The 115,343-nt window shown below is 46.5% G+C and carries 103 protein-coding genes, 2 tRNA genes, 1 other RNA gene, 1 pseudogene and 1 other annotated feature (2 of these 108 running past the window's edge); of the genes and pseudogenes, 14 read left to right on the top strand and 93 right to left on the bottom strand.

Going from position 1 to position 115,343, the window contains the following annotated elements; all coding sequences use genetic code 11:
• Positions 1-3,278: the 5' portion of a phosphoribosylformylglycinamidine synthase gene (locus H8R94_RS11090; RefSeq protein WP_186854667.1), read on the bottom strand. It extends 523 nt beyond the left edge of the window; 3,278 of the gene's 3,801 nt are visible here — the first part of the coding sequence; it begins with the start codon at positions 3,276-3,278; its stop codon lies off the left edge, out of view.
• Positions 3,279-3,483: 205 nt separating this feature from the next.
• Here H8R94_RS11090 and H8R94_RS11085 point away from each other — a divergent pair, with 205 nt between their 5' ends.
• On the top strand, positions 3,484-4,374 hold the full coding sequence (locus H8R94_RS11085; protein WP_186854666.1) for a LysR family transcriptional regulator: 891 nt from the start codon (positions 3,484-3,486) through the stop codon (positions 4,372-4,374).
• Here the strand turns inward: H8R94_RS11085 and H8R94_RS11080 are convergent.
• The 13 genes and pseudogenes from H8R94_RS11080 to H8R94_RS11025 form a co-directional block, all read right to left on the bottom strand.
• Positions 4,345-6,798, bottom strand: coding sequence for an ATP-dependent DNA helicase (locus tag H8R94_RS11080; RefSeq protein WP_186854665.1), 2,454 nt, complete (start codon positions 6,796-6,798; stop codon positions 4,345-4,347). The two genes, H8R94_RS11085 and H8R94_RS11080, sit on opposite strands and share 30 nt — an antisense overlap.
• Positions 6,799-6,861: 63 nt before the next feature.
• Positions 6,862-7,086, bottom strand: a complete 225-nt coding sequence (locus tag H8R94_RS11075) for an HPr family phosphocarrier protein (protein WP_118281927.1) — start codon at positions 7,084-7,086, stop codon at positions 6,862-6,864.
• Positions 7,087-7,418: 332 nt separating this feature from the next.
• Positions 7,419-8,171 carry an NAD-dependent protein deacylase gene (locus tag H8R94_RS11070; protein WP_118281928.1) on the bottom strand — a complete coding sequence of 251 codons (753 nt, stop codon included), beginning with the start codon at positions 8,169-8,171 and terminating at the stop codon, positions 7,419-7,421.
• 15 nt (positions 8,172-8,186) lie between these two features.
• Positions 8,187-9,110, bottom strand: a complete 924-nt coding sequence (locus H8R94_RS11065) for a SufB/SufD family protein (RefSeq protein WP_118281929.1) — start codon at positions 9,108-9,110, stop codon at positions 8,187-8,189.
• A 4-nt stretch (positions 9,111-9,114) separates the two neighbouring features.
• Positions 9,115-9,840: an ABC transporter ATP-binding protein gene (locus H8R94_RS11060; RefSeq protein ID WP_330593056.1), complete on the bottom strand. Its 726-nt coding sequence runs from the start codon at positions 9,838-9,840 to the stop codon at positions 9,115-9,117.
• Between the two features lie 262 nt (positions 9,841-10,102).
• On the bottom strand, positions 10,103-12,157 hold the full coding sequence (locus tag H8R94_RS11055; RefSeq protein WP_186854664.1) for a glycoside hydrolase family 31 protein: 2,055 nt from the start codon (positions 12,155-12,157) through the stop codon (positions 10,103-10,105).
• Positions 12,158-12,286: 129 nt separating this feature from the next.
• Positions 12,287-12,535 (bottom strand): annotated as a pseudogene (locus H8R94_RS11050) (MFS transporter); the annotation flags it as partial.
• A gap of 187 nt (positions 12,536-12,722) precedes the next feature.
• Positions 12,723-13,343, bottom strand: coding sequence for a zinc dependent phospholipase C family protein (locus tag H8R94_RS11045; RefSeq protein WP_118281932.1), 621 nt, complete (start codon positions 13,341-13,343; stop codon positions 12,723-12,725).
• Between the two features lie 142 nt (positions 13,344-13,485).
• Positions 13,486-15,171: a methyl-accepting chemotaxis protein gene (locus H8R94_RS11040; protein ID WP_118281933.1), complete on the bottom strand. Its 1,686-nt coding sequence runs from the start codon at positions 15,169-15,171 to the stop codon at positions 13,486-13,488.
• Between the two features lie 37 nt (positions 15,172-15,208).
• Positions 15,209-16,051 carry an aldo/keto reductase gene (locus H8R94_RS11035; RefSeq protein WP_118281934.1) on the bottom strand — a complete coding sequence of 281 codons (843 nt, stop codon included), beginning with the start codon at positions 16,049-16,051 and terminating at the stop codon, positions 15,209-15,211.
• Between the two features lie 24 nt (positions 16,052-16,075).
• Entirely contained in the window at positions 16,076-17,446 is a 1,371-nt protein-coding gene (locus H8R94_RS11030; RefSeq protein WP_186854663.1) for a GGDEF domain-containing protein, read from the bottom strand.
• 166 nt (positions 17,447-17,612) lie between these two features.
• Positions 17,613-17,738 carry a hypothetical protein gene (locus H8R94_RS12305; protein WP_279286827.1) on the bottom strand — a complete coding sequence of 42 codons (126 nt, stop codon included), beginning with the start codon at positions 17,736-17,738 and terminating at the stop codon, positions 17,613-17,615.
• The gene (locus H8R94_RS11025) at positions 17,735-18,646 is read right to left on the bottom strand and encodes a LysR family transcriptional regulator (RefSeq protein ID WP_186854662.1); all 912 of its coding nucleotides are present in this window, start codon (positions 18,644-18,646) and stop codon (positions 17,735-17,737) included. Before H8R94_RS11025 ends, H8R94_RS12305 begins: the two co-directional genes overlap by 4 nt.
• 123 nt (positions 18,647-18,769) lie before the next feature.
• Between H8R94_RS11025 and H8R94_RS11020 the strand changes: the two genes are divergently transcribed.
• The 3 genes from H8R94_RS11020 to sigG all read left to right on the top strand — a co-directional run bounded on the left by H8R94_RS11020 (position 18,770) and on the right by sigG (position 21,852).
• Positions 18,770-19,567, top strand: a complete 798-nt coding sequence (locus H8R94_RS11020) for a DUF4866 domain-containing protein (RefSeq protein ID WP_186854661.1) — start codon at positions 18,770-18,772, stop codon at positions 19,565-19,567.
• 13 nt (positions 19,568-19,580) lie between these two features.
• Entirely contained in the window at positions 19,581-20,924 is a 1,344-nt protein-coding gene (locus H8R94_RS11015; protein ID WP_243238501.1) for a threonine/serine exporter family protein, read from the top strand.
• Positions 20,925-21,048: 124 nt separating this feature from the next.
• Positions 21,049-21,852, top strand: coding sequence for an RNA polymerase sporulation sigma factor SigG (sigG, locus tag H8R94_RS11010; RefSeq protein WP_118281939.1), 804 nt, complete (start codon positions 21,049-21,051; stop codon positions 21,850-21,852).
• On the opposite strand, the gene H8R94_RS11005 is transcribed toward sigG, so the two are convergent.
• From H8R94_RS11005 to ssrS, 21 genes are all read right to left on the bottom strand, one after another.
• On the bottom strand, positions 21,821-23,422 hold the full coding sequence (locus H8R94_RS11005; RefSeq protein WP_118535529.1) for an MBL fold metallo-hydrolase RNA specificity domain-containing protein: 1,602 nt from the start codon (positions 23,420-23,422) through the stop codon (positions 21,821-21,823). The genes sigG and H8R94_RS11005 overlap by 32 nt on opposite strands.
• Positions 23,423-23,491: 69 nt before the next feature.
• Positions 23,492-24,205 (bottom strand): RNA polymerase sporulation sigma factor SigE, encoded by a 714-nt coding sequence (sigE, locus tag H8R94_RS11000; RefSeq protein WP_118281941.1) that lies wholly within the window; start codon positions 24,203-24,205, stop codon positions 23,492-23,494.
• A 4-nt stretch (positions 24,206-24,209) separates the two neighbouring features.
• Complete coding sequence (locus H8R94_RS10995) at positions 24,210-24,941, bottom strand: sigma-E processing peptidase SpoIIGA (RefSeq protein WP_243238509.1); 732 nt, start codon at positions 24,939-24,941, stop codon at positions 24,210-24,212.
• A gap of 118 nt (positions 24,942-25,059) precedes the next feature.
• Positions 25,060-26,298: a cell division protein FtsZ gene (ftsZ, locus tag H8R94_RS10990; protein WP_118281943.1), complete on the bottom strand. Its 1,239-nt coding sequence runs from the start codon at positions 26,296-26,298 to the stop codon at positions 25,060-25,062.
• Positions 26,299-26,437: 139 nt separating this feature from the next.
• Positions 26,438-27,217 carry a cell division protein FtsQ/DivIB gene (locus H8R94_RS10985; RefSeq protein ID WP_178009275.1) on the bottom strand — a complete coding sequence of 260 codons (780 nt, stop codon included), beginning with the start codon at positions 27,215-27,217 and terminating at the stop codon, positions 26,438-26,440.
• 28 nt (positions 27,218-27,245) lie between these two features.
• Entirely contained in the window at positions 27,246-28,370 is a 1,125-nt protein-coding gene (locus H8R94_RS10980) for an FtsW/RodA/SpoVE family cell cycle protein (protein ID WP_118281945.1), read from the bottom strand.
• Positions 28,371-28,373: 3 nt separating this feature from the next.
• Complete coding sequence (gene murD, locus H8R94_RS10975) at positions 28,374-29,735, bottom strand: UDP-N-acetylmuramoyl-L-alanine--D-glutamate ligase (RefSeq protein WP_186854659.1); 1,362 nt, start codon at positions 29,733-29,735, stop codon at positions 28,374-28,376.
• A 24-nt stretch (positions 29,736-29,759) separates the two neighbouring features.
• Positions 29,760-30,713 (bottom strand): phospho-N-acetylmuramoyl-pentapeptide-transferase, encoded by a 954-nt coding sequence (gene mraY, locus H8R94_RS10970; RefSeq protein WP_118281947.1) that lies wholly within the window; start codon positions 30,711-30,713, stop codon positions 29,760-29,762.
• Positions 30,714-30,787: 74 nt separating this feature from the next.
• Positions 30,788-32,536: a peptidoglycan D,D-transpeptidase FtsI family protein gene (locus tag H8R94_RS10965; RefSeq protein ID WP_118281948.1), complete on the bottom strand. Its 1,749-nt coding sequence runs from the start codon at positions 32,534-32,536 to the stop codon at positions 30,788-30,790.
• 31 nt (positions 32,537-32,567) lie between these two features.
• Entirely contained in the window at positions 32,568-34,376 is a 1,809-nt protein-coding gene (locus tag H8R94_RS10960) for a peptidoglycan D,D-transpeptidase FtsI family protein (RefSeq protein ID WP_178011081.1), read from the bottom strand.
• 73 nt (positions 34,377-34,449) lie between these two features.
• A complete protein-coding gene (locus H8R94_RS10955) occupies positions 34,450-34,917 on the bottom strand; it encodes a hypothetical protein (RefSeq protein ID WP_118281950.1) in 468 nt (155 codons plus the stop codon).
• Positions 34,918-34,943: 26 nt separating this feature from the next.
• Entirely contained in the window at positions 34,944-35,891 is a 948-nt protein-coding gene (gene rsmH, locus H8R94_RS10950) for a 16S rRNA (cytosine(1402)-N(4))-methyltransferase RsmH (RefSeq protein ID WP_118281951.1), read from the bottom strand.
• 13 nt (positions 35,892-35,904) lie between these two features.
• Positions 35,905-36,336 carry a division/cell wall cluster transcriptional repressor MraZ gene (gene mraZ, locus H8R94_RS10945; protein WP_118281952.1) on the bottom strand — a complete coding sequence of 144 codons (432 nt, stop codon included), beginning with the start codon at positions 36,334-36,336 and terminating at the stop codon, positions 35,905-35,907.
• A 294-nt stretch (positions 36,337-36,630) separates the two neighbouring features.
• Positions 36,631-37,506: a prolipoprotein diacylglyceryl transferase gene (lgt, locus tag H8R94_RS10940; protein ID WP_186854658.1), complete on the bottom strand. Its 876-nt coding sequence runs from the start codon at positions 37,504-37,506 to the stop codon at positions 36,631-36,633.
• A 103-nt stretch (positions 37,507-37,609) separates the two neighbouring features.
• The gene (locus H8R94_RS10935) at positions 37,610-37,918 is read right to left on the bottom strand and encodes a DUF1540 domain-containing protein (RefSeq protein WP_186854657.1); all 309 of its coding nucleotides are present in this window, start codon (positions 37,916-37,918) and stop codon (positions 37,610-37,612) included.
• 129 nt (positions 37,919-38,047) lie between these two features.
• Positions 38,048-39,073, bottom strand: a complete 1,026-nt coding sequence (queA, locus tag H8R94_RS10930; protein WP_118281955.1) for a tRNA preQ1(34) S-adenosylmethionine ribosyltransferase-isomerase QueA — start codon at positions 39,071-39,073, stop codon at positions 38,048-38,050.
• Between the two features lie 15 nt (positions 39,074-39,088).
• A complete protein-coding gene (gene pheT / locus H8R94_RS10925) occupies positions 39,089-41,506 on the bottom strand; it encodes a phenylalanine--tRNA ligase subunit beta (RefSeq protein ID WP_186854656.1) in 2,418 nt (805 codons plus the stop codon).
• A gap of 20 nt (positions 41,507-41,526) precedes the next feature.
• Entirely contained in the window at positions 41,527-42,546 is a 1,020-nt protein-coding gene (gene pheS, locus H8R94_RS10920; RefSeq protein ID WP_118281957.1) for a phenylalanine--tRNA ligase subunit alpha, read from the bottom strand.
• Between the two features lie 113 nt (positions 42,547-42,659).
• Positions 42,660-42,875 (bottom strand) — a binding site (T-box leader).
• A 33-nt stretch (positions 42,876-42,908) separates the two neighbouring features.
• A complete protein-coding gene (locus H8R94_RS10915) occupies positions 42,909-43,799 on the bottom strand; it encodes a YihY/virulence factor BrkB family protein (protein WP_186854655.1) in 891 nt (296 codons plus the stop codon).
• Between the two features lie 16 nt (positions 43,800-43,815).
• A complete protein-coding gene (locus tag H8R94_RS10910; RefSeq protein ID WP_186854654.1) occupies positions 43,816-45,279 on the bottom strand; it encodes a SpoIID/LytB domain-containing protein in 1,464 nt (487 codons plus the stop codon).
• A gap of 88 nt (positions 45,280-45,367) precedes the next feature.
• Positions 45,368-45,548: non-coding RNA, 6S RNA (gene ssrS, locus H8R94_RS10905), on the bottom strand.
• A gap of 130 nt (positions 45,549-45,678) precedes the next feature.
• Here ssrS and H8R94_RS10900 point away from each other — a divergent pair.
• Positions 45,679-47,046 (top strand): citrate/2-methylcitrate synthase, encoded by a 1,368-nt coding sequence (locus tag H8R94_RS10900; RefSeq protein ID WP_186854653.1) that lies wholly within the window; start codon positions 45,679-45,681, stop codon positions 47,044-47,046.
• Positions 47,047-47,085: 39 nt separating this feature from the next.
• Here H8R94_RS10900 and H8R94_RS10895 read toward each other — a convergent pair whose 3' ends face one another.
• The 3 genes from H8R94_RS10895 to H8R94_RS10885 are packed head-to-tail and all read right to left on the bottom strand — an operon-like array spanning position 47,086 to position 48,528.
• The gene (locus H8R94_RS10895) at positions 47,086-47,790 is read right to left on the bottom strand and encodes a sensor histidine kinase (protein WP_186854652.1); all 705 of its coding nucleotides are present in this window, start codon (positions 47,788-47,790) and stop codon (positions 47,086-47,088) included.
• 19 nt (positions 47,791-47,809) lie between these two features.
• Complete coding sequence (locus H8R94_RS10890; protein ID WP_330593055.1) at positions 47,810-48,184, bottom strand: response regulator transcription factor; 375 nt, start codon at positions 48,182-48,184, stop codon at positions 47,810-47,812.
• Positions 48,181-48,528, bottom strand: coding sequence for a hypothetical protein (locus H8R94_RS10885; RefSeq protein WP_186854651.1), 348 nt, complete (start codon positions 48,526-48,528; stop codon positions 48,181-48,183). Before H8R94_RS10885 ends, H8R94_RS10890 begins: the two co-directional genes overlap by 4 nt.
• Positions 48,529-48,695: 167 nt before the next feature.
• Between H8R94_RS10885 and H8R94_RS10880 the strand changes: the two genes are divergently transcribed.
• Positions 48,696-49,076, top strand: a complete 381-nt coding sequence (locus H8R94_RS10880) for a response regulator (protein WP_118281963.1) — start codon at positions 48,696-48,698, stop codon at positions 49,074-49,076.
• 3 nt (positions 49,077-49,079) lie between these two features.
• Positions 49,080-49,967, top strand: a complete 888-nt coding sequence (locus H8R94_RS10875) for a chemotaxis protein CheX (protein WP_118281964.1) — start codon at positions 49,080-49,082, stop codon at positions 49,965-49,967.
• Between the two features lie 70 nt (positions 49,968-50,037).
• On the opposite strand, the gene thrC is transcribed toward H8R94_RS10875, so the two are convergent.
• Entirely contained in the window at positions 50,038-51,522 is a 1,485-nt protein-coding gene (gene thrC, locus H8R94_RS10870) for a threonine synthase (protein ID WP_186854650.1), read from the bottom strand.
• Positions 51,523-51,690: 168 nt separating this feature from the next.
• Here thrC and H8R94_RS10865 point away from each other — a divergent pair, with 168 nt between their 5' ends.
• The gene (locus H8R94_RS10865) at positions 51,691-52,491 is read left to right on the top strand and encodes a hypothetical protein (RefSeq protein ID WP_186854649.1); all 801 of its coding nucleotides are present in this window, start codon (positions 51,691-51,693) and stop codon (positions 52,489-52,491) included.
• A 43-nt stretch (positions 52,492-52,534) separates the two neighbouring features.
• On the opposite strand, the gene leuD is transcribed toward H8R94_RS10865, so the two are convergent.
• Together leuD and leuC are read right to left on the bottom strand one after the other, a co-directional pair.
• Positions 52,535-53,023 (bottom strand): 3-isopropylmalate dehydratase small subunit, encoded by a 489-nt coding sequence (gene leuD / locus H8R94_RS10860; RefSeq protein ID WP_118281967.1) that lies wholly within the window; start codon positions 53,021-53,023, stop codon positions 52,535-52,537.
• Between the two features lie 11 nt (positions 53,024-53,034).
• Complete coding sequence (gene leuC, locus H8R94_RS10855; protein WP_186854648.1) at positions 53,035-54,294, bottom strand: 3-isopropylmalate dehydratase large subunit; 1,260 nt, start codon at positions 54,292-54,294, stop codon at positions 53,035-53,037.
• A gap of 216 nt (positions 54,295-54,510) precedes the next feature.
• On the opposite strand from leuC, the gene H8R94_RS10850 reads away from it, so the two are divergent.
• Together H8R94_RS10850 and H8R94_RS12300 are read left to right on the top strand one after the other, a co-directional pair.
• On the top strand, positions 54,511-55,398 hold the full coding sequence (locus tag H8R94_RS10850; protein ID WP_186854647.1) for a LysR family transcriptional regulator: 888 nt from the start codon (positions 54,511-54,513) through the stop codon (positions 55,396-55,398).
• A 3-nt stretch (positions 55,399-55,401) separates the two neighbouring features.
• Positions 55,402-55,524 (top strand): hypothetical protein, encoded by a 123-nt coding sequence (locus tag H8R94_RS12300; protein ID WP_279286825.1) that lies wholly within the window; start codon positions 55,402-55,404, stop codon positions 55,522-55,524.
• 255 nt (positions 55,525-55,779) lie between these two features.
• Here the strand turns inward: H8R94_RS12300 and ilvC are convergent, their stop codons facing one another.
• The 8 genes from ilvC to H8R94_RS10810 form a co-directional block, all read right to left on the bottom strand.
• Positions 55,780-56,808: a ketol-acid reductoisomerase gene (gene ilvC, locus H8R94_RS10845; protein ID WP_178010019.1), complete on the bottom strand. Its 1,029-nt coding sequence runs from the start codon at positions 56,806-56,808 to the stop codon at positions 55,780-55,782.
• Between the two features lie 19 nt (positions 56,809-56,827).
• Positions 56,828-57,328, bottom strand: coding sequence for an acetolactate synthase small subunit (ilvN, locus tag H8R94_RS10840; RefSeq protein ID WP_118281970.1), 501 nt, complete (start codon positions 57,326-57,328; stop codon positions 56,828-56,830).
• Positions 57,329-57,447: 119 nt separating this feature from the next.
• A complete protein-coding gene (locus H8R94_RS10835; RefSeq protein ID WP_118535544.1) occupies positions 57,448-58,443 on the bottom strand; it encodes an asparaginase in 996 nt (331 codons plus the stop codon).
• Positions 58,440-59,117, bottom strand: a complete 678-nt coding sequence (locus H8R94_RS10830; protein ID WP_118535545.1) for a 4'-phosphopantetheinyl transferase family protein — start codon at positions 59,115-59,117, stop codon at positions 58,440-58,442. Before H8R94_RS10830 ends, H8R94_RS10835 begins: the two co-directional genes overlap by 4 nt.
• Positions 59,095-59,493 carry a DUF1284 domain-containing protein gene (locus H8R94_RS10825; protein ID WP_178010026.1) on the bottom strand — a complete coding sequence of 133 codons (399 nt, stop codon included), beginning with the start codon at positions 59,491-59,493 and terminating at the stop codon, positions 59,095-59,097. The genes H8R94_RS10830 and H8R94_RS10825 overlap by 23 nt, the downstream gene beginning before the upstream one ends.
• Positions 59,490-60,866: a glycoside hydrolase family 32 protein gene (locus H8R94_RS10820; RefSeq protein ID WP_186854646.1), complete on the bottom strand. Its 1,377-nt coding sequence runs from the start codon at positions 60,864-60,866 to the stop codon at positions 59,490-59,492. Before H8R94_RS10820 ends, H8R94_RS10825 begins: the two co-directional genes overlap by 4 nt.
• Before the next feature lie 3 nt (positions 60,867-60,869).
• Positions 60,870-61,739, bottom strand: a complete 870-nt coding sequence (locus tag H8R94_RS10815; protein WP_118281975.1) for a YitT family protein — start codon at positions 61,737-61,739, stop codon at positions 60,870-60,872.
• Positions 61,740-61,835: 96 nt separating this feature from the next.
• The gene (locus H8R94_RS10810; protein ID WP_330428897.1) at positions 61,836-62,579 is read right to left on the bottom strand and encodes a DNA/RNA non-specific endonuclease; all 744 of its coding nucleotides are present in this window, start codon (positions 62,577-62,579) and stop codon (positions 61,836-61,838) included.
• 142 nt (positions 62,580-62,721) lie between these two features.
• Here H8R94_RS10810 and H8R94_RS12215 point away from each other — a divergent pair, with 142 nt between their 5' ends.
• Together H8R94_RS12215 and H8R94_RS10805 are read left to right on the top strand one after the other, a co-directional pair.
• Positions 62,722-62,886, top strand: coding sequence for a hypothetical protein (locus H8R94_RS12215; RefSeq protein ID WP_243238500.1), 165 nt, complete (start codon positions 62,722-62,724; stop codon positions 62,884-62,886).
• Positions 62,870-63,214 carry a hypothetical protein gene (locus H8R94_RS10805; RefSeq protein WP_243238499.1) on the top strand — a complete coding sequence of 115 codons (345 nt, stop codon included), beginning with the start codon at positions 62,870-62,872 and terminating at the stop codon, positions 63,212-63,214. The genes H8R94_RS12215 and H8R94_RS10805 overlap by 17 nt, the downstream gene beginning before the upstream one ends.
• Here the strand turns inward: H8R94_RS10805 and H8R94_RS10800 are convergent, their stop codons facing one another.
• The 33 genes from H8R94_RS10800 to H8R94_RS10640 form a co-directional block, all read right to left on the bottom strand.
• A complete protein-coding gene (locus tag H8R94_RS10800) occupies positions 63,215-63,625 on the bottom strand; it encodes a YhcH/YjgK/YiaL family protein (RefSeq protein ID WP_118281976.1) in 411 nt (136 codons plus the stop codon).
• 67 nt (positions 63,626-63,692) lie between these two features.
• Positions 63,693-64,655 carry a DUF2812 domain-containing protein gene (locus H8R94_RS10795; RefSeq protein ID WP_186854645.1) on the bottom strand — a complete coding sequence of 321 codons (963 nt, stop codon included), beginning with the start codon at positions 64,653-64,655 and terminating at the stop codon, positions 63,693-63,695.
• Between the two features lie 2 nt (positions 64,656-64,657).
• A complete protein-coding gene (locus tag H8R94_RS10790; protein WP_118281978.1) occupies positions 64,658-64,969 on the bottom strand; it encodes a PadR family transcriptional regulator in 312 nt (103 codons plus the stop codon).
• Positions 64,970-65,111: 142 nt separating this feature from the next.
• Positions 65,112-65,837, bottom strand: a complete 726-nt coding sequence (locus tag H8R94_RS10785; protein WP_186854644.1) for a nitroreductase family protein — start codon at positions 65,835-65,837, stop codon at positions 65,112-65,114.
• A 12-nt stretch (positions 65,838-65,849) separates the two neighbouring features.
• Positions 65,850-66,980 (bottom strand): DUF362 domain-containing protein, encoded by a 1,131-nt coding sequence (locus tag H8R94_RS10780; protein WP_186854643.1) that lies wholly within the window; start codon positions 66,978-66,980, stop codon positions 65,850-65,852.
• Between the two features lie 105 nt (positions 66,981-67,085).
• The gene (locus tag H8R94_RS10775; RefSeq protein WP_118281982.1) at positions 67,086-68,096 is read right to left on the bottom strand and encodes a GGGtGRT protein; all 1,011 of its coding nucleotides are present in this window, start codon (positions 68,094-68,096) and stop codon (positions 67,086-67,088) included.
• Positions 68,097-68,116: 20 nt separating this feature from the next.
• Entirely contained in the window at positions 68,117-68,818 is a 702-nt protein-coding gene (locus H8R94_RS10770) for an iron-sulfur cluster assembly scaffold protein (RefSeq protein ID WP_118281983.1), read from the bottom strand.
• Between the two features lie 141 nt (positions 68,819-68,959).
• Positions 68,960-69,637: an LbetaH domain-containing protein gene (locus H8R94_RS10765; RefSeq protein ID WP_118281984.1), complete on the bottom strand. Its 678-nt coding sequence runs from the start codon at positions 69,635-69,637 to the stop codon at positions 68,960-68,962.
• An 18-nt stretch (positions 69,638-69,655) separates the two neighbouring features.
• Positions 69,656-71,740 (bottom strand): DNA topoisomerase, encoded by a 2,085-nt coding sequence (locus tag H8R94_RS10760; protein WP_186854642.1) that lies wholly within the window; start codon positions 71,738-71,740, stop codon positions 69,656-69,658.
• A gap of 4 nt (positions 71,741-71,744) precedes the next feature.
• Positions 71,745-73,106: an ATP-binding protein gene (locus H8R94_RS10755; RefSeq protein WP_118535553.1), complete on the bottom strand. Its 1,362-nt coding sequence runs from the start codon at positions 73,104-73,106 to the stop codon at positions 71,745-71,747.
• A 139-nt stretch (positions 73,107-73,245) separates the two neighbouring features.
• Positions 73,246-74,337 carry an aspartate-semialdehyde dehydrogenase gene (asd, locus tag H8R94_RS10750; RefSeq protein WP_118281987.1) on the bottom strand — a complete coding sequence of 364 codons (1,092 nt, stop codon included), beginning with the start codon at positions 74,335-74,337 and terminating at the stop codon, positions 73,246-73,248.
• Between the two features lie 145 nt (positions 74,338-74,482).
• Entirely contained in the window at positions 74,483-75,859 is a 1,377-nt protein-coding gene (argH, locus tag H8R94_RS10745) for an argininosuccinate lyase (protein ID WP_186854641.1), read from the bottom strand.
• Between the two features lie 5 nt (positions 75,860-75,864).
• Positions 75,865-76,500: an epoxyqueuosine reductase QueH gene (locus tag H8R94_RS10740; RefSeq protein ID WP_186854640.1), complete on the bottom strand. Its 636-nt coding sequence runs from the start codon at positions 76,498-76,500 to the stop codon at positions 75,865-75,867.
• 3 nt (positions 76,501-76,503) lie between these two features.
• Positions 76,504-76,821, bottom strand: coding sequence for a hypothetical protein (locus H8R94_RS10735; RefSeq protein ID WP_118281990.1), 318 nt, complete (start codon positions 76,819-76,821; stop codon positions 76,504-76,506).
• An 80-nt stretch (positions 76,822-76,901) separates the two neighbouring features.
• A complete protein-coding gene (locus H8R94_RS10730; RefSeq protein ID WP_186854639.1) occupies positions 76,902-77,831 on the bottom strand; it encodes a DUF5688 family protein in 930 nt (309 codons plus the stop codon).
• Between the two features lie 34 nt (positions 77,832-77,865).
• Positions 77,866-77,938, bottom strand: a tRNA-Thr gene (locus H8R94_RS10725).
• 190 nt (positions 77,939-78,128) lie between these two features.
• Positions 78,129-78,914 (bottom strand): sporulation transcription factor Spo0A, encoded by a 786-nt coding sequence (spo0A, locus tag H8R94_RS10720; RefSeq protein WP_118281992.1) that lies wholly within the window; start codon positions 78,912-78,914, stop codon positions 78,129-78,131.
• Positions 78,915-79,014: 100 nt separating this feature from the next.
• Positions 79,015-80,223 carry a SpoIVB peptidase gene (gene spoIVB, locus H8R94_RS10715; protein ID WP_158573073.1) on the bottom strand — a complete coding sequence of 403 codons (1,209 nt, stop codon included), beginning with the start codon at positions 80,221-80,223 and terminating at the stop codon, positions 79,015-79,017.
• Between the two features lie 71 nt (positions 80,224-80,294).
• Positions 80,295-81,971 (bottom strand): DNA repair protein RecN, encoded by a 1,677-nt coding sequence (recN, locus tag H8R94_RS10710; RefSeq protein ID WP_186854638.1) that lies wholly within the window; start codon positions 81,969-81,971, stop codon positions 80,295-80,297.
• Positions 81,972-81,991: 20 nt separating this feature from the next.
• Positions 81,992-82,453: an arginine repressor gene (gene argR / locus H8R94_RS10705; RefSeq protein ID WP_186854637.1), complete on the bottom strand. Its 462-nt coding sequence runs from the start codon at positions 82,451-82,453 to the stop codon at positions 81,992-81,994.
• 45 nt (positions 82,454-82,498) lie between these two features.
• On the bottom strand, positions 82,499-83,353 hold the full coding sequence (locus H8R94_RS10700) for an NAD(+)/NADH kinase (RefSeq protein WP_186854636.1): 855 nt from the start codon (positions 83,351-83,353) through the stop codon (positions 82,499-82,501).
• 2 nt (positions 83,354-83,355) lie between these two features.
• Positions 83,356-84,159, bottom strand: a complete 804-nt coding sequence (locus H8R94_RS10695) for a TlyA family RNA methyltransferase (RefSeq protein WP_186854635.1) — start codon at positions 84,157-84,159, stop codon at positions 83,356-83,358.
• 11 nt (positions 84,160-84,170) lie between these two features.
• The gene (dxs, locus tag H8R94_RS10690) at positions 84,171-86,024 is read right to left on the bottom strand and encodes a 1-deoxy-D-xylulose-5-phosphate synthase (RefSeq protein ID WP_118281998.1); all 1,854 of its coding nucleotides are present in this window, start codon (positions 86,022-86,024) and stop codon (positions 84,171-84,173) included.
• A 12-nt stretch (positions 86,025-86,036) separates the two neighbouring features.
• Positions 86,037-86,933: a polyprenyl synthetase family protein gene (locus H8R94_RS10685; protein WP_186854634.1), complete on the bottom strand. Its 897-nt coding sequence runs from the start codon at positions 86,931-86,933 to the stop codon at positions 86,037-86,039.
• A gap of 2 nt (positions 86,934-86,935) precedes the next feature.
• The gene (xseB, locus tag H8R94_RS10680; protein WP_118282000.1) at positions 86,936-87,154 is read right to left on the bottom strand and encodes an exodeoxyribonuclease VII small subunit; all 219 of its coding nucleotides are present in this window, start codon (positions 87,152-87,154) and stop codon (positions 86,936-86,938) included.
• Positions 87,136-88,362: an exodeoxyribonuclease VII large subunit gene (xseA, locus tag H8R94_RS10675; RefSeq protein WP_186854633.1), complete on the bottom strand. Its 1,227-nt coding sequence runs from the start codon at positions 88,360-88,362 to the stop codon at positions 87,136-87,138. The genes xseB and xseA overlap by 19 nt, the downstream gene beginning before the upstream one ends.
• The gene (nusB, locus tag H8R94_RS10670) at positions 88,355-88,789 is read right to left on the bottom strand and encodes a transcription antitermination factor NusB (RefSeq protein WP_186854632.1); all 435 of its coding nucleotides are present in this window, start codon (positions 88,787-88,789) and stop codon (positions 88,355-88,357) included. The genes xseA and nusB overlap by 8 nt, the downstream gene beginning before the upstream one ends.
• Before the next feature lie 105 nt (positions 88,790-88,894).
• Positions 88,895-89,272, bottom strand: coding sequence for an Asp23/Gls24 family envelope stress response protein (locus H8R94_RS10665; protein ID WP_118282002.1), 378 nt, complete (start codon positions 89,270-89,272; stop codon positions 88,895-88,897).
• A gap of 66 nt (positions 89,273-89,338) precedes the next feature.
• On the bottom strand, positions 89,339-90,268 hold the full coding sequence (metA, locus tag H8R94_RS10660; RefSeq protein WP_186854631.1) for a homoserine O-acetyltransferase MetA: 930 nt from the start codon (positions 90,266-90,268) through the stop codon (positions 89,339-89,341).
• Between the two features lie 28 nt (positions 90,269-90,296).
• Positions 90,297-92,300: an NAD-dependent DNA ligase LigA gene (gene ligA, locus H8R94_RS10655; RefSeq protein WP_186854630.1), complete on the bottom strand. Its 2,004-nt coding sequence runs from the start codon at positions 92,298-92,300 to the stop codon at positions 90,297-90,299.
• A gap of 1 nt (position 92,301) precedes the next feature.
• Positions 92,302-93,015 carry a pseudouridine synthase gene (locus H8R94_RS10650; RefSeq protein WP_186854629.1) on the bottom strand — a complete coding sequence of 238 codons (714 nt, stop codon included), beginning with the start codon at positions 93,013-93,015 and terminating at the stop codon, positions 92,302-92,304.
• An 86-nt stretch (positions 93,016-93,101) separates the two neighbouring features.
• Positions 93,102-94,364, bottom strand: coding sequence for an SH3 domain-containing protein (locus tag H8R94_RS10645; RefSeq protein ID WP_330593059.1), 1,263 nt, complete (start codon positions 94,362-94,364; stop codon positions 93,102-93,104).
• A gap of 51 nt (positions 94,365-94,415) precedes the next feature.
• Positions 94,416-94,489, bottom strand: a tRNA-Arg gene (locus H8R94_RS10640).
• A 144-nt stretch (positions 94,490-94,633) separates the two neighbouring features.
• Here H8R94_RS10640 and H8R94_RS10635 point away from each other — a divergent pair.
• Together H8R94_RS10635 and H8R94_RS10630 are read left to right on the top strand one after the other, a co-directional pair.
• On the top strand, positions 94,634-95,668 hold the full coding sequence (locus tag H8R94_RS10635) for a 3-deoxy-7-phosphoheptulonate synthase (protein ID WP_118282007.1): 1,035 nt from the start codon (positions 94,634-94,636) through the stop codon (positions 95,666-95,668).
• A gap of 20 nt (positions 95,669-95,688) precedes the next feature.
• Positions 95,689-97,023 carry a sodium-dependent transporter gene (locus tag H8R94_RS10630; protein ID WP_186854627.1) on the top strand — a complete coding sequence of 445 codons (1,335 nt, stop codon included), beginning with the start codon at positions 95,689-95,691 and terminating at the stop codon, positions 97,021-97,023.
• A gap of 54 nt (positions 97,024-97,077) precedes the next feature.
• Here the strand turns inward: H8R94_RS10630 and H8R94_RS10625 are convergent, their stop codons facing one another.
• The 11 genes from H8R94_RS10625 to H8R94_RS10575 form a co-directional block, all read right to left on the bottom strand.
• Complete coding sequence (locus tag H8R94_RS10625) at positions 97,078-100,110, bottom strand: efflux RND transporter permease subunit (protein WP_186854626.1); 3,033 nt, start codon at positions 100,108-100,110, stop codon at positions 97,078-97,080.
• An 11-nt stretch (positions 100,111-100,121) separates the two neighbouring features.
• The gene (locus tag H8R94_RS10620; protein WP_118282010.1) at positions 100,122-101,504 is read right to left on the bottom strand and encodes an efflux RND transporter periplasmic adaptor subunit; all 1,383 of its coding nucleotides are present in this window, start codon (positions 101,502-101,504) and stop codon (positions 100,122-100,124) included.
• Between the two features lie 215 nt (positions 101,505-101,719).
• Entirely contained in the window at positions 101,720-103,204 is a 1,485-nt protein-coding gene (locus H8R94_RS10615) for a glutamate synthase subunit beta (RefSeq protein ID WP_118282011.1), read from the bottom strand.
• 16 nt (positions 103,205-103,220) lie between these two features.
• Positions 103,221-107,762, bottom strand: a complete 4,542-nt coding sequence (gene gltB / locus H8R94_RS10610) for a glutamate synthase large subunit (protein WP_186854625.1) — start codon at positions 107,760-107,762, stop codon at positions 103,221-103,223.
• 249 nt (positions 107,763-108,011) lie between these two features.
• A complete protein-coding gene (locus H8R94_RS10605; protein ID WP_118282013.1) occupies positions 108,012-108,629 on the bottom strand; it encodes a hypothetical protein in 618 nt (205 codons plus the stop codon).
• Between the two features lie 65 nt (positions 108,630-108,694).
• Positions 108,695-109,240, bottom strand: coding sequence for an NUDIX domain-containing protein (locus H8R94_RS10600; protein WP_118282014.1), 546 nt, complete (start codon positions 109,238-109,240; stop codon positions 108,695-108,697).
• 96 nt (positions 109,241-109,336) lie between these two features.
• The gene (gene rny, locus H8R94_RS10595) at positions 109,337-110,833 is read right to left on the bottom strand and encodes a ribonuclease Y (protein WP_442969794.1); all 1,497 of its coding nucleotides are present in this window, start codon (positions 110,831-110,833) and stop codon (positions 109,337-109,339) included.
• A 169-nt stretch (positions 110,834-111,002) separates the two neighbouring features.
• The gene (locus H8R94_RS10590) at positions 111,003-111,617 is read right to left on the bottom strand and encodes a regulatory protein RecX (RefSeq protein ID WP_118282016.1); all 615 of its coding nucleotides are present in this window, start codon (positions 111,615-111,617) and stop codon (positions 111,003-111,005) included.
• A gap of 10 nt (positions 111,618-111,627) precedes the next feature.
• Entirely contained in the window at positions 111,628-112,653 is a 1,026-nt protein-coding gene (gene recA, locus H8R94_RS10585; protein ID WP_118282017.1) for a recombinase RecA, read from the bottom strand.
• Between the two features lie 225 nt (positions 112,654-112,878).
• The gene (locus tag H8R94_RS10580) at positions 112,879-114,468 is read right to left on the bottom strand and encodes a peptide chain release factor 3 (RefSeq protein WP_118282018.1); all 1,590 of its coding nucleotides are present in this window, start codon (positions 114,466-114,468) and stop codon (positions 112,879-112,881) included.
• Positions 114,469-115,105: 637 nt separating this feature from the next.
• Positions 115,106-115,343: the final stretch of a SpoIIIAH-like family protein gene (locus tag H8R94_RS10575; RefSeq protein ID WP_186854624.1), read on the bottom strand. The gene runs 383 nt beyond the window's last position; 238 of the gene's 621 nt are visible here — the last part of the coding sequence; its start codon lies beyond the right edge, outside the window; its stop codon occupies positions 115,106-115,108.

The following is a 115,343-nucleotide window of genomic DNA, read 5'->3' as shown; positions in this document are numbered from 1 at the left end:
ATAACGGCTTCTTTCATCTTTTCGTTACGGAAAGCAGTTGCAAAGAACTTAGCACTTCCCTCCGGCTCATCACCTGCGGAAAATCCGCCCGGGAACATGATCATCTGTGCCTGATCGATCGCCTTTGCAAATACCTCGACCGAATCACGGATGTCCTCGGCTGACTGGTTCTTGAATACCTTGACGATCGGTTCTGCACCGGCACGCTCAAATGCCTTTGCACTGTCATATTCACAGTTGGTACCCGGGAATACCGGAATAAATACCTTAGGCTTTGCCACTTTATTCTTACATACATAGATCTCTTTTGCCTGATACAATCCGGTATCAACAGGATCTTTGTCCTCTGTGGCTCTGGTCGGGAATACCTTTTCCAGTGGTGTCACCCAGTCTTTTAAAGCCTCTTCTATAGAAAGGCTCATGTCTTTATATATAAAGTTCCGGCTATCATTTACAGATCCGATCACGCTTACGTCATGACCAAGTCCTGCCGCCTCCATGGCATCAAGGATGACCGTGGTATCCGCGCCGTTTACTTCGGCTACGATAGAGCCCATGCAGTTTGCAAAAAGTTCTTCTGCTGCTACGCTATCTGCGATCGTCACACCCAGTTTATTACCAAATGCCATCTTAGAAAGTGCTGCTGCCAGACCACTTGCATCCGGTGCATAAGCAGATACGATGGCTCCCTTTTGGATCAAGCTGTGGATGACATCATATAACTTCATGACCTGATCATAATCCGGCAGATCATAAGCATCACGTTTTGCACGGAAGAATACCAAAGCATGGCCTGTCTTCTTTAATTCCGGTGTGATGATGTCGCCCTCTTTTGCAATATCAACCGCAAAAGAAACCAGTGTAGGCGGTACATCGATCTCATTGAAGGATCCTGACATGGAATCCTTTCCACCGATGGACGGCAGTCCGAATTTCATCTGTGCCTGATAAGCACCAAGCAAGGCTGCGAATGGCTGGCTCCATCTCTTTGGATCTTCAGACATTCTACGGAAGTACTCCTGGAAAGTAAAGCGGATCTTGCTGTAATCACCACCTGCAGCTACGATACGGGCAACAGATTCGAGTACGGCAAAGGATGATCCGTGATATGGGCTCCAGGAAGACAGATATGGATCAAAGCCGTATGCCATCATGGTAACGGTATCGCACTTGCCTTCGGCTACCGGAAGTTTGGCAACCATAGACTGGGTCTCGGTCAACTGGTAGCGTCCGCCATATGGCATATAGACACTGCCTGCCCCGATGGAACCATCGAACATTTCCACTAAGCCCTTTTGTGAGCATACATTCAGGTCAGATAAAGTAGTCTCCCAGGCTTTTTTCACATCGCCTACAGCCAGAGCATCTGCAACGCCCTCAACTGCATAGGTATGGAAATAATTGTCCTCTTTTACCGGCATTTCCACTGCGACATCTGTCTCCTGATGTGCGCCGTTGGTATCTAAGAAAGATCTCTTTAAGTTGACGATTTCCTTGCCTCTCCACTCCAAGATCAGACGCGGTTCTTCGGTAACGATGGCAACTTCGACTGCCTCTAAGTTTTCTTCCTTGGCATATGCTAAGAACTGGTCAACATTTTCCGGTGCAACAACCACTGCCATACGTTCCTGAGACTCAGAAATGGCAAGTTCTGTTCCATCCAGACCAGCGTATTTCTTTGGCACCTTGTCCAACTGTACGCGCAATCCGTCTGCCAACTCACCGATGGCTACGGACACACCGCCTGCACCAAAGTCATTACATTTTTTGATGATATAACTTACTTCTTCACGACGGAAAAGTCTCTGGATCTTACGCTCTGTCGGTGCATTTCCCTTTTGTACTTCGGCACCACAGACTGCGGTAGACTGGGTGTTGTGTGCCTTGGAAGATCCTGTCGCACCACCGATTCCGTCACGTCCGGTTCTTCCGCCAAGCAAGATGATGCGGTCGCCCGGATCAGAATTTAATCTCTGCACGGCACGTCTTGGAGCAGCCCCCATAACGGCACCGATCTCCATACGTTTTGCCACATAATTCGGATGATATACTTCTTTGACATATCCGGTTGCCAGACCGATCTGGTTACCGTAAGAAGAATAGCCATGGGCTGCCTCACGCACCAGTTTCTTCTGTGGGAGTTTGCCTTCCATGGTATCCTTGACGGATACGGTCGGATCTGCAGCACCGGTCACACGCATAGCCTGATATACATAAGTACGTCCGGAAAGCGGATCACGGATAGCACCACCCAGACAGGTAGCCGCACCACCAAATGGCTCAATCTCGGTCGGATGGTTGTGGGTCTCATTTTTGAAATTGACAAGCCATTCTTCTGTCTTGCCGTCAACCTCTACCGGCACAACGATAGAGCATGCATTGATCTCGTCAGATTCTTCCTGATCGTCCAACTTGCCGTCCTTTTTTAACTTTTTCATGGCAAGCAGAGCCAGATCCATGAGGCAGACAAACTTATCATCACGGTCCTTGTAAAGGATCTTGAAATTATCCAAATAATCATTGTAAGAATCTTCGATTGGGGCACGATAATAACCGTCCTCAAAGGTAACATTCTTTAACTCGGTAGAGAATGTCGTATGACGGCAATGGTCTGACCAGTAGGTATCCAACACGCGGATCTCTGTCATGGAAGGATCGCGCTTTTCATCCTGAGCGAAATACTTCTGGATATGTAAGAAATCCTTGAAGGTCATGGCAAGTCCAAGAGAATCATAGAGATCTTTTAATTCCTTTTCCGGCATGCTGCTAAAGCCATCAAAGATGGCAACATCTGCCGGATCTTCAAAATGATCGGTCAGAGTCTCAGGCTTATCCATACCGGTCTCTCTGGAGTCTACCGGATTGATGCAGTGCTTCTTGATGGCTTCAAACTGCTCGTCTGTGATCTGGCCTTCAATGACATAGGTGGTTGCGGAACGGATGATGACATCTTCATCTTCCTTTAACAACTTGACGCACTGCTCTGCGGAATCCGCTCTCTGATCGAACTGTCCCGGCAAAAATTCCACGCTGAACGTCCTGCCTTCATAAGCAAATTCTTCTTCGTAATAATCATCGACCGGAAGTTCACAAAAAACGGTCTTTAATGCCTTCTTGTAAGTGTCCTCCGAAATATTTTCAATATCGTAACGGATCAGGACGCGGACGCCTGTTACCGTAGTAATGCCAAGATAACTCTTGATCTCACTGTAAAGTGACTTTGCTGCCACTGCATACTGGGGTTTCTTCTCTGCATAAACTCTTCTTACGTTTCCCATGCTATACCTCCATCTTTCACTCACTTGGACATAGGATATGCCCTATCACATTTACCCATAGTATAGCACATCGCGCTGACCTGCACATAATTATTATCCCTAATCAGATATATTAGTAAATCTTATCTATATCCTTGACTGCTATTATTTGTGCTTATATAATATGAATGATAACATTGCGTTACAAAAAAAGAAAGGAAACCTTATGGATATCAATTACGAACTATACAAAGTATTTTACCATGTTGCATCTTCCCTCAGTTTCTCCGAGGCGAGCAAGCAGCTTTTCATTTCCCAGTCCGCCGTATCGCAGTCGATCAAGACTTTGGAGAAAAAGATCGGTCAGCCCCTCTTTATCCGCAGCACCAAAAAAGTCCAACTGACCCCTGCCGGTGAACTGCTCTTACAGCACATCGAACCAGCCATGAACCTTATACGCCGCGGCGAAGAACAGATCCAGAATGTCAACGACACCAGATTGGGACAACTCCACATCAGCGCCAGCGATACCATCTGCCGCTATTTTCTGGTGCCTTATATCCAAAAGTTCCACGAACTCTACCCGGATGTACCCATCCGCATCACCAATGCGACAAGCAAGTCCTGCGTCGACCTCTTGGAGCAGGGAAAGGTTGACATCATCATCACCAACCATCCCAACTCCCGCATGAATACTTCTTATATCACCCAGACCCTGACAACCTTTCAGGATGTGTTCATCGCCAATCCCACACATTTTCCGCAGGTCACCAAGGAAATGACTTTCAAGGAGATCTCCGGTCTGCCTATCCTGATGCTGGATAAAAATTCTACGACCAGTGAATATCTCCACCAGATCTTTTTGGAACATCGTCTGGATCTGGTACCGGCTTTTCAGTTGTATTCCAATGATCTTTTGATCGACCTGGCGCGCATCGGTCTTGGCATTGCCTTTATCCCGGACTACTGCATCAAACATTCCTCAAGGGATCTGACCGTTGTTTCTACAAAAGAAAAACTTCCACCAAGAAGCCTGGTCGCAGCGACACATCCGTCCCTGCCTCTCGGCGCCTCAGCAGAAGCCTTTTTATCTCTTTTGCCAAAAATCATCCACTAGATCTCCAACCGTATGACGATCGCAGATCTTTCCGTCATTCCATTCCCGCGGAAAGGTCTGCCTGTATTCACTTTTTGTAAAACGCTCATCTAAGAGGGCGATCACGCCCTCGTCACTTTTTGTCCGAATGACGCGGCCTGCCGCCTGAATCACCTTATTCATGCCCGGATAAAGGTAGGCAAAGGAAAATCCGTCTCTCCCGGTCGCCTCAAAATACTGTTTCATGACTTCCCGCTCATTCCCGATCTGGGGCAGCCCCACACCGACAATGATAGCACCGATCAATTTTTCCTCCGTCAGGTCGATCCCCTCCGAAAAGACACCTCCCATCACGCAAAAAGCAACGAAAGAACGCTCTCTTACTTCTTCAAATTCTTTCAGAAAATCTTCCCGCTCCTGCTCACTCATGCCCGAGCGCTGGCAGATCACGTCACAGGAGCCCAGACTTTTTGCCATAAACTTCTGGCTGATCTCCTCCAACATCTTATAGGAAGGACAAAAAACCATGTAATTGCCCTTTTTCTTTTCCACAATGGCTTCGATATAGTCCGCAAAAGCCAGATATTCCGCAAAAGTTCTCCTGGTATAGCGGCTGCTGACATCCCTGCCGATCAAAAGTGCCCGCTTTTCCTGTTCAAAAACAGAGTCCGCATAAATGGCATAGACATCATCATCACAGCACAACAGTTCCTTATAATAGCGGATGGGAAGCAGGGTCGCCGAGAAAAAGACACAGGCGCGCGACCGATCCAGCCGCTTTTGCAGCATATAGGAAGGATCCACACAAAAAAGATGCAGGCAGAACTGTCCTTTCTCATCATAATCACAGTAAATACGATAGTGCTCGTCAAAATCATCGGACAGGTTGACAAAATTGCGCACCTTAAAATAAAAGTCTAAGACCTCGTCACGGTCTACGATATTTCCTTCTTTTTGCAGCAACTCATCCATCGCCGCTGCCGCCAGGAAAAGGGCAAACAAAAAGGAATCCATCTCCTCTAAGACAAGCAGTTTCTCACACTGCCGCTTTAAGACAAGCATTTCCTTGTTGCAGCGCTCCAAGGTATTTTCCAGTTTTTTACCATAGATCTTTAACTTCTTTTTCATGGCAAGAAAGTCTTCTTTGACCAGAGTCTCCGAATACATGTCTCTGGCACGCTCGACCAGATTGTGTGCCTCATCCACCAGAAAAAGATAGTCGCCCCGGATGCCCTCCGCAAAAAAGCGTTTGAGACAGACATTTGGATCAAAGACATAGTTGTAGTCACAGATGATATGATCGACCCAGGATGCGATATCCAGACTGTACTCAAAAGGACAGACCCGTCTATCTTTTGCCCAGCGCAAAATGCAATCCCGATCCATCATATTTTCTTCCTGCAAAATGTCATAGACGGCATCGTTGACACGGTCAAAATGCCCTTTTGCGTAAGGACAGTCGTCCGGGTTGCAGGATCTCTCCTCCAAAAGACACATCTTATCCTTGGCTGTGATCACGACCGTCTTTCCCTCATAGCCCTGTTCTTCCATCAGAAGAAAGGTATCGTGTGCCACGACACCGGTCGCATTTTTGGCAGTCAGATAAAAGATCTTGTCTCCCATATTCTGCCCCATCGCCTGTATGGCAGGAAAGATGGTAGCCAGAGTCTTGCCCGTCCCTGTCGGTGCCTGTAAAAACAAGGTCTTTTCGCGCATGATACTGCGGTAGACATCCGTTACCAGTTTCTTTTGCCCCTGCCGGTAGGCATAGGGGAATTCCAAACCCCGGATGGACTGCTGACGAATCATCTTGTGGTGAAATAAAAAATCCGACCATTTTTTATAAGAAGCAACGAGTTCCAAAAACCAAGCCTCGATCTCATCATAGGAATAATGCATCTGAAATCTGCGAATCTCCTCCGTATCCAAATTGCAATAGGTCATCTGCACGCCGATGGCAGGCAGGGCATGCTGGGTTGCAAAAATAAAGGCATAGCACTTTGCCTGTGCCAGATGCACGGCGTTCGGCTCTGCCATCTGCTCCACATCCAGATAGACACCCTTGATCTCGTCGATCATAACGGACGGCTTTGCCTCTTCCTGCCCTTCTTCAAGATCCATCCGGGGATCTTCTAGAAAACGGCTGGTCTCTTCTAACAAGCCTTCCTCATAAATAATGCCGTCGGCTCTGCCCTCAATGGCAAGATCATACTCCTCATAAGAGACTATGAACTTGAGCGGGATCTCTGCGTGATAATCGGCTCCCGCCCGCCTCTGGATCTTGCGGTGAATTCGGCTGCCTTCCTGCATAGCCTCCATGCGCATCTGCCCGCCATGCCGGTCGTCAATATCACCTGCATTCATCAGAAATTCGACGAGATTGCGGACAGAGATCACGATCTGCGGTTTTAATTCTTCCTCTTGTAAAAGCCTACTGATCTTCATATTTTTAGTATAACATAAAATGCCCCCGGCAGGTAAACCTGCCGAGGGCATCTTCCATACAATTTAGGCTACTGCAAATTTACGAACCGCCTGCACAAAGGTCGGATCATATTTACTGCAAAGTACCCGCATCTCTCGCTTCATCCCCATGCTCATAACACCAAGCAGGGATTTTGCGTCTAAATATATGGCGCCACTCTTTAAATCAATGGCTTCTGGACAAACGGATGCTGCCTGCACGAATTCCTGTACTTCTTTTTCGTCCTTAAGCATTACCTTCAGTTCCATTTTTTTCACTCCTTTTCACTTTAAAACCGCGAAACTACATTCAATGAAAGCGTTTCCAACGTTTCATTTGACCTATTTAAACACAGGTGTTTTCCTTTGTCAAATCAAAAATTCGTGAAAAATATTAAAATTTCGGGTAATATTTACAGTTTTCCTTTGCAGGGTATTTGTCCTTTTGAAGGACAAATGTCGCATTTTGTCGAACATTTAACACTTTGCACACATTTTACTTAATATTACACAAAGCGTCGATATTCTTCTCTATATTTCTGTTCATCTTGCACAAAATTATATTTTTTTCAAGATCATATCAAGAATTTTATACCTTTTTATCAAAAAAGTGCATCTTCCAAAGCAACAAAGACCTGCCCCATGGCTGCCTCGATAAAGAGATCCTTCTCCTGGTTCAACTGCACATGCAGTGGCTCTTTGTTTAAGACAATAAGATGGTTGCCCCGGAACTCATAGACATAGGATGCCGCCGGATAGACATTTAGGGACGTGCCTGCCACGATCAGGGTGTCGGCTTTTCGGATCGCATCAACTGCCCCTCTGACTGCATCTTCCGGCAGACCTTCTTCATACAGGGTGACCTGCGGACGGATCATGCCGCCGCATTTCGGACATCTGGGAATACCGGTCGTCTCAAAAATATAATTCTCGCCGACTCTCTCTCCGCAGGATGCACAATAATTTTTGTGGGTCGTCCCATGGATCTCATAGACACATTTTGATCCAGCCAACTGATGCAGCCCATCGATATTCTGTGTAACGATAGCATCCAGTTTTCCGATCTCTTCCAACTTCGCCAGCACCCTGTGAGTGACATTGGGTTCAAAGCCCCGGCTATCCATTTTTTGCCGGTAAAACTCAAAGAAAACCTCCGGTTCTCTCATCAGACAGGTATGGCTCAAGAGGTATTCCGGCTGATACTTGTCAAACTGCACATCATGCTGATTGTATAAGCCGTCCTTGCTGCGAAAATCCGGGATGCCGCTCTCAGTCGATACCCCCGCTCCGCCAAAAAAGACAATATGTTCTGACTCTTTGATCCATTCGATAAATTTCGCTATCAATGCTTCCATGGCACTTCTCCCGCTTTATTTTAAGAAACCGGAAATGATCTGTTCCTCTGCTTCTTCTTCTGTCAAGCCTAAAGTCATAAGTTTTATCAACTGCTCCCCGGCGATCTTGCCGATGGCTGCCTCGTGGATAAGACTTGCCTCTGTCGTTGCCGCAGACAACTGCGGGGTGGCGAGCACATATGCCTGATCCATCAAGATGGAATCACACTCGGTATGCCCTGCACAGCGGTTGTTGCCATTCAAGGTAGAGGTATAATGCTGCTTGCTATGGTCTCTGGCAACGGTACGGCTGACGATATTGCAAGCGCAGTCCTCTCCGTTAAGATCTGCCGTAAACTGTGCATCTGCATTCTGATCACCTGTCGTCATGATGCTGTCATGGATCTCCAGTTTTGCGCGATCACATAAGTCTGCCTCTGTGATACGCAGTGTATCATCAATACCGGAGATCTGGGATGTCTCCATGATCATCTCGGCATCTTCCTTTAAATGAACGATGGTCGTTGGATTCATCAGACGTTTGCCTGTCGTGCCCGGATCTCCCTCGCCGTAATGCTTTTCGATGTAGCGCACCTTAGCACCTTTTTCTACATAAAAGGTATGGATGCCATCGTGACCGCTATCCGCACTGCCGCAGTTGTGGATGCCGCAACCGGCTACGATGGTCACGTCTGCGCCCTCACCGACAAAGAAATCATTATATACCATATCCTTTAATCCCGCCTGTGAAACCACGACCGGGATATGCACGCTCTCATTCTTGGTGCCCGGTTTGATGATGATGTCAATGCCCGGCTTGTCCTCTTTGGTGACAATATCAATATTGGCTGTTGTATTTCTGGCAGAAGATGTGCCATTGGTACGGATATTGTAAGCGCCCACCGGAAGTGCGTCCAGACCGGCAACTTCTTTTAAAATATTCTGTTCAATCGTTCCCACGTCCTTAGTCCTCCTTCATCTTTTCTGTCAGTACACTACAGGTCGAACTCGGCATGCCCATGATCTTTGGCAGAACCTTGTCCTTTGTATCGTACATTTCAACTTTGCCGTCCTTTAAATAAAGAACCTTGTCCGCAATATCCAAGATCCTCTCCTGATGGCTGATAATAAGGATGTTTCCGTCGCTAACTGCCACCATCTTTTCAAAGACATGGATAAGTTTCTGGAAACTCCACAGATCGATTCCTGCCTCCGGCTCGTCAAACAAGGTCAGATCGGAATTTCTGGCAAATGCCATAGCAATCTCGATACGCTTTAACTCGCCGCCGGAAAGACTGCCATCCAGATCTCGGTTGATATAATCCTTGGCACAAAGCCCTACCTCAGACAAGAGATCACAAAGTTCGCTGACTGTCGCATCCTTTCCTGCCGCCAGTGACATGAGATCTTTGATCGTCAGCCCCTTAAAACGGACCGGCTGCTGGAAAGCATAAGAAATCCCACGATTGGCACGATCGGTAATAGACCAGTCGGTAATATCTTCTCCATTTAAAAGGATCCGCCCCTGGCTCGGCTTATTGATCCCGGCAATAACCTTGGCAAGTGTTGATTTTCCACTACCGTTTGGTCCTGTAATCACAACAAAATGATCCTCGATGGTCGCATTGATATGGTCTAAAATCAACTTGCCATCTTCGGTCTCATAACAAATATCCTGTAACTCTAACACCTTTATATCTCCTCTTCTCGCAGGGACGTTCCTTTTGCCACAAGGAGTGTCCCTATTGGCTATTTGCGCCAAATGGGACACTCCTTGTGGCAAAAGGAACGTCCCTGCGGCACACGAAGATATATTACCACATAAAGATAGGAAATACACCCTTTTTATGCCTTTTTTTACGCTCATGTCCTGTATTTTGTACATTTCCCGTATTCCTATATGCATTTAGGATGTACTCCCTATCGCCTACTAAAATAGTATGAAATTAAACTTATATCTGTATGCTGTATTCCATATTTCCATGCACATGATAAACCGTATCGCTTGCCCCAATGACCCGGATCGCCAATTTTTCGGTAGGACAGGTCTCCTCTTTTGTGACAAAGATCTCGATGCCATCCTCTGTCTTTTGCATGGAGAAGTCGATACCGCCTGCTTCATCTTCCAGGCGATACTTTCCATTACCTGCATATAAACACACTTCCAGAGATCTAAATTCCTGATCATTATTCCTGTAATCGGCAAGAAGCGGCACGATACCGCCCTCCTTTACAAAGACCGGTATGCGGTCCAGCGGCACAAAGAGTTCATAGGTATGATTGCCCTCAAAGACCTGACCGGTAAAGAAGTCTGTCCACTTGCCCCCCGGCAGCCAGACACTGACCGGTGCCAATCCCTCTTTATTTTGCCTGGTCACAACCGGAGCCACGATCATTTCCGTGCCAAAGTAATACTGGGTCTTTGCCTCATAGGCTTCCTTGCAGTCATGCAGATAATACATAGGCATGACAATAGGAAGTCCTTCCCGCGCCGTCCTGACATTTGCCGTATAAAGATATGGCAGGAGGCGGTGACGCAACTGCAGGAACTTGGTCACGATCTTTTCTGCCTCTGTCCCATAAAGCCATGGTTCCTTGCTCCATTTATCCCGGGTAGAGTGTAAACGGTTGATCGGAGAAAAGACGCCCAGTTGTACCCAGCGGGTATAGAGTTCCGGATTGCCCTTGCTTCCCATATGCCCGCCAATATCATGTGACCACCAACTGTAACCCGTATTTGATGCTGCAATGGTAAAGTACGGCTGGTAGGCAAGACTCTTCCAACGCACGATGGTATCGCCCGAAAAGCCCAGCGGATAACGGTGGGAGCCGCATCCGGCATAGCGTGAAAGGATAAGTGGCGTTCTGCCATCCCGCCCGGCATCTAAGGTATGATAATGGTTGAGCAGCCACAGAGGATCCAGCCCCTGACGATTGGACTTGCGCCCCTGCTGCCAGTCGATCCACCAGAAATCTACACCATCTTCTTCGTAAGGATGTAAGACCAGATCAAAATAGGAATCTACAAATGTCCGGTCGGTAAAGTCAAATTCTACCGGCTCCTTGCTTGCCGGATCAATGCCATTCGCCTTTGCCATGGCAGGATATTGCTTTTCAAAATAGCGGATGCCGTCATGGGGATGCAGGTTCATGGTAATAGCAAGCCCCCGCTCTTTTAAGTCGCGAAAGAACTGCTTGTAGTCCGGGAATAAGTCTGTATCAAAGGTATAGCCCGTCCAGCCCCTGCCCCAGAATTTGCTGTGGGTCGTCGCATCCTTTGGCACATTTTTTACCAGATGCCAGTCCATGTCGATGGTGGCAACGGTAAGCGGGATTCCCTTGTCTTTAAACTTATCCATCAGATCAATATATTCCTGCTGCCTATATGCATAGTAGCGTGACCACCAGTTTCCCAGTGCGTATTTGGGCAAAAGCGGTGTAAATCCTGTCAAACCGTAAAACTCGCGCAGACCGCCCAGATAATCCTTGCCAAATGCCAGAATATAGCGGTCGATATCGCCTGATCTTCTGGCAGATAAGGTGCCGTTTTCTTCCAGAAGATAGGATGCGGAATCATCGATCTCCGCTACCCCCTCCAGAGAAAAGATACTGTCCGATAATTTGACCGGTCCCTTATTTTCTCCAAATAAAATACGGTCGCCCAAGCCATTATCCAGGGTTCGGAATGTCCCACCCAGCGGATGTACCTGATGGCTGTCTACCCAGTAGTTCTCCAATTTCACGGACACAAGCAGGGTCTCCTTATCCACATGAAAGACCCGGTCTGCCGTCGTCACTTCGATATCCAGCATATTATCCTTTACCGAAAAAGACGGGCTGCCAAAATCACGATGCATGATCTTCTGCGTTGCCAGATCCGCAAAGGTATCTCCTTCCACACGCTCCAGACGCAAAATATGGTCTGTAATAATACTCAGACGGATCTGTCCGCTCACATAGGTCTTATTTTCTGCAATCGGTGCAGCCTCCACATAAAAACGATCCATAGAAAAAACCTCCCACACTCTAAGTTGTCATAATTATACCACAACTTGTGCGAGAGGTCGCAATTTTCAGATATTTTACATATTCTTTTTTGCCAAAGAAATTCTCCTCCGATCTCTGCGCCTTTTAGTCTGGGAATCCAGGAAAAAGGCAAAAACAGCGATCACTGTATAAGCCACAATACAGATCGGAATCAGATGCTTGGACTCATACTTCTGGGAAAGCCTTCCAAAGATCAATGCAGATGGAAATGCCACGATCTGGGTTACCAGAAGTGCTAAAAGAAGTCCGGTCGAATCCAGCCCCAGTGCTGTTCCATACGCTGTAGCCATATCGATAATGGTATATACGCCATCAATATAGCAGAAGAAATGCAGAATGACCCACATCATACAAAACCCAGGATTTTTCCAGTTTTGTCAGTTTCAGTTTACTCATTTTATACTCCTTTTACCTGCAAAATAATGTATCTGTCACAGGAGATAAAAGCTTCATGCCAGCGCACTCATCTCCCATAACAAATAACATTATAAAAGCACCCCTTAGGGTGCTTCTATCTGCGTTTTGTTAAAAGGTTGTAAACTGTCTGTAAAATCGCGGAAATTGCTGTACGCTCCATGTTGGGAAATCCCATAAGATCCTGCCAACGTATTGGGGTCTGTCAGCATAACAGAGGGTCGCTGCCAAGACCATGGATGAAATATATAAAAGATCGATCTCTAGGGATGGGTACAGGTCTGCGTAAGTATCATGATGCTCATGCAGGGCCTTGACATCAAAGGTAGGTAAGACCATCTTTTGAAATGGGATCTGTTCTAACAGGCATTTGTGCAAAGCACTTTCATACTGCACATGCTCGGCAAGACTGCCTGTAAAATAGCCATTGTGCACATGGGTAAAACTGTCTGCGATGTAATGGGTCAACTTGCCCAGACGGTAAAAATAGATCCCTCCACCCGGCGTCGACCGTTCCAGTTTTTTGATCAGATGATCCATGGTCTGACTGCTGTTCTCATAATTGTGTCCGAAAAACTTTTTATTACCTTTCCATCCATGCAGATAGGTGACCTTGTTGACATCCGGTGCAATTGCCCCATATATGTATGCATTTTTTTCCAGCATGGAAAAACCTCGCAGATACTGCCCTGCGATATGTTCTGCCAGATATTTGTGACTCAATGTTTTCATTTACGCTTTGCATCCCTTTCACACTGCGCCCAGTCCCGCGCTCATCTTTTCTCTTTTTACCTTACATATACCATTATCCACGTTCTCTGTAAAAAAGATACCACCTTTTGTGTAAAAGTCATGTTATTTCTGTGAACAGATGCTATTTAAAATAAGATAAAGCCTCATTTAAGAATCCTGCCTGCTCATTCATCTGTCCCGCCATTTCCGCCACACCATTCATCATGGCATTGAGTTCCTCAATATTGGCTGTCATTTCCTCGGTTGCGGCAGCATTGGAAGAACTTACATCCGTAAGTCCATTACTATTGTCCGTGATATTCTGATTCAAGCAAACCATCTGATCTACCAAGCCCTTGATTTCTTCCGCCTTGTCCGCTGTCCGACCAATCTGATCATCTAAACTAGCAAACTCCTGCAAGACGCTGCTGATCTCCTCTTTTTGCACAGCATTATCGGAAACAACTTCCTGAGATGCCCGCATACATGCCTGACACTCCTCTACTAATTCTGAAATAATCTCTTTGATATTATTTAATTCACCGCTTGTATTATCAGATAGCACACGAATCTCTTCTGCCACCACTGCAAATCCTCGACCGGCATCTCCTGCACGGGCAGCCTCAATGGATGCATTGAGTGACAAAAGATTGGTCTGTCCGGAAATATCTTCAATTACGCCGATGATATCACTGACTTTTTCCACAACCGCATTGACCTTTTCCACACGCTCTGCAATAACGCCAATGCCTTCTTCCATCTTTTCACTGCTACTTTGCATATGATGCATCTTTTGGTTCATGATAGCACTGCTCTCCAATACAGAATGTGTCTGGGTTTCGATATCCAGAACAGAAGCATCGATCGTCTGTGTCTCATCATGCATACTTCCCAGATCCACATTGATATCGGAAATAGAAGTCGCCATATTGGTAGAACCGATCGCAACATCCTCTACTGCCTTACTGATCTCTCCATTGGCAGCCAGAGTCTGTTCGCTGGTATCATTTAATTTGCTGCTGTGTTGTGCCATAGCATCGCTGGTAGCACGAATCTTTTCTACGATACCGCCCAGTGTACCCGTCATATCTTTTACACTGGTTGCCATCATGCCGATCTCATCATTGGTAATTTTAATACCGGAAAAATCGGCATTCATATTACCATTGGCAACCTCCTCAATAATACCGCTTAAGGTCACAAGTGGCTTTACCAGCCTTCTGCCAAAAATAAGTGCCGCAATGCTGGCCAGAATAATGAGTACGATCAAAATACCAATGGCTGTCCTTGTTGTGGTATTGATTCCGGTAAGTGCATCATCTTCATCCGCACTGACAACAACAATATTGTTATTACCAATAATGGAATATCCGGCATATTTTTCTACTCCATTAAAATCATAGGTCACAACCGCATCTTTTGGATGCTCTCCCTCTGCCAATTGCTGTACCAAACCTTTGACGACTGTATTCTCTACCGGATTGCCTACCTTATCCTCCGTCGGATGATATAACATGGTGCCATTTTCATCGACCACATAGACATAGGAACTCTCCATCCCTTTTACACCGACATCGTCTAAGATAGCGGCATAGCCATCATAATCCAAATCATCTTTGCCACTTTGTTCAATATCCGTTTCAATCAACTTCGCATAAGAATCTACCATATCCAGCATGCTATTTTGCACCGCCGATCTGATGTATTTTCTACTGCTGGACACCAGTACACTCAGACAGATAATGTTAGATAGAATAACCATGATCAGCACAAGTGCATCAATTTTTACCGCGATCGTTCCTCTCTTTTTTGCTTTACTTTCTTTCATCTTTCATTCCTCCATACATCCTTTATATCTTAATGCCCTATGCCTGATCCGGACTATGCCCCGATGCCCCCACGGGATCCATGCCATCCAGCGTTTCCATATCATCATAAGACAATTCAAAATCAAAAATCTGCATATTCTCCGTCATCCGACTCGGTGTGACCGTCTTTGGTAGTACAACAATATCGTGTTGGTGTTCCCAGCGAAGTGCAATCTGTGCTACTGTTTTGTCGTATTTATTTGCCAAGGACAGCAAGGTCGGGTCATCAAAAATGCGTCCTCTGCCCAAAGGACTCCACGCTTCAACAATAATCCCCTGTTTCTGGCAAAAATCCACAGTTTCTCTCTGTAAAAATCCAGGATTGATTTCTATTTGATCCACCATAGGAAGCACTTCCATCTCCAAAATCGTCTCTAAATGCCGCACCAAAAAATTTGACACGCCGATGGCTTTCACTTGTCCGCTCCGATAAATATCGATCATGGCTCGCCAAACCTGCCGATTTGTCTCCTTCCAATCTGGGTCAAAAGCGTCCGATGCCGGCCAATGTACCAAATAGAGATCCAGATAGTCTAATCCCAAATTCTCCATGGTCTTTTCAAAAGATGCCATCACCTTATCATAAGTATTTTCTGTTTTCCAAACTTTACTGGTCACAAACAGATCTTTTCTTGCCAGACCCCCTTCTGCTATCGTGTCCCGGATAGCCTGACCAACCGCAACTTCATTTTCATAAAAAGCCGCTGTATCCACGTGCCGGTATCCACGACAAATTGCCTCTGTTACAGATTCTTTTGCAAGTGTCGGATCCGTGATCTTATAAGTACCAAATCCTAAAACAGGTATCTTTGTTTGATTTAAAAGTGTCATAGTCTGCATAAAAAGAGTCTCCTTTATCTGTATCTAAGCCTCATAATACACATATTGTCCCTTACCTCCCGCCTTGGCAGCGTATAAGGATTTGTCCGCTTTCTTGTAGAGGTCATAATAGCCGCCATCACAGGCGCTGGAAAGACAGATGCCCATACTGACGCTGATGACAAGCCCCTCATACTGGCAGGAAACACTATCAAAGATGCGCTCAACGATATCCTTGATGTCATCCTCCTGCTTGTAAGTCATGAATACGACAAACTCATCCCCGCCGTATCGTGCGGCAATGTCCTGTTCCTCACGGATGCAGCCCTTGAGGCAATCGGATACCTTTTGCAAGACACAGTCTCCGAAATAATGTCCATGGGTATCATTGATCTTTTTGAAAGAATCTATGTCAAAAATGATAAATGCAGCGTCCACGTACTTTTCGTTATCGATCTTGCTCTTGATCAGAAGTTCGCCAGTCACATGATTGTAAAGTCCGGTCAATAGATCCAGTGATGCCTGCTTTTCCAAAGACTCCCGCAGGTAATCCTGCCGATAGCGGTCTGTAACATTGCGCAGGCTGACAATACCGATAATATCTCCCTGGATATTGTCCTTGGTCAGATAGATCGTCTTATTGATCCACATCTCTTCTCCCGTGGAATCCAGGGTGCGGTAATCCTGTCGCAAGAGTGTCTTCCCATCCTGATAAGCCTCCACCATATAAGACGCAGAGGAAAACTTGCGGTATTCCGCCAGCGTATCCTTTGACACTCTGCCCTGCCATCTGGCGCAATATTCATCATAAGCACATGGTGTATGGATGCCTACGGTATTCAATACCCTTACCATGCCATTGGTCTTTTTATCTCTTTGGAAGATCTCATTCTCGATCAGGTTTTTTGAAAAATTGACCTGATATAAGACAACCGATTCAGTCAAGAGAGCATCCCGATACTGTTCCGCAGTCTGTAACATCCGCCTTAATTCCATATTCTTTCGTCGTATGATCTCATCATACTCATAGCGATGGGTCACATCGCGAAAGGTCACCGTGATCTGCCCATGCGCAGGATCCGGCACCAGCATCAGGTTGATCCACCGGTAGCCCTGCTCGATCATAAAACGGAAATCCCTGCTGATCTTGTCTGTCTTTGCCTCTTTTTTCCCTAGCAGAAAAAGAGAATCCTCTGCCAAAACAGATTGTAGATTCTCTTTGTCTTCCGGATGGCAAAGTCCGACCAGACGATCTCTCCAGATGTCACGATCCAAAACGTCATCCGGTCCCCATGCATCCCGTCCGTCATAGATGCAGATGACCTTCTTGTCCGCCAGGTTCAACTGATATATGCCCTCATATTGTTCAGATATCATTGCCAGAACCCTTTTTTCCAGTTCATATCCTTTCCCCATATTGTATTGTCTCCAAATCCTTGCATTTTGCTTTGGAATTATCTATCGCAATATGTATATTATACCATCCTTTATTCGTTTCTCCAACTAATAAGTGTATTTTGTCGTCAAAAAATATACTGGATCTTGTGCTTTTTCCTGCAAAAGATGTATTGGCATCCTATCATCATGCATCCTGCCATACTTCTTCTGCCACTTCCTTGACCAGTTTTAATTTTGCCCACTGTTCCTCCTCTGTGATCGTCCCCACCTCCGCTACGGTGATGACATATTTTAATTGTTGCAGTATCATGCTTTCTTCTCCTCCATCACCTCTTTATCGATCAGTATCTTTTTGAGTTTCTGTGCTGCAGCGTTCATCGGGCGTTTGGCATCGTAGACCAGACAGATCCTGCGCGCCGGGATTTCTTCCTCCAGCCGGATCCCGATCACCTCCTGCGCCATAAGGGCAGGTTCCGCCATCTTTTGTGGCAGAAAAGCCAGTCCCAGATCACTTTTTACCAGAGGCAGTACCTGGTCGCTCGTCGCCACCTGGGTTTCCGGCAAAAATTCCTCTCCCTGCACCCGGAACCACTCATGGTAAAAGCGGTAGGTCGTTGTCTCCTGCCCCAGACAGATCAAAGGATAGCCCCGCAGATCCTTCAACTTCTTATTTTGTCCCAAAAGATCTGAAAACATGGGACCACCGATCAGAATATCCTGAAAATCCTCCAGAGGAACTTCTTTGAGCGGCGCTTCTACCTGTATGGGCGTCGTCACCACGGCAAAATCGCTTTCTCCACTGCGCACCGCACGGATCGCCTGCGGGGTCGAATGGTTGCTGATCTTTAGGCGTACCCCCGGATACTCCCTGTGAAAAACCCGCAGATGGTCCAGAAGAAAGATATTTAAGGCGATCTCACTGGCGCCTATGGAGATCGTTCCGTGTTCCAAGCCTACACAATCCGACAATTCTTCCTCTGCCAGTTGAAATTGCTGCATGGCGGCAGACACCCTGACATAGAGTTTTTCGCCCTCCGGAGTCAGATAAACCCCACGGTTGGTGCGGACAAAAAGGGTGCAATGCAACTCATGTTCCAGACAATTCATAGCCCGGGTCACATTGGGCTGGCTGTTATTTAAGGCATGTGCCGCCTTGGTAAAGTTCTTGTATTTTGCCACATAGTAAAAGATCTTATAATACTCAAAATTGACATTCATAGGCCTTCCTCTATCATATCAAATCATGATTATTATCATATCAATGATATCTTTTATTTATTGCTACCATAAAATTATAATCACATTAGAAAGAGAAAACAACTAAAATAGGAGATGATTTTTATGTCATTGGTATTACCAAGAGAAGAAGAAGTGGAAAATATGTTTTCCAGAATCCTGTCTTCTGACCAGTATTGTGAACGATTGATGGATGCTTTTTACGATCATCTGTGTGATGACAAGCGCACAACGGACCCGGATCCCCATCATTTTGCAGAAGTCCTGCTGGGCGCTTACAAAAACGGTGATGTCAGTGCCTTACTGCTGGAACTGTTTAACCGCAGCATGTTTGACCTTTTAAAGGAAACTTACCTTATCCCGAAGCGTTTTCATGGGAAGAATGGAGAAAATCCTGTCCTTTTGACCGATGTGGACGGAAACCTGCTCAATGACAAGGCAGACCTTGTCTCCAGACATGAATATAAGAAATTCCATGAGATCTATCAGGCGCATCATGCCGCCCCACGTTCCAAACTCTATCTCGCCGACGCCTATGATCTGGTTCGCTACTACACCTCCGGTATGGATATCTGCGAGAAAGCGGAAAACAGGGAGCGCGGCATCCTCATCCTCTATGCCCTGCCGGATACCAAAAAATTAGGTCTGACCGAAGCCCAGGCTTATGATGTAATCTGGTCGACTTTCCATGATATTCAGGAAGAAGCCTATTCCGCTATTGTATATTACGGACAGGAAACCGGCATCCGCTCCGGCAAATCGTTTGATGAACTCGGCGTCCTGCTTCCCATCCATCAGTTTGAAAATAAGATGCTGCAGCACCTAAGTGTGATCGACGGACTGGTACTTTCCTGCCGTGAAGAAATGATAAAGACTGCCGGCAGTGACAGTCTGGAGTTCTAGGAAAAGAGGCAGCATGATGAATACATTACAAGCCCAACCCGGCATCAAAAAAAACCATATGGATATTTTATGGCATGACTACAGCGACCCCAACGATACCATGCCGATCATCTCTGCCACACTGCCTGCCAAGGCATCTGTCATCGGGCGTGTCGGCATCATGATGTTAGCATGCGGAACCGGAGCCTGGCGTGTCCGCAGTTCCATGAATACCCTATCCGAACTCATGGACATCACCTGCACAGTGGACATTGGACTCATGTCGATCAACTATACCTGTATTGACGGAAACGACAGTTTCAGCCAGTCTCTCTGCCTGACCAATACCGGGGTCAACACTTCGCAGTTGAACCGTCTGGAAAAGTTTGTTTCCAATTTTTCCAAAAACGAACGACAGCAGACCTGTGAGCAGATTCATTCTGCTCTGGATGATATCGAAAAAATACATGGCTTATACTCACCACTCACACTAGCCGCCTCTGCCGCTCTAGCCTGCGGAGCCTTCACTTTTCTGCTGGGCGGCGGCATTGTGGAAATGCTCTGCGCCTTTGTCGGCGCGGGCATCGGCAATTACATCCGCTGTAAACTGTCCAAGCACCACTTTACCTTATTTTTGTGCATCATTGCCTCCGTTTCCGCCGCATGCTTGTCCTACACGCTTTTATTAAAACTCTTAGAGGTCATCTTTGCGGTACGGCTGGAGCACGAAGCCGGCTATATCTGCTCCATGTTATTTATCATTCCCGGCTTTCCTTTCATTACAAGCGGTATCGATCTCGCCAAACTGGATATGCGATCCGGCACCGAGCGTCTGGTCTACTCGCTGATCATCATTACGGTCGCTACCATGACCGCATGGATCCTGGCTATGTCTTTGGGCTTACAGCCTATGGACTTTTTGCCTTTGAACTTAGTCCTCTGGCAATGGATCCTGCTCCGCCTGCTCGCCAGTTGCTGCGGGGTCTTTGGCTTTTCCATTATGTTTAACAGTCCCGTGCGACTGGCACTTGCCGCCGGTCTGATCGGTGCCATTTCCAATACCGTAAGGCTGGAACTAATCGACCTGCTTGCCCTGCCACCTGCCGCTGCAGCCTTTATCGGGGCTTTTATCGCCGGCCTCTTAGCCTCCACCTTAAAGGGATTGGCAGGCTATCCGCGTATCTCCCTGACCGTGCCATCCATTGTCATCATGGTTCCGGGGCTTTACCTTTACAAGGGCTTTTATAATCTTGGCATTATGAACCTGACGGCTGCGGCTTCCTGGCTGGCATCCGCACTCCTTGTCATCTTAGCCCTGCCTCTTGGGCTGATCTTTGCCCGCATCCTCACCGACAAAACCTTCCGCTATTGCACCTAGATACCACAGGGACGTTTCTTTTGCCAAAGGGGACACTCCTTATGGCAAAAGGAACGTCCCTGTGGCGCATAAAAGACCTACAACTTGGCAACACTAAAAGTAGTTGAAGTTGGAGGTCTTTTTTATGAGCACATACAAGGTTGAGATCTGCGGTGTCAACACTGCCAAACTGCCCTTACTATCCGATGAAGAAAAGAATGAACTTTGGGATAAGATAAAAGCAGGGGACGCGCAGGCACGCGAGACCTATATCAAGGGAAATCTGCGCCTAGTGCTCAGTGTCTTAAAACGTTTTTCCGGTCATGGGGAAAATCTGGACGACCTCTTTCAGATTGGCTGCATCGGGCTCATCAAATCCATTGACAATTTTGACCCGACTATGAATGTCAAGTTTTCTACCTATGCTGTTCCCATGATCATAGGCGAACTCCGCCGTTATCTGCGTGACACTTCCAGCAGTATCCGCATTTCCCGTTCCCTGCGCGATACCGCTTACAAAGCAATCGTTGCCAAAGAAAATCTCCTGCGCACCAGCGTAACAGAACCTACCATGGACGAGATCGCCGCTGCCGCAGGCATCCCGGTGGAAGATATGATCTATGCCTTAGATGCCATGCAAAGCCCCCTGTCCCTCTATGATCCTATCTACAATGATGGCGGCGATACCTTATATGTCATGGATCAGATCAGTGACAAAAAAAATAAAGAAGAGAACTGGGTCGAAAGTCTCTCCTTAAATGATGCCCTTGGAACCTTAAGTCCAAGAGAATCCCATATCATAAAATTGCGTTTTTTTGAAGGGAAAACCCAAATGGAAGTTGCCTCTGAGATCCAGATCTCCCAAGCCCAGGTTTCCCGCCTCGAAAAAAACGCCTTAAAATCCATGGAGCACTATCTTACCGGCTCCACTTGTCGCTCAAAGCATTGATCTGATCGGCAAATTTTGCCAGATCCTTATTCGCCATGCCCTCGCAGTCCCGGATCACGCGCATAAGCCGCTCTCCTGCGGCAAGCAGTCTGGCGAATACATTGGAAGATGCCTTGGAGGATGGCGTCTTCTTTTGTTTTACCTGTCGGCTGCCCTGCTCCAAGCAGGCTCCGGTCAGAAGATCAAAGCGGTCGCCGGAATAAGGTGCATACGCCTCATAGCCGTATTTTTCATGGATGGCATCTGCAAAAGAATCACAGACAGCATCCTCCCCATGTACGACAAAGACCTTCTTTGGCGCCTTTTCAAAGCCGCCCATCCAATCCAGCAATTTATTCTTATCGGCATGACCACTGATCCCCGGCAGATTTTCAATCCGTGCCTCCACATGGACAGTCTCACCAAAGAGTTTGACCTCCTTAGCCCCATTTAAAAGGTTAAAGCCTAGAGTCCCCGGCACCTGATATCCCACAAAAAGAATGGTAGATTCCGGTCGCCAGAGGTTGTGCTTGAGATGGTGGCGGATACGGCCTGCCTCACACATACCGGATGCCGAAATAATGACCTTTGGCTTCATGTCAAAGTTGATCATCTTGGACTCATCACTGGTCACTGCCATCTTTAAACCCGGAAAACGGATCGGATTCTTGCCCTCGGCGATCAACCTCTTTGCTTCCTGACTAAAACATTCCGATACATTATCATGAAAGACCGCAGTTGCCTCCACCGCCAAGGGACTATCCATATAGACCTCAAAATCCTCTAAATCAGACAGCATGCCCTCCTCTTTGATCCTGCGGATAAAGTAGAGCATTTCCTGTGTCCTGCCGACGGAAAATGCCGGTATGACCAGATTGCCTCCCGCCTGAAACGTAGATCGCATGATCTGTGCCAAAGCCTTGGCAAAATCGATCGGCGCCTCATGCAAGCGGTCTCCATAGGTGGATTCAATTAACACATAGTCTGCCTCTTTTAAGTATTCCGGCTCCTTAATGAGCGGTCGGTTTCCCTGTCCGATATCCCCGGAAAAAACCATCTTTCGCTTTTCATTTCCTTCTGTCAGCCAGACTTCAATGGACGATGATCCCAAAAGATGTCCGGCATCTACAAAGCGGACCGTGATCTCATCGCAGACCTTGATCGTCTCATGGTAATGCACCGGCACAAATTGCTCCAAGACACCTGCGGCATCCTCAACCGTATATAAAGGTGTGACCTCCGGCCTTCCGGCACGTTTTGCCTTACGGTTCTTCCACTCTGCCTCAAAAGTCTGGATATGTGCGCTGTCCTTTAACATGATGTTGCAGAGTTCACACGTCGCCTCTGTCGCATAGATCTGCCCCCGGAAACCATGCGCATACAAAAGTGGCAAAAGCCCCGAATGGTCGATATGTGCATGGGTCACAAAGACATAATCAATACTGCTCGCCTGTACCGGGATCTCTTGGTTTTCATATATATCCGGCCCCTGCTCCATGCCGCAGTCCACCAAAAACTTCTTATCGCCCACTTCCACATAATGACAGGAACCTGTCACCTCATGGGCTGCCCCCAGAAATTCAATGATCATACCTTCTCCTCCGTTTCGTCAGAAAATCTTCTGTTCCATACCCATATTATATAACATTTTTCCAAAAAATCACACTACTTTCATACCATTTTCCTGCCGTGCCATCTCCCGATGCAGCCGCTTCATGATCTTTTTTTCCAGACGGGAAATATAGGATTGGGAAATTCCCAAAAGGTCTGCCACCTGCTTTTGCGTCAGTTCTTCCCCATCTTTGCTATGTAGCCCGAAACGCAGTTCAATGATCATCTTCTCCCTGCCGTTTAAGGTCTTTAAGGCCTGATGTAATAGTTTGAGATCTGCCTGCGTCTCCAAATCCCGGTAGATCACATCCTCGTCCGTGCCTAAAATATCCGACAAAAGAAGTTCATTTCCATCCCAGTCCACATTGAGAGGTTCATCAATCGAAACCTCCAGTTTCTGCTTGTTATTTTTACGCAGATACATAAGGATCTCATTTTCAATACAGCGCGACGCATAGGTCGCCAGTTTGATGCTCTTGGAAGCATCAAAGGTATTGATTGCCTTCATCAGACCGATCGTGCCGATGGAGATCAGGTCTTCGGTTCCCACCTTGGTATTATCAAATTTCTTGGCGATATAGACGACCAGACGCAGGTTATGGGCGATCAGTTTTTCCTTTGCCTCCTTATCCTGATGATCCTGCATAGCCTCGATACATGCCTGTTCCTCTCTTGCATTCAAAGGTTCCGGAAGCACCTCACATCCACCGATGTAAAGCAATTCCAGTTTCTCTCTCGTAAGCCATCGAAACAATAAACGCATATGCTCACTCCCAACAAAAATCTTTATGTAATATCATCTGGTAATTTTTCCCCTGAAACAAGGATGCCTTGCCAAATCCCAGCAGGATCTCTTTCTGGCTGACCATTTTTCCCGCCTCTTTCATCAGGAATTTATCTGCTGCTACGATCTCCATAAAATCCTGCCCTGCCACCGTCTCATAAGCGATCAGACGCATCCGCTCTGCCGGGATCTTCCATTTCTCCTTATAGTCTTCCGACACCACGCAAACCGGTCTGCCACTGATGGGGTCACGCAAGAGATTTCCGGTATCGGCGAGTGCCTGCATTTTTTCCACATGCCCACACACCAGGATCGCCACTTCCCGCTGCTCTCTTTTTCTTGCCTGTAAGATCGATGCAATGACCGTAAGCAAAAAAAACAAAGCACATGTCAGAGGCAATAAGAAGTCCCGGATCTCCGCCGGCAGATACAGATCCAACAGGGACACCAGCCCGCCCAATCCTGCATAAACGATCAGCAGGTGAAAATAAAGGACTGCCAATGCCTTAGGGGCTGTCCTTTCAAATGCCAGTAACAGCATGAGTGGATTGACAAGAAAAACGACAAAAATGACATAGCCCCAAAAGGAATGTAAAAACAGATATGCCAGACAGCCAAGCCCCGTAGCAAGCAGGCTCGCTAAGACCAGCCTTGGCACCGACATAGATTTTTCCTGCCAGATCGCAAGAGCTAGAAGACTTGCCAGATCCAGCATAAGATTTTGTAGAACAAGAACATCCAAATAAACGACATAAATAAAAAGCCACCTCCTTTTGATAAGATCAATTATAAGGAAGTGGCTTTATAAATTCTGTCGAAACGAGCCTGCTAGATTATTTTCTTGTGTTCTTTAAAAATTCAGGAATCTTGATGTCTTCCTGCTTGACTGTGCTGGTCGGCTGCTGTGGCTTGGTCAGTGGTGGGAAGTTGCCCATACCGCCTCCTACAGATGCTCCACCAGCCTGTGATGCTGCCGATGGTCTCGGTGCCTGTGTCGTAGGCTGTGTATGTACGCCTGCGCCAAATCCGCTGACGGATGGCTTTGGTGTGCCAAGCCCGCTGGCATACTGCATATTATTTAAGAGAGAACTGCCCATAGATGGCTTTGGTGCTGCTGCCGGTGCGTCCTCTAAGCCTGTAGCAATGACTGTGATCGTTGCTTCATCCGGCTTGGACTCATCATACTTGGCACCGAAGATGATATTGACAGAATCTCCTGCAAGATCCTTGACATAAGTAGATGCTGCATTGGCATCCATAAGAGAAATATCTCCGGAAATATTGATAATGACATGTGTTGCGCCATTGATGGTCGTATCCAAAAGTGGACTCTCTACTGCCATACGAACAGCCTCTGTTGCCTTTTCATCACCCTTGGCTGTACCGATACCGATATGAGCAAGACCCTTGTCCTTCATAACAGTCTGGACATCTGCGAAATCCAGATTGATCAGAGCCGGCAGATTGATCAGGTCTGTAATACCCTGTACTGCCTGCTGTAATACTTCATCTGCCTTCTTGAGTGCTTCCGGCATAGTCGTTCTGCGGTCTACAATCTCTAATAATTTATCATTCGGGATCACGATCAAAGTATCAACATTTTCCTTGAGTCTCTCAATACCGGACTCTGCGTTGACCATACGTGTCTTTGCTTCAAACTTGAATGGCTTGGTCACAACACCAACGGTAAGGATGCCCTGCTCCTTGGCGATCTTGGCAACAACCGGTGCTGCACCTGTTCCGGTTCCGCCACCCATACCACAGGTAACGAATACCATATCTGCGCCCTTGACATTGGCTGCGATCTCCTCTGCGGTCTCCTCTGCTGCCTTCTGACCGATCTCCGGCTGTGCGCCTGCACCAAGACCCTTGGTCAGTTTCTCACCGATCTGGATCAATGTCGGTGCCTTGCAAAGGGAAAGTGCCTGCTTATCTGTATTGATCCCGATAAACTCAACACCTGCGATATTCTCATCAATCATTCTATTCACAGCGTTATTTCCTGCGCCACCTACTCCGATCACGATAATCTTGGCACTGGTATCCGCTTCATTCGTCATTATTTCAAGCAAGGTCTTAATCCTCCTTCTTCCTATCTCAAAATCTATGAGTGAACCCATAAATCCTATTCTACAAACCCATATAGATTATAATATATAAATTTTATTCATTTATCAACCTATTTTTCAAAAAATTTGAAATTTATACAGGCTATTCTTTTGGTCTTTCAAACACAATATCTGTGTTATCCGGTGTCCAGTTTTCTAAATGTAGTGTCCCGCTTTGTCCTTCCAGATTTGGCAGGATATGTGGCAGACGCATGATCTTTTCTTCCACGTTAGTATCATTTCCCACACAGATCAGAATACTTCCGTAAACGACCGTAATGCGGCCTCTTTCATCAAAAGAAAGGCTGCTGATCGCAATGTCGTACTTCTTTAAGATCTTTAAAAGATTTAACATGAAGGATAACTGGTCTTTTTCCAGCCCGACCTTACTGCCGACCTTTGCCTTATCCAGGGTGATCCCGGACACCTGCATCACATTTTCAATGACGCGGTCCGACACCTCCACCACTTTTCCGTCTTCATCAAAGTAAGCCATACGGTTGTCCGAAAGCAAAACGCATCCGAAAAGTTTCTTTTCCGTCACGTCGATCTCCAACTTGTCATAGCCCTTGATCTTTACCTTGATTGCGGACACAAAAGGAATATCGGTCTTTGGCTTGATGAGGTTCTTGCCCCAGGCATAGACCGTATTCTTGGAATAGGAGTCGTCCAGTACCAACTGCTTGATCTCCTCCTCCGTATAGACGGTATTGCCTTTGACCGTCACCGTATGCACCGTACAAAAAGCATAGATCGCCATAGCGGCGACAAGCAGGCAGATGATCACACCCAGGACTATATTAAAAAAGTAAAAGCGGAACTTGGAAAATTTCTTCTTTTTTTTCTTTGGGATCTCTTGGTTGTTTCTTCCTTTTCGTTTCATCAATCACAGTCTCCATCCTCTTTCTATCCTAAGTCTCCACATGCGCACTCTTTGACACGCTGAGGGCTACGCCCATCTCCGCGATCAGAAACATGATGGAGGTTCCTCCATAACTGACAAAAGGAAGCGTAACACCGGTGTTTGGCATGGAATTGGTCACAACGGCAATGTTTAAGATAACCTGTAAGGCGATATGCACCATAATGCCGATCACCAGATAGGATCCAAACATGTCTTTGGCATTGGTCGCGATCAAAAGCAGGCGCCACAATAAAAGAATATACATAAGTATCACACAGATGGCTCCGAAAAGTCCCAGTTCCTCACAGATGATGGAAAAGATCATATCATTCTGCGCCTCCGGGACAAAGCCCAGTTTCTGGATACTCTCGCCCAGCCCCTTGCCAAAAAGTCCGCCGGATCCGATCGCATACAAGCCCTGCAGGGTCTGATAGCCGGTGTCGTAATTTTCCGGGTGTAGCCAGATCTGCACACGCTCCTGCCGGTATGTTCCAAAAATAAAGACAACCGCCAGTAAAGCAACGCCCACAAAAGCAAGGATAAACGGTGCCGTCTTGGGACTGGAAATAAAGACCATGATAAAGGCGATCCCCACAATAATGATGGCGGTACTCAGGTTGTTATAGGCAACCACCACAAAGATAGGCAAGATCGTTGCCAGCAGTTTTATATTGCCCTTGAAGGTGCGCATAGCCATCGGTCGTTTACTGATTACCGTTGCCAGATATAAGATCACAGCAACCTTGGCCAGTTCGGACGGCTGGAAGGAAAATCCTGCAATGTTGAGCCAGCGGGAGGATCCATGACTACTGGTTCCCACAAAGTTTACCGCCAAACACAGAACCGTCGCCAAAAGATACGCCACACCCGCAAATTTGGCAAAAAAATGGTAATCCAGTTTGACACAGATATAAAGCAGAACAAAACCAAGTCCTGCTGACATCGCCTGTCTTTTCAGATAATAAATGGAACTGCCGAACTTCAAGGTTGCATTATAGGCACTGGTACTATACAACATAACAAGACCAAAACCTAAGATACATATGATCATCAGCAGTAAGGTATAGTCGATATATTTGGTTGTTCCGGTGCGCTTTCTTTTCTTTTTTTGCGCAGTCACGGCTCTCTCCATGCATTACTCCTTTAGATTTCTTACATATGCTTTAAAGATATCTCCACGCTGTTCGTAATTGTCAAACATGCCCCAACTTGCACATGCCGGTGATAAAAGAACAGCCTCGCCCGGTTCTGCTGTCTCATAGGCAATGTCTATGGCTTCCTCTAAAGAATCTGCAAAGACATAATCATGAAAATCATGTGCATCGGCGCAGACCGCGATCTTCTTCGCCGTCTGTCCGATCAGGACCAGTTGCTTGACCTTGCCATCAAAACTATCGATCCACTCATCATAAACGGACTCCTTGTCATAACCACCACCGATCAGGACTGTCCTGCGGTTCATGGCACAGATGCCCTTGATCGCGGCATCCGGGTTGGTTCCCTTGGAATCGTTGTAAAAGGCAATGTCATTCTTTTTGCAGACAAACTCGATACGGTGTTCTACTGCATGAAAGGCTCTCAGTCCCTCCCGGATAGTCTCCATCGGCACGCCCATGCCATCGCAAAGTGCAACCGCTGCCATAACATTTTCATAATTGTGTGCACCTAAGATATTGAGTTCTTCCACCGAAATAATATGCTCGGTCTTTCCATTTCTTGCCCACAGGATCTCATTTTCCTGTAGATAGAGCCCAGCATCCAAAGTCTCGGTGCTGGAAAACAAGACGACTTTTTGCTCTAAGGTCCTTCCAAAGGCACGCAGGACTTCATCATTATAATTGAGCACACACAGATCATCCCTGGTCTGGTTCTTTACGATGCTCTCCTTGGCGGCAATATAATTTGCCATGGTATGATGGCGGTTCAGATGATCCGGCGTGATATTTAAGATCGCAGCCGCTTTCGGTGCAAACGTATCAATGGTCTCCAACTGGAAACTGCTGATCTCTGCCACAACAACCGTGTCGTCTGTCGTCTCCTCTGCCACGCTCGTATAAGGAATACCGATATTTCCAACGACTGCCACGTGTGCAAAATGTCTTGCCATGATCTGACCGACCATGGTTGTTGTCGTCGTCTTACCATTGGTTCCGGTAATGGCTACCACGTGCCCCTTGCCAAGGACATATGCCAGTTCGATCTCGCCCCAGATGGTCATGCTCAAAGTTTTCATCTTTTCTACCAAAGGAATATCCAGCGGCACGCCCGGGCTCAAAACGGCAATATCAAAGGACTTTAACATATCCTCCGATACATCCCCCAGGATCAGTTCCACCGGTGTCAGTTCCGGGTTCTTGCTGCGGAATGCTGCCACATCCAAAGCCTCATTGCCATCCTGTATATATACCTTTTTTGCATGATGCAGCAAGAGTTTTGCTGCTGCCACGCCACTTTTTCCTGTTCCTACGACAAGTACTGTCTTATTTGAAATATCCACAATCTGCCTCCTGACTTTTCTCGTTTAAAGTGCTGCATATCCGATCAGGCAAAGCAGTGCCGTGATGATGGAAAATACGGCTACAACTCTGGTCTCTGACCAGCCGGAAAGTTCAAAATGATGATGGATCGGTGCCATCTTAAAGATACGTTTTCCGTGTGTCAGTTTAAAGAATGTCACCTGGATGATCACGGATAAAACCTCTACCAGATAGATCAGACCCACGATCAGGATAAAGAGTGGCATCTGTAACATATAAGCCGTTGCTGCCACAAAACCGCCCAGTGCCAAAGATCCGGTATCTCCCATAAAGACACTTGCCGGGTAGACATTAAAGAGCAAAAATCCTAAGAGTGCTCCCACGACCGCACAGGTCACCGGCTCGATTCCACTGTTCATCCCTACGGCTACCACCGTAAAGAATACTGCAACCAATACCGTTACCGAAGATGCCAGACCATCCAGTCCGTCTGTAAAGTTGACACCGTTGACTGTACCGATCACGGCAAAATACATGAGCGGAATGGCAAGCCAGCCCAGATCAATGTAATGTCCGCCGGAAAACGGCACCAGCATGGTCAAAGAAACATCCGTGTAACGCACCAGATATACGGCAAAGATCGTTGTCACCACGATCTGTAAAAGCATCTTCTGCCATGCCAAAAGTCCATCCGAACGGCGCAGAACAACCTTTAAATAATCATCCAGAAATCCGATAACGCCGAAACCTACCGTAAGAAATACGATCGGTATGATCTTGGGATAACGTGACACATAAAAAAGAGATGTGATCACGATCGCTGCCAAAATGATCAGGCCGCCCATGGTCGGCGTTCCTGTCTTGATCTGATGCGACTCCAACTCCTCACGCTCCGTCTGTCCAACCTTGAGTCTTCGTAAAAAAGGAATAACAATAGGTCCTAGAATCGTTGCTATCCCAAATGAAATAAGTACCGGAAATAAAATTTTTTCAACCATAACGACTCCTTGTTTATTATGCATTCTTTTGCAAATTTCATTTTTTTCAACTAAATAGTATAAGTGTTTTGGCACTATTGCGCAACTGCACTATCCGTATTTTTTTCGGTCTCTTCCACGCCCAGATAAGGCAGGATGTTTTCAAACAACTGGCTGCACACCGGTGCCGCGATCGTGCCGCCATAATAAATGCCTTGGGGCTCATGGATAATAACGATGGCTAAGACCTCGGGATCCTCTGCCGGGGCAAACCCGATAAAGGAAGCGATATACTTTCCGCTCCCGCGGGGAAGCATCTGCGATGTCGCCGTCTTGCCTCCTACGGCAAAGCCTGCAACCTGACCGTTCTTACCTGTCCCCTCCGCTACCACCTGATGCAAAAGACCTCGCAGGATCTCAGAGGTCTCCTTTGATACGACACTGCCTTTGTCCTTGGTCTTGTAAGTTCTTGTCACCTTGCCATCGCGATCCCGGCAGGTCAGTGCGATATGCGGGGTGACGCGCTCTCCCCCATTGATCAGAGAGGACACTGTAGATGCCATCTGTATGGGCGTTAATTGAAAAGACTGACCAAAGGAAATGGTCGCCAGTTCCACCGGACCTACATTTTTTAACTGGTGCATGATGGTCGCTCCTTCGCCGGGCAGGTCGATCCCGGTCGTCGAAAGCATCTGGAACTGTTCAAAATAATGAAAGAAACGCGGCGCTCCCAGGCGCAGTCCCAACTGGATAAAGACCGGATTGCAGGAATTCATGATGGCATGGGTAAAATCCTCGCTCCCATGTCCTGTTGTCTTGTGACAACGGATCCGCGTATCCTCCACCGTGATACTGCCATTACAGTAAAAGGATTCCTCCGGCGTGACTACCCCTTCTTCCAGTGCCGCAGCCGTTGTGATAATCTTGAAAGTCGATCCCGGTTCATAGGTATCACTGATACAGATATTGCGCCACATCTCATTTAAAAGATCGGTCTTCTCCCCGGTCTGCCCCGCCATGTATTCCGTTAAGGTAAAAGGTTCCTGCAGGGAAAACTCCGGTACGTTGACCATGGTATAGATCTCCCCATTTTTCGGATTCATGACAATAATCTCCACACCGGATGCCTGATGGCGCTGCATGGTCTGTTCTGCCAACTGGGTGGCGAAACGTGAAATATTGTAGTCCAGCGAGACATAAAGATCATCCCCTGCCTCCGGTTCCAGCCGAACCTCCCCCAGTTCGGCGACCTCCACGCCTCTGGCATCCGTATAGGTCAGAATCTTTCCATCCTCTCCCTGCAAAGCCTCATCATAATAAGCCTCCAGCCCGATGATGCCCTGATTGTCGCCACCGGTAAAGCCTAAGACCTTAGATAAGATGCGGTCATAGGGATAATAGCGCTTGTAGTCATCATCCACCTTGACCCCTGCAAGATCATAGGCACGGATGGCATCCCCAATGTCTTTTTCCACATTGGTCTTGATCTTTTCGATGGAGGACACCTTTTCTACTTTCTTTCGTATTTCTTCCTCCGTCAGCCCCAGTTCCTTAGTCAGGCAGGAAATGACCGCCTCCGGATCCTCGATCTGGTTATGTATGACGGAAATTGTGCATACCGTCTTATTTGACGCAAGAATTACGCCATTTCTATCAATAATGCGTCCTCTTGCCGCCTTCACCTTGCGCTCCCGCTGCTCCACCTCTACCGCCAGTTCCGCGTAATGGCTTGCCCGAAAGATCATCAGATAGCCTACGCGCAGCCCTAAAGCCAGCAAAACGACGATAAAGGTCCCACCGATCAGTTTTGCCTTTCGGTGGGAGTACACACGCAATCGTTCCATGCCAAGCCTCCATAAAACGCTTTATCACATTTTATTCTGCTGCCACAGAATCCATACGTTCAATATTCATATAAGGTAAGATTTGTGAAAAGATATTCTTTGCAATGTAGGAGGATTGTGAGCAATGTGACTGGTCTGCCACATGCGGCTCATCCACGACCACATAGACCACGACCTGAGGATCGTCTACCGGAGCAAATCCGATAAAGGATACCACATAGTTACCGGATCCACGCGGCACTTTTTCCGCCGTACCAGTCTTACCACCGATAGCATAGCCCTCAACTGCTGCCTTGGCACCGGTTCCCTCACTGACGACTGTGTACATATAGTCGCGCAGGGTGTCACTGACTTCCTGGGAAACCGTCTCCTTGGTCACGACCGGACTGATCTCCTGCACGGTATTGCCGGAGCCATCCACGATCTTTTTTACCACATGCGGCTGATAGATATTGCCACCATTGATCAGGGAGCAAAAGGAGGATGCCAACTGGATCATAGTCACATTGAAGCCCTGTCCGAAAGAAGAAACGGCAAGGTTTGACTCCGTCCGCGCCAACTGTTCCTCACTAAAGATCAAAGATGCCGTAGATGCCTCACCCGGCAGATCGATGCCTGTCTTTTGTCCGAACCCGTATTCCCTGCTGTATTTGGCAAAGTTAGCAGGTCCGATGGCGCGCACCATCTGCATCAGGGCATCGTTGCAGGAATCCCTCAGAGCCCCACGCAGGTCTTCGGTACCATGACCACTACGGTTGACACAGTGGATCTCATGTCCGCTGACCCACTCGCTACCATCGCAGATATAGGTCTCATCCCCACGCAGGCTGCCGGAGTCCAGTCCCATAGCCTCGGTAAACGGCTTAAAGGTAGAACCCGGTTCAAAGGTATTTGAAATCGTATAATTCTGCCAGAGTTTATTGAGTTGGTTCATCTTGTCTTCATCCGACATTCCCGCCAGTTCTTCCTCTGTAAAGTATGCACTCAGATCCTTTGGATTATTCAGATCAAAGTTCGGATAGGATGCCATGGCAAGCACATCCCCGTTTTGTGGATCCATAACAAGGACTGCCGTATTATTACTGCCGGTCGCCTGTCCTTCCGTCTCCTGCTTCATCTCCTCGTTTGCCTGTAAGATGGCACTCTCCACGATGGACTGGATATTGGTGTCTATTGTCGCCACCAGAGAATAGCCGTTTTCCGGTTCAATGACCGTCTGCTCCAGATTGCTGTCAGCATTCAGATACCCATAAGATCTGCCATTGGTACCGTTTAAAGTATCGTTATACTGATTTTCCAAGCCGATCACACCGGTCGTTGCATTAGCAAAGCCGATCATGGCACTTGCCAGCGAATTGTAAGGATAAGTCCTTGTATATTCTTTTTCAAACCAGATCCCCGCGATCTGATCCTTGGTATCTTCGCCGTTCATTAAGGCTTCAAAAGCCGCCTTTTCCTCATAGGAAACATGCTTTGCCAGCACTGTATATTCCCGATCCGGATTGTCTGTGATCTCCTGATTGACCTGGTCCGCCGTGATCTCCGGGAAGCACTGGGTCAGATAGGCGATGGTAGATGAAATCTTTTCCTCGTTTGCATGCAAGACCTTGCTGTCCAGGATGACATTATAAACATCTACGCTTGTCGCAAGAACCGTCCCCTTGCTATCCACGATGTCACCGCGCTTATACGGAATGATCGTACTGTCATATTCCTGCTGTGAGAGCACGATCTTTTCGTATTTCTCCCCACTCGTGTATTCGATATACATGAGCCGGAAGATCAAAGCCACAAAAAGAATGCATAATACTCCAAAAACAATGTAAAGCTTATTATGCATTCTCCTAAGTAACTTTTTCGGTTTTTTCCTTCTGCTTCTTCGTATCTGTCTAGCCAATCAAAAAACTCCTATCCTATGGAATATTGTGATACTGGTTCATATAATCACTACTATCCATATCATAATACACGATCTGGTCAGCATTTGCATAGACCATGCCCATCTCATTGATGGCAGCCGTCTTGATGTCGCCTAAATTGGTCGCACTGGCGATGCGGCTCTCGGTCGCACTGTTGGATGCCTTGAGATCAGAAATATTCTGCTCCAAAGCCGAAATATTATCCATATGTGTCGTGATGCTGTTGGTCAGATTGATATAGCCTACAAAAAGACCCACCAATGCAACTGCCACGGATACAATATACATAGAATAGACACGTTTGCGGCGCATGGCTGCCTGTGCCTTGCGTCTTGCCTGTCTTCTCTTTCTTTCTCTTTCTTCACGGATCTCACGCTCTCTGGTATGGCGGTCCGGAAGCGGCTGTTCTACCTGTCGTACGGTATTGCCGTCTGTATAATAATAAGTCTTTACCTCAGTCATAGTCCTCTCCTTTTTCAAACTCCCAACTATCTGCTGCTTGTCCCTCTTTCAAATACACGTAATTTTGCGCTTCGTGATCTGGTATTTTCTTCCAGTTCCTTTTCGGATGGAAGGATCGGTTTTCTTGTGATCACACGTCCTTTGGACTTCTTTCCACATACACATACCGGAAAATCTTTCGGGCAGGTACATGGATCCTGATTTTTCTTAAACGTATTCTTTACGATGCGGTCTTCCAAAGAATGAAAGGTGATGATACAGATCCTGCCATCCTCTGCTAAAAGATCGATAAATGCATCCAGATTCTGCTCCAGCACATCCAATTCCCGATTGAGTTCAATACGGATTGCTTGATACGTGCGCTTTGCCGGATGTCCGCCGGTAACCTGTAATTTTTTCGGGATCGACCGTTCAATGATCTGATTTAACTGTCCTGCTCTTGTGATCCGCTCTTTTTGACGTTCTTTTACGATATTCTTGGCAATGTTCTTTGCAAATCGATCTTCTCCATAGTCTCTGATGATGCGATAAAGGTCTTCCTCGGAATAGTCATTGACGATATCCGCTGCTGTCATCGGATTGTCCTGATCCATGCGCATATCCAAAGGTGCATCCTCGACCATGTAGGAAAATCCTCTCTCCGGTGTGTCTAACTGAAAAGAAGATACGCCAAGATCTAAAAGAATACCGTCTACCTTATCAATGCCAAGTTCGTGGACTCTCTCAACCATGGCTTCATAATTGCTGTGTACCAAAGTCACACGGTCTGCAAATGGTCTTAGTCTCTCGCCTGCGGCTTCCAGCGCATCATAGTCCTGATCGATACCGATCAGGCGTCCTGTCGTCAGCCGTTTGGCGATCTCATAAGAATGTCCGCCACCGCCGAGTGTCCCGTCTACATAGATGCCGTCTTCTTTGATATGTAATTGTTCGATTGTCTCCGGTAAGAGTACCGAATAATGCTTAAAGTCCATCTATGTTCCACTCCTAAATACTCAGTCCCAACTCAGCCATATGCTCTACGATCTCGTCCATGTCATCATAAGAACTTGCATCCGCATAACGATCCTTGTCCCAGATCTCGATCTTGGTCAGAACACCTACTAAGACAACATCCTTTTCCAGTCCTGCAAATTCACGAAGTACCGACGGAATCAGAATACGTCCCTGCTTGTCCACCTCACACATGGCAGCACCCGCAAAGAAGAAACGCATAAATTTACGTGCGTCTTTTGTTGTCAGATTGACTTCGCGGAACTTCTCCTCGATGCGTTTCCATTCTTCCTGGGAATATACGTACAGACAGCCGTCCACGCCTTTTGTCACAACGAACTGATCGCCCAACTGTTCACGAAACTTTGCCGGAACAATAAGTCTGCCCTTGGCATCTACGTTATGACTATATTCTCCCATGAACATAACTGCTGTACCTCCTTTCCCCTAGCATCTTATCCACGAAATTATCCACTTATCCACCACTTCATGACACTACATACCACTTCGCACCACTTTTATGATTATTTTATGGTATTAAAGGGCAAAAAGCAAGCCCGAAAACCTTGTAAAATCAAGGCTTTCGGGCTTGTGGTAGATGGTGGTGGCAAATCCCACTACTATTTCTTGTGTCCTTTTATTTTTAAGCACAAGTTCTTGTGGTTTTGTCCCTTTTTATACGTTTTTCTTCCAGTGTATAAAAATTTTTACAATATTTAATTATAATTTTTGTGCATTATTTTGTTTGGACTTGTGCAGACCGAGGACAAAAAGGATCAGGGCAACCGCCATCAGAACCAGTGCCAGTGCCTGTGATACCGGAAATCCGGTGACCCACATCTTCAACTGGTCGGTACGCAGTCCTTCGATCCAGAAGCGTCCCAAGCCGTAAAAGAAGAGATAAAAGTAGAAAAACTCTCCGTGAAACTTCTTGTGTTTTGTCATTGCCAGTATAAAGATCAAAAGTGCCAGATTCCAGAGGGATTCATACAGGAAGGTCGGATGTACCTGTACATAGGTCACGCCGTCTGCCACTCTCGCGTGTGCCAGCATCTCCTGCGTGATGTCATCCATGGACCGTACAGCATTTAATGGCAGTTCCATGGCAAAGAGTCCATCCGTGTATTGTCCGAAGGCTTCCCGGTTGAAGAAGTTGCCCCAGCGTCCCAAGATCTGTCCGACCAGAAGTCCCGGTGCCGCCAGATCTGCGAACTGTAAGAATGGGATCTTTTTGATCCGGCACATGATATAGGCTATCAGGACCCCGGCAAGCACACCGCCGTAAATGGCAAGGCCGCCCTGTCTGATATTAAAGACCGACAGCAGATTATCCTTATAATAATCCCAGGCAAACACCACATAGTAGATCCTCGCCCCGATCACGGCAAAAATAATGGTAAAAATGCAGATATCCAGACATTGATCCGGGTCCAGTCCGTCTTTTTTTGCCCGATGCAAGATCAGTGATACGCCCAGCAGCATGCCAAGTGCAATGATCATGCCATAGTAAGCGATCGTGATGCCAAAGACGTTTATGTTCTTTCCTACATGTTCCAGACAGATATGTAGGTTTGGAAAATTGATATCCATATTCATTTTAAAAATCCGCCTTTCCTTTTCCTATTTCCATACTCTAGCACATTTTATGCCATAGAAAAAGACCCGCAAAAAAACTTGCGGATCTTTTTCATCTTTTTTCTTATTTCATGGCAAAACTTGCACACATGGTCTGTCCGACACCTGTACTGTCAGCAATATCCACACTTCCCGCCTCACACTTGCCAGAGGCATTGTAATGGCAGTTCTTGGCATCGCAGGTGATCTCTGTCACACCGTCCGGCTCTCCGGCTCTGTTGCAGGCGCATCCGTCTTTGCCCACTTCATAGTTACCGCAATATGTCTCATCACTCTTCTTTGCGCTTGTACCTTCCACAGTGATACCTGCTCTGGCACACATCTTGTCCACATTGTAACGGCACTCTGTCGCTCTACAATCTAATTGTGTCATACAAAAACTCCTTTCTCGCCATAGGGCGAATGCAAAATAGCAGCCTGCCTTATGCAAGCTACTATAATATTATGTCCTCTTAAATTTCTCCTATGCGACCAGGAAGATTGTATTTTAAAAAGCGCAATTTTAAATGATGAGCATGGCATCGCCAAAACTAAAGAAGCGATATCGTTCCTTTACTGCCTCCTCATAGGCTGCCATGACATGTTTCCTGCCGGCAAGGGCAGAAACCAGCATGACAAGCGTGGATTCCGGCAGATGGAAATTCGTGATCAGTCCATCGATGACCTTGAACTGATATCCCGGATAAATGAAGATATCCGTCCAGCCGCTCTTGGCATGTAAGGTGCCGTCCGCTTCTGCCGCCGACTCCAGTGTTCTCGTGCTGGTCGTCCCAACAGAAATGATACGTCCGCCGTTTTTTCTGGTCGTATTGATCAGGTCTGCCGCTTCTTCCGAGATCTGGAAAAATTCGGAATGCATATGGTGGTCTAAGACATCATCCACCTTGACCGGGCGGAAGGTGCCAAGTCCCACATGCAGAGTGACCTCCGCAATGGATACACCCATGTCACGGATCTCCTGTAAGAGTTCTTTTGTAAAATGCAGACCTGCGGTCGGTGCTGCCGCAGATCCGTCATATTTGGCATAGACCGTCTGATAGCGGTTCTTATCCTTGAGTTCGTGTGTGATATAAGGCGGCAGGGGCATCTGTCCCAACTGGTCCAGGATCTCCTCAAAGATTCCTTCATAGGAGAAACGGATCAGGCGGTTGCCCTCATCCACAATATCGATGACCTGGCCCTTTAAAAGTCCACCGCCAAAGGTCAGGCGTGTGCCGATCCTTGCCTTTTTGCCCGGTTTTACCAGTGTCTCCCAGACATCATCGCTTTTCCGCTTCAAAAGCAGGATCTCAACCTTGCCTCCGGTCTCTTCGCGCTCGCCATACAAACGCGCCGGTATGACCCTGGTGTTGTTGATGACCAGACAATCGCCCGGTCTTAAATATTCCTTGATATCATAGAAGTGGCGATGCGTCACATCGCCACTTTTTTTATCAAGGATCATAAGTCTCGAATTTGATCTTTTTTCCAGAGGATCCTGTGCGATCAGTTCCTCCGGAAGATCATAATAAAAGTCTTTTACATCCATTTTCTTTTTCCTTAATTACTTTCTCAACTGAATACCCATGTCTTCCAGTGCCTTTAAAATGCGGTTCATGGCAGCCGTGATATCTTCTTCCTCCAGGTTCTTATCTTTTGCTCTGAAGGTCAAAGAATATGCAACAGACTTATGCCCCTTTAAGATCTGGTTGCCCTCGTAGATATCAAAGAGTTCGTAAGACTCCAGGTAATTGCCGCCCTTGGTCTCAAAGACTTCCTCGATCTGTCCGACCAGGATCTCCTTCGGAACCACCATACTGATGTCTCTTGTTGCAGCCGGGAACTTGGCAATGCCTTCGTACTTCTTGTCAAAGGATACAAATTCCATCACTGCCGGCATATCGACAACAGCGATATAGGTGCGCTCTTTCATACCGTAGTTTGCACATACCTTCGGGTGTACCTCACCTAAATATCCAATGACCTTATCCTGATAAAGGACATTTGCCTGACGACCCGGATGTAAGAAGTTCTTACCGGATGCCGGATCATAGGTCAGTTTTGCATCCATGCCAAGTTGTGAAGTGATCTCCTCAATGACCCCCTTCATGGTAAAGAAATCACCCTCTCCATACATACCAAGTGTCAACTGCATTCTTTCTTCCGGCAGTTCAGTAAGTGGCAACTGCTTTGGCAGATAGATATTTCCCATTTCAAACAAGCGCACGTCCTTATTACGACGATTTGCATTGGTTGCCAAAGATGTCATCATACCATTCAAAGGAAGGGTACGCATGATGCTGAAGTCCTCTCCCAAAGGATTGGAGATCACGATCGCCTGACGCAGTACGTCATCCTTGTCCAGAAGGAGTTTGTCAAATACCTTTGGACTTTCAAAGGAGTAGGTCATGCCCTGTGAGAAACCACAGAACTGTGCAACATTGCGCACGATCTTTTCTACCTTTAACTTTTCAGAAAGACGACCGGTGGTTGCCTCTCCGCTTGGCAGTGAAGTCGGGATCCTGTCATAGCCATAGAAACGGGCAACTTCTTCTGCAAGGTCAGCATAACTTTCCAGATCCTGTCTCCATGACGGCACCAATACCTCATTGGTCTTTTCGTCATAGCCTAAGTCCAGACGTTTGAAGTATTCCAGCATGTCTTCCGGTGAAATATCGGTTCCCAGCATATGGTTGTATTTATCCGGTTCAAACGGCAAACGTCTGCCTTCCATCTTCTTGGTATAAATATCGATGGCACCGCCAACGACCTGACCTGCGCCCAATTCTTCTACCAACTGGCAGGCACGATCCATAGCATCCATGGCATTGTTTGGATCCAGTCCCTTTTCAAACTTGCCGGATGCGTCGGTACGCAGTCCCACACGCTTGGAAGAAAGACGGATATTGGTTCCGTCAAAGCATGCTGCCTCAAATAACATGGTCGAAACATTGTCTGTGATCATGGAATTTTCACCACCCATGATACCGGCAATGCCAATGGCTTTCTTGCCGTCACAGATCATCAGTACATTTTCATCTACATTTCTCTCCTGTCCGTCCAAAGTCACGAAAGTCTCACCTGCATTGGCACGGCGAACCCGGATCTCATGCCCTTCGATCGTATCCATATCATAGGCATGCATTGGCTGACCGTACTCTTCCATCACATAGTTGGTGATATCGACAATATTGTTGATCGGACGGATGCCCTGTGCGCGCAGGCGTTTCTGCATCCATTCTGGTGAAGGAGCGATCTTGATATTCTTTACCACTCTTGCCGTATAACGTGGGCAGAGATCTGTCGCCTCTACAGACACCTTGATATAATCGTTGACATCCTCGTCATTTCCTGTCTTTGTAACAACCTGTGGTACAAATTCTTTTTTAAAGGTTGCTGCTGCTTCTCTTGCAATGCCAAGAACAGCAAAGCAGTCTACACGGTTGGATGTGATCTCATATTCTACAACGGCATCATCCAGTCCCAATACCTTGACAGCATCGGCTCCCACCTGGGTATCCTCCGGGAAAATATAAATGCCGTATTCCGGTGCATCCGGGAACATATTGCGGTCTGAACCCAGTTCTTCGATCGAACACATCATACCGTTTGATTCTACGCCACGCAATTTGCCCTTCTTGATCTTGATGCCGCCCTCGGTCTTTTCACCGTCATGACCGCCGGCAACACGTCCGCCATCTAAGACAACCGGCACCTTTGCACCTTCATATACATTTGGTGCACCGGTCACGATCTGGATGGTCTCGCTTCCTACATTGACCTGACAGATGACTAGTTTGTCTGCATCCGGGTGCTTTTCGATCTTTTCGATCTGTCCGACTACGATCTTTTCCAGATCCTTGTCCATACATTCATAAAATTCTACTTTGGAGCCTGACAAAGTCATAGCATCCATAAATTCCTGAGGCGTTGCTTCCAGCCCCGGTACTAAATCTTTAATCCAATTTAATGATGTTCTCATGCTATTTCTTCCTCCTACTCCTAGAACTGCTTCAAGAAACGATCGTCGTTCTCATACAAGAGTCTCATGTCGTCAATTTCGTACTTCAAAAGTGTGATTCGCTCCAAGCCAAGTCCGAAAGCAAATCCCTGATATTCATTCGGGTCGATACCGCTCATCTTGAGTACCTTTGGATGTACCATGCCACAGCCTAAGATCTCGATCCAGCCCTCGCCCTTACAGAAACGACAGCCCTTGCCGCCGCACTTAAAGCAGGAAACGTCCATCTCTGCACTCGGCTCGGTAAATGGGAAATGATGCGGGCGGAACTTAACCTTGGTGTCCGCGCCAAACAACTGCTTAACGAACTCCTGCAAAGTTCCCTTTAAGTCTGCAAAAGTAATGTTTTTATCAATAACCATCCCCTCGATCTGATGGAAGGATGGAGAATGGGTCGCATCTACTTCATCGGAACGAAAAACTCTTCCCGGTGCGATCATACGGATCGGCAGTTTGCCCTTTTCCATGACGCGCACCTGTACCGGTGAGGTCTGGGTACGAAGCAAAATGTCCTTATTGATATAGAAGGTATCCTGTTCATCCTTGGCAGGGTGATTTGCCGGGATATTCAATGCTTCAAAGTTGTAGTAATCATATTCTACTTCCGGTCCTTCTACGACTTCATAGCCCATACCAACGAAAATATCTTCTACTTCCTGCAATACATTGGTGTTTGGATGTAAATGTCCGATCTTTGCCTTCTTTGCCGGAAGGGTCACATCGATGACTTCGGATTTGAGACGGTGATCTAACTCTGCCTCTTCCATGCGCTCTTTTGCCTCAGCGAGTTTCTCCTCGATGGCACTTCTGGTCTCATTTACCAATTGTCCTACTGCCGGTCTGTCTTCCGGCTTCACATCTTTCATGGACTTTAATACGGCGGTCAGTTCACCCTTTTTTCCAAGCACTGCCACACGCACATCGTTAAGTGCAGACATTTCTTCTGCTGCATCAATCTGTTCCATGGCTCTTTTTGTGATTTCCTGTAACTTATCTTTCATTTCTATCTCCTTTTCTTTATTTTCTCTTCAAAAAGTCCTTTTAGCACGAAGTGCCTTTTGTGATAGGGAATGTATCAGATTTCTATGACACAAAAAAGCGGAGGCTTCATCCCGATAGGGACGAAATCACTCCGCGTTACCACCCTGATTCCAGATTTCTCTGACACTCATATGCTTAACGTGCACTATCCGTCGCGACTTACTTCTTTCAGTCACGCAGCTCCTGCGGGAAATTCACCTGCCACCTTACCTTAGACGGGCTTTCAGCCGATGACCCATCCTCTCTGAAAAAAGTATGACATGCTACTGTGCGCATTCAAAGCCTTTAACATCTGACATTCTAGCATAGCCTGAAAAAAACATCAAGATTTATTTCTCAAGCGAAAGGCTTTCCATTTATCCTGTATTTTTCCCATCTGCTTGCGCATAAATCTCCCCAGCACCTCGGCGAAGAAGACATTTGCCTCCGCGCACATAAACATGATATACATACACGAATACAGCCAGAACATCATGAGCACGATCGTCGACATACTGCCATAAATAGAAAAACGATCGTAAAAATTCACATATAAAGATAGAAAAATCGAAAATACATACCAGATTGCTGCACAAAGAAGTGCGCCCGGGATCTGCGTATAAGCCTTGATCTTCTTATTTGGCAGGGTCGTAAAGAGCCATACAAAAAGTCCGGTCAGTATGGCAAAGACTACCAGCCCTCGGATCAGCGGGCGGACACTGACAATGGCTACCAGTATGCCCCAGACACCAAACGCCTGATCTAAAAGGCTCTGGATATATTCCGTAAATACCATGAGGATCAGCACGATGATAATGGCAAAAATAAATACGATCGTATAGACAATCGCCCAGAAACGAACGACAAACCAATTTCTGGTCTCATCAATGCCATTTAAGACATTCATGCCTGCTGTCATATATTGCAGGGCCTTTCCTGCCGCCCACAGGGCAACGATCGCCGTGAGGGATATGATTCCGACCGGCCGGGAATATACTTCATTTAAGATCGGCTGCAAGAGCGGTTCGATATATTTTGGCATGGCTTTACAGAGCAGGTCCGTGACATATTCCTGTGAAATATTGGTGTACTGTAACAAGGAAGTAAACACCATCAAAAAAGGAATTGCCGACATAATGATAAAAAATGCCGCCTGTGCCGCGAAAGCACCGATATTATCTCTTTTACATTTATCCAGATATGTCTTTACATATCCGATGACCATCCATATCATAATCTGTCCTCTATCTTTAATATACCTGCTGCAAGGCGGTTCCCTGATAAAAATATCCCAGGATATCCGTATAAGCATAACCGGCTGCCGCCAAGGCTTTGGCTGCATTCTGGCTCATGCCAACACCATGTCCGAAACCACCGCCATAGACCAGAAACTTCCCGTCCCCCTGCTTTTCGATGGAGATCGCCGCACTCGGAAGTGTGCTGACGCTGTCTAACCTTTCCTGATCCTGCAAGATGACATAGCCACATAGATCACCTAAGATCTGCCGGATATGTAACTGGTCCTCTATCTCTACCTTTCCCTCAGAAAAAGAAATGCTGATGTACATGGCTGCCCCGCCGGGATTGCGTTTTTCTACCGTGATATTCTTGATCTGCCCCAATGCCTTATCATCTGTCAAAGAAGTGTCTGTGATCTTCTTTTTCATCTTCCTGTCGCAGGAAATACTATCGTCCGTGGCAAGGTAATTCTGCAAATGTGCCCGCAGTCCGGAAAGATCATCCCCTGTAAGGCTTGCCTGCCAGCGGAAATAACGCTCGTTTGCCTCATAGGCATGCTCGTCCCCACTGCGCAGATAAGTATCAAAATCCTGTCCGCTTTCCTGTAAGCCGATATAGCCGGTATGAAAGATGCTGCTATCCATATTACCAAAAAGCGTGCCGTCCTGCATATAGCCACAGGATGTCGAATAATACAGGGCATCGACCACAGTTCCATCCTTCATAAGGATCTGCCCTGCGGTAGAACGGATCGCCTCATTGGTCTCCGCAGATTCCGTTCCCTGATTATACACCTGAAAAGAGACGGTGTCATCCATATTTCCTTTGACATCGGGATAGGCATAAGAATTGCTGTGCCCATAAGCATAGGTTCTTGCACACACCGCCTGTGCCTTTAATGCCTCTGCCCCATAGGTCCTTGGCATCTCGCTTGGCACGACGCGCTTTAAATAATATTCCATGGGAATCTGGTTGACCAGCACAAGTCCATTCGCCTGCCCCCAGATCTCCAGCGTCCCCTCATATCCATTGGAGGTCACGCCGTCCTCATTGACCAGATACCACTGGCTGCCCTCTGCGCCTGTGACCGTGATCGTCTCCCCGGCGCTGATCTGGTCTGCGCTCATGCTATAGGTCGTCCCTGCCGCCAGATCGCTGGTCTGCCCTGCCCGGTTGATGGTCAGATCGCTGTCTCCGTAAAGGCTGATGGAGCCCCGGTATATATCTTTGTCCCGATCCATAAGTACAATGCGAAGATCCGAAGAATAAGGCATTGCCTCCGGCGTATCCGGGACCTCCTCTTGTATCTTATCCTCTTCCTTGGTTGTCTGTCTTGCTATAAAATCCTGTAAAATACGCATTTTTCCTTGGGTATAAAGAATCAATAAGATCAAAAAGACACACAAAAGGGTCAGAAAAATAACCATGCGATAGTCTTTTGGCTTTCGTAATGTATAACGCGTCCGTTTTTTCAATTCTTTCCTCCCTCCCAGGAATTTTTATTACACAAGAAAGGAAGTCACCGGACGGCAACTTCCTTGTCTTATGTGTTTTATCTTTTTAAGTATCCCCAAAATGCCGGGCCTGATATTTTGACTCCTAGCAATGCTAGGTGGGTAACCGCAATCTGACTTCTGCCTTCCACTGCAAACGGAGGCCTGACATCCATCAGACAATATAAGAATCCCTTTTAAAGTAAATGTAGGTTCAAAACAACAGGTTGAATCGCACATTTCAGGTTAAAAAAATCTATTGCTATTATATGATATCTTCAAATAAATTACCATAGTAAATTATGGTTTTTTTCATATCTTGCTTTTACACGGTAACTCATGATAATATAAATAGTATATACGCAAAAGGAGGTAACCATTGTGACAAATCAATCATTTAGCGAAATTACTCCTCAGTTAGTGCATTTATCAGAATTATCCAAGAAATCTTCTTACATCGACCCGGAATTATACACCAAATACGATGTAAAAAGAGGTCTTCGTGATTTAAATGGTAAAGGTGTCTTGGTCGGGATCACCGAGATTTCCGAGGTCAATTCCACCAAGATCGTGGATGGCAAATCCGTTCCTTGCGACGGTGAGTTATATTACCGCGGATACAATGTGCAGGATCTGATCGCAGAACTGCCGGATGACTGCTTCTTTGGTTTCGAGGAATGCACCTATCTGCTCCTCTTTGGCAAATTACCAAACAAACAGGAACTGGGCGAATTCTGTGAATTGTTGAGCAATTATCGTTCCCTGCCACAGAACTTTGTCCGTGATGTCATCATGAAAAAGCCAAGCAAAGACATGATGAACGCATTAGCACGTGGAGTTCTGACCTTATATTCTTATGATGAAGTACCGGACGACACATCCGAAGCCAATGTCCTGCGTCAGTGCTTACAACTGATCAGTATGTTCCCGCTTCTGTCCGTTTACAGTTACCAGACCTACCGCCACTACTACAATGGCGAAAGTCTGATTATCCATCCGCCAAAGAAAGAATATTCTACCGCAGAAAACATCCTGCATTGTCTGCGTGATGACAGTAAGTTCACACCACTCGAGGCAAAACTTTTAGATGTTGCCCTGATCCTGCATATGGAACACGGCGGTGGTAACAACTCCACCTTTACGACACATCTGGTTTCCTCCTCCGGCACGGATACCTACTCTGCCATCGCTGCTGCGATCGGTTCTTTGAAGGGGCCAAAACACGGCGGTGCCAACATCAAGGTTGTCAAGATGTTTGCAGATATGAAAGAACAGGTCAAAGACTGGACCAATGAAGAAGAAGTCGGCAATTATCTGCGTGACCTTCTGGATAAAAAAGCCTTCGACAAGGCAGGTCTTATTTATGGTATGGGTCATGCCGTTTATTCTCTGTCTGACCCGAGAGCCGTTACCTTCCGTTCTTTCGTAGAACGTCTGTCTGAGGAAAAGGGCTATGAAAAAGAATTTGCCCTCTACTCTTTGGTAGAGCGCTTAGCACCGGAGATCATTGCCGAGAAGCGCAAGATCTACAAGGGTGTCAGCCCAAACGTCGATTTTTACAGTGGTTTTGTATATCAGATGCTTGGTCTTCCACTGGAACTCTATACACCGATCTTCGCCATCGCGCGTATCGCCGGATGGAGCGCACATCGTATGGAAGAAGTATGTCACAAGGGCAAGATCATGCGTCCTGCCTACATGACCGTATGTCCGCACAAAGAAGTAACTCCTATGGACGAAAGAGAATAGATAAGTAGAAGGACAGGAGGGACATCCCTTCTGTCTTTTCTATTTTTCCACGATTTCAAAGGCAAACCAGAAATCTGCCCCCATCCCGGGCTTTGACTCTACACCATAGGTTGCTCCGTGCAATTCCAAGATCTTTTGCACAATGGAAAGTCCCAGATCTGTGCCTGACACCAGACGTTTTCTCGCCTTATCTCCCTTATAATAGCGATCCCACACATAGGGAATATCCTGTGCCGCAATCCCCTCTCCGCTGTCGATCACATCCACGCGTACATGGTGTTCGTGCAGGCTTTGCCGCACGATGATCTTTTTATCGGCTCCGGTATAATTGATGGCATTGCCTATCAGATTGCAAAGTACTTGGGTGATCTTGTCTGCATCTCCCATGATATAGACTTCTCCATCTGCAACAAATTCCATGACATAACCATCCAGCTCCTTTAATTTGCCATAACGCAGCATGACCTGTCGCATCAGGTCGGTCAGATCAAACTGCATACTGCCCATATATTCGATCTGTGTTTCTCCGCCGGATGCCTGTGCCTGGGCATACAGTTCTTTGAAGGTATCCTGCGGCAGGGTATTCATAGTTCCCCGCGGATTGTACTGTGCACTGTAAAGCGAAGTACCGTCTGCATCTGTGACCAAAAGTGATACGCCATTATCCAGCGCCAGTGTCTCCAAAACCTCCGACAGATCGTCACTATCCTCCGCACTTACCAGAATTGACTTCCAGTCCCTCATAGGTATAGATATCCATTTTTTATTCCGTCGTTTTCTGCCGGCTCATGACCACCTTGGCGCGCATCATCAACTCTTTTGGAGAAAAAGGCTTTACCACATAGTCATCCACGCCACACTCAAAGCCATGGATCCGGTCATATTCCTCGCCCCTGGCAGAAAGCATGATCACCGGAATATCTTTTGTCTTTTTGATGGCGGCACAGGTAAAAAAACCGTCCAGTTCCGGCATCATCACATCCATGATCAAAAGGTCGTAGTCCTGCTTCTGGCACTTTTCTACGGCTTCCATACCATTGGCAGCCTCATCGATCTCATAACCTTCAAATTCACCATACTTGCGGATGATCAGACGGATCTTCTCCTCGTCATCTACTACAAGAATTCTGCCACTCAAAAGAATTTCTCCTTTCCCTTGCGAAGTTGCATGGAAAACCATACCCATGCGACGATAAAGACCACGATCATGATGACATTGACGATCTGTCCCAGATTCAAGAACATATCATTGCACACGCCCTCGATGCCAAAGATAGCAGACACAATCCCAAAGATGATCGCCCGCGGGAAAAGAAAGGCAATAAAGCCCGGCTGATCCTTACATTTGGTCATTTCCTCTACCGGCACAAATAAATTCGGCACCATGCCATCCTTTTTCATCTTTATCGTAGAAAAGATAATATAAGATCCCATAATCGTGATGATCACATCAAAAATAACCATCATATCTGCATTTGTCATTTTTACACCTCTCTCATTTATTTGTAATCATTATAACGGTAGGATTTTTTTCTTTCAATAAAAGTCTAAGGTTTTACACAATTTGTTTGAATAATTATGTCATTTGATGTAGTATTATAAGTATATATAGATAAGTTAGGAAGAAATAATTGCAAGGAGTTATAGATATGGATTTATCGAACAAAAGCATACTGATATGCGACGACTCAATATTAGCCAGAAAAAACCTAAAGGATGCCATCAGCGAATACGCATCCGGGGCTACCTATTATGATGCTGTCAACGGCGAGCAGGCCGTTGAGCAGTTCAAAAAATATCATCCGGACATGGTATTTCTTGACATTGTCATGCCGCTCAAAGACGGCATCGCTGCGACCAAGGAGATCATCGCTGCAGATCCTGACGCAACGATCATCATTGTCTCCTCTGTCGGCACACAGATGCAGTTAAAGAAGGCGATCGAAGCCGGAGCAAAAGATTTCATTCAGAAGCCGATCAGTCAGCCACAGGTTGATCGATTGATTGAGGTACACTTAGGGGGAAAATAAAGTATGTATTCACAGTTTTTTGGCTCTTATCTGCTCAGACGCGATGCCATTACGCCTGAACAGTTGACACACGCGATCTCACAGTTGTCTGCCGCGCACATCAAGTTAGGTACCCTTGCCATGCACAAGGGCTATATGGTTGCCTCCGAAGTGGACGAAGTATGCTTTCTGCAGACCAGAGAAGACCGCAGATTTGGCGAGATTGCCATAGAGCGCGGTTATCTTACCGAAGACCAGGTACGCGAACTTTTAAAGACACAGATCCCGGACTTTCTCCTCTTTGGACAATGTCTGGTCGATGATGGTGCCATTTCCTATGAGGAACTGCAAACGCTGGTCTTGGACTATGAAGCCGAAAATGAGATGTATGACATCGATCTGAATATCGAAAGCAAAGAAAAGATCACCCAGTTGATCGAACGTTTCTTTTTGGTGGCAGAGGTCCCGATCACGGAATACAGCATCATGTATATGGAACTCATGTTCAATAATCTGGTGCGTTTTATCGGGGATGACTTCACTCCTCTCACACCGATTCCTTGTGATGAGTTCCCGGTCAACTACTGCGTCTCCCAGCGTATCCACGGCAAGGTAAACTGCATTTCCCGTGTGGACATGGAAGAAGATGTTGCTATTGCTTTCGCATCGCGCTATGCCAAGACAACTTTTACCGAGTTTGACGAATATGTGCAGGCATCTATTGAGGACTTTATCAATCTGCACAACGGACTCTTTATGGTCAATATGTCCAATGAACACTCCATCGAGTTATCCTTGGATCCACCTTCCGTAGATACCACAGAAGCACTGTCGCTTTCTTCTACGACTTTCATTCTGCCGGTCATCTATCCGTTTGGTGCTATTCATTTGATCATCAGTTTATATGCTTAGTATGAAAATCCATATTTTAAAAAGAGGGCTTCCGCTTGGGAAACCCTCTTTTTTGTATCTTGTATATTTTTTATTTCAGGAAATCTCTTACTACCTGTGGCATCTGATCCACGGCACAAATGGTCTTGTGACGTACCGGAGCACTGCGGATCTCTTCTACGGCTCTTGGCACCTCGACACGGGAGATCTCGCTCAACTTATCGATCAATGCGAAATCATCTTCCTTTGCATAGGAAGCATCAATGGCAGTCATGACGCTCTTGGCAAACTTGAAAGGACTTGCGGTAGAAGCGATGACCGTCGGTGTCTCATCCCCTGTCTCTGCCTTATATTTGCCGTAAACACCGGCAGCAACCGCGGTATGGGTATCGATCACATAGCCTGTCTTTTCATAGAGATCATGAATGGTCTGTCCGGTCTCTTCCTCGCTGCTGTAATTGCCATAGAAATCCTGCAAAGCCTGACGCATCTGTGGCGTGATCTCATAGCGTCCTTCTGTCGTAAGGCTCTGCATCAATGCTGCATTTGCCTTTGCGTCCTCACCTGCAATGCGATAGATCAGGCGCTCCAAGTTGCTGGAGATCAGAATATCCATAGACGGTGAGTTGGTAAGGATAAATTCTCGGTTCTTGTCATAGACACCGGTACGGAAGAAATCAAATAATACTTTATTTTCATTGGATGCACAGATCAGTTTTGCGATTGGCAACCCCATATTTTTTGCATAAAATGCGGCTAAGATATTTCCAAAATTTCCTGTCGGCACAACCACATTGATCGATTCTCCCGCCTTGATCTTGTCGTTGGCAAGCAGACGGCTGTATGCATAGACATAATATACGATCTGCGGTACCAGACGTCCGATATTGATGGAATTGGCAGATGAGAACTGATAGCCTGCTGCGTCCAGTTCCTTTTTCAGATCTTCGTCAGCAAACATCTTTTTCACACCGGTCTGTGCCTGATCGAAATTGCCATCGATCCCAACAACCAGTGTGTTGTCCCCTGTCTGGGTCACCATCTGCTGCTTTTGGATCGGGCTGACACCGTCCTTTGGATAAAAGACAATGATCTTGGTGCCCTCTACGCCTGCAAATCCGGCAAGGGCAGCCTTTCCGGTATCTCCGCTGGTCGCAGTAAGAATGACAATATCATTTTTGATCTGGTTCTTTCTGGCTGATGTGATCATCAAATGCGGCAGGATAGATAATGCCATATCTTTAAAGGCAATGGTAGATCCATGGAACAGTTCCAGATAGTAAGCGCCATCTGCATATACCAAAGGTGCGATCTCCTCGGTGTCAAACTTGGCATCATAAGCGCGGTTGATACAGTTTTCCAACTCTTCCTTGGTAAAATCTGTCAAAAAGAGTTTCATGACTTCATAGGCTGTCTGCTGATAAGTCATCTTGCTCAAATCTTCCAAACTCACATCCATTTTTGGAATAAAGGTTGGGACAAACAATCCGCCACCATTTGCCAATCCTTTTAAGATCGCCTGTGATGCGCTCACCACTTCAGATGCATCTCTTGTGCTTACATACTGTAATTCCATTTTCTTACCTCTTCCTTTTTCTTCACTCACTTCGTTTGTAACTTTGACACGTCACTACGCTGATTTCCATTATACGTTATACCCAAAAGCCGTGTCAACGTAGGATTTCTCAAATCCAGACCCTTATGCTATAATAAATGCCATATAAATAATGAAAGGAAGGAATTTATGTCAACCGGCGTATATCAAACCTCAAAAAAAGATGGCTCTCTTTATTATCGTGCCAGCCTGACTTATCATGCCAAGCATATCAGCCTTGGTTCTTCTTCTGATGCTGCCATCGCCCACGCCATCTATCGGGAAGCCATGGACATCTTATCCAGCCCTGCGATCACGCCGGAAAACTACACTTCCCGCATCCGCCACCTGTCTTTTGAAAAAGCCATCAGCCTTTTGAATTTCCGGGATCACGGCATGTATATCAAAACACCGATCTACCTGCAAAAGGGTTTTTTTTCCTATTATCTGGAGGCAGATTATGATCTCAAATTTGACAATGACGATCTTTTCTACTATTCCAGCCATAAGATCATGCGGCGCGGCAATCACCTCTTTGTCAATGACTATGGCATGCAATACAATATCGCCCAACGCTATGGCATCAAGAATTACGGTGTAGCCGGACGGGATTATGTCTTTGTCAACGGGGATCCGACCGATTACCGCTATGCCAATATCCGCATCATCAACGCCTATCACGGCATCACCCAGACCGAGAAAAAGGGCAAACGCCTCTTTGTTGCCAGGCTCCACCTCAATGGTGATGTCATCATTGGAAAATATACAACGGAGATCAAGGCTGCCATCGCCTACAACAAGGCGGTCGACTACGCCAGAGATCACGGCATCCAGAAAAATTTTATCCAGAACTATATCGCAGACCTGTCTGCCCGGGAATATGCCGATGTTTATTCGGCACTAAAACTCTCCCAGACTTATCTGGATTATATCGATTCCTTTGTCATATAACTTGACCCGATCTGTCAAACAGACCGGGTCTTTTCATATTCTTTTATTTCTGATTGATATAATTGACAAGTCCTTCGCAGTCAATGATCTTTTGCATGAATGGCGGGAACGCCTGCCCCTGATAGGTCTTATTGGTCGTCTTATTGGTGATCAGACCACTGTCAAAATCAACATATACCTCGTCTCCATCCGAAATATCTTTTGCCGCCTCCGGGCACTCTACGATCGGAAGTCCGATATTGATGGCATTGCGGTAAAAAATTCTCGCAAAGGTCTCTGCGATCACACAAGATACGCCGGCTGCCTTGATCGCGATCGGTGCATGTTCTCTGGATGATCCGCATCCAAAATTCTTGGTTGCCACAATGATGTCTCCCGGCGTTACTTTTTTTACAAAATCTGCATCGATATCTTCCATACAGTGTGTTGCCAGTTCCTTTGGGTCTGATGAATTCAGATATCTCGCCGGAATAATAACATCGGTATCTACATTATCGCCAAACTTAAATACTTTTCCTTCTGCTGCTTTCATATTCTCACCTCTTATACGTTTTCCGGTCCGCTGATCTTACCTGTCAAAGCACTTGCTGCTGCCACTGCCGGGCTTGCCAGATATACTTCGGAATCTACATGTCCCATACGTCCGACAAAGTTTCGGTTAGTTGTCGAAACGCATCGTTCGCCTGCTGCCAAAATTCCCATATAACCGCCCAGACACGGACCACAGGTCGGTGTACTAACAATGGCACCAGCCTCAATAAAGGTACGGATGAAACCTGCTTCCATGGCATCCAGATAGATCTGCTGGGTTGCCGGGATCACGATAACGCGTAAGCCCTTCTTGACTTTCTTGCCCTTTAAGATCTCTGCCGCTGTCTTTAAGTCCTCAAATCTGCCGTTGGTGCAAGAGCCGATCACAACCTGATCGATCTTGATATCGCCGACCTCGTCAATGGTCTTTGTATTTTCCGGTAAATGTGGAAATGCGATCGTTGACTTTAAGGTTGAAAGATCGATCGTATATTCTTCATCATAAACAGCGTCCGCATCTGCCTCATATACCTTGTAATCTCTCTTGGAATGTTCTGCCATATACTGCTTAGCCAGATCGTCAACCGGGAAGATACCGTTCTTTCCACCGGCTTCGATGGCCATATTTGCAATGGTAAAACGATCATCCATGGATAAGTATTGGATGCCTTCGCCGACAAATTCCATGGACTTGTAAAGTGCGCCATCCACACCGATCATACCGATGATGTGCAAGATCACGTCTTTACCGCTGATGTATTTATTCGGCTTGCCAACCAGATTGAACTTGATAGCGGACGGTACTTTGAACCATGCCTTACCGGTTGCCATGCCTGCTGCCATATCCGTACTTCCCACGCCGGTAGAAAATGCTCCGAGCGCACCGTAGGTACAGGTGTGTGAGTCTGCTCCGATGATGACATCACCGGCTACGGTCAAACCTTTTTCCGGCAAAAGGGCATGTTCGATTCCCATCTCTCCCACATCAAAATAATTGGTGATCTCATTTCTGCACGCAAACTCACGGACACATTTGCAATGCTCTGCGGATTTGATGTCCTTATTTGGTACAAAGTGATCCATGACAAGTGCGATCCTGTCCTTGTGGAAAACGCCGTCTACCTTCATTTTTTCAATCTCATGAATGGCTACCGGTGAAGTGATATCATTGCCCAGTACCAGATCCAGATCTGCCTCGATCAACTGTCCTGCCACTACGGAATCCAATCCGGCATGTGCCGCAAGAATTTTCTGTGTCATTGTCATTCCCATGACATGTTCCTCCTTTTTCTCCTGATCTATACTTATGTGCTTCTTATGTCTGATTTTCCTGCCTGTGACACCGGATACGTTTGCAGCCATACCCCATATCTCAGGCAGTTTTCTTTTTTTCAATATTGATTTTACCACGAAAGTATATATAATAGAAATACATATTAAATATATTTACTATAACTATAGGTTATATAATATCAGAAAGGAAATACCATGAACAATCCACTGTCTGCTTATCACATTTTTTATGAAGTTGCCAAAGCCGGAAGTTTTTCCAAGGCAACCAACCAATTATATATCAGCCAGCCTGCCATCAGCAAATCCATCCAGAAGTTGGAAGACGCTCTCCATACCCGCCTCTTTTTGCGCAATTCCAAGGGTGTTCGGCTGACACCGGAAGGGCAACTCCTCTTTCAGCATTTAGATACCGCCTTCTCGGCAATCACAAGTGCAGAGACCAAGTTGGAGACACTGACCCGGACCGATGGCGGCACCCTGCATATCGGGGTCAGCACGACCCTCTGCAAATATCTCCTGCTTCCCTACCTGTCCGCTTTTATCCGGGAACACCCGCAGATCAATATCCGCATCCGCTGTCAGTCCTCCAATGAGACCCTCAAGATGTTAGCCGATGATGCCATTGACATCGGGCTTGTCGGCATGCCGGAGCATAAGACTGGCTTCATCTATGAAAATTTAGTGGAGATCGAGGACATCTTTGTGGCGACTTCCACCTATATGTCGCATCTTCCGCAGGATATGACTTCCACGCGGGAGATCTTGGAAGCATCCACCCTTATGCTCCTTGATAAAAATAATATGACCCGTCAGTACATTGACGATTACCTCGCCAGGAACCAGATCCAGACCAAGGACTATATCGAGATCTCCAATATGGATCTTTTGATCGAGTTTGCCAAGATCGGTGTCGGTGTTGCCTGTGTCATCAAAAACTTTGTGCAGGAGGAACTGGCAGACGGACAGTTGCAGCAGATTCCGCTTGACATCCCCATCCATAAGCGTGATGTCGGCTTTGCCTACAAAAAGACGCATCTGCAAAACGATGCGTTGTCCTGCTTTCTTGATTTTTGCCGTGGCTAGGCAATGCGACAGCAAACTTCGCGGGAGCAGATGGCTGGCAGGGGGCAGGGGATGGGCTGGTGCAGTATGCGGGCGGCAAACTTAGGAGCAGGTTATGTGAGTCTCTTCGAGAAAGGATTTGCTTAGAAGAAACTGTCTCTTGCACAGCTTCGACAGTCGTCCGGATGTCTAACTTTGCAAAGACAGTTTTTATCAAAATAAGCAAATCTTTCTCGTCAGAGACTCCCTGTTCTGCGACAGTTTACCGCCCGCATACTGCACCAGCCCATCCCCTGCCCCCTGCCAGCCATCTGCTCCTCTATATCTGATAACACATCGCCCTATCCCCAAGACGAAAAAAAGACAGTGCGACGAGCGCACTGTCTTTTATGTACAGTCGACTTAGTTGTTGACCAACTTGTCTTCTTCGTTATTCCAGCTGTAAAGTTTACGGATCTCCTCGCCAACCTTCTCTGAAGGATGCTCAGAAGCCAACTTTCTCATAGCCTTGAAGTGAACCTGACGACCTGCAGGTGACATATCCAGTAAGAACTCCTTAGCGAAAGAACCATCCTGAATGTCAGAAAGGATCTGCTTCATAGCCTTCTTGGTGTCTTCTGTAACGATCTTAGGTCCTGTGATGTAATCACCGTACTCTGCTGTGTTAGAGATAGAATATCTCATGCCTGCGAAACCTGACTGATAAATCAGATCTACGATCAACTTCATCTCATGAATACACTCGAAGTATGCATTTCTTGGATCATAACCTGCTTCGCAAAGTGTCTCAAAACCAGCCTGCATAAGTGCACAAACACCACCACAAAGAACTGCCTGCTCACCAAAGAGGTCTGTCTCTGTCTCTGTTCTGAAGGTTGTCTCCAAAAGACCTGCTCTTGCTCCGCCGATGGCAAGACCATAAGCAAGTGCCATGTCAAGAGCCTTTCCTGTGTAATCCTGCTCTACAGCAACCAGACAAGGAGTACCCTTTCCTGCCTGATACTCAGAACGAACGGTATGACCCGGAGCCTTAGGAGCGATCATGGTAACATCTACATTCTTTGGTGGCTTGATGCATCCGAAGTGAATGTTGAAACCATGAGCAAACATAAGCATGTTGCCTTCTTCCAAGTTTGGCTCAATGTCTTTCTTATACATATCAGCCTGTAACTCATCATTGATCAAGATCATAATGATGTCTGCTCTCTTTGCAGCTTCTGCTGCTGTATATACTTCAAATCCCTGCTTTTCAGCCTTTGCCCAAGACTTAGAGCCTTCGTACAAACCGATGATCACGTTGCATCCTGACTCCTTTGCATTCAATGCATGGGCATGACCCTGGCTACCATAGCCGATGACTGCAATCGTCTTACCATCTAACAATGATAAATTACAGTCTTCCTGATAAAAAATTCTTGCTTCCTGTGACATCTTTTTTCCTCCTTTAATATCAATCAATTATAACAACATCCTTAGTACCTCTGGTCAGTCCGGTAAGACCTGTCCTTGCCAATTCCAAAATCTCATAATCAGCTAACATATCCAAGAATGATTGTAACTTGTCCTGATGGCCGGTAACCTCAATGACCATGGAATCATGGGTCACATCCACTACCTTGCCGTGAAAAATGTCCGTAATGGTGAGTACCGACTGGCGATCCTCAGCCTTAGCGGAGATCTTGACGATCATGAGTTCTCTCGTAACGGATGAGCCCGGCTCTAAGATCTTGACATCTACCACATCCTCTAACTTGGCAAGTTGCTTCTCAATCTGCTCTAAGATCAATTCGTCACCGCTTGCCACGATGGTAATTCTGGTAAATCTCGGATCTGCTGTCACTCCGGCAGAAAAACTGTCGATATTGTAGCCTCTACGGCTAAAAAGCCCGGATACATGGCTCAAAAGCCCCGGTGTATTTTCTACCAAAATGGACATTACCTGACTTCTCATACGAAAAAACCTCTCCTCTGTCATTTGCAGACAGACACTTGTCCGTCTCGCGCTTAAAAATTATTCTAGCACAACACTTCGTTTTGTCAACGAAATTCTATGATGAAATATATGCCGGCTCACAATAAAATATCTTTTTCGACAGGCGTGTAAAATATCTCCGCGATCTCTTTTGGATCTCTGGTAATGCCCAGGATCCACATCAATTTGGTCACGATCGCCTCTGTTGTCATGTCAAAAGCCTCGATCAGGGACAGTTTTTGCTTGATGGTCTGCCCCACTGCATAGACCTCCATATCACTACCCTCATGCGCCACCTGGGTGGTGACGACCAGGACTTTCTTCTCCTGCGTCCACTTGCTGATCTCCGCCTCAAAAGCATGGTCACCGTAATAAGGCACACCGCCCACACCAAAACTTTCCAGAACGACCGCGTCATAGTGCTCTTTCAGATAATCAAAAATGGCAGGATCGATCCCCGGTATCATTTTCAAAACAAATACCCTCGCCGAAAAATCATGGTAAAAAATAGGATTGCCCTCCGGCTTTGGCTCCTCGATATAAAAGACCAGTCGGTGATTGCGAAAGATGGCGATCTGTGGATAATCAATGCTGGAAAAAGCATTATAACTTTTTGTCCGGGATTTTCTTGCCCGCGTTCCCAGGATGACCTTGTTATCAAAGATCACATGCACACCGCATGCACGGTCATCCGCCGCATAGATAAAAGCATTGAGCAGGTTGTCTCTCGCATCCGTATTCTCCGCCGCGATCGTCACCTGGGATCCCGTAATAACGATAGGCTTTCTGCTGTTTTGGATAAAATAGGACAGGGCTGCCGCTGTATAAGCCAGCGTATCCGTTCCATGCGTCACGACAAAGCCATCGTAAGCCGCATAATTTTCCTCGATACAGGAAACCAGTGCCTTCCAATGCTTGGCATAGACATTGGTGCTGTCAATATTAAATAACTGAATGGCGTCGATCTGACAGAGTTTTGACACTTCCGGTATATAGGTCAGGATCTCCTCTGAGGTGATCTCCGGTCGCAATCCTTCTTTTGTCTCAACGGAAGCGATCGTTCCGCCAACAGCGATCATACAAATCTTTTTCATTTTCTATCTCTCTTTTCTTCTCGGCATAGACAATATGTGGCAACTGCATCTTTTAAACATATGGTCTCAAAATATATATCATATCCACCGTAGGTCAGGTTTCCAAGTCCATGCATGCCTTGTGACGGCTTTGTTTTTAAAGTTTGTAAAAGCGGACTCATGTTGCAATTTTGGCACACTTCTGTCAATGCTATATCCAGACATTTTGCTAGTGCTTCCTTGCATGTCCAAAGAAGGGTAAAATAAAAATCGGTCTCGGTTGTCTTTTGCAAAAAGACCTGCTCCGCCTCAGTAAAAAAGCGTCTGCACAGACTGTCCCGATAGCGTCCCAGCATCTCAACATCCACTCCCACCATCTGATCCGCCACGATACAGGCACACCAGCCTTTACAATGTGACAGGGAAAATTGAACGTCCTCTAAAAAAGGTTTGCCCCTCTCCGACATGCCATAGGAAAAAGGTGCAGACAGCCCCCGGACTCGTAACATATCTTCCAAAAGGTGACCAGCGCAAATGCTCTGCCTACGGGAAGATCTGCTTTTTATGGCATCCGCCTTTTCTTTTCTGGCAGGACTTAACGATGCGTAGTAGTCTTTGATCTTGGCATCCGCTTCTTCCGTATCCGCAGGCGGGATCTGCTCCAGCCCAAGATCAGCAAAATCTGAAATCTTCATAATGACAAAGCCCCTGTTTGTACCATTCACACTTACTGCAAGACGACTCAAATACTTCTTTTGTCAGATACTTGTCCGCCTGCTGCATGAGCTGACCATATGTGTAGGTCTGCCCCTCCAAAAGATGCAGAGGTTCCAGCAGATGCTGATCCTTGCTCTTGACATGATTGGTCGCATCCAGGCAATATTTACCCTCCACCAGATTCGGACATTTTTTGCAGATCTCATCCGGATCACTCACCAGTAAAAGCGGCTCGTCTGCGTGATCTTTGAGCCAGGTGACCATCTTAGTCATATTCTGGCAAAATGCCCCGCTGTAACCATAGCCCTGATATAAATTGGTACACATAATGTGATGTACACGAAAATGCTTCATTTCTTTTCTCCCTCGTATACCGGCTCTTCTGTATCCAGCCCAAAATACGCTATCTTTTCCACATCCTGTGCCAAGATCTGACTTCCCAGATCATACACGATATTGGAAAGGACATACTCATCCTGATTGACATAGATTTCTATAATATTTGCATCCACATAAATATCAAGATGTCTGCCATCCTGCAAGATGGGCGTGCAAAACTCCTTGCCCACTTGGGCTTCCTCGCCAAAAAGATCCGCTCTTTCTATGGCCAAGACCTTGCTTCTGTCCGTATAGACCTTTTCCTGATAAAAGCGGATGACATAGCCCCCGATATCTATATGTGCTCCCTCCAAAAGATCCAGACTGATCTTTAATGGTCTTTGATCCCGCAGGACATCTTCTGCCTGTTTCTTTTGCAAAACTCTTGTAAAAAGGCTCTCCACCGCCGGATGCAGTCCAAAACGCAAGTCACCCTCTTTTTGCCTGACCAGACGCGGAAAGGTCAGCATACCGATCCTGCCGTCTGCAAGCGGACGCGGCATACGCATCCATGCCATGACAATGCGTCTGCCTTTTTCATCCAGTGTACTTTGCGGTGCATAAAGATCCATGCCATAATCTATGAAACGGGGGTGTGACAGGATCTTTGCCTGCTTTTTTCCCGGATCAAAGGACAATTTTGTCCAGACTGACTGATTGGGATAACTTGTCCCGGTCTTTTCTATGCCAATGGGCGACATGATCAGATAATGTTCTCCGTCTATGGAAAAAATATCCGGGCATTCCCAGGTATGGCTCTTGATGCGCTCGTCGCTTACCACGGATGCAAATTGCCAGTGCAGACCATCCCTGCTGCTATAGAGCAAAAGATTTCCCTGCTCCCCCTTACGGCTGCCCAGGACCATAAAATACTGTTCCCTTTCCTGCCAGACTTTTGGGTCTCTGGTATCTCCGGGATGACCGACCTCATTTTCCGAAAACGTCGGGATGATAATGCGTTTTTCTTCCGCCGGAAAATGCATGCCATCCGGGCTTTCCAGCATTGCCTGACATGCGATCAGCCCACTGCCGCTCACATGAATATTTGCCGGATCCATGGATGCATAGACGATCGCAGTGTAGTACAGATACATTTTCCCATCGATCTCTATGGCAGACCCGGAAAAACAGCCATTACGGTCAAAATCCCTGCTGGGATATAAGGCGATCCCCTCATCTTTCCAATGCACAAGGTCTGTCGAGGTCTTGTGCCCCCAGTGCATGGTTCCCCACCGGCTTTCGTAGGGAAAATATTGATAAAATATGTGGTATTTGCCCCGGTAGTAGATAAATCCATTGGGATCATTCATCCAATGATCTCTGGGCAGAAAATGTAACGTTACCGCCATCTCTTACGCCTCCTCATGCGTCAGTACGTCCGATACCTCCGTGATCGTCACATAGGCATGCCGATCCTGTTCCTGCACGATCTGTCTCACTTTATTGATCTGGAAACGGTTGACAACAAAATAGATCATGGTCTTATCCTTATCCGAATAGTAGCCCTTGGCTCCCAGAAGCGTGATCCCGTTACCAAATTCAGAAGAAAGTGCCTCGCAGATATTGTCGGGATGGTTGGTGATGATCATGACGGATTTCGCCTTATCCAGACCTTCCGCAACAAAGTCCACTGCCTTGAGCGCGATCGCATATGTGATGATCGAGTAAAGCGGCAGGATCCAACTGCCCATGACAATGCCCGCAAACACATACAAAATAACATTGTAGCCCATAACAAAAGTTCCCACCGTAATGCCAAGTTTTTTTGAAAAAAGGATGGCTAAGATCTCCACGCCATCGATGGCACCGCCGTAGCGTATGGTCAGACCACTGCCGATACCGGAGATCAGTCCGCCAAAGATGGCACAGAGCAAAAGATCCTGCTCTGCCAAAGGCGAGGCGATCGTCACATCCACCGGCAGGATATCCGTGATGATCCAGGTTCCCATAGAATAGACAAAAACGGCATAGACCGAATAGAGGGTAAAGGATATGCCCATTTTTTTGTAACCATATAAAAACAAAGGGAAGTTTAAGAGCAAAAGAAATACCGACAGGGACAGATAGCCCGGTGTCACCTGCGCCAGCAACATGGAAGTCCCTGAGATCCCAGAGTCATACAGATTGACCGGGTACAAAAAACAGGTCACGCCAAAGGCGTTGATCAAACCTGCGATCGTTAGCATAACAAAGTTTTTGGGTTGTAATACGTCTTTTTTCATCTAGTCTCCTCTCATTTCAAACGGCGTTTACAAGACTTCATAAAAACTAAAATATGCTTTATTGTACCAAAAAATGCCCCTTGTCTCAACCTATGCTTACTCTCTTTGACTGTCGCCTGTCACATAATCAATGACAATGCCCGGCTGCACATTATAGCAAAAGACATCAAAGCAGATGCCCTGTCCTGCATCTTCTACCGACCATGCTTCCATGTGCACGCCCCGCGCCACAAGATCGTCTCCCGAAAAGATCGGCCTTACCCGGTACAAAACATGGTTTCCGGTCTCATCCACATACGCGTCTACCATATCCTCAAAAGGCAGCATGCCCTCCACATTCAGATAACGCGTACCTGTAATGAGATTTTTTTCATTGGCATTTTCTCCGGTCAGTTGATAGCCGATCAGATGGCAGCGGTTATACAGATAATTGCCGTCGATCAGATCGTTATATTTGACCGTATGCCAGCCACTCGGCCGTACCTGTCCGATCTCCCCGCGCTTCTCTGTCGGCTGGGTCTGGGGACAGACATTGGCAAAGGTCAGTGTACATCTTCCCAGATCGTCTAGATCTCCATAGTAGGTAAATGCCTCAGTGGTCTTCTTTTCCTCCTCTGTAAAATCCGGCACATTGTCCCCTAAGACTACATAGGGGGCTCCACTATAGTCCGGTATGTCACTTAGTTCTTCCGCACCTACTTCTGTCGTAATGCCGTTCGGGAGTTTCTGGTCCGTGGTATCCTGCCCCATGCGTCCCAGATTCATGCCGATCAAAAGTGCCACGATCGCCATAGCGGTTGCTGTCATCTTATTTCTTTTTAGTTTTTTATATCTGCTCATCATCTTTTCCTTGTCATGTATTTTATTCTTTTTATGCCCGTCTATTATAGCGCATTTTTCCTCTGCCTTGCATCCCCTTTTATTTTGTGATTTAATAAGCGCGAAGATGCAAAAAGGAGGTTGATTTCCAATAAAGAAAGAATTGAACTGGGCAGTGATCGGTACCGGCGTGATCGCTAATGAAATGGCACAGGCACTGCAAAAAATGGACAAAAAACTCTACGGTGTCGCCAACCGCACACAGGAAAAAGCCCTTGCCTTCCCCAACCGGCTCCGACGAGCAGGCGACCATGCTTTTACAAAATGATCTGGGGCAGATGGCTACCGTAGCCTTATCCATGCATTCCAAGCAGCCAAAACGCACCATGATCAGTTTAGAAAAAGGCTATATCGAGATCATGGAATACCCACGAGCCGATAAAGCCTCTATCGTCGATGCCGCAGCGGGCGACAGACGCGAGATCTGCGCCGGTCAAGCGGCAAATGCCCTCTATTATGAAATGGAGGATATGGAAGATGCCATCCTTTCCGGGAATGACAGCATCATGCGCCTTGCCCAGACTAAAGATGTCATGGATATCATGACAAAGGTCCGTAAAGACTGGAATCTAAAGTACCCGGGCGAAGTCTGGTAATTAGTGAACGCGCACCTTTCCCACACATTTTTTGACCGGGGATGCCTGACTTCCTGCACGCATGCCAGGTTTATGTGCGATGCTCGGTGGCAGGATCGCGTAGGAACCGGAAGATAATACCATATGGCACATTTCTGCAGGTTCCTGCCAAAATGCCACGTCACGGTCTGCGTCATAGGCTTCCTCTACAGTAAGCCCTGCCACATTTACCGTATCAATGGCTTCCTCGCCGGAAATGATCCACTGAATATCCGTATAGTTCTTGTGGGTTTCCAGACGACAATCTGCCGCTTCCTTGGTCTCATACTCCTGGATCATAAAGTAGAAATCTCCATCCACTTCATATGTGCCGACTGCCATAGTGGCTAAGTCCTCTTCTTTTAAATATGCTACTGCTTCCTCTAAAGTCATTTGTATTCTCCTTTGTCAAAAATCCTATCCTCTACTCTAGCACTTTTTCTATCTGTATGCAAAATTGCTACTCCAGGTTTACCTGAATGCTGCCTCTCGCATGTCTTCCCTTACAAATAATGCGATACCTGCCATCCTTAGGAACCACTATGGTCTGGATATCCTCACTCCAATCTTCATAAGATTGACTTGCAAGGACTTGACCCTCGCTATCCTCGATCGTGATCTCAATATAACCATCATCAATATCATGCCCGATTGCGATCTGATCCCCTTTTTGCGCCTCATACTCGCGTTCCAGTTCCGTATTCATCCGTTTGCTCTCTATGGAAAAACCATTGTCCCGGTCTGTGACCGAATAATCGGAACGATTGGCATATAGGATCAGAATACCGGTCACCAGAGCCAGCGCTACCCAAAGTACCGCCAATCCTATATATTTGTACTTAACGCCTTCTGCCGCCTCTGTTTCCTCTGCCAGTTTCTTTTCACATTTATAAAACTGCATTGTCAATACTCCTAAGTATAAGAGCGCCAGCAGAATGGTTATCCAAAGTATCGTGGTGATGATGAGTCCGCTTTTTCCGGATCCCATGTAGATCAGTGAATCCAAGCCGATCCAAAAAATAATATCTGATACGCAAAGGGTAAGATAAGGGATATATCTTGCCTTAAAGACACGCCGTACCATGGCAAGCCGGGATGCATCGTCACAAAAAATATCTTCATCCTCTGCGATATCCTCTTTTTTCTTCCGAAAATAAGAACTCTCATCAAAATCAAACAAATATTCCCAGCCGCAGTCCGCAAACATCTGTATATAGGCGTCTCCACCGGTCTGATCATAGTCGGTGCGGTAGATCACATCCTCCGGCTGACACTTTTCAAAAATATAGGCACGGACATAGAGATAACGGAGTGATATCTTTACCAGTTTCCAGCCTTGCTGATGCATTTTGCGCAAATATGCTTCTTCTTTTTCATATTCTGCAATGGAAAAATACTTAAAAGTGATCTTCTTATCTTTCATAGCTACATCTCCTTCATATTCCGGTACAATCGATCAATTCGTTTCTTTTCGGTTTCCAGCACTTCCCTGCCGAGTGCCGTGATCTCGTATATTTTCCGCTTGTCCTCCTCTCGCACAAAAGAGATCAGTCCGTCCTTTTCCATCTTTGACAGACTGCCATACATGGTTCCCGGTGCCAATACAATGTCACCACCCGTCATAGTTTTTACCTTTTGCACAATGCCATAACCATGGTTGGGTTCCTGTAAACACAGTAAAATGTAAAAACCTGTCTCCGTCATTGGCACGTATACTTTTTTGATATGCGCATCCATGATAAAACCTCTTATATTCCAGAATATATATCGCACTTCGATATATCATATTGTATCGCAGTGCGATATATGTGTCAAGGAGTTTCTGTGCCCATACAAAAAGGCAGGAATTTCTTCCTGCCTTTCACTGTACTTTCTTCTTTTAATGATATTGCTTTAAATATACTTCCACTGACCTTGTCATTTCCTTAGAAAAGTCTGAATTGTATTTGCGCTCGCAGAATGCTGCGCACCAATCTTCAAAAGATCTTTGCTTACAATGGTGTGCCAACATACCACGCAGTTCTGCTCCATCCATACTGTGATACGTGTTTTCATGCACAATGTATTCCTGTGGGCAGCGTTCTGGTTTCTTGCGCATCTTTTGCTGGTCGGTCGGCCATCCGTAGACCAACATGGCTGCTGGAAATACATAGTCCGGCAAATGCAAAAGTTTTGCGACGTCTTCCTGATTTTCTATGATGTCACCGATATAGCAAGATCCAATGCCAAGACTTTCTGCCGCCACGACCGTATTTTGCGCTGCGATCGTCGCATCCGTGACCGCAAGCATGAGATCTCCCACACCGGGATGTCTTGGGCTGCAGCCTGCCTCTATATAGGCATCATACCATTTCTTACAATCTGCACAAAATACCTCCACCATATCTGCCTTTGCGATAAAAGGCTGATGGTCACAAAAATCTGCCAGCGTATCCTTGATCGCCTGATCCGTCACATCAATGATCGTATATAACTGCTGACATCCGGCAGAAGGTGCCTGCGCCGCCGTCTCTAAGATCGTCTTTTTCATGTCTGCCGGGATCGGTCTGTCCTCAAACACACGTACAGACTTTCTGTCATAAAGGCTTTTTATGATCTCATTCATCTTTTTGCCCCTTTACACCTGCACCAATTCATAGGCTCTCGTACCAAGCCCCATCTTCTCTGCATGATCCAGACAGGACTCCCACTCAGTATCCGGGTGCGTCATCTTAAAATGATCGTGTCCACAATGTGCATGCTCTTCTTCTGGTAAATTCTTTTCATTTTCATCTAACAGACTTCCTGACATCGCAGGCATTTTATTGCAAAGGTCAGCACATGCCTGGTCTAATGCTACCGGGTCAAAAGATGCAAGCATTCCGATATTCGGAATAATTGGAATATCATTTTCTGCATGGCAATCGCAGTTCGGTGAAACATCACAGATCAATGACACATGGAAGCACGGTCTGTCCTTACATACGGCATAGGCATACTCTGCCATCTTATAATTGAGCATTGCGATCGAATCTGCAAAATCCGCCGTGATGGCATCCTTTGGACAAACTGCCAGACATCTGCCACAGCCCACACACTTATCATGATCGATCGTCGCCTTGCCGTTTGCTATGACCGGCGCACCATGTGCACAGATACGGCTGCAGGCACCACAGCCCACACACAGATCCTTATCTGCACTCGGCTTGCCCTCACAGTGCTGTTCCATCTTACCGGCTCTTGATCCGCAGCCCATACCGATATTTTTGATCGCACCGCCAAAACCTGCCGTCTCGTGTCCCTTAAAGTGTGTCAGAGAAATAAAGACATCTGCATCCATAATGGCATGTCCGATCTTGGCTTCCTTTACATATTCCCCATCGATTGGAACAATCGTCTCGTCCGTTCCCTTTAAGCCATCACCAATGATCACATGGCAGCCTGTCTGTAAGGGCGAAAATCCGTTGACATAGGCTGTATCCAGATGATCCAGCGCATTCTTTCTGCTGCCGACATAAAGGGTATTGCAATCCGTAAGAAATGCCTTTCCGCCGAGTTCCTTGACATAATCTGCAACCACCTTGGCATAATTTGGACGAAGAAATGCAAGATTTCCATATTCTCCAAAATGGATCTTGATGGCAGCATATTTTTCATTAAAATCAATGTTTTCAAATCCAGCCTGCTTCATAAGACGATGCAGTTTCTGGATCAGGTTTTCATGTTCTGTCGTTTTAAAAGATGTGAAATATACTTTTGATTCTCCCATGATCTTCCCTTTTCTTTCTCTTAAATACTTATATGTACTATAAAATCCCCGTGCCAAATAGCACGGGGATCCCATGATCCCAGACCGGGATATTATTGTCTATTTTTAGAACTTGCCAGCGTCAGCAGCCTCTTGAACGGATACAGCAACAGCAACGGTAGCACCTACCATTGGGTTGTTACCCATACCGATCAGTCCCATCATCTCAACGTGAGCCGGAACAGAAGAAGAACCTGCGAACTGTGCATCAGAATGCATACGTCCTAAAGTATCTGTCATACCATAAGAAGCAGGACCTGCTGCCATGTTGTCCGGATGAAGTGTACGTCCTGTACCACCGCCTGATGCTACTGAGAAGTACTTTTTACCCTGCTCGATACACTCTTTCTTGTATGTACCTGCTACCGGATGCTGGAAACGTGTTGGGTTGGTTGAGTTACCTGTGATAGATACACCAACGTTCTCAAAGTGCATGATCGCAACACCTTCCTGAACATCATCAGCACCATAACACTTAACAGATGCACGAAGTCCATCTGAGTATGCCTTTTCATATACTACATTAAGTTTTGCTTCCTTGTAGTCATACTTTGTCTCAACGTAAGTAAATCCGTTGATACGGGAAATGATCTGTGCAGCATCTTTTCCAAGACCATTTAAGATAACACGCAGAGGTTTCTGACGAACCTTGTTTGCCTTCTCAGCGATACCGATCGCACCTTCTGCTGCTGCAAATGACTCATGTCCTGCTAAGAAGCAGAAGCACTCTGTCTCTTCCTCTAATAACATCTTTCCAAGGTTACCATGTCCAAGACCTACCTTACGGTGATCTGCTACAGAACCAGGGATACAGAATGCCTGAAGTCCTTCACCGATTGCAGCTGCTGCATCAGCGGCTCTACGGCATCCCTTCTTGATTGCGATCGCTGCACCTACTGTGTATGCCCAGCATGCATTTTCAAAACAGATCGGCTGGATCTTCTTAACCTGCTCATATACATCAAGTCCAGCATCCTTTGTGATCTTCTCAGCTTCTTCGATAGAGCTGATACCATAACTATTTAAAACAGCATTGATCTGGTCAATTCTTCTTTCATATGATTCAAATAAAGCCATCTTCTTACGTCTCCTTTCTACTACTCTACTCTTGGGTCGATGATCTTAACAGCGCCCTGCTCTGGTGTAACACGTCCGTAAGAACCGGAAGCCTTTTCCCAAGCAGTATTTGCGTCATCACCCTTTTTGATGAAGTCTGTCATCTTTCCAAGGGAAACGAACTGGTAACCGATAACTTCGTCGTCAGCATCAAGAGCAATACCTGTAACATAGCCTTCTGCCATTTCCAGATAACGAACACCCTTTGCCTTGGTTGCGTACATAGTACCAACCTGGGAACGAAGACCCTTTCCTAAGTCTTCAAGTCCGGCACCGATAGCAAGTCCATCATCAGAGAATGCAGACTGTGTACGTCCGTAAACGATCTGTAAGAATAACTCTCTCATTGCTGTATTGATAGCATCACAAACAAGGTCTGTGTTTAATGCTTCAAGAATTGTCTTGCCCTGCAAGATCTCTGCTGCCATTGCTGCGGAATGTGTCATACCAGAACATCCGATTGTCTCTACCAATGCTTCTTCAATAACACCGTTCTTAACATTCAAAGACAACTTACATGCGCCCTGCTGAGGAGCACACCAGCCCACACCATGTGTAAAGCCTGAAATATCTTCAATCTTCTTAGAATGCACCCATTTTCCTTCTTCAGGAATTGGAGCTGGTTCATGTTTTGCGCCCTTTGCAACAGGACACATGTTTTCAACTTCCTTTGTGTAAATCATTATAAGACTCCTTTCATAATACATAAAGCATGCATCATATGGCTATGCCTTGCTTAGTTAAAAAAATAACTAACACACTCTGCTTATTTTCTCACATTTTCTGCGGTTCGTCTAGACCTTTTTCTCTTTCCTTGCGCTTTCCTACGCTTCTTTTTTTACCACGTGGTCTTTATCTTTAAAAATGGAGTTTGCCGGGATGACTCCACGTACACAAGATACTGGATAAATATTAGAATGTGAGCATACCACCGTACCTGGATTTAATACACTGTTACATCCAACTTCTACATAATCGCCAAGCATTGCACCGAATTTTTTAAGGCCTGTCGCAATCTCTTCCTTGCTTTCATAGCGGTCTTTTACAACCACAAGTGTCTTATCACTCTTAACATTAGAGGTAATGGAACCAGCCCCCATATGTGAATGGAAACCAAGTACGGAATCTCCAACATAATTATAATGTGGTACCTGAACAACATTAAACAGAATCACATTTTTCAATTCTGTTGAATTCCCTACAACACAGTTCTTACCAACAATAACATTGCCACGGATAAATGCGCCCGGACGTACTTCGGTGTCTTCATCAATGATGAGCGGACCATTTAATGTAGCTGTTGCTGCAATGGATACCGATTTTGCAATCCAGATATTTTCTCCACGCCGTTCAAAAACTTCCGGGTCAAGCTTTGGTCCGATTTCTTTAATGAACTCTCCTATTTTTGGCAATGCCTCCCATGGATAATCCACGGTTTCAAGCAATGGTGCTGCCAATGTCTGTGTCAGGTCATACATGTTTTTTACTTTGCAATGTTCCATTTTCTTTTCCATCCTTTTCTATTTTTTATAATATTGTGCTGCTGCACGGTACATACCCTGCATGGCATATTGATTGTTATTTGCCAGCACACGTGCTGTCTTTTGTTTGATAAAATTCTCTAATTTTACCATATATTCATCTGCCGTGATCTCACCGTCTGCCACGTAGGTCAGCCCCTTTTCCCAACTTGCCGTCAACTCCGGATTTAAAAGTGACGGGATCGAAGCATTCACGACGTCAAAGATCATTTCTCCCTGTAAGGTCGGGGTGTAGATCTGGGTCTTTTTATTTAGGGCAATATACTTGTTATTTACCAGTTTCTTTAGGATCTCTGCACGCGTTGCAGAGGTTCCGATACCGCTTCCCTTGATCTGGGAACGCAATTCCTCATCCTCTATCAGTTGCCCGGCATTTTCCATGGCAAGGATCATAGCACCGGAATTGTAGCGCTTTGGCGGTGAAGTCTCGCCTTCCTTGATCTGCATGCTGCCGATCCCAACCTCATCGCCCTTTTTGATCTGGGCAAGGACTTCCGCCATATTGATGTTTAAATTCTCGTCCTCTTCGCCCTCGTTTTCCTCCGAGCCATTATCCACCGCTGCTGCCTCCTTGGCATCCGCCGTGGCAGTTTTTTTCTTGCGGAAAGAATATTCCATCAGGCTAAGATAGCCCGGCTCTTTTAAATATTTCTCGGATGCAAAGAAGTATTCACTTCCACTTTTTATAGTAAAATTTAACTTTTCATATTCTGCCGGCGGATAAAAGATCGCCAGAAAACGACGCACGATCGTCTCATAAATATAAACCGCCCTGCTATTTAATCCCTTTAAGGCAGACAAGCCCTGTCCGGTCGGAATGATGGCATAGTGGTCGGTGATCTGCTTGTCATTGACATAACGTGTCTTGGCAAGCCCCTTATACATCTCCTGATCCAGGATGGTCTGCGCGTAGTCCCGGACACCCGGAATGCCTAAAAGTCCACGGATATTCTTGTGGATCTCCTTTGCCACAGCCGTCGATAAGACTCTGGCATCCGTTCGCGGATAGGTAACCAATTTCTTTTCATAGAGTTCCTGCACGACCGCAAGTGTCTCGTCCGGGCTGATCTTAAAGAACTTGGAACAGTCATTCTGCAATTCCGCTAAGTTGTATAAAAGCGGCGGCTTTTTCTTTTCTTTCTTCTTTTCGATCTTCTCGATGCTTCCCTTTGCCTGTCCCATGATGCGCCGTTCTTCATCTAAAACCGCACTGCCGGGCTCCATCTCCAAGGTCTCCTCGATCAGTTTGACGGCACTCGCCATCTCTTTAAAGCCATTTTCCTTGTAAAGCAAAGGCGAATTCTCATAGCGCGATCCCACGACCGCTTTCCACTCCATGGAAAGATTAGCACCTGCCACATCGACCCCCGCCAGCACGCGGTAAAATGGTGTCTTTTCAAAATTGCGGATTTCTCTTTCCCGGCGCACGATCATGCCAAGAACACAGGTCATGACACGTCCGACCGACACCACACAATATTTTTCATTCAAAAAATTTGCCATGGAATTGCCATAGCGGATCGAGAGCAAGCGTGAAAAATTGATTCCCATCAGATAATCTTCTTTGGCGCGCAGATAGGCTGCATCGGACAAATTGTCATATTCCGAAAGATCTTTTGCCTCCTTGACCCCACGCAGGATTTCCTCCTCTGTCTGCGAATCAATCCAGACACGCTTTCTGACCTTGCCGGTCACGCCAGACATCTGTTCCACCAGACGATATATGTATTCTCCCTCACGTCCCGAGTCCGTACAGACATAGATGGTATCCACATCGTCCCGCTTCATCAGGCTGGTAACAATACCATACTGCTTGGCACTTGAAGATATGACCTCGTATTTGAACTCCGTCGGTAAAAAAGGAAGTGTCTCCAAACGCCATTTTTTGTATTTTTCATCATAAACATCGGGATAACTCATAGTCACCAGGTGTCCGACGCACCAGGTAATGACCATATGCTCTCCCTCCAGATAACCGTCACGTCTGCTCAGATTTTCACCCAAAGCCGCACCAAACTGCTGTGCAACGCTCGGTTTCTCTGCGATAAATAAGGATTTACCCATAAAATTATAACTCCGTCATATCTACCAGCACGATCTCTGCATGTTCTGCTGCCAGTTTTTCGATCTCTGCATCAAATTTCTTGGCAGAGAAGAGATAGATCACATTTGCAGAAATCTTTGCCTTTTTCATCTGCACCAAAAGTTTTTCGTATCTTCCATAGGAAAATTCATCCTCTGTCCAGCTGCAGATGCCAACTACATTTTCCCGCTGCGCATTTTGCCCGATAATATCAATGGATCCCTCTTTTCCTACCCAGGTTCCCATTTTTACAAGTTTGATCGGCACCTGTCCCACATGGTTTAACAGTTGCAGGTATTCTGTACAGACACTGACAAAATACTGCTGCAGATAGGTATCCAATTCCTTTTCAATATAAGTTTCATAAAATGCTTCCGCACTCATGACATAAAGATCTGACAAATGCGGATAGATAAAAGTGAACCAGAAATTCACAAAATGATTGCGAATGTGATAAACCCCTTTCTTGGAGTTATCCCAGCCGCCGGTCTCGAAGGAAACCACTTTTTCAACAACATCAAAAGCCGCCAGATTTTTCATATACACACTGATCTTTGCCCGCGAATAGCCGGTATCCATAAAAAGATCATTTAATTTTTCATGTCCGGATGCGATCGATGCCAAGATCGTGTCATAGACAGACAACTCCCGCAGTTCGCTTCCAATGAAATCCTCTGCCTCCGAAAACAGATAGCCATGCGGCCGCAGGATATTATTGCAGATATTTTCCTTGATGCTCTTTTTCCCATTCCAGCGGTTGAGATAATCCGGCACGCCGCCGATGATACCATAAGTCTCAACACACTGTGCCACCGAATACTCCGGGAAGGCACGAACGACATCCAGAAAACTCATATCATCCAACTTCATGACCTCATCGACCTTCGCCATGGCATCCCCCAGACAAGTTGCCATATCCTTATGCGCCCACGCTAAGGACGAATGACAGAGCAGGATCATGACCGGTCCCGGATAAAGCCTACGCGCCTTTAATTTTAAGATGCTTTCCATAAAATGCGGATCTTTTTTTACAATGCGGTCAAAAGCATCGATCATAAGAACCAGTTTGGACGCATCCCCACTCTTAACGCGGTTAAAGCACTCATCATAGGAATCGCGGGTCAGATTGACCTCGTACTGTTTTTCAATTTCCCTTTGCATCTGGTGCAGTTGTTCCTCGGCAGAGGCATTTCTGGCATGATAATAAAAGCACTTTTTATCCCTTGCAAAGAGTTGTAAGAGCAGTTCCATACCGCAACCGCTCCTGCCATACAAAATATACAACTGGTTGCCGCTCTTTTTATATAATTCTTCTAATTTCTTATACTCTGTGGCTCGTGTGATCATCTATGTTTCCCCATTTCTTTTTATCTCAAATACATAAATCTGCATTTAACAAGTCGCAATTTCTATTATATCTTTGCAGGAGAAAATTGACAAGAAAAAAAGGACGAAGCCCTAAGAACTTCGTCCCGATCCACATGATCTATTTCTTTGCGATATATCCCTGTGCCTTTAAAAGTTCTGCACAAAGAACTGCGCCGCCTGCTGCACCGCGGACTGTATTATGAGAAAGTCCAACGAACTTCCAGTCATATACCGTGTCCTCACGCAAACGTCCCACATTGATACCCATACCATTTTCATAGTTGACATCCAATGTGACCTGTGGGCGGTTATCCTCTTCCATGTAACGGATAAACTGCTTTGGCGCACTCGGAAGGTTTAACTCCTGTGGCAGTCCGGAGAATTTCTCCAACGCCTCGATCAACTGCTCTTTGGTAGGATTTTTCTTAAACTTCACAAATACGGCTGCGGTATGACCATTTAATACCGGAACACGGATACACTGGCAAGTGATGACCGGGCTGGTTGCCGGTACGATCTCGCCCTTTTCTTCATCCACATAGCCCCAGATACGGAGTGGCTCTTTTTCACTCTTTTCTTCTTCACCACCGATGTATGGAATGATATTTCCTTCCATCTCCGGCCAATCCTTAAAGGTCTTTCCTGCACCGGAAATTGCCTGATAAGTTGTCGCTACCACTTCATACGGCTCAAACTCTTTCCATGCGGTAAGTACCGGTGCGTAAGACTGGATCGAGCAGTTTGGCTTTACTGCCACAAATCCTCTCTTGGTTCCCAGTCTCTTCTTCTGATATTCGATCACATGCATATGTTCCGGGTTAATCTCCGGTACAACCATAGGTACATCCGGTGTCCATCTGTGTGCACTGTTATTGGAAACGACCGGTGTCTCAGTCTTAGCATATGCTTCCTCGATCGCCTTGATCTCATCCTTTGTCATGTCAACCGCAGAGAATACAAAATCCACCTCCGCTGCCACATCTTCTACTTCATTGACATTCTTTACCACTATATCTTTTACGGCTTCCGGCATTGGTGTGTCCATTTTCCAACGTCCACCCACAGCATCCTCATACCGCTTGCCTGCACTTCTTGGGCTGGCTGCGATCGTAGTTACCTCAAACCATGGATGATTTTCCAGCAGAGAGATAAATCTCTGTCCGACCATACCTGTTCCACCTAAAATACCAACTTTTAATTTTTCGCTCATGATGCTCTCCTTCTCACATGTCCGCTCTGCGCAGACAACTGTCTTTCTAGGAAAATATGTTACGTTATTCCATAAAAAAAAGCAAGCACTTTTCCAATTTTACACAAATTCCACAAATGCCTGCCTTTTTCCTTATTTCTTTTGGTTATTTTTTCAGAAATTCCTTGTAAGACGCAATGGCTGTTTCCATTGCTTCCTTGCCCGGTGCTCCCGTCGTCAGACGCTTGTTGACACAAGTGTACATGGAAATGGCATCATAAATGTCCTCTTCAAAGACATCCGAGAACTCTTTTAATTCCTCCAATGACATATCATCGATCGCGATACCCTTATCAATGCAATAGAGAACCACACGTCCGATAATGCCATGCGCATCCCGGAACGGTACGCCCTTGCCTACCAGATAATCTGCGGCATCGGTCGCATTGGTAAAGCCATGTCTGGCGCTCTTTTCCATGACGTCTTTGCGGAAAGTCATGGTCTCTAACATGCCATCAAAGAGTTGGATGCAGCCATTGACCGTATCCATCGCATCAAATGCCATTTCTTTATCTTCCTGCATATCCTTATTATAGGCAAGCGGAATGCCCTTCATGGTCGTAAGCAGTCCCATCAGCGCCCCATAGACACGCCCGGTCTTACCACGCACAAGTTCCGCGATATCAGGGTTCTTTTTCTGCGGCATGATACTGCTTCCGGTACTATAGGCATCGTCGATCTCAATAAAACGGTATTCATTGGAATTCCAAATGATGACTTCTTCGGAAAAACGGCTCAGATGCATCATGATGGTAGACATGGCACTCAGGTATTCGATCAGATAATCCCTGTCGCTGACACCATCCATACTGTTGACGGTCGGTCCGTAAAATCCCAGCAGTTCTGCAGTATAATCACGATCCAATGGATATGTCGTGCCTGCCAATGCGCCGGAGCCCAAAGGACAATAATTCATGCGCTCGTATATATCGGACAAGCGCAAAACATCACGCTTAAACATTTCAAAATAGGCCCCCATATGATGCGCAAGCGTGATTGGCTGTGCCTTTTGCAAATGGGTAAAGCCCGGCATGATCGTCTCTGTGTTATCTTCCATAATGGAAAGAATTGTCTCAAGCAGATGATGGAGCAGATCCTTGGTATGTTCTACCTGACTTCTGGTATAAAGGCGCATATCCAATGCCACCTGATCGTTTCTGCTGCGTCCGGTATGCAGTTTCTTGCCCGGATCACCGATACGGTCGATCAGATTTGCCTCCACAAAACTATGAATATCCTCGTATTCGGATGTGATGGCAAGTTTGCCGTCTGCCACATCTTTTTCGATGCCTTCCAGTCCGACTAAGATCTCATCCCTTTCCTCTTCCGTAAGGATGCCCTGTTTTGCAAGCATCTTGACGTGCGCCTTGCTGCCCATGATGTCTTCCGAAAAAAACCGCTGGTCGAATCCGATGGAAGCGTTGAAATCATATACTAACTGATCGGTTGCCTTGGTGAATCGTCCCCCCCATAACTGTGCCATAATACTTAATTCCTTTCCTCTTTTTCCTGCTGTCTGCTACGATATGAAAACACACATCCACAGTAATCCTGCCGATACATGCCATACTCTTTTGATAATTCTACGCTGCGCTTATAGCCCTCGCGTTTCTTAAAATCCGAATACAAATACGAAATGCCATAGTCTTTTGCCAGTGCTCCGCCGATTTCATTGAGCATCTGGGCATTTTTCATGGGACTGATGGAAAGTGTCGTCGTAAAATAGTCCATCTGCATTTCTTTTGCCAGTTTCGCCGTCTCTTCCAACCGAAGACGAAAACACTGCTGGCACCGCTTTCCACCCTCCGGCTCCTTCTCCAGTCCCTTGGTCACTTCATAAAAACGCTCTTTGTCAAAGTCTCCCTCCACAAAAGAGATCGGATGCTTTGCCGGAAAACGTTCGATAAAAGCCTTTTGTTCTGCCACACGTTTGTTATATTCTTCATCCGGGTAAATATTGGGATTGTAATAGAATACGGTGATCAAAAAATAAGCAGACAGATACTCCAAGACATAAGAACTGCAGGGCGCACAGCAGGCGTGCAAAAGAAGTCTCGGCACCCTGCCCTGCTCCTGCAACTGAAGAATCGTTTGATCCAAAAGACGTTGATAATTCTGCTTCATGTACTATGCTTCCTCAGATGTCCAAAGATATAAAAATGCCACTGCCAGTACATATACGATTGCCATGAGTACCATAAAAACGGCTCTGCCAAAGATAAATCCTGCCGCGATCTGTGCGATCACAAGGAGCCCATGTACCCAGAGCGGGATCCGGTTTAAAAGTGCGCTGAGCAGCACTTCCAAAATGGCGATCGAACAGATTGCCACAATGGGAATATTTAATACCGCAAAACTCACGACGATCAATACTACGGTCACCGCCAGAAAAATTCCAAGTGGTATGATTGGTTTATTTTTAAATACTTTGATTGCTTTTGTCATTTTAAGTGTCCTCTCCTGTTCTTTTCACTTAGCCCATTATAGCAAGTTTTAAAAGAAGAAACAACTACCACCTTTTCTCATCAGGAATAACTGACGCGATTGTTGACATGGTCATAATAATACACATGGTCAGAAAGGACTTCTTCCGGCATCACACAGGTAGCATTGACCTGACGTACCAGGGCAGACATTTCCTCCAGATCAAAGCGATTTTGATAAGGCAGCAAGATCAACTCATGCACACTGCTCGGCAAGATAACAAAATCGCTTTCTGTCACTTTCGCACATTTTTGCATGATCTGCGGATACAACATGACTGCCGCCCCAAAATACTGGTTGGCATTGGTCAGCACATACATCTGAAAATCTGCCAGATCTTCCATGTCTTCAATTTCCGGCAGACTCTGCCCTGCTGCTTCCAGCATAGAATCCACCAGTCCCGAAAAGGAATGCATCTTTGGTGCAAGCAATTTTGGCGTGTTGCGGCGGGCATAAGATAAGAGTTCTTTCGGCGTGATATGCCAGATATCTAACATATCATTTCGGATCAGGATAGACGCATTACTCCTTGTCATTTGCTCAGGGAAGGTCTCATCCGCCAAAATATAATAGCAAAATACCACTGCTAGATCCAAATAGGGAACAAACGGCACTTCTGCCAAAAGTTCTTTGTTCTTTTCCATATTGACCAGTTTGTAGATAATATTTTCCCGCACTTTGGAAAAATCCGTGAAAAAAGATAGATCCACATCCTCTTTCAGGCGATACTCAGAAAAACTGGAAAGTATGCGGTCTGCGATTTCTGTTAGGGACGATCCCTCTTGAAAAATCTCATAACACGTATGTAAATAAATGGTTGGGGAAATGTTGACAGATGACTGAAGGATGCTCAGTCCGTCTAACCATAGATCGTTGTTCTTGAGAACAGGGCGCACATCAATCTCCTGATCCGCGTCAATCCGCTCCTCAAGTAAGGAAATCAATTCCTTTTTAAATATTTCGTATGTCATAAACCCTCCGATTCAGACATGCGCAAATGGAAAAAGCTCCGAATCAGACTCGAACTGACGACCCCTTCATTACGAGTGAAGTGCTCTACCAACTGAGCTATCGGAGCAACGAAATTATTATATCGAAAGTTTTCTGTTTTGGCAACGATTTTTTTATCTTTTTGCAAATCGAAGATGCGTTCCTTTGGACTTGGGACTGGCACAGACCAGCAGGCGGACAGGGCACAGGATGCTGGTCTGTGCCAGTCCCAAGTCCAAAAGGAACGCTCCTCATGGCAAAAGGAACGTCCCTCCTGCCTAGCGTAATTTGTAGTCCAAGCGAATCTTATCTGTGATCAGGGCGATAAATTCCGAATTGGTCGGCTTGCCCTTGCCATGATTGATAGTGTATCCAAACAGTGCATCAATAGTATCCATCCTGCCCCTGCTCCATGCCACTTCAATCGCATGCCGGATGGCACGTTCCACACGACTCGTGGTCGTATCATATTTCTTTGCGATCGTCGGATACAAGACTTTCGTAATGGAATTGAGCATCTCAATATCCTGTACGGACATGACGATCGCATCCCTTAAGTACTGGTAACCTTTGATATGTGCCGGTACCCCGATCTCATGAATGATATTTGTCACATCTGCTTCTAAGGCAGCCTCGGTATGCTCCTTCGTCTTTTTCTGATAAAAACCGGGCTCTACAAAGGCACGGGTTCTTCTTGTCTTTTTGATCCGCTGAATGATCGTATCTTTATCAAAAGGCTTCATGATAAAATAATCTGCCCCAAGAGCAAAGGCATCCTCTGTGACCTGTGGCTGGTTGACGGCACTTACCATGATAAAGTTCGGTGTCTTTTTAATACTCGTATCCCGCTGTACTTTATCCAGGACCCCCAGTCCGTCCATCTTTGGCATCACGATATCAAGCAGTACCACATCCGGCTCTTTCTCCTTGATCATCTGATACGCTTCTTCCCCATCTTTTGCTGTTCCAACTACTGAAAGTTCTTCATCCGACTGTACGATGGTGTCTAGCAACTGACGCATCAGATCATTATCGTCTGCGATTGCCACATTGAGTTTGTCCATACCATCCTCCTACTTTCTTCAAAATCTACGTTCCTCATTATTCAGCATATTTTGTATGTATGCTGTCGAAAGTAGTCGCGAAAAATGATATTTACAAATCCTATAGCATTTCCTCAATGAAAATGCCGTATCCTTTTGTAGGATCATTGATAAAAACGTGCGTTACTGCGCCAATGATCCTGCCTTCCTGAATGATGGGCGATCCACTCATGCCCTGAACGATCCCGCCCATCTGGTCGATGAGTTTTTCATCCGTCACATGAAAGACAAAAGATTTATTCTTTTCCTTTGGTTCATAATCGATCTGGTCGATCATGATCTGATAAGCCTCCACCGCATCGCCTTCGCCAAACAGGATGGTCGCCCCCTCCCGCTTGATCTCCTGTTTATAAGCAACCGCATAGGAGTTTCCCGCATATGCCGTCTTTGCCGTCCCATTCATCTTGCCATAAATGCCCACATTGGAATTGCGCGTGATCTCTCCCAGCCGCGCCGCACTGCCATAATGGATCAGACCTGAGATCTCCCCCGGCGAACCGATGCTGCTGGGCGTGATCCCGGTAATGCTGGTCTCATACAGATAGCCCTCTTTCATACTAAGCGCCTGACTTCCCGATGTCGCGCTGATACCATGTCCCAGCGCCCCAAAAGAGCCATCCTCCTTGACATAGGTCAGGGTTCCTACCCCTGCCACATCATCTTTGACCCAAATGCCTAACTTATATGAGCCATCCTCCGTTTCCTGCGGCTGGACTTTGACTTCCATTTCTTCCCCATGTCTTACGACGGACAGGACCATGGCCTGCCCTTTTGACGCTTCTACCGCCTCCTGCAAGTCCTCCTTGTCTGAAAGTTCTTTTCCATCCCGCCCCGTAATGTAGTCTCCCTCCTGCAAAATATAAGCACAGGGAGATACTTTTTCTCCGGATACAGTCTGGATCTCTTTTAAACCGGCAACATAGATGCCCTGAGTCTGCAGATAAATACCGACCGGTCTTCCCACAGCATCCACGGACTGATCTCCGACAACGGTCCCGCTCATGGTCGCGATCGGGATTAGACCAAACAGTTTACAGGTATAGGTCTTTTGTATGCCCTTGGCATCGCTTCCACGCTCCGTCTGCACGGTCTCTTCTGTATGAGCTTCCTGCACACGAATAGGTGCCGCCAGTGAGATCTTATCACTGGCTTTTTGCAAAACAACCTCTTTGGGAATATAGGATAAAAGCATAAAATAGCAGGCTATGACATATACAATGCCGTAGGCTATGGCTGTTTTTTTGCGATTTTTCTGATACCATGCAAACATAAGCAAAACCTCCATGAAAAAGAAAAGGAAGGACATTTGTCCTTCCTTTAGTATGTTAGTTTTGCCTTATTTTAAACATCTTTCTTGCCTTGTGCCAGATCTTTCATCTCCTTGGCATTGTCTAAGACCGTCTGCGTGATGGTCGTTCCGCCAAGCATACGCGCCAGTTCCTTGATGCTGTCATGATAAGAAAGTGCCTCGATCGAAGATATGGTCTCATTGCCTACCACATCCTTCTGGATCAGATAATGATGATCTGCCATGGCTGCGATCTGTGGCAGATGCGTGATGCAAATGACCTGATGTTCCTTTGCGACCAGATGGAGTTTCTCCGATACTGCCTGCGCTGTACGACCACTGATTCCGGCATCGATCTCATCAAAGATCAAAGTATCAATATCATCATGCTCTGCCAGTACCGTCTTGATTGCTAACATGATACGCGACATCTCACCACCGGATGCTATATCCTTGAGCGGACGGATCGGCTCTCCCGGATTGGTACGGATCATAAACTGTGCATCGTCATAACCGTCTGCGCCGATATGATCTGTCTGCAAAAATTCCATGGAAAAATGCACATCCAGAAAATTCAGATCCATCAGGGCTTCTTCTACCTTGCCGGAGAGTTCCTTAGCATAGCGTTTGCGCATACCGGACAGGGCAAATGCCGCATCCTCTGCTTCTTTTTTGGCGTCATTTAAAGCCTGCGTCAACTTAGCAAGATAGGCTTCGTGATGCATGAGTTTTTCCAAGCGGTCTTCCTTTTCCTGCTTTGCCGCCAGAATATCCTCAATGGTCGCGCCATATTTGTCCTTGAGGCGGTTGATCTCATTGAGTCTGCCGTCGATCTGGGCAAACATTTCCTCGTCAAACTCTGCCTCAGCCATATACTGTGACAGATCACGGTTGAAATCAGCAAGCAGGCTGTCGATGTCATTTAAACTTTCAAACATAGGCTCTAAGGCTTCATCATAAGACAGGATCTGATGCAGACGCTGCACAGCCCTTCCTACCTGTTCCGATGCCCCATCACTGCCGCTGGTCTGCTGGTATGCCTCGGAAAGTGCCTCCATGATCCGTTTGCTGTTGGATAATCTGCGATACTGATTTTCAAAGCGCGCATCTTCTCCGATCTCCAAATTTGCCTCTGTGATCTCTTTGATCTCATACTCTAAGAATGAGATCTCGCGCTCCCTGTCGCCATCCAACTGGTTGGCTTCCTTCCATTCCTGCTGCTTTGCGGCATAGGTCTTGTAGGCTGTCTGCATACGCTCTTTGAGCGGTCCTACTTCATTTTTGGCATACTCATCCAACATTTCCAGATGCTTTTTTTTGTGGAGCAGGGATTGATGGTCATTCTGCCCATGGATATCCAAAAAGATATCCCCCACCTCTTTCATCCTGATCGCCGGTACCATCTCGCCATTGATCTTTGCCACACTGCGGCTCTCCGTGATCTTACGGCTGAGGATGACCTCATCATCATAAGGCTCGATATCCAGTTCTGCCAACTGCTTTCTCTGCGAGTCCCTGGTGATGCGAAAGACAGCCTCGACCAAGGCTTCCTTTCCGGGATCCCGCAACATGTCTTTTGACACCTTTCCACCAAGTGCCAGACCAAGCGCCCCTAAAATAATGGACTTTCCGGCACCGGTCTCTCCGGACAGGATATGCAGTCCGTCCAAGAAGGTGATGTCCTCCTCCTCGATGAGTGCAAGGTTTTTGACGTGTAAATTTTCAAGCATACTTGCTCCTTTCACTCTTCTTAAGCATTTTTATTCTCAACTAGTTTCCTTAATCTACTCATGATCACAATGGTATCGTCTATACTGCGGACCGCGCACATGATCGTATCATCCCCGGCGATACTTCCCACGATCTCCGGCAATTCCATATGATCGAGTGCTGCTGCCACTGCCATCGCCATCCCGGAAACGGTCTTGATGACAAGAATGTTCTGTGCGTTGTCCATAGACACATACCCATCCCGGAAAATGCGGATATATTTTTCCGCCATCTTCTCTTCGGTCTTACGATATGCCACATAGCGTAGTTTTCCATCGCTCATGGCTACCTTTGTCAGTTTCATCTCTCGAATATCTCGGGAAACCGTGGCTTGTGTTGCCACAAATCCGGCACGTTCCAATTCCATGGTCAATTCTTCCTGCGTGCCAATCTCCTTTTTTACGATCAGATCCAAGATCTTTGCCTGACGTTCTGCTTTCATGTCCTTACCTCTTATACTGTATCAAACAACTCTATCTATACTCCATCAATCGTCATCCGCCTGTAACTTGGTACGGATGCGATCCAAAAAACTCACATCCCGCAAATGAATCATCTTTGTGGTCTCCTTTGCCCGATGTACAACGAGTTTTTCTCCCGGATGCAATAATCTCTTGTGATTGCCGTCAAAACTGATCTCGGCTTCCTCTGTCCCATCTTCCCTGCGCGACTCGATCTCGATCACCAATTCATCATAGGGATCCAGAACGATACTTCTGGCATTTAGGGTATGCGGATTGATCGGTGTCAGAAGGATGAGATTGGTCATAGGATTGACGATCGGACCATTGGCGGAAAGATTGTATGCCGTTGATCCGGTCGGTGTCGCAAAGATTACCCCATCACAATTATAGGCATAAAGATACTGCCCATTGACATAAACGACAACATGCATGACCTGCAGGCCTGCACTCGAACAAAGCACAATATCATTGAGTGCCTGGATCTCTTTGCCCGCATTGCCCTGGGCATCTACCATATGCCCGGACAACATCATCCGTTCTTCAATACTGTAATCACCTGCCATCATGGCATCGATGGCATCATAGACCGATGCATCATCCAGATCACACAGATAGCCCAGATGCCCGCGGTTGATCCCGATCATTGGGATATTTTTTCCAAAAATATTCTGTGCAGCCCGGATCACCGTACCGTCACCGCCGGCAACTAAGATTCCCTGTGTGTCCTCCGGCAAATCCAGTTCTGCTTCTAATGCATCATCCGGATTGATCCCATAGGAGCAGGTTCCGCCCCTTTTTTCGATATAATCCGTCAGTTTCTGCACAAATTCTAAGATTTCTTTTTTATCTTCTCTTGCTACAACAAAAAAATGTTTCATGCCTATTTATCCAGTTCTCCATGGGCTGCCGCTACGACTGCCTCCACATCAATCACTTCTTGGCTCTCCGCCTCGGCATCCTTTACGATATGTACCAGATACTCGATATTTCCTTCCGGTCCCTTGATCGGTGAATAATCCAGATGCAGGATGCCAAATCCGATGGACTTTGCAAATAAGATCACGCGCTCGATCACCTCTTTATGTACTGCCGGATCCCTTACCACGCCTTTTTTTCCGACCTTGTCCTTACCTGCTTCAAACTGGGGTTTGATGAGACATACCATCTGTCCGCCGTCTTTTAAAAGTTCCTTTGCCGGTTCCAAGACCTTGGTCAGGGAAATAAAAGATACATCCACGGACGCAAAATTCAAAGCGTCCCCGATGTCCTCCGGTGTCACATAGCGGATGTTGGTCTTTTCCATGCAGACCACCCGCGGATCCTGCCGCAGTTTCCAGGCAAACTGTCCATATCCTACATCCACGGCATAGACCTTCTTTGCTCCGTTTTGTAACATACAATCGGTAAAGCCTCCGGTCGATGCCCCGATATCCATGCAGACCTTGTCATCTAGGGTAATGCCAAACTGTGCCATTGCCTTTTCCAGTTTCAGTCCGCCACGGCTGACATAACGCAGGGTATTGCCATGGATCTCAATATTCACGGACGGATCAAAAAAAGTGCCCGCCTTATCTTCTCTCTGGTTGTCTACAAAGACATTACCCTCCATGATCATGGTCTTTGCCTTTTCTCTGGAAGGGGCAAGTCCTTTTTGCACCAATAAAACATCCAAACGTTCTTTCATGCTTATCTATCCTATAATTTTTCTAAGATCTGCCGCGTGATACCATCGGCATCGATCCCTAATTCTTTTTGCAAGACTGCCACATTGCCATGCTCTACAAAATGGTCTCCGATCGCAATAGAAAGGATCTGTCCTTCATAGCCCTCCCGACGAAGGAAACATGCCACATGCTCACCAAAGCCGCCCAAGGCTACATTTTCCTCCAAAATAACGATCATAGAGTGCTTGGTCATGGCTTCTTTTAAATATGCCGCATCAAAAGGCTTGGCAAATCTGGCATTGACAAGCGTTGCCTCTATGCCTTTTTCCTTTAACTGCCCGCAGACAGCCTCGGCGGTCTTTACCATACTGCCCAAAGCAAACAGGAGTATATCCTGCCCCACTGTGATCTCCTCACACTTGCCGTAGACGATCGGCTGACGGTGTTCCTGCAAGCCGTCATATGCCTCTCCTCTCGGATAACGAAGGGCGATCGGTGCATCATAAGCGATCGCATACTTTAACATATCGGAAAGTTCCCATTTATTTTTTGGTGCCATGACAGTCATATTCGGCATTTCAGTCAAATAGGACAGATCAAAAACGCCCTGATGGGTCTCTCCATCACTGCCGACAAGTCCCGCCCGGTCAATAGCAAATACAACCGGAAGATTTTGCATACAGACATCATGCAGCATCTGGTCATAGCCTCTCTGTAAAAAGGAGGAATAGACCGCAAAGACCGGATGCATGCCTCCTGCTGCAAGTGCAGCGGCAAAGGTCACGGCGTGTTCTTCCGCAATCCCCACATCAAAGAAACGATCCGGGAACATATTGTGAAAACGCTTGAGTCCACAACCGTCTGCCATGGCTGCGGTGATGGCAACTAACTTGTCATCCCGGTCTCCCATCTTGCGCATAACGGTTGAAAATACATCGGTATAGGTCGCTTTCCCATGGGAAAGCGGGATCCCTGTCTCAATATCAAAAGGTGCCGTACCGTGGAAACGGGACGGATGTCTTTCTGCCGGGCGGTAGCCATATCCTTTCTTGGTAAGAACATGCACTAAGACCGGTCCCTGTACCTGCGAAGCCTCCTGAAAGACTTTGAGCATAGCGGATATGTCGTGCCCATCCACAGGTCCTAGATACATGATCCCCATATCTTCAAAGATCATCCCCGGGATCACCATCTGTTTGATACTGCTCTTGGTCTTGCGAATACCGGATACAATGCGCTCGCCATAAACCGGGATCTTTTCCAAAGAAGACTGCACGCCCTCTTTTAATTCCACATAGTTCGTGCTGGTACGCAGTTTTGACAAATGTCTGGACATCCCGCCGACATTTTCTGAGATCGACATATTGTTATCATTTAATATGATGATAAAATTCTTCTTGAGGGCGGCGGCATTATTCATCGCCTCATATGCCATACCGCCTGTCAGGGCTCCGTCACCGATCACAGAAACCACCTTGTAGTCCTCATTCTGTAACTCTCTCGCCCATGCCAGTCCAAGTCCTGCGGAGATGGAAGTAGAACTGTGTCCGGTATCAAAGGAATCGCACGGACTCTCTGTCCGCTTTGGGAAGCCACTCATACCACCATACTGGCGCAGATGATCAAAGTCGTCCTTGCGGCCGGTCAGGATCTTGTGGGTATAAGACTGGTGTCCCACATCCCACACGATCTTATCCTTTGGAAAATCCAAAAAAAGATGCAATGCCATCGTCAGTTCCACGGTTCCTAAGTTGGACGCCAAATGTCCGCCGAGTTCTGAGATCTTTTCGATCAAAAAAGTACGGATCTCCTGTCGTAAGACATCTATCTCTGCCGGTGTCAAATTCTTAATATCATTTTCTTTTTGTATCTTATCTAACACCATAAGTCTCATCCTCTACTTATCGCGAAGCACCATCCATCGTAAAAGTTCTGTCAAAAATGGATTTTCGTATGGAAGTTCTTGTAAAATAGCGATCGCATCGTCTGTCAGATCTGCCACTTCCTGCTTTGCTTTTTCTAAACCTTCAAATACAACATAAGTTGCCTTCTGGTTCTTCTCATCACTGCCAACGGATTTACCGATTGTCTCTGTCTCACCGATCACATCCAAGACATCATCCTGGATCTGGAAAGCAAGTCCGATCTTTTTTGCCACCTCTTCGATCTGTTCAACTTCTTCATCCGTCGCGCCACCTAAAATAGCACCGATCATCATGGCTGCCTCGATCAGGGCTCCGGTCTTCAACTCATAGATAAAGTCCAAACGATTCTTGGAGATACCGTATTGTTTCTCGGCTTCCACATCTACGACCTGACCGCCGATCATGCCATAAATACCGGCTTTTTTTGCCAGAACCTTGAGTGAACGGATGACAGCCCTGTTGTCTGCCCCCTTGGTCTCATCCAAAGTATCCAGCGCAATCTCAAAGGCATAATTGAGCAAGCCATCACCTGCTAAAACGCCCATAGCCTCGCCGAATTTGGCATGTGTCGTCAATTTGCCACGGCGCAATTCATCATCATCCATGGCTGGCAGATCATCATGCACCAAAGAATATGTGTGGATCAGTTCGATCGCTGCCACAAAAGATTCGATTGCCTTGTTGGAACCACCGAATAATTTGTAAGTCTCCAGCATGAGGATAGGACGGATCCGCTTGCCCCCTGCCAAAACACTATAGTTCATTGCCTGAAATACTGTCTTCTGATAACCTTTTTCCGCCGGTAACACACGGTAGATCATACGGTCTGCGTCGCTTGCCTTATAGGCGATTTCCTTATTGATATCCATAACTACACCTCTTCAAATGTTTCTAACTCACCATTACTGTTCAACATCTGTACCTTTTGCTCTACGGCATTCATCAGGTCATTGCAGTGCTTGATCTGCTGCATACCTGATTGATATAACAAAAAAGAATCCTCCAAAGTCACTTCATTGGACTCTAACTTGTTCAAGATTTCTTCAATTTCTGCAAAACTCTGTTCTATGGTCAATTCTTTTTCTTCCATGCTACATCCTCATCGATTTCTTTTATGACAGCCTGCATCCTGCCGTCACGCACATAAACCTGCACAGGATCTCCTATGGCTACGCCTTTTATCGAAGACAGGCAATGTCCGCTCTCATCTGCTACATAGGCATAGCCTTGTGCCAGTTTTTTCAAAGGCGACATGCCCTCCAAACGCTCTGCCAAAAGCCGCATCCGCCCATCAAAGCCGTCCAGCCTCCTTCGCATCGTCTGCTGCAAACGGTCTTCCAAATGCATGGCATACTGTCTTTTCTCATTGAGCCGCCCCATTGGACTCAAAAGCAGCATCTGCCTTTTTAGCCCTTCCAAGATCTGTCTGTCCTTTTGCAGATGCATCTGCATGGACTGCTGCATACGGACCTGGACGGATGTCAAAGCACCAGCGACCTCCTCATAGGAAAAGACTGCCAGTTCGGCTGCCGCCGACGGTGTCGGTGCGCGTAGATCAGCCACAAAATCACAGATCGTCGTATCGGTCTCATGCCCCACCGCCGAAATGACCGGTGTATTGCAGTTGAACATGGCTCTGGCTACGGCTTCCTCATTAAATGCCCATAGGTCTTCGATCGAGCCACCGCCTCTGCCGACGATCAAAACGTCTAAACCCATGGCATCCAGCGCCATGATACCGGAAATGATACTCTCCACGGCGCCCTCGCCCTGTACCAAAGCCGGATATAAGGCAATGGATACATGAGGATTGCGTCTTTTGGAGATCTGGATGATATCCCGCACGGCTGCACCGGTCGGTGCCGTCACAATGCCGATCCGTTGTGCAAAACGGGGAATAGGCTTTTTGTACTCTGCGGCAAACATGCCCATTTCTTCCAGTTCTTTTTTTAACTGTTCAAAACGTACATACAGATCTCCTGCCCCATCCAACGTGATCTCTTTTGCGTAGATCTGATAGGTACCGCCCTTTTCATAGACGGAAACGGAACCTGTGACCACGACCTTATCTCCATCCTTCATAGGAAAACGCAGACCCTTGACACGGTTCCCGCGAAAGAGGATGGCAGAGATCGCTCCGCCTGCGTCCTTTAAGGTGAAGTAGATATGACCGCTGGAATGATATTTGCAGTTGGAGACCTCTCCCTTGATACGGATATCACGGAGTAAGAAATCCTCTGCAAACATACGTTGGATATAGGCATTGACCTGCCCTACACCATAGATATTTTCATTCATGAATCCTTGCTAATACTCCGTTGACAAATCCTGCTGACTGATCTGTGCCATAGGTCTTTGCCAGTTCTACGGCTTCATTGATAGCAACGCCCTTTGGCAATTTCTCATAGCGAATCTCATAGACTGCCAGACGGATCAAAGACAGGTCGACCTTTGCCATACGGCTGGTCTTCCAGCCCTCCACTGCCTCATCGATGATCGCATCGATCTCCTCAACGTGTGCAAAGATGTCACTGCTCTTGTCAGCAATGTATTTTTCCTGTTCTAATTCCTTATCGCTCTTGACCGGGAATTCTTCTGTCTCTTTCTCCGGCTCGCTCTCATCCTGCAAGAATAGGTCTACCTGTTCCGGTAGATCTTCCTGCGCATGAAAATCCGCCTGAAAGATGATCTTAAATATCTCTTCTCGTATTTGTCTTCTTGTCATTGTCATAGACCTTTTTCGCTCCCTCAATGTATTGATAATATGGTAAAAAAGGATGTCTTTTCAGACACCCTTGATTATAGCGCAATCCTTGATAAAACAAAAGAATCATTCCCCTGCAACCGCTACAGATGCAATCTTGATATCTACGCTGATGACCTCAAGTCCGACCATGTTCTCGATCGCATTCTTGACCTTGTCCTGCACCTGCTGGCAGATCTTTGGGATTTCATAGCCATAAGAGATATTCACTCCCAAACGTACTGCAACCTTGTTTTCTTCTTCTGTGATGATCTTTACACCCTTGGATAACTTGTTCATCCCAGCCTTGCTGATCACTTCATTGGTCAGATTTCCAGCCAGAGAAGATACACCTTCCACCTCTGTAGCAGCAAGTCCTGCGATGATTGCAACTACTTCATCTGTGATATTGACCCCACCATTTTCACTCTCTTTGATAACAAAACTCTTTCTATCTTCTGCCATATCGGTAGCCTCCTAAACATATTCTTAGCATTATTATATCAGACCTCCCGTAAATTGGGAAGTTTTTTATCTTTTGTCTTTTGGCAGCCAGTGCAAATCGTACGGTGTCATCTGGTAGACATAATAATCCAGATAATTGGTATATAAGCAATTTGCATGGGAACGCCATTGTAAAAACGGTCTTTCGTTCACATCATCATTAGGATAATAATTGACCGGCATCTGGATATCCATGCCTTTTTCCAGATCCCGCTTGTACTCTTTATCCAGGGTCAAACGATCGTATTCCGGATGCCCCATGCAAAAGATCTGGCTGTTATCCTTGGACAGGATCAAAAAGATGCCTGCTTCTTCCGACTCTGCCAGCACGATCAAATCCGGGTTGTTTCGGATGGCATCCTCGTCCATTCTGGTGTGTCTGGAATGTGGTGCCATGAAATAATCATCAAAACCGCGTACCAATGGGATCTTGCGGTTTTGCACCTTGTGCTCGTAGACACCAAAGATCTTTTGATCTAAGATCTCCTTTTTGATACCGTAGTGATAATATAGCCCCGCCTGTGCGCCCCAGCACTGGTAAAAAGTACAGGTCACATGGGTCTTTGACCACTCCATGATCTCGACCAGTTCATCCCAGTAATCCACTTCTTCAAAATCATGCAGTTCCACCGGTGCTCCCGTGATGATCAGACCGTCCAGATTGCGATTTTTGATGTCACCAAAGGTCTGGTAAAACTTGTTCAAATGGCTCATGGACGTATTTTTTGAAATATGGCTCTCCACTGCGATAAAAGTAATGTCTACCTGAAGCGGGGAATTTGACAGGGAACGCAGCATCTGCAGTTCCGTATCCTCTTTTAAAGGCATAAGGTTCAGGATCCCGATCTCGATCGGGCGGATATCCTGATGCACTGCCCTGTCCTCGTCCATAACAAATATATTTTCATGCTCTAAGATCGCCTTTGCAGGCAGATCGCTCTGTGTTTTGATCGGCATAATTGCCCCCTCTTTCTATCTCTATTCTCTAGGCTTTGGCCTGAAGCATTTCTAATAATTCTTCCTCGGTAAGCACGGTGACTCCTAAAGCGTTCGCCTTATCCAATTTGCTTCCTGCATTTTCACCCGCCAGTAGGTAGTTTGTCTTTTTGGAAACAGAACTGCTGACCTTGCCGCCGTGGCGTTCGATCAATTCTGCTGCTTCCTTTCTTCCCATGCCGGGGAGTGTTCCTGTGATCACAAATGTAAGATCTGCCAGCACATCGTCACTATCTGCTGCCTGAAGGCGTGCCATATTGACACCGTGCTTTTGCATTCGCTCCAAGATCCCCAGACTGACCGGATCACGAAAATAAGCATAGATGGCTTTTGCACTGATCTCGCCAATATCATTGACCTCGACCAGTTTTTCCGGCTCTGCCTTTGCTACCGCATCGATCGAACCAAAATAGTCCAAAAGCGATTTTGCCGCTGCTTTGCCAATCCCCGGTATGCCCAGTCCTGTCAGAAGGCGGTAGGCATCATTCTCCTTGGATGCCTCGATCACTCCGAGGAGTTTATCTGTATTTTTTTCTTTGCCCAGGATACCCTTTTCGATCAATTCGTCCCGGTATTCATAGAGTCCATAAATATCCGCAATGTCGTGCAGATAGTCCTGATGGATGAGTTCCTCAATATAGGCTGTGCCAAATCCCTTGATATCCATGGCATCGCGCCCCACAAAATTGATGATATGGCGTTCCAGTTGTGCCGGACAGGTCGCAGAAGAACACTTGATATCTGCCGTGTTTTCTTCCCGATAGGTCGGCGCTCCACACACCGGGCACTTATCCGGGATCACAAAGGTCTTTACCCCGGCCGGACGTTTGTCATGTAATACCTCTTTGACCTTTGGAATGATCTCTCCCGATTTGTAGACAAGGATGGTATCGCCGATCCCGATATCCAGATCATTGATAAAATCCTGATTGTGCAGGGTTGCCCGGCTGACCGAAGTCCCACACAGACGGATCGGTTCAAAAATGGCAGTCGGTGTGATACGCCCCGTACGCCCTACCGATAATTCGATATCCAGTAATTTGGTCTCTTTTTCCTCCGGCGGATACTTGTAGGCGATCGCCCAGCGTGGCACTTTAGATGTATTTCCCAAAAGTTCGCGGTCGGAAAAACGGTTGATCTTGACCACCGCTCCGTCAATATCATACGCCAGATTGCCACGGTTCTCCCCTATGGCACAGATGGCATCCCAGACTTCCTCGCCACTGTGGCAGACCCGGTAATCCTCAATGACCGGGATGTGCTGGGATTTCATATATTCGTATGCCTCGGTGTGGGTCAAAAATTCCCGTCCCACCGATTGCTGTAAATTAAAAATAAACATGGAAAGATGGCGTTCCTTTACCACCTTGCTGTCCAACTGCCGAAGCGTGCCCGCCGCACAGTTTCTTGGGTTGGCAAAAGTCTTTTTTCCCAGCAGTTCCTGCGTCTCATTCACATGGGAAAAGGCGGCTTCCGTCATGTAGACTTCTCCACGGATCTCCAGATAATCCGGTGCGTCCTTTAAGGTCGTCTTTACATCTTCGATCACCTTGGCATTTGCTGTAACATCCTCGCCAAAGTTGATGCCATCACCTCTGGTCTCTGCCAGCGCAAGTTTGCCCTGCTCGTAGCGCAAGGACATGGAAAGCCCATCGATCTTGTACTCAACGACAAACTCAGGATCTTCCAGTTTTTCCTGCATTTCTGCCACAAAGTTCATGACCTCTTCCTTAGAGAAGACATCCTGCAAACTCAGCATTGGCACATTGTGACGCACCAGTACTCCTGCCTCTCTCTTGGCATTGCCACCGACTTTTTGTGTCGGAGAAGACGCGTCCACCAGTTCCGGATGCTCTTTTTCGATCTGCTTTAGACGCTGCATGAGCATATCATACTCATAGTCTGTAATCTCCGGTGCATCCATATTATAGTAACGATTGCTGTGATATTCGATTTGTTCCCGTAATGTTTTTACTTCTTCCTTAATATCCATATCAACCTCTAAGTAATTTCTGTAACTCAGCAAATTCTGCCGCAGTGATCGGGCGATACTGCCCTTCCGCGATACCGTCCAGCGTCAGGTTCATGATGCGCACACGTTCCAGATCCCGTACATGATAACCGCATTCCATACACATGCGGCGGATCTGGCGGTTGAGTCCCTGGGTCAAAATAATGCGAAAAGTAAATTTGGATAACTTTTCTACTTTACAGGGTCTGGTCGTAACTTTCAGTTCTGACAGATAGACTCCTGCTGCCATACGCTCTACAAAAACTGCATCAATCGGACGATCTACGCGTACGATATACTCTTTTTCATGATGGTAACGACTGCGCATGATCTGATTGACCAGATCTCCCTGATTGGTCATCAAAAGGAGTCCTCTGGAATTTTTATCCAGACGTCCTACCGGATAAAGCCGGGTCGAATAATCAATATAATCGACCACATTGTGTTTCTCCCGCTTTTCTGCCGTACAGACAATCCCAACAGGCTTGTTGAATAAAAGTAGGACATCCTTGGGCTTTCCTATGACCTCTCGTCCACAGTATTCCACACAATCGGACATTTTAACCTTTTGTCCCATGCCAGCCACTTTGCCGTTGACTAAGACTTTGCCTGCCTCGATACACCGGTCCGCTTCTCTTCTGGAACAAATACCTGCTTCGCTCAAATATTTATTTAGGCGGATCTCTTCTTCTGCCATGGGTCTCCTTTCTGTCCGATTCCTATAAGGCTACGAAAGGGACAGACCATATGGACTGCCCCTAAAGATACATTATAAAACTGCTTTTACTGTAAGTATTCTGTCTTGCAGTATCCCTGCTTGCCGTTGTAATCGACCTTGGTCCATCCATCCGCATAAGACTCGATCACAGTGACCTGTTCGCCTGCGTATGCAACTGCTACCTTGGAAGCAGTCTCACTCATGCTCTCGCGAACATTGACCGTATTGGCAAGTGTGATCTCCTGTCCCTGGCTCAGGTTTGCACTGCTATTTGTTGACTGGCTTGTATCTTGTGTACTGTCACCAGATACATCTGCCAGATAATCTGCCTTTACATATGCCTTGGTGCCATTGTAGTCGATCTTTGCCCAGCCATTTTCATCTGCATACCAGGTAACCTGCGTACCGGATGCCAACTGTCCTAACAAGTTTCCATCCTCGGATGCGGCATCACGCACATTGATCTTGTCGGTTGTGACCTTTGTCTTAGCGTTTGCTGCCTCTGCTGCTTCGGCTGCCGCTGCTTCCTCTGCTGCCTTGGCTTCTTCTGCCGCCTTGGCTGCTGCTTCTTCCTCTGCTGCCTTGGCTGCTGCTGCCTCTTCCGCTGCCTGGGCTACGGATGCCTTATAATCTGCCGCCCACTGCTTGATAGCATCCTGTAAGGTCGTATTGACAAAGGTGTTCAGATTTTCGTCTGCAAGCATTGCCTCGTTGCATTCCTGCTGTACTTCTGCCTGCAAAGCAAGGACATCACTCTGTTGTTCAAAGGTAGCGATCAAGGATGCGATATCCGTATCCATGTCAAATTCGCCGTTGGACTGATTGAATGAACCATATACATTGTTGATGTAAAGGCTTCCATCATCCTTGGTCTGGACGTAGAAGAAATCAAGCCCTGCAACCGGTGTATCTATATTTGCAAACTTGATCTGCAAATATACGGAACACAGATAGGAATCCTTGTCCAAGCCACGCTTTGTGTAAACCTTTAAATTCTGGTACTTTTCAATATATTGACTATAGAACTGGATATAACTGACTTCTGCATCTGAAATCGGCGTAGCGATTTGCTTGAGAGAATCGGTATCTCCTGCTGCATAATATTCGTAATATTTGGTAATCAGGTCATTGACTTCCTTATTGTCACTTTCCGCATACTGCTGATATGCGCCTGCCATCGGATCCTTGTCCGATGTCGTACCATCTGTACATCTGGCAAGGATGAGTACCATAGCCACAAAGACTGCTGCTGCGCCAAAATATCTCGCATTCTTTTTAAGGAATTCTGTAATTTTATCTATTTTTATCTTTTGAAAGAATTCTTTCACCTTCAACAATATCACCTCCAAAAAAGTCTCCCCAACACAAAGTGTTTTGAATGTAGACGACTGGATTCGAACCAGCGATCTTCGGAGTCGGAGTCCGATGCGTTATCCAGCTACGCTACGCCTACTTAATACAAATCTTGTTTATTCTATCAAAATCACGAGCCAAAGTCAATGTAAGAAACATTCCAATGTTTGACAGAGCCAACAATTTCTTATAATATAGTTATTGTTAAATTTATGTCGCAATCTGCGACAGAATGGAGATTATCATGAGTTTTTCATATTTAAAAAAGATGCCGGATCCGGACACCATCAAAAGTGAATTTGCCTTAACACCGGAGATGAAGGCATTAAAGGCTGACAGAGATCAGCAGATTGCAGATATCATTACAGGAAAAGATGACCGCGTGCTCGCCATCATCGGGCCATGCTCCGCAGACAACGAAGATTCTGTCTGTGAGTATGTCAACCGCCTGACCTCCGTACAGGAAAAGATCAAAGACCGTGTGCTCATCGTTCCTCGTATCTATACCAATAAACCTAGGACCACCGGTTCCGGTTACAAGGGCATTGCTTCCCAGCCGGATCCTACCAAGGCACCGGATATGGTCGAGGGTCTGATCGCCATGCGTAAAATGCACTTGCGCGCTATCGCAGAAAGCGGTTTTACCTGTGCCGATGAGATGCTCTACCCGGAGAACTGGCCTTATGTTGAAGACCTGCTCTCCTACGTTGCCATCGGTGCACGTTCTGTAGAAGACCAGCACCATCGTCTGACCGTCAGTGGTTTTGATGTAGCAAGTGGTATGAAGAATCCGACCAGCGGTGACTTTTCCGTTATGCTCAATTCCGTATATGCAGCACAGCATGCACACCACTTTACTTTTTCCGGTTACGAGGTGCGCACAACCGGCAATCCTTTGGCGCATACGATCCTGCGCGGGGCTGTCAGCAAGCATGGCAACTGTGTACAGAACTACCACTACGAGGATCTGGTTCGCCTTTCCGATATGTATGCCTCTATGGATCTTGTCAATCCGGCTACGATCGTGGATGCCAACCACTCCAACTCCAACAAGCAGTTCAAGCAGCAGATCCGTATCGTCCGTGAAATCATGATGAGCCGCCAGTTCTCAAGCGATGTCAAGAACCTGGTCAAGGGCGTCATGGTAGAAAGTTATCTGGAAGAAGGCTCCCAGAAAATTTCCGATCATCAGGTCTATGGCAAGTCCATCACCGACCCATGTCTTGGATGGGAGGATTCTGAGAAGTTGCTTTATATGATCGCCGAGTTGAATAAATAAGAGGGGATTTATAGATTTATATGAAACGTGAACAATTAGGAAGTCGTCTGGGCTTCATCATGCTATCGGCGGGGTGCGCTATCGGCTGTGGAAATATGTGGAAATTTCCATGGATGTGCGGGCAAAATGGTGGCGGCTCTTTTATGCTGGTCTATATCATCTGTCTGATTATCCTCGGCATTCCGGCTCTTACCATGGAATTTGCGATCGGCAGAGCCGCACAGACCAGTCCTCTCAATATGTATAAAAAATTGGAAAAGCCGGGTCAAAAATGGGGTGGTTTCGGCATTATCTGTCTGATCGGTAATCTGGCACTGATGGCATTTTACACCGTGGTATGCGGATGGCTCATCTATTATTTCTGTAAATTTGTTGCCGGTAGGCAGCAGACTTTAGGATTTGCCTCCATGATCGCAAGTCCTACGATCAATGTGACTTTCCTGTTCATAACGGTTGTCCTTGCCTTTTTCATCTTGTCCTTCCATTTACAGGGCGGGCTTGAGCGGATCACAAAATTTATGATGAGCGCACTTTTAGTGCTCATGCTGGTACTGGCAGTCCACAGTCTTTTGTTAAAAGGTGCCGGACAAGGCTTACTTTTTTATCTGAAACCGGATATTTCCAAGATCAACGGATCTGTCGTGGTTGCCGCCATGAACCAGGCATTTTTCACGCTTTCCACCGGTATGGGAAGCATGGCGATCTTTGGCTCTTATATCGGAAAAGACCGCACCCTCATGGGCGAAGCCCTGCATGTCATCACACTTGATACTTTGGTCGCTTTTTTAGCAGGTGTCATCATCTTCCCTGCATGTTTTACCTATGATCTGGAAGTCGGTGCCGGACCGAGCCTTTTATTTGATACGATGGCAACCGTCTTTAATAATATGCCCGGTGGGCGCGTCTGGGGATCCTTATTCTTTTTGTTTATGATCTTCGCTGCGCTCTCCACGGTACTGGGTGTCTGCGAAAATATTCTTGCCATGGTCCGCGAACTGACCGGTTGGTCCAGACCAAAGGGAAGTCTGGTCTGTGGCATCATCGTCTTTTTACTGGCACTGACAACAGCACTCGGATTTAATGTCCTGCATTTCCAGCCATTTGCTGAAGGGACGACCTGGATGGACTTTTGGGACTTTGTTGTTTCTACTAACATACTGCCGCTGGGTTCTCTCGTCCTTGCCCTCTTCTGCTGTCATAAGTTTGGCTGGGGATGGGATAATTTCTTTAAGGAAGCCAATACCGGTGTCGGGCCTAAGATGAAGAACTGGCAGAAGCCCATTTTTACCTTCGTGGTACCTGTGATCATCGCCATCATTTATATTTATGGCATTGCGACTTTTTCTTGGAAGTAAATATTCCTATCATAACAAAACGCTGTAGGTTTGACCCACAGCGTTTTCTTTTCCTTATTCTGTTTCTTTCTTGCTCTCCCGCAAATAATAAATCGTCGGCACGACCACCATGGTAAGTATGGTAGAAAAGAGCAGTCCGAATAATAGCGTTACCGCCATCGGCGCTGACATGGGATCCTGTGATACGATCAGCGGTACCAAACCGATACAGGTCGTAACACTAGAGATCATGATCGGACGAAATCTTGCTGCCACCGCGCTGCGACAGGCTTCCCGGACGCTCTCGCCATTCCTTCGTTTCTCATCGATGACCTCGATCAGAAGAATACCATTATTTACCACAATGCCAAAGAGGGCAACAATGCCCAAAAGCGCCATCGCCTGAATGTTCATGTTTAAGATCCAGAGTCCAAAGCAACAGCCGATCAGCGACAACGGTATGGAAGTCAGTATGTTGAGCGGCTTTCCAAAATCCTTAAACTGCAGAAGCAGGATAATGTATATGATCAAAATCGCCACACCTGCCGCCTTGATCAGATTTCCGACCAGAGTCATCATATTGCTCATCTCGCCCTGTTCCACAATGGTAAGTCCCTCGCTATCCATTTTGTCCAGATATTGTTTTTCAAATTTTGATTCGATCGTACCGGATACATAGCCGGATTGCACACCGGATAAGACATTGACATACCGCTTTCCGTTATAATGGTTGATCAGCGGAATAGTCGGCTCCAGCGTGATGTCCGCCACCTGCCCCAACAAAACATGGGTATCACTGACGGAGCCGGAAATTGGCAGATTTTTCAGTTGTTCCAGACTATCCACCTTTGCCCTAACGACTATATCCATCTCATCCTCTGCGCCGGTATAAGTGGATGCCGTTGCCCCCATAAGGCTGGTGTTGAGTTGCTTGACCACATCATATTTCAAAAGTCCATAACTGGATAATCTCTCACTGTCCAGATTTACCTTGTACTCATATTGTGCATTTACGGAAGTGTCACGCACATTCATCGTTCCTTCTATCTGGGACAGGTCTTCTACCATCTGTGCCGCAAATGCATTGATTTCATCCAGATCATCCCCCGATACCGTATAAACGATCTTATCATCTGCCGGCAGGGAGTATTCCAGACATTTGACCTCAATGCTTGCGCCGGTAACCTTCTCATTGATTTCCTCTTGCAGTTGTTTGGCAGCCTTTTCCGTACTGCCAACCTTTTTCAATGCATCCTCATCTAACTCCAGCATGATGCGCCCGGCATTGTCTGCATCATTCATGGAAGGTACCGATATGAAGAAACTCGGCAGCCCGCCGCCGATGGCTGTAGTATAATGTGCCACCAGTTCATCCTCTTTTAAGACATCTTCTACCTGATCTATGACTTTTTCCGTCGCATCCAGATTCATGGTTTCTCCACTGACATCCAGATAGATCACCGGCTTTGATGAATATGGGAAAAACTGCATGCCAAGTTGTGTGGCTAAAAGTGCTGCCACGCCAAGCGTTGCAAAGGAAAACACCAGCGTCCGCTTCGGATAGCGAAGCCCGATCCCCAGCAGGCGGTCAAAAAATCTATGCACCGGATTCGGCTTTTTATTTTCTTTTTCTTTTTCCGGTTTAAAGAAGAAATATGCCAAAACCGGAATACCGCACATCGCCATGATATAGGAAGCGATCAGGGATGTGATAACAACCGTAGGGATCGTTCCTGCCACCTTACCGATCGTCCCCGGGATAAAATAGATAATACTAAAGGTCACGATCGTTGTAAGTGTACTGGTCAGTACCGGCAGCCAGGTTTCTTTGACACCGCCCACAATGGCTTCTTCTTTTTCCTGTCCGGCGTTCATGCGCTGTTGGATCGCTTCGCTGATCACAACCGCATTATCCACCAAAATACCCAGACTGATGATCAAGGCTGCGATCGATATAAACTGAAACTCGATATTTAAAAGATACATGACCGTAAAAGTCACCAGAACACTGATTGGCAGTGCCGTACTGATGACAAGTGCATTGCGGATACCGACACCGATCAGGACAACCACCATGATCAGCAGGACACTTTCGATCAGATTCAAGATAAAGCCGTTGATATTTTCGCTGATTGCCTCCGGCGCATACATGACTTCATGGAAATCCAGATTTTCCGGCAACTGCTTCTTGATCGTATTGATCTGACTGCGGACATCTTTGCCGACATTTACCGCATTGACACCATCATCAAACTTGCCGACCAGAAGAATACAGCCTTTTCCGTCCTGCTCATAATGCTTATCACTGGTGTTTTCCACATAGACATTTGCCACATCCTTTAATTTTACAAAAGAAAGACTGTCATCCGCACCGCCGATCACTGTATTCTCAATATCTGACAGGCTGGTAAAAAGTCCGTCACTGGTCACCGTGACCGTACCGGAATCATAAGCAATACTTCCTGCCGGAATATTAAGGTTCTGCGCCTGCATCAAGGATAAGATATTTTCAATGGAAACATTGTAAGACTGCAATTTCTGGATGTCAGCCTCCACCACAACCTGTTTCGTGCTGGCGCCCTCAATGGATACCGATGCCACATGATCGATATCCTCCAGTTGATCCTTGATCGTATCTGCATAGGCTACCAGTTCCTCCGAAGAATAGTCTTCTCCCGACAAACTAATGATAAATTGATTATTTGAGACCAGATCCGTTTTTACTGTACTTGTCTGGCACATATCCGGCAGGTCGCCCTGCACATCCGATACACATTCTCGCAACTTGGATTCCACCTGGTCGATCGTCACATCGGTGGTATAATACACGATCACGGCGCTTGCAGATTCCATACTCATACTGGTTGTATAGTCCACATTCGCCAACTGCCCAATGGCATCTTCCAATTTATCTGTCACGTATTCCTCTACCTCTTCCGGTGAGGCTCCCGGATAGATAGTCGTCACGAGCGCAACCGCTATGGACGTGTCCGGATTTTCCTGCTTTGGCACCAGATAATAAGAAATGCCGCCCAGTAAAACAATGATCGCCAGAAAGAATACCACAATATAGCGATTATGTAATAAACCTTTTGTTAATTTATCCATGCCCTGCCCCCTTATTCTGCCTTGTCATAGGACACAGCACTACCTGTACGGACCAGCTTCATGCCTTCGCAGATGATCTTATCCCCTGCTTTTGTTCCTTCGACCAGCACCTGATCATCACTGACTTCCAGGACATTGATATACTCACGCTTTGCCCTGTCATTTTCCACCACATAAACATAATCATTGCCATCATTTAGGATCACCGACAAAGGCAGCCAGATGCCGGTCCGTTCTCCTATATTAATCTCAACGGTTGCCAGTTCTCCCAGATATACCTCCGGATCCGCGGTATCTACCGTCACATCCGTCGCATAAGTCCTGGTATTCTCATCCGGCGTCACATCTATGCTCTTAATATTTCCGGCAAAAGTCTTATCTCCAATCTGGATCTGTGCGGCCATACCGGCAGAAAGGGATGTAATATCTGTCTGTGACACACCGAAATTGATCACAACATCATGCGTTGCCAGAACAACCGCCGGCATGATCGGTGTTGAAACACTGCCCTCTGTCGCAGAAACATTGACCACATATCCCGCCTTGGGTGCTTTCAGCGTACATTTATCTACTGCACTCTGTGCCTTTTCCACATTGTCCGCAGCATTATCATAGGCTTCGTTGGCATTATCCAAGGCATCACGCGCAGAGTCCAGCCGTTCTTTCTGGGCTTTTGCCTCATCGGAATCTGCCCCTTCTTTTGCCTTTTTATCATAGGCTTCCTGAGCACTGTCTACATTTCGCTGATAGACTTCCAAGGTGCTTTGTGCAGAATCCAGTTCCAACTTGGTAGAATAATACTCGGTATTGGTCTCCGGCATATTGCCAAGGCTGCCGTTGCCCGGCTTGTACTGCGACATGCCATCCAACTTGCTCTTGAGGGCATCCACCTTTTTCTGCTGCTCATCCCTTCTTGCTATGGCATCATTTAGATTTTCCAATTCACGTTTGGTACCGCAGGCTGTCGCATAGTCCTCCTGGGCATTCTCATAAGATTCCTGCGCATTTTTTCTTGTCTTGTCCGCATATTCCAAAGTCCGATTGGCACTATCCAACTGATCCTCTGCATCCCCGGCATCCATGGTACAAAGGATCTGTCCCTCTGCGACTTCCTGCCCTTTTTCGACATTCACGGTCTCAATCGTCCCAACCGTTTCAAAGGTACATTGGATGGTTTCTTCCGGCTGGACAATCCCCGTATAGGAAAGACTTACATCACTCCCGGTCTCCCCCGCCTCCATGACCTTGACCTGATAGACCTTTTCCGCCACCTGTTCTTCCTTTTGCTTCTGCTTGCGGACAACCACGATAAAGCCGATCGCCACCGCCAAAATTATCAGAAGTAAAAATACCCAGACCTTTTTATTTTTCAATAATTTCTTTCCTTTTTCCATAATAAATCACCTGCCATTTTCTTACTTTAATTTTAAGGCATAGCGACTATCTTTTACAAGGAAGGACATAAGATTCAATTCTTAAATTTTTATAAATTAAGCCACGGATGGGCTTTATACCATACACGGTGTACATATCCGGACACAAAAAGACACCGATAGCACAAAGTCGTCTTCTGACTCTGCACCGTCGGTGTCTTTTCCGTAAATCTAAATTATAAATTAGAATATCCCATCAGATATTCATCTACTTCTCTTGCACAATCACGTCCCTGTCGAATTGCCTTCACAACCAGCGACTGACCGGTATGCATATCGCCCGCGGTAAAGATCTTGTCTACCGAAGCGGCAAACTTTCCTGCCTCCGTAGCGACATTGGTTCTGCCGTCCACCTTTACCTTAAAGGCATCGGTCACATAAGACTGGCTTCCCAAAAAACCTGCGGCGATCAGCACCAGTTGGCATGGCACTTCTTTTTCTGTACCTTCCACCGGCACCATCATGCGTCTGCCGGTCTTTTCGTCCGTCTTGGATTCCAGACTGACAAGGATAACGCTCTTTAGGTTGCCGCTGCGGTCTTTCTTGAATTCTTTAACCGTCGTTGTATAAATACGCGGATCATGTCCAAAGACCGCGATTGCTTCTTCCTGACCGTAATCTGTCTTGCAGACCAGCGGCCACTGTGGCCAAGGATTGCTCTCCCGTCTCTCATCCGGTGCCTTCGGCATCATTTCCAGTTGTGTGATGGATTTGCAACCATGACGCATGCAGGTACCCACACAGTCATTACCGGTATCACCACCACCGATCACGATCACATCTTTATCCTTTGCAGAGATAAAAGTTCCTTCTTTTAATCCATTGTCCCACAGGCTCTTGGTCGTGGAGGTCAAAAAATCTACCGCAAAGTAGATACCTTTTGCCTCTCTGCCCGGCGCCTGGATGTCTCTTGGATTGGATGCCCCGCATGCTAAGATCACAGCATCATATTCTGCCAGGAGTTCCTTTGGCTTGATGTCCTTACCAACATCTACATTGGTCTTAAAGGTAATGCCCTCTTCTTCCATAACAGCGGTCTTGCGGTCAATGATCTGCTTTTCCAGTTTCATATTTGGAATACCGTAACGGAGCAATCCACCCACACGGTCATTTCTCTCATAGACCGTCACTGCATGTCCTCTGGAATTGAGTTGGTCTGCTGCTGCAAGCCCGGAAGGACCGGAACCGATGACCGCGATCTTTTTGCCGGAACGATTGACCGGCGGCTTTGCGTCTGCCAGACCGTGTGCATAGGCGTATTCAATGATAGCACGCTCATTTTCCCTGGTCGTGACCGGATCTCCGTTCAGCCCGCAGGTACATGCCTTTTCACAAAGTCCCGGGCATACACGGCAAGTAAATTCCGGGAAATTGCTGGTCTTGTGCAAACGCAGGTACGCCTGCTCCCAGTTGCCATGATAGACCAGATCGTTCCACTCCGGTATCAGGTTGTTGAGAGGACACCCCGAGGTCATCCCCTTGATCGTCATACCCGACTGGCAGAAAGGAACACCGCAGTCCATACAACGTGATCCCTGTCTCTGCTGTTCTTCTGTTGAAAGTGGAATATGAAATTCGTTAAAATTCTTGATTCTCTCCTTTGCGTCGATCGCCTGTGACTCCCGACGCTCATATTCTAAAAATCCTGTTGCTTTTCCCATTGGTATCTCCTTTCTCTTACTTTGTCAAAGCGTTGAACGCCTCGATCTGGGCCTGCTCACTGCTGAGTCCCTTTTCTTCCATCTGGACAATAGTCATCATCATCTTCTTGTAGTCGTGAGGCACGATCTTTTTGAATTTCGGCAGATACTGGCTAAAGTTGTCAAATATCTCCTTGCCCTTCTTGGAATTGGTGTAAGCAACATGTTCCGTAATGATCTCCTTTAATTCTAAGACATCATACTTATCTGTCACCGGTTCCAAAGATACCATGGTCTTATTGAGTTTTCGGTAAAGGGATGCATCTTCATCCAGTACATAAGCGATTCCGCCGCTCATACCGGCAGCAAAGTTCTTTCCGGTCTGCCCTAAGACTACGACACGTCCGCCGGTCATATATTCACAACCGTGATCGCCACAGCCCTCTACAACCGCAGTTGCACCTGAATTTCTGACACAGAAACGCTCTCCGGCCACACCGTTGATAAAGGCTTTACCGCTGGTCGCACCGTAAAGTGCCACATTACCGATAATGATATTTTCGTCTTCTTTATAAGTTACACCTGTTGGCGGGTAAACGACTAACTTTCCACCGGAAAGTCCCTTACCAAAGTAATCGTTGCTGTCGCCGACAAGTTCAAGCGTCAGCCCCTTTGGAATAAAGGCACCAAAACTCTGTCCACCGGCACCGTTACACTGTACCGTAAAGGTATCTTCCGGCAAAGATTCGCCAAAGCGTCTGGTGATCTCCGCGCCAAAGAGGGTACCTACGGAACGGTCGGTATTGGTCACATCGATCTGTAGACCCTTTTTGCTTCCGTTTTCCAAAGCGTCCTTAAACTGTTTCAAAAGGATCTTTTCATCTACCGTCTTTTCCAACTGGAAATCAAATACATTTTTCTTGTTGTAGCAGATCTTTCCTGCATCCTTGGCATATGGATTGTCCAAGATCGCAGAAAGGTCGATCTTTGCATATCTGCCCTGTTTTGCACTCTCCTTTACTTCCAAAAGATCCGTGCGGCCTACCAGTTCATCTACGCTGCGCACGCCAAGTCTTGCCATGTACTCACGCAGTTCCTGTGCGATAAAACGCATAAAGTTGACAACATATTCCGGTTTTCCGGTAAAGCGCTTGCGCAATTCCGGATTCTGGGTTGCAATCCCCACCGGACAGGTATCCAGATTGCAGACACGCATCATCACGCATCCCATGGTAACCAGCGGCGCTGTAGCAAAGCCGTATTCCTCGGCACCAAGCATGGCAGCGATTGCAACATCACGACCACTCATGAGTTTACCGTCTGTCTCAATGACAACCTTGTTGCGCAGACCATTCATAGTCAAGGTCTGGTGTGCTTCTGCAAGTCCAAGTTCCCACGGAAGTCCGGCATTGTGAATGGAACTTCTCGGTGCGGCACCGGTTCCTCCGTCATAACCGGAAATCAAAATAACCTGTGCTCCTGCCTTTGCCACACCGGAAGCAACCGTTCCGACCCCCGCCTCAGAAACCAGTTTTACAGAAATTCTGGCGTCTTTATTTGCATTTTTCAGATCGTAGATCAACTGTGCCAGATCTTCGATCGAATAAATATCATGATGTGGTGGCGGCGAGATCAAGGATACGCCCGGTGTGGAAAGTCTTGTCTTGGCGATCCAAGGATAAACTTTCTTGCCCGGCAAATGTCCGCCTTCACCCGGTTTTGCTCCCTGTGCCATCTTGATCTGGATCTCCTTGGCGCTTACCAAGTAACGGCTGGTAACACCAAATCGACCGGATGCTACCTGCTTGATAGCAGAGCAACGGTTCTTTCCGTCCTTGCCGATGGTAAGGCGCTCTTCTTCCTCACCACCTTCACCGGAATTGGATTTTCCGTGCAGCATGTTCATGGCGATCGCCATAGTCTCATGTGCTTCCTTGGAAATAGATCCATAGGACATGGCACCTGTCTTAAATCGCTTAACGATCTCATCTACGGATTCTACTTCATCAATGCTGATGCCCTTTTTCGGATATTTGAAATCCAAAAGTCCGCGCAAGTTCATAATGGTATCATCCTCTTTATTGACAAGTGAGGTATATTCCTTAAAGGTATCATAGTCGCCGGTTCTGGTAGAAAGTTGCAGCAAGTGGATGGTCTGTGGGTTATACAGGTGTTCCTCCTTGCCACTGCGCATCTTGTGTGCGCCCTTGCTGTCCAAGGTATTATCCGTATGCAGATCCAAAGGATCGAATGCCTGTGAATGCAGCATTTCTACATCCTTTTGGATATCCTCGATACCAATACCGCCGATACGGCTGACCGTTCCCTTAAAGTAACGGTTTACCACATCCTCATTGATACCGATGGCTTCAAAGATCTTGGCTCCCTGATAAGACTGGACGGTAGAAATTCCCATCTTGGATGCGATCTTGATGATGCCGCTGATAACGGCTTCATTATAAGAATCCACTGCCGCATAATAATCTTTGTCAAGCATGTTGAGATCGATCAGTTCCTGGATGCTCTCCTGTGCCAGATATGGATTGATGGCAGATGCACCATAGCCCAAAAGGGTTGCAAAATGGTGTACCTCTCGCGGTTCTCCACTCTCCAGGATCACAGAAAGGCTTGTCCTCTTTTTGGTCTGTACCAGATACTGCTGTAAAGCAGAAACTGCAAGCAGGGATGGGATGGCTACATGGTTCTCATCCACGCCGCGGTCAGACAGGATGATGATATTAGCACCCTCTCTGTGCGCACGATCTGCCTCTACATAGAGGTGATCGATGGCTTTTTCCAAAGATGTATTCTTATAATATGTGATCGGGATAGTCTCAACCTTAAATCCCTCCACATCCATATTCTTGATCTTGAGCAGGTCTGTATTGGTCAGGATCGGATTGTTAATCCGAAGCATCTTACAATTTTCTTCTTTTTCCTCTAAGACATTGCCGCTCTCGCCCAGATAGATGGTCGTAGATGTCACGACCTTCTCACGGATGGAGTCGATCGGCGGATTGGTAACCTGTGCAAACAACTGCTTGAAATAGTTAAAGAGCGGCTGATGCTGGTTAGACAGTACTGCCAGCGGTGTATCGATACCCATGGCACCGATGCCCTCTGCCCCATTGAGTGCCATTGGCAGGATGGAAGTCTTTAAGTCCTCGTAAGAATAGCCAAAGGCTTTCTGCAACTTGGCACGTTCTTCCTTGGTGTGGTTCGGTACACGTTTATTCGGGATCTTCAGATCATGCAGATGTACCAGGTTCTTGTCCAGCCACTCACCATACGGCTGCTTGGTCGCATAAGCGGTCTTTAATTCATCATCATCGATCAGACGTCCGGCAACCGTATCTACCAAAAGCATCTTGCCTGGCTTTAAACGGTCTTTGGATAAGATTCTGCTCTCATCGATCGGCAGTACACCAACTTCGGAAGAAAGGATCAGATAGTCGTCCTTGGTCACATAATATCTGGATGGACGCAGACCGTTTCGATCCAGAACTGCTCCCATGATATCTCCATCTGAGAAAAGAATGGATGCCGGTCCGTCCCAAGGCTCCATCATGGTCGCATAATACTGATAAAAGTCCTTGCGCTCCTGATTCATTGCCTGATTGTTGATCCACGGCTCCGGTATGGTCATCATGACGGCAAGCGGCAATGGCAGTCCATTCATGACCAAAAATTCCAAAGTATTGTCAAGCATTGCTGAGTCAGAACCGGAAGTGTTGACAACCGGTGTGATCTTAGAAAGTTCTGTCTCTAAGAACTCAGAATACATAGTCTCCTCACGGGAAAGCATGCGGTCTGCATTTCCCTTGATCGTATTGATCTCTCCATTATGTACGATAAAACGGTTCGGATGTGCTCTCTCCCAACTTGGATTGGTGTTGGTGGAGAAACGGGAATGTACGATAGCGATCGCTGACTCGTAATCTTCATCATGCAGATCAGTAAAGAAGGTACGCAGCTGTCCTACCAGAAACATACCCTTATATACGATCGTACGGCTGGAAAGTGAAACCACATAGGTATTCTCACAGGTCTGCTCAAATACACGTCTTGCCACATACAACTTGCGGTCAAAATCGAGTCCTGTCTTAACATCTGCCGGCTTTTTCACAAATCCCTGCATAATATAAGGCATGCAGTCGATTGCTTTCTTTCCAAGAACCTTTGGATTGGTCGGTACATCTCTCCAACCCAAGAATTCCATGCCTTCCTTTTCCACAATGATTTCAAACATCTTCTTTGCCTGATTGCGGTTCAACTCATCCTGGGGGAAAAAGAACATACCTACACCATAGGTTCTCTCCTCTCCTAAATCTATGCCAAGATTACCCGCGATCTTGCTAAAGAACTTATGCGATACCTGCAACATGATACCAACACCGTCGCCCGTCTTCCCCTCAGCGTCCTTGCCGGCTCTGTGTTCCAGATTCTCTACGATCTTTAGAGCATCTGACACTGTCTGATGTGTCTTGATCCCTTTCATACTGACAACGGCACCGATACCGCAGTTATCATGTTCAAATTCCTGTCGATATAAGCCCGTCTTCTGATTCTTATTCTCCATCGTATCCATCCTCTCTGTATATCTTTTCCTTCCCGAAAATTCATCTGTCGCTAACTAATATACTCCTGCTTTTCCCGTTTGTAAACAACTTTTTCTTTTATATTGTCTGATTATTCGACTATTTTTATATATTTATATTGTTATCTGTCTTTATATATTGTTTTCATATATACACGTACTATTTGTACGTTGTACAGGTACATGTGTACGCGTAGAAAAACACTTTTCCGGTATTTGCCGGACATCTTTTTACAATACAAAGAGATTTTTGACGAATACGATCAAAAGCGGATTGACAAAACACTCCAAATAAATACCGCTTGCCATCATCCCAAAAAGTCCCAGCACATATAAAAGATATCTTGGCAGGCTTTCCCTGCTCTCCAACTCTTTACGCCGAATGAAAAGCCAATACAAATAAGCAAAGAGCATGCCGTAGACGATCCACTGTGGGAGCAAGGCTGCTGCTCCCAGTAGCAGACCTTTCCAACCGTAGATCTTTAGAAAAGACATGAGGAAAATTCCAAGCCAAATGCCACCCAGTCCACTGGCAATATAATATAAGGCTTTTCGCATTCTCGTCAGCCCACACAAGGTCAAGAGCAAGAGAAGTTCACTTCTTCGTATGACCACATACCAGAAAAAATTCCTGCTGTCGCTGATATTGGCATCCAACCGTTCCAGACAGATCCTGCTCCAGCCTGCCACCTCCGTGATCTCCTCCCACAAGAAAAAGCGCACCAAGACCAGGGCAATAAAAAAAGACAAAAGAAATACCCCTCTCTTGCTCCGCCAGCGATGCAGGCGGATCGTCATCGGGAATTTCCTCTGTCTGTGATATGCATCATAATATGAATACTGCTTCATTTGGTTTCACTCCCTGTCCAAATCATCCTTATTCATCTTATGATACTGTACTCGTTTTATGCTACTTATCCTTGCTGTAAGACCTTGACCTGATATGCCAGAATTGCCGAAACCGTCTTGGAATCCTGCATACGCCCGGCATAGATCTCTGTCAAAAGATCTTCCATCTTCCAAGCCTTGATCTCGATGGACTCTGCCTCGTCCAAATGCTGTTGTCCCGGATGGAGACCGGTTGCCAGATAGACATCGATAAATTCATCGCAAAAGGCAACGGTGGTCTTTAATGAGATGAGCGGCTCGATCCGGTCACAGGTGTAACCTGTCTCCTCGGTCAGTTCCCTTCTTGCACAGACCATAGTATCTTCCGTCACGGAATCTCTGGATCCTGCCGGGATTTCCCATGTCATACGTTTTAAGGCATGGCGGTACTGGTGTACCAGTACAATCCTACCATCCGGCAGAACCGGTACGACTGCCGCCGCCCCTTTTCTGTGGCTCACAAAATCCCAGGCTTCCTTGTGTCCGTTTGGCAGGCGCACGGTGTCTGCATAGACATCCAGAATAGAGCCTTTATAAACCAGTTCTCTCTTTTCCACCTCTACGTGTTCCATCTTTCTCACTCCTTCTGATAAAAAGAATGTGCCTTCCGCACATTCCCGTGCCGCGATAAGTTTGTAAAAAAATAGTCAGCTTTCGCTGACTATTTTTTATTTTGCATAATCCGTTACTCTTGATTCACGAATTACATTTACTTTGATCTGTCCAGGATAATCTAATTCTGACTCAATTCTCTTAGAAATATCCCGCGCCAACAATACCATCTCTGCATCGTTGACCTGTTCAGGAACTACCATTACCCGAACCTCTCTACCTGCCTGAATAGCAAAAGATTTTTCGACTCCCTTAAATCCATCGGTAATCTCTTCTAACTGTTGTAATCTGTTTGAATATGCTTCTAATGTCTCGCGTCTTGCACCAGGTCTTGCCGCACTGATCGTATCAGCAGCCTGTACCAAGCATGCGACCAATGATTCCGGTTCCACATCGCCGTGGTGCGCTTCAACCGCATTGATAACAATCGGTGATTCCTTGTATCTCTTACAAAGTTCTACACCGAGCTGTACGTGTGTACCTTCCATCTCTCGGTCGACTGCCTTACCAATATCATGAAGTAACCCAGCACGCTTTGCAAGTCTGACATCCTCGCCAATCTCTGCGGCAAGCAGTCCTGCTAACTGTGCTACTTCAATAGAATGCTTTAAGACATTCTGACCATAACTGGTACGATATCTCATCTTACCAAGAAGTTTGACAAGTTCCGGATGTACGCCATGAACACCAACTTCAAGTGTTGCGGCCTCACCCTCTTCACGGATCAAAGTCTCAACTTCCTTCTGAGCCTTCTCAACCATTTCCTCAATTCTAGCCGGGTGAATACGACCATCTACGATCAACTTCTCTAAGGCAATTCTAGCCACTTCACGTCTGACCGGATCAAATGCAGAAAGAATAACTGCTTCCGGTGTATCATCAATAATCAGTTCTACACCTGTCAAAGTCTCAAGGGTACGGATATTACGTCCCTCACGACCAATGATTCTTCCCTTCATTTCATCATTCGGAAGCTGAACAACAGAGATTGTTGTCTCGGCAACATGATCTGCGGCACACTTCTGGATTGCAGTAACCACAATGTCCTTTGCCTTCTTGTTTGCTTCCTCTTTTGCCTGCGCAACGGATTCTTTGATCAGTTTTGCAGTGTCAAGTTTTACATCTTCTTCAACAGTTTTTAAAAGTATTTCTTTCGCTTGTTCGGAGGTTAATCCTGAGATTCTTTCTAGTTCCTGTACTCTTTGCTGATTTAACTTCGCAACTTCTTCTTTCTGCTTGTTAACCGCACGTTCCTTGGCAGTATATTCAGCCTCACGCTTCTCAAGAGCCTCTAATTTTTTATCCAGATTCTCTTCCTTCTGAAGCACACGATGTTCATTGCGCTGAATTTCTGCTCTACGCTCACGAATCTCTTTTTCGAGTTCATTCTTGGTATTCATAGACTCTTCCTTGGCCTCTAAAAGAGCTTCACGCTTCTTGGTCTCTGCATTCTTGACAGCCTCATCAATGATCTCACGAGCCCTGTCTTCTGCACTGCCAACCTTCTTTGCAGATGCCTTCTGGTAGGAAGCATTTGCGATGGCAAGAGACACCGGAACTGCAACGACTAACGTAACAACCGCTGTGATTATTATCGTAAGCACAGGAGCACCTCCCTTATTTAATTTTATTGTACATACATCATGAAAAATTACTAATCTGCATATAAATACAACAATTAAATTTTATACTTTCTTATATGGCTTGTCAAGAATATATCCCTCAATCCCATTCCGAAAATCCGCCTCGCAGGACACGACTGATCTCACTGGATGCGAAGCCTCTCTGCATAAGGAAACGATACATTTTGGCTTCTTCCTGCCTCGTTGCATTCTCCGGAGCATAGCCTTTCTTCTGCAATAAAACTGCGATCAACTCCATCTGGGATTGCTCCAATTCTTCTTCCATACAACGATCAATGATCTCACGATCGATCCCCTTTTTCAAAAGATCCTGTGTCATGCGCATGCGACTGCGGCTGGTCTGATAAAAGCGGATGTGGGATCTTGCAAGGCGTTCATCATCCAAATAGTGGTAACTTGTTACATAGGCAATGGCACTCTCGATCGCCGGTTCCGGATAGCCGCCCTCGCGCAGTTTGGTCTCCAACTGTCTGGTCGACCGGTCCATCTTTTCCAGCAAGTGCATAGCACGGCGCCTGGCTCTGGGTATGAGGATCTCCTCTAAAATCTTTTCATACATATCCTCTGTGATCTCGTCATTCTCCTGTAAATGCAACTGCCGCACTTCACCCTTGTAGAGTGCAAGATCCACCCCATTGCTGAGGTGGATCTTACATTTATTTTTTCCTGCTGTGTCAATCGATTCTATATACACTGTGACACTCCTATTCTTCTACAGTCTCTGTCTCCTCCGCCTCTTCCGGCTTAAAGTGTGCTCTGACCTGCTGTTCGATCTCATCACGCACTTCCGGATGTTCACGCAGATAGGTCTTGGCATTCTCACGCCCCTGTCCGATCTTGTCTCCATTGTAGGCATACCACGCACCGGACTTGTTGACGATATCAAGATCTGCCGCAATATCTAGGATATCTCCCTCTTTGGAAATCCCCTGACCAAACATGATATCAAACTCTGCCTCTCTAAATGGCGGTGCAATCTTGTTCTTTACGACCTTGATACGGGTACGGTTGCCAATGACCTCTCCCTGCTGCTTGATCGCCTCGATACGACGGACATCCAGACGTACGGAAGAATAGAACTTAAGCGCTCTACCACCGGTCGTCGTCTCCGGATTACCGAACATAACGCCAACCTTTTCACGCAACTGGTTGATAAAGATAACGATACAATTCGACTTGCTGATCACCGCAGTCAACTTACGGAGTGCCTGTGACATCAGACGTGCCTGTAAGCCCACATGGGAATCACCCATATCACCGTCGATCTCTGCCTTTGGAACCAAGGCAGCAACGGAATCCACGATCACAATATCTACCGCGCCGGAACGCACCATGGTCTCTGTGATCTCCAGAGCCTGCTCACCGTTGTCCGGCTGGGAAATATAAAGATTGTCGATATCCACCCCGATATTCTTGGCATAGACAGGATCCAGCGCATGCTCTGCATCAATAAAGCCTGCGATACCGCCTGCCTTTTGTACCTCTGCGACAGCATGTAATGCGACTGTCGTCTTACCACTGGACTCCGGTCCGTAGATCTCAATAATTCTGCCCTTTGGCAGACCGCCCTGTCCCAGGGCAATATCAAGACTGAGAGAACCGGTCGGTACGGTCTCGACCTGCATCTGGTTGCTGGTGTCTCCGAGTTTCATGATCGAGCCCTTGCCATACTGCTTTTCTATCTGGGAAATCGCTGCGTCTAACGCCTTTAACTTATCATCATTTGCCATAACTAAAAACCTCCATATCGAACCTTTGTTCGTTTTCATGTTCTAATACTATTATACTTCCACAAAAAAGTCAACCTCATTTTGTGTTCCTTTGTTATTATCCTGTATCATGGGGATTGTAAAACGAAAAAAGACAGTAGCAAATCGCTACCGCCTTATTATATCCAGTGGTCGTCCCATCTGTCAAGACTCATCTTGGCACCGGCCTTTCCTATCCGGATGAACTTAACTGCGTCCAAACTCTGATAAGATCAATCCCTCGTTTCGATCCAGTGTCATGCCAACGCTCCAAGAGTTGACGAACAAAAGAAGCGGTCTGCCCTTGAGATCTTTGATCTTCTTCATGTCCGAGGTACCGGAGATCTTATCCAGATCAATATCCTCATTTTCGATCCAGCGGATATGCTCATATGGCAGATTTTCCATGCGGATCTCGACATTATATTCGTTATTCAGACGATACTTTAAAACATCAAATTGCAGAACACCGACAACACCGACAATGATCTCCTCCATACCGGTATTGTATTCCTGGAAGATCTGGATCGCACCTTCCTGGGCGATCTGGCTGATGCCCTTCATGAACTGTTTACGTTTCATGGTATCGACCTGGCGCACACGGGCAAAATGTTCCGGTGCAAATGTCGGAATACCCTCAAAAGCAAATCTGTTTTTTCCGCTGACGATGGTATCGCCAATAGAAAAGATGCCCGGGTCAAATACACCGATGATATCCCCGGCATATGCCTTATCCACGATCTTTCTTTCCTGCGCCATCAACTGCTGAGGCTGAGAAAGTTTCATCGCCTTATTTCCCTGCACATGAAAGACTTCCATACCGGCATCAAACTCGCCGGAGCAGATACGCATAAAGGCGATCCTATCGCGGTGTGCCTTGTTCATATTTGCCTGAATCTTGAAGACAAATGCGGAAAAATCCGGTGAAAACGGATCGATCACACCCTGGTCGGACATTCTCGGCAATGGGGATGATGTCATCTGTAAAAAGTGCTGCAAAAAGGTCTCAACACCAAAGTTGGTAAGCGCCGAACCAAAAAATACAGGGGACAACTCGCCCTTGGACACCAGTTCCATATCAAATTCTGCACTGGCACCGTCCAGAAGTTCGATCTCATCCAATAAGGTCTGTCTCTGATCTTCTCCGATCTCATCTACAAGTGCCGGATCATCAATAGCGATCTCTTTTTCTGTTCCTTCTTTGGTTCCCTTTAAGGTATCTGCAAAGGTCATGACACGCTTGGTATTTCTGTCATACACGCCCTTGAAACCCTTGCCGGAACCGATCGGCCAGTTAATCGGACAGGTCGCAATGCCCAGTTCCTTTTCAATATCATCCAGAAGTTCAAAGGTGTCGTTTGCATCACGATCCATCTTGTTGATAAAGGTAAAAATCGGGATATGTCGCATCACGCATACCTTGAACAATTTTCTTGTCTGTGCCTCAACACCCTTGGAGGCATCAATGACCATGACGGCAGAATCCGCAGCCATAAGGGTACGATAGGTATCTTCTGAGAAGTCCTGATGTCCCGGTGTATCCAAAATATTGATGCAATAACCATCATAATGGAACTGCAATACGGAAGATGTAACCGAAATACCTCTTTCCTTCTCAATCTCCATCCAGTCAGACACCGCATGTCTGGCAGTCGCTTTTCCCTTGACAGAGCCTGCTAAATTGATGGCTCCACCATATAAGAGAAATTTCTCCGTCAGGGTCGTCTTACCTGCATCCGGGTGAGAAATAATGGCAAATGTCCTTCTCTTTTCAATCTCTTTCACTAAATCTGACACAGTATGTTCCTCCCATTTATCCTGCGCTCCCGGTATTGCCGGGATCTATATACTATCTATATCTTATCTCAAACTAATTTAGTTTATCTTACATTCACATTCCTTGTCAAGTCTACGTCGGGCATCCGCAAGGCGTGGAGAAGCAGGCGGCAGGGGGCAGGCGTGTCCTGTTGGGCAGAAATCTGTCGCAGAACAGGGAGTCTCTATGTGAGAAAGCATTGCTTGCGCATATAAAAACTGTCTTTGCAAAGTTAGACAGTCGCCTAGGATGATGTTCGCCTGTGACAGATATGAATGCAAAACGCATTAGAGACTCTTATAACTTGAAAGCATTCCGGCAACTCGGGTACAGGGATGTACCCGAGAGGCGCAACCGCACACGGATGTTCGTTTGCGCCGGTTGCCGACTTTGGATACAGCAAAACGTCCAAGTTATTAGAGTCTCTTATGGGTGACGCCTCTGAATATCTGTCACAGGCGGACACATCCTGTCGCCCGTCGAAGCTGTGCAAGAGACAGTTTACGGCAAGCAATCACTTTCTCACAGAGACTCACCTAACCTGCTCCAAAGATTTTCTGCCCAACAGGACACGCCTGCCCCCTGCCGCCTGCTTCTCCACGCCTTGCGGATGCCCTCCTAGTTCATGGTCGAGATCACGATATGGTCCGGTGCAATGCCAGCCTTACGGTTGACAACATCTTCTACCTGCGCCCGCTGTGCATCGGTCACCTGACTGGCATTTAAAATGACATCTGCATTTTCTCCTGCGATGGAGACCACGGCTTCCTCAAAGCCCTTGGATGCCAGCATCATCTCGCAGGCAGCCTCCTTTTCTGCCACTTGAGTAAGTGCCGCCAATTCTTCTACGGCTGCC

It is taken from the genome of Roseburia lenta, assembly GCF_014287435.1.
Classification (GTDB): Bacteria; Bacillota; Clostridia; order Lachnospirales; family Lachnospiraceae; genus Pararoseburia; species Pararoseburia lenta.
This window is presented reverse-complemented; position numbering and strand designations above follow the sequence as displayed.

Excerpts from the sequence above, each read along its gene's own strand:
- mraY (WP_118281947.1), bottom strand. The coding sequence starts at position 30,713 with ATGGTTGAAAAAATTTTATTTCCGGTACTTATTTCATTTGGGATAGCA.
- leuC (WP_186854648.1), bottom strand. The coding sequence starts at position 54,294 with ATGGGAATGACAATGACACAGAAAATTCTTGCGGCACATGCCGGATTG.
- H8R94_RS10615 (WP_118282011.1), bottom strand. The coding sequence starts at position 103,204 with ATGGGAAAAGCAACAGGATTTTTAGAATATGAGCGTCGGGAGTCACAG.
- H8R94_RS11085 (WP_186854666.1), top strand. The coding sequence starts at position 3,484 with ATGGATATCAATTACGAACTATACAAAGTATTTTACCATGTTGCATCT.
- H8R94_RS11080 (WP_186854665.1), bottom strand. The coding sequence starts at position 6,798 with ATGAAGATCAGTAGGCTTTTACAAGAGGAAGAATTAAAACCGCAGATC.
- H8R94_RS10865 (WP_186854649.1), top strand. The coding sequence starts at position 51,691 with ATGTCAACCGGCGTATATCAAACCTCAAAAAAAGATGGCTCTCTTTAT.
- H8R94_RS10825 (WP_178010026.1), bottom strand. The coding sequence starts at position 59,493 with ATGAAGCATTTTCGTGTACATCACATTATGTGTACCAATTTATATCAG.
- pheT (WP_186854656.1), bottom strand. The coding sequence starts at position 41,506 with ATGAGAACATCATTAAATTGGATTAAAGATTTAGTACCGGGGCTGGAA.
- H8R94_RS10885 (WP_186854651.1), bottom strand. The coding sequence starts at position 48,528 with ATGACAAATGCAGATATGATGGTTATTTTTGATGTGATCATCACGATT.
- H8R94_RS12305 (WP_279286827.1), bottom strand. The coding sequence starts at position 17,738 with ATGATACTGCAACAATTAAAATATGTCATCACCGTAGCGGAGGTGGGG.
- spoIVB (WP_158573073.1), bottom strand. The coding sequence starts at position 80,223 with ATGTTTGCATGGTATCAGAAAAATCGCAAAAAAACAGCCATAGCCTAC.
- H8R94_RS10815 (WP_118281975.1), bottom strand. The coding sequence starts at position 61,739 with ATGAAAAAAGACGTATTACAACCCAAAAACTTTGTTATGCTAACGATC.
- H8R94_RS10735 (WP_118281990.1), bottom strand. The coding sequence starts at position 76,821 with ATGACAAAAGCAATCAAAGTATTTAAAAATAAACCAATCATACCACTT.
- H8R94_RS10700 (WP_186854636.1), bottom strand. The coding sequence starts at position 83,353 with ATGAAACATTTTTTTGTTGTAGCAAGAGAAGATAAAAAAGAAATCTTA.
- H8R94_RS10965 (WP_118281948.1), bottom strand. The coding sequence starts at position 32,536 with ATGGAACGATTGCGTGTGTACTCCCACCGAAAGGCAAAACTGATCGGT.
- H8R94_RS10775 (WP_118281982.1), bottom strand. The coding sequence starts at position 68,096 with ATGGCTTTATTTGAATCATATGAAAGAAGAATTGACCAGATCAATGCT.
- H8R94_RS10760 (WP_186854642.1), bottom strand. The coding sequence starts at position 71,740 with ATGGGTAAATCCTTATTTATCGCAGAGAAACCGAGCGTTGCACAGCAG.
- H8R94_RS10635 (WP_118282007.1), top strand. The coding sequence starts at position 94,634 with ATGAGTTTTTCATATTTAAAAAAGATGCCGGATCCGGACACCATCAAA.
- H8R94_RS10770 (WP_118281983.1), bottom strand. The coding sequence starts at position 68,818 with ATGATTTACACAAAGGAAGTTGAAAACATGTGTCCTGTTGCAAAGGGC.
- H8R94_RS10820 (WP_186854646.1), bottom strand. The coding sequence starts at position 60,866 with ATGGCGGTAACGTTACATTTTCTGCCCAGAGATCATTGGATGAATGAT.
- H8R94_RS10625 (WP_186854626.1), bottom strand. The coding sequence starts at position 100,110 with ATGGATAAATTAACAAAAGGTTTATTACATAATCGCTATATTGTGGTA.
- argH (WP_186854641.1), bottom strand. The coding sequence starts at position 75,859 with ATGGCACAGTTATGGGGGGGACGATTCACCAAGGCAACCGATCAGTTA.
- H8R94_RS10685 (WP_186854634.1), bottom strand. The coding sequence starts at position 86,933 with ATGGATATCAATAAGGAAATCGCCTATAAGGCAAGCGACGCAGACCGT.
- ligA (WP_186854630.1), bottom strand. The coding sequence starts at position 92,300 with ATGGATATTAAGGAAGAAGTAAAAACATTACGGGAACAAATCGAATAT.
- H8R94_RS10795 (WP_186854645.1), bottom strand. The coding sequence starts at position 64,655 with ATGAAAGATAAGAAGATCACTTTTAAGTATTTTTCCATTGCAGAATAT.
- H8R94_RS11055 (WP_186854664.1), bottom strand. The coding sequence starts at position 12,157 with ATGGATCGTTTTTATGTGGAGGCTGCACCGATTGCAGAAAATAAGACC.
- H8R94_RS11030 (WP_186854663.1), bottom strand. The coding sequence starts at position 17,446 with ATGGGGAAAGGATATGAACTGGAAAAAAGGGTTCTGGCAATGATATCT.
- H8R94_RS10800 (WP_118281976.1), bottom strand. The coding sequence starts at position 63,625 with ATGACTTTAGAGGAAGCAGTAGCATATTTAAAAGAAGAGGACTTAGCC.
- H8R94_RS10915 (WP_186854655.1), bottom strand. The coding sequence starts at position 43,799 with ATGATATGGATGGTCATCGGATATGTAAAGACATATCTGGATAAATGT.
- H8R94_RS10730 (WP_186854639.1), bottom strand. The coding sequence starts at position 77,831 with ATGACATACGAAATATTTAAAAAGGAATTGATTTCCTTACTTGAGGAG.
- H8R94_RS10875 (WP_118281964.1), top strand. The coding sequence starts at position 49,080 with ATGTATTCACAGTTTTTTGGCTCTTATCTGCTCAGACGCGATGCCATT.
- H8R94_RS12300 (WP_279286825.1), top strand. The coding sequence starts at position 55,402 with ATGCGACAGCAAACTTCGCGGGAGCAGATGGCTGGCAGGGGGCAGGGG.
- H8R94_RS11025 (WP_186854662.1), bottom strand. The coding sequence starts at position 18,646 with ATGAATGTCAATTTTGAGTATTATAAGATCTTTTACTATGTGGCAAAA.
- H8R94_RS10895 (WP_186854652.1), bottom strand. The coding sequence starts at position 47,790 with ATGAGGGACTGGAAGTCAATTCTGGTAAGTGCGGAGGATAGTGACGAT.
- H8R94_RS10630 (WP_186854627.1), top strand. The coding sequence starts at position 95,689 with ATGAAACGTGAACAATTAGGAAGTCGTCTGGGCTTCATCATGCTATCG.
- pheS (WP_118281957.1), bottom strand. The coding sequence starts at position 42,546 with ATGAAAGATAAGTTACAGGAAATCACAAAAAGAGCCATGGAACAGATT.
- dxs (WP_118281998.1), bottom strand. The coding sequence starts at position 86,024 with ATGGTGTTAGATAAGATACAAAAAGAAAATGATATTAAGAATTTGACA.
- H8R94_RS10695 (WP_186854635.1), bottom strand. The coding sequence starts at position 84,159 with ATGAAAGAACGTTTGGATGTTTTATTGGTGCAAAAAGGACTTGCCCCT.
- H8R94_RS10765 (WP_118281984.1), bottom strand. The coding sequence starts at position 69,637 with ATGGAACATTGCAAAGTAAAAAACATGTATGACCTGACACAGACATTG.
- recA (WP_118282017.1), bottom strand. The coding sequence starts at position 112,653 with ATGGCAAATGATGATAAGTTAAAGGCGTTAGACGCAGCGATTTCCCAG.
- metA (WP_186854631.1), bottom strand. The coding sequence starts at position 90,268 with ATGCCGATCAAAACACAGAGCGATCTGCCTGCAAAGGCGATCTTAGAG.
- H8R94_RS10805 (WP_243238499.1), top strand. The coding sequence starts at position 62,870 with ATGCTTTTACAAAATGATCTGGGGCAGATGGCTACCGTAGCCTTATCC.
- H8R94_RS10955 (WP_118281950.1), bottom strand. The coding sequence starts at position 34,917 with ATGACTGAGGTAAAGACTTATTATTATACAGACGGCAATACCGTACGA.
- nusB (WP_186854632.1), bottom strand. The coding sequence starts at position 88,789 with ATGACAAGAAGACAAATACGAGAAGAGATATTTAAGATCATCTTTCAG.
- H8R94_RS10935 (WP_186854657.1), bottom strand. The coding sequence starts at position 37,918 with ATGACACAATTAGATTGTAGAGCGACAGAGTGCCGTTACAATGTGGAC.
- mraZ (WP_118281952.1), bottom strand. The coding sequence starts at position 36,336 with ATGTTCATGGGAGAATATAGTCATAACGTAGATGCCAAGGGCAGACTT.
- H8R94_RS10785 (WP_186854644.1), bottom strand. The coding sequence starts at position 65,837 with ATGAATGAGATCATAAAAAGCCTTTATGACAGAAAGTCTGTACGTGTG.
- H8R94_RS11040 (WP_118281933.1), bottom strand. The coding sequence starts at position 15,171 with ATGAAAGAAAGTAAAGCAAAAAAGAGAGGAACGATCGCGGTAAAAATT.
- H8R94_RS10650 (WP_186854629.1), bottom strand. The coding sequence starts at position 93,015 with ATGGCAGAAGAAGAGATCCGCCTAAATAAATATTTGAGCGAAGCAGGT.
- ilvC (WP_178010019.1), bottom strand. The coding sequence starts at position 56,808 with ATGTCACAGGAAGCAAGAATTTTTTATCAGGAAGACTGTAATTTATCA.
- H8R94_RS10810 (WP_330428897.1), bottom strand. The coding sequence starts at position 62,579 with ATGAGCAGATATAAAAAACTAAAAAGAAATAAGATGACAGCAACCGCT.
- argR (WP_186854637.1), bottom strand. The coding sequence starts at position 82,453 with ATGAAAGCAGAACGTCAGGCAAAGATCTTGGATCTGATCGTAAAAAAG.
- H8R94_RS11070 (WP_118281928.1), bottom strand. The coding sequence starts at position 8,171 with ATGGAAGCATTGATAGCGAAATTTATCGAATGGATCAAAGAGTCAGAA.
- H8R94_RS11020 (WP_186854661.1), top strand. The coding sequence starts at position 18,770 with ATGTCATTGGTATTACCAAGAGAAGAAGAAGTGGAAAATATGTTTTCC.
- H8R94_RS10780 (WP_186854643.1), bottom strand. The coding sequence starts at position 66,980 with ATGGGAGAATCAAAAGTATATTTCACATCTTTTAAAACGACAGAACAT.
- H8R94_RS10665 (WP_118282002.1), bottom strand. The coding sequence starts at position 89,272 with ATGGCAGAAGATAGAAAGAGTTTTGTTATCAAAGAGAGTGAAAATGGT.
- H8R94_RS11005 (WP_118535529.1), bottom strand. The coding sequence starts at position 23,422 with ATGATCATTGAATTTCTGGGGGCAGCCCATGAGGTGACAGGTTCCTGT.
- H8R94_RS10600 (WP_118282014.1), bottom strand. The coding sequence starts at position 109,240 with ATGGAACACGTAGAGGTGGAAAAGAGAGAACTGGTTTATAAAGGCTCT.
- rsmH (WP_118281951.1), bottom strand. The coding sequence starts at position 35,891 with ATGGACTTTAAGCATTATTCGGTACTCTTACCGGAGACAATCGAACAA.
- H8R94_RS10605 (WP_118282013.1), bottom strand. The coding sequence starts at position 108,629 with ATGAAGCAGTATTCATATTATGATGCATATCACAGACAGAGGAAATTC.
- H8R94_RS10835 (WP_118535544.1), bottom strand. The coding sequence starts at position 58,443 with ATGAAAAAGATTTGTATGATCGCTGTTGGCGGAACGATCGCTTCCGTT.
- leuD (WP_118281967.1), bottom strand. The coding sequence starts at position 53,023 with ATGAAAGCAGCAGAAGGAAAAGTATTTAAGTTTGGCGATAATGTAGAT.
- H8R94_RS11035 (WP_118281934.1), bottom strand. The coding sequence starts at position 16,051 with ATGCAGACTATGACACTTTTAAATCAAACAAAGATACCTGTTTTAGGA.
- sigE (WP_118281941.1), bottom strand. The coding sequence starts at position 24,205 with ATGCGTTTATTGTTTCGATGGCTTACGAGAGAGAAACTGGAATTGCTT.
- thrC (WP_186854650.1), bottom strand. The coding sequence starts at position 51,522 with ATGGAATTACAGTATGTAAGCACAAGAGATGCATCTGAAGTGGTGAGC.
- xseA (WP_186854633.1), bottom strand. The coding sequence starts at position 88,362 with ATGAATGAAAATATCTATGGTGTAGGGCAGGTCAATGCCTATATCCAA.
- H8R94_RS11015 (WP_243238501.1), top strand. The coding sequence starts at position 19,581 with ATGATGAATACATTACAAGCCCAACCCGGCATCAAAAAAAACCATATG.
- H8R94_RS11075 (WP_118281927.1), bottom strand. The coding sequence starts at position 7,086 with ATGGAACTGAAGGTAATGCTTAAGGACGAAAAAGAAGTACAGGAATTC.
- spo0A (WP_118281992.1), bottom strand. The coding sequence starts at position 78,914 with ATGGACAAACTCAATGTGGCAATCGCAGACGATAATGATCTGATGCGT.
- H8R94_RS11045 (WP_118281932.1), bottom strand. The coding sequence starts at position 13,343 with ATGAAAACATTGAGTCACAAATATCTGGCAGAACATATCGCAGGGCAG.
- H8R94_RS10790 (WP_118281978.1), bottom strand. The coding sequence starts at position 64,969 with ATGGATGCGCATATCAAAAAAGTATACGTGCCAATGACGGAGACAGGT.
- lgt (WP_186854658.1), bottom strand. The coding sequence starts at position 37,506 with ATGAATATGGATATCAATTTTCCAAACCTACATATCTGTCTGGAACAT.
- H8R94_RS10995 (WP_243238509.1), bottom strand. The coding sequence starts at position 24,941 with ATGCTGGATCTGGCAAGTCTTCTAGCTCTTGCGATCTGGCAGGAAAAA.
- H8R94_RS10960 (WP_178011081.1), bottom strand. The coding sequence starts at position 34,376 with ATGCATAATAAGCTTTACATTGTTTTTGGAGTATTATGCATTCTTTTT.
- H8R94_RS10830 (WP_118535545.1), bottom strand. The coding sequence starts at position 59,117 with ATGAAGATTTCAGATTTTGCTGATCTTGGGCTGGAGCAGATCCCGCCT.
- queA (WP_118281955.1), bottom strand. The coding sequence starts at position 39,073 with ATGGATGTAAAAGACTTTTATTATGATCTTCCGGAGGAACTGATCGCA.
- asd (WP_118281987.1), bottom strand. The coding sequence starts at position 74,337 with ATGAGCGAAAAATTAAAAGTTGGTATTTTAGGTGGAACAGGTATGGTC.
- H8R94_RS10740 (WP_186854640.1), bottom strand. The coding sequence starts at position 76,500 with ATGAAGCAGAATTATCAACGTCTTTTGGATCAAACGATTCTTCAGTTG.
- sigG (WP_118281939.1), top strand. The coding sequence starts at position 21,049 with ATGAGCACATACAAGGTTGAGATCTGCGGTGTCAACACTGCCAAACTG.
- H8R94_RS10980 (WP_118281945.1), bottom strand. The coding sequence starts at position 28,370 with ATGGAGAGAGCCGTGACTGCGCAAAAAAAGAAAAGAAAGCGCACCGGA.
- xseB (WP_118282000.1), bottom strand. The coding sequence starts at position 87,154 with ATGGAAGAAAAAGAATTGACCATAGAACAGAGTTTTGCAGAAATTGAA.
- gltB (WP_186854625.1), bottom strand. The coding sequence starts at position 107,762 with ATGGAGAATAAGAATCAGAAGACGGGCTTATATCGACAGGAATTTGAA.
- recN (WP_186854638.1), bottom strand. The coding sequence starts at position 81,971 with ATGCTTGAAAATTTACACGTCAAAAACCTTGCACTCATCGAGGAGGAG.
- H8R94_RS10620 (WP_118282010.1), bottom strand. The coding sequence starts at position 101,504 with ATGGAAAAAGGAAAGAAATTATTGAAAAATAAAAAGGTCTGGGTATTT.
- H8R94_RS10850 (WP_186854647.1), top strand. The coding sequence starts at position 54,511 with ATGAACAATCCACTGTCTGCTTATCACATTTTTTATGAAGTTGCCAAA.
- H8R94_RS10880 (WP_118281963.1), top strand. The coding sequence starts at position 48,696 with ATGGATTTATCGAACAAAAGCATACTGATATGCGACGACTCAATATTA.
- ilvN (WP_118281970.1), bottom strand. The coding sequence starts at position 57,328 with ATGAGAAGTCAGGTAATGTCCATTTTGGTAGAAAATACACCGGGGCTT.
- H8R94_RS10755 (WP_118535553.1), bottom strand. The coding sequence starts at position 73,106 with ATGATCACACGAGCCACAGAGTATAAGAAATTAGAAGAATTATATAAA.
- H8R94_RS10985 (WP_178009275.1), bottom strand. The coding sequence starts at position 27,217 with ATGAAACGAAAAGGAAGAAACAACCAAGAGATCCCAAAGAAAAAAAAG.